Source organism: Lactobacillus sp. ESL0261 (assembly GCF_003693025.1).
GTDB classification, from domain to species: Bacteria; Bacillota; Bacilli; order Lactobacillales; family Lactobacillaceae; genus Lactobacillus; species Lactobacillus kullabergensis.
Genome location: NZ_REHN01000009.1, coordinates 1 through 115,343, shown reverse-complemented (window position 1 = coordinate 115,343; position 115,343 = coordinate 1). Strand labels below are relative to the sequence as shown.

Genomic DNA, 115,343 nt, shown 5'->3' with positions numbered 1-115,343 from the left:
CCCTCATTGGGCTAACGGACTGATGCCTATGTTAATAGTACCAACTGTTACTGCAATTTTTACAGCACTGATTATGTTTTTCCTATTAGGTCGACCACTAACAGCTGCCACGACCGCTCTTAATCACTTCATTACTGGCTTAGATCGGTCGCAAAGAGCATTGTATGGCTTTTTAATTGGTTGGATTGGCTGTGCTGATTTTGGTGGCGCTATTAGTAAAATTCCAAATTTGATTTGTGATGGCTTATTGCTTGATGGGATCAAAGGACCAGAAGGAATTAAAGTTTTAGCTGCCATGGTACCACCATTTGGAATCACCATGTCTTACTTTTTGGCCAAACTATTTCATAAAAATATTTATACCAAAAGAGAAGTTGAAAATATTGAAGTAGCTTTTCCGATGGGATGCTGCATGATAACCGAAGGCGTCATTCCAATTGCGATGAATGACTTGTTACGGACCTTACCTTGTACTTGGATTGGGTGTGGCATTACAGGAATGATTAGTTATGGCTGGGGAAATGAGAGTTCAGTTCCTTCTGGCGGAATCTTTGTCATTCCAGCTATGTCTAAGCCGCTGGTTGCCATAATTGCTTTAGTAGCAGGTTCACTAGTAACAGGAATATTGTTGGCAATTATTAAAAAGCCATTGACTGATAAAGAGGTAAATGAAACACCAGACGAAAGTCAAGATGATGAAAAAGATGTTGACCTTTCAGGTGTGAACTTGCAATAAAAAATTTAGAGGAAGTGATGCCAAATTTAATCTAAAAAAGTTAATATCATTTAATTTAATGTATTTAGTAGATGAGGAGAAAAAATGACCTTAGTAAATATGAATCAGCTGCTTGAGGTAGCAAGAAAAAACAATTTTGCAGTAGGAGCATATAATGTTTCAAACTTGGAATTAATGAGAACGTCAATTGAACAATGTGAAGCTGATTATGCACCAGCAATTATTATGATTCACCCAACAGAATTGAGATATTGTAAAGATGATTTTATTAGCTATGTTTTAACACGTATTCGTGACAGTAAAATTCCTGTAGCACTTCATCTTGACCATGGTGATTCAGTGGATAGTGCAGCTAGAGCAATTCATGATGGCTTTAGTTCAGTAATGATTGATATGTCGGCTGAAGATTGGGATACAAATGTTGCTCTAACTAAAGAAACAGTAACAATGGCTCATAGAGTTGGTGTTTCTGTTGAAGGTGAAGTTGGTACTATTGGTCAAACTGGAGTTCATATAGAGGGACATAAAAAAGAGGGTATTTATACCACACCCGAAGAAGCTCAAAAATTTGTCGAAGAAACAGGTGTTGATACTCTAGCGGTAGGAATAGGTACCAGTCACGGTATTTACCCAGCGGATGTTACTCCTAAAATTAGAATTGACATTTTACAAAAGATAGTTCAGGCAGTTCCTGATACACCTCTAGTCTTGCATGGTGGTTCTTCAAATCCAGACGAACAGATTGCTGAAGCGGTAAAGAACGGTATTAGCAAAGTTAATATTTCTTCAGATTATAAACACGCCTTCTTTGAAAAGACTCGTGAAATTCTAGCTGAAAATGACGGTTGGGATCCCAATCATTTGTTGCCAGAAGCAATTGAAGCAGGAAAAAAGGTTATTCATCATAAAAATGACCTATTTAATTCTATTGGCACAGCCAAATTATATGAGGGTATAGATCCTTGGCGAGCAGATAAAATCTAACTAAAAACTAAATTGTTACATAAAAAGTCTACAACTTTTAAAAGTAGTTGTAGACTTTTTATATACATTTCAACACTCAATATATTGTATTGGTGTACAAATTTAGAGTTAACAGTATAATGTATCTTATAACGGATGAATAATGAAATATTTTTTGAGGTGATATTAAAGTTGCGCGAAGAACTGAGATTTTTAAAATGTGTTGATCATGAGGTGCCAATGCAAATTGATATTCCGGATGAAAGTAGTAAATTTCCCGCTGTATTGATGATTCATGGTTTCATGTCTTCCAGGAATAATGATAATCATATGTTAGCAAGAATTAGCAAAAAAATTGTAGAAGCCGGAATCGTTGCTGCAAGAATTGACTTGTGCAGCATGGGAGAGAACCTTTATTCAAGAGAAAATTATGGCATGAAAGTGATGACCGATGAGGTTAAAGCGAGTTTTAAATATTTGCAGTCTTTACCATATGTTGAAGAAAATAATGTTGGACTTTTAGGTCATAGCCTTGGTGGTCGCTTAGTATTTACTTGTTCGACGTTACCAGCAAAAATTATAGTTTCTCTAAATGGCGCTATCAATACTTCTGAGCCTCTTGAAATGGCATATGATAAATTTCAAATGGATAATTTAGGTTACTGCATTGTTCATACCAGTAGCGGTGGTGTTGAACTGGTATACCGCAGGTTCTTTGATGAATTGAAAACAACTTTGAATGACAACATTAAAAATTTTAAAAATCCAATTTTAGTTGAAGTATGTATCAGCGATCCTACTTTGGATCCAAAAATCAGTTTAAATTTTATTAAAAACTGTCACATGGATAACGTAGATTCGTTTACAGTTGAAAATGCGAACCATACTTACAATGTTGAAACTGGTGATTTTACCAAACTTAATGAAGTTATTGGTAAGGTCGTGCCTTGGATTAGTTCGCATATAAAATAAAAAAACCAGTCTTTTGTATGACTGGTCTGTTTAAAACAATTTTGAGCTAAACTTTAATTATTAAAGTTTAGCTTTTTTAATTATAACTTTGTGAAAGTAGTTGGTTCTTTAAGTGCGCGCTCTGTCCAAAGCAAAACTTGATTTTGATGAATTTCAATTGGTAAAAGCTCATGCTGATACAGTCTTTCTTCCACATACATTTTACCTTTTTCATTAACAATAACAGGATAATCCCACTTGCCAATTGTAACTGTTAAATTACCATCTTTTTCATTTAGAGTGATTAAACCGTAGCCTGGGTTTTCATAATCTCCTAAAAGATTATCTTTAGCCGCAAAATTTTTGGGTGATTTTCCTTTAAGAATGGCAATGTTTTCTTCACGCGTTGCTAATTTTTGATCAACAATCTGTTTAATTTTGCTAGTCCAATCCGTATCCGAAATACCTAAGGTATCATCTATTGTTTGATATGCCAATGCAAAAATTGCATCTGTTGAATCCATATTTGTGGTCGAAACAAAAGCTAAATCAAGATCAGGAACAAAGCCCATGAAAGAGCAGTAACCAATGTATGAACCACTGTGGTAGAAGTATTTGTGTCCGCGGTAATCTTCCATCATCATACCTAAACCGTAAGCACCAAAATTAGCACCACCGTAGGCACGGCTTGGAGCCATAATAGATTGAGGCAAAAAGTGTTCAGCTATTGCGTTGTTTTTGTTTTCTTTTTGCAATTTTAACTGATACTCAGCCCAGGTAAGCAAATCCGAAATAGATGAGAGCATACTGCTGGCACCACCAACTTTACCAGGTGCAATAAAAGGAACCTCTTCTGTAATTCCATTGTCTCTAATATATGGTTTAACTATATCTTCTCTTGGTGCTTCATGATGGTTAATATAAGTTCTAGTTAACTTAAGGGGTTCGAGTAAATGCTGGTGCTCATAGGTACCGTAATCTTCACCAATTACTTGTTCAAAAGCATGGGTGGCTAAAGCAAAGACCAGGTTGCTGTATTGCATTTTATAACGTAATTCATGGTTAGGCTTTAAATGACCAACGTGTTCAGCTTTTTCTTTTAAAGAAAGGTCATGCTTGTTCATATTAGTAAAACGCATCAGATCGTGAGCTGGTAAGCCACTTTGGTGACTAAGGGCGTCCCTCCATGTTAAATGATCTTCAGCATATTTATCTTCTAGCTTTAGCTCAGGCCAAGACTTTTTTAAAGGATCATCTAGATTTATCTTACCTTCATCAGCCAATTGACAGACGGCAGTAGCAAAAAATGTTTTGGAAATTGAAGCTAAAGGATAAAGATTGTCTTGCTCAGCTTGACCATATACATGACTATAGCTTTCACCTTTGTGATAAACACCAATTCCTAAACTGGGTAAATTAAAAGTATTAATAGCTTTTTGAGCTAAATCGGCAATTTTTTGCTTGTTCATATTCACTTTCTAACTCTTTCTATATTTATTTTTTCCATATTAAAATTATACAGAAGCATTTGTTATTTTACACTAAATAAAAATTCTTTTAAATACTCCTTTAAAATATATGATTATACGATTTGACATAAATGAAAAATTTATTAATAATATTAGTAAAATATAATGAAATGAGTGATTTTTATGAAAAAAAGAAGTAAGCTTGCTTCTGCTGGCATTTTGAGTCTAGCTACCATAACACTGGCAGCCTGTGCTAAAAGTGCTAACAATAGTGATGACACTAATACAGTGAAAAAATTTCCTGTTGAAGCTCCTAAAAAGAATGTTAAAGATGGTGGAACTGTAAAAGTTGCAGTTGTCACTGATACTCCATTTTCAGGTATTTTTTCACAAGAACTTTCCTCTGAAGACCTAGACTCGATGGTTGCAGCTCCCGGTCAAGAAACTTTATTTGATAGTGATGATCAATATGGCGTCACTGATAAAGGTCCAGCTACACGTAAATTAGATCCTAAGAAAAAGACGATCACAATCAATATTAAAAAGGGCGTTAAATGGTCTGACGGTAAACAGGTAGTAGCTAAAGATTTTGAATATGCGTATGAGATTTTAGCTAACAAGGATACAGCTTGTCCGCGGTATAGCAGTCAGTTTGAAGTCTTAAAGGGCTTAAAAGAATATCACGAAGGCAAAGCTAAAACTATTTCTGGAATTGAAATGCCTGATGGAGAAAATGGCCGTAAAGTTGTTTTACACTGCTCAGCTTTAAATCCAAGTATGTCAAATGCAGGAAGTCGTTCGCTTTGGGAAGCAGTTGAACCCTATCATTATTTGAAAGATATTCCTTTTGCAAAGTTAAAATCTTCTGATAAAATCAGGAAAAATCCGTTATTTTTCGGGCCGTTTAAGATTGAAAAACTAGTTAGAGGGCAATCTGCAACGTGGGTTCCGAACAAATATTACTGGAGAGGGAAACCAAAATTAGATAAAGTTGTTATTTCAGTGGTATCTCCCAATTCTGCTTCTCAAGCAATTAAAAGTCATAAATTTGATATTATTCCTGTAATTAATACCCAGTGGCCACAAGTTAAAAATACTAAAAACGTGAACTTCATTGCCCAAATTCCAATAGCCTATCATTATTTGGGTTTTAAAGTAGGAAAATGGGATGCTGAAAAGAGCAAGAATGTCATGAATCCTAAAGCCAAGATGAATAATAAGGCTTTAAGGCAGGCAATAGGTTATGCCATGAATGTTGATGCGGTTAATAAGCGTTATACATATGGTTTAACATTTAGGGTAAAAACTTTGGTTCCAGAAAAGTTTGGTGACTACTTTGATAAAACTGAGAAAGGATATAATTACGACTTAAAAAAGGCAAATCATATTTTGGATAAAGCGGGTTACAAGAAGAAAGGAAAGTGGCGCGTTCAGCCAAATGGCAAGCCTTTGGTAATTCATTTTGCAGCTATGAGTGGGGATACTACTCAGGAGCCAATAGTTCAAAATTACTTGCAGCAGTGGCATAAAGTTGGACTCAATGTCCAATTATCAACGGGGCGTTTAATTGAACACAATTCTTTCTATGATAAGTTGCAACACGATAATAAGGGCGTCGATATGTATCTGGCTGGTTGGTCAACACCTACTGAACCTTCGCCACATCCATATTATAGTGAATCAGCACCTTTTAACATGACCAGATTTGTAACTGCAAAAAACAATAAACTTTTGGATGAGATAAATTCTCAAAAGGCTTTTAATCATGATTATCGGGTTAAAAAATTTCATGAATGGCAAAGATATATGAATGATGAAGCCTATGTTATCCCAGTTGATAATTCCTATCAGATTTTTGCAGTTAATGACAAGATTTCCGGCTATTCGCTTAAGCCGTCAAAACAAAACAATAATCATCCTTTGTGGAATGAAGTAGGTTTTACTAAATAGAAAGAAGCTGTAAATTTCAATGAGAACTGGAACAAAAATTATAACTTTAGATAATGGCTATCATTTGTGGACAAGTACCCAAGGTGAAGGCGATATTCATTTATTAGCTCTTCACGGTGGACCAGGAGGAAATCATGAATATTGGGAAGACGCTGCTGACCAATTAGCAAAGCAGGGACTACATGTTCAAGTTACTATGTATGATCAGTTAGGCTCTCTTTATTCAGATCAACCGGATTATGATAATCCTGAAATTGCAGCCAAATACTTAACTTATGAATACTTCCTTGATGAAGTTGATGAAGTTCGTGCCAAACTTGGTCTTGATAATTGCTACTTGATTGGACAAAGTTGGGGTGGCCTGCTGGCACAAGAATATGCGGTGAAATATGGTCAACACTTAAAAGGGACGATTATTTCTTCCATGGTTGATGATACTGATGACTATATTGAGTCAATTAACCGTCGTAGACAAGAAATTTTCCCGCAATCAGAAATTGACTTTATGCGTGAATGTGAAGCAAACAATGACTATGACAATAAACGCTACCAAGAGGATATTCAAATATTAAATATTAACTTTCTTGATCGGCGACAGCCATGTAAGCTATATCATATTAAGCGTATCGGTGGTTTGCCTGTATACCATGCCTTTCAAGGTGATAATGAATTTGTGGTAACAGGTAAATTAAAAGATTGGCATTTTAGAAAGTACTTAAAGGAAATAAAAATGCCAACTCTTTTGACTTTTGGTGAAGAAGATACTATGCCTCTAGAGACCGCAAAGATTATGCAACGTGAAATTCCTAATTCACGTTTAGTTACTACACCGAATGCAGGACATCATCACATGGTTGATAATCCTGATGTTTACTATAAGCATGTAGCAGATTTTATCCGTGAAGTTGAGGATGGCACTTTTGTGGGTGATTAAATTATCAGAAATCTTAGCAAATAGATTTTGTTTAATTAGAATTTATTAAAAATTGTTGAATAAATAGGTTGACAGTTTTATTATTTATTAGCAAAATCACTTGACTTGAATCTTCAAGTACTACATTATAAAAATTTTAATTAAATAAAGAAGACCGTTGGTCATTTGACAAACGGTCTTTTTAATTTTGCAGTAAAGGAATATCTTTATGCGATAATTTTACTTTTAGTTTGTCTAATGAAAAAGGCTTTTGTAGCGAAATTTGATACGCAGTTAAATGCAAAAATTGTTCATTTTTAAAGTCGGGGTTATACAGTGGATCTCCCACAATTGGGCAGTCAATCGCAGCCAGATGAACACGAATTTGATGTGTTCTTCCTGTTTCTAGTTCTAATTTAACTAAAGCAGTATTGTTGTCAAAATACTTCACAATTTGATAATGTGTGATTGATTTAATACCAGTGCCTGTTACCTTACGTTTGCGCTGATCAAGTGGATCTTGACCGATTGGCAAATCGATTGTTGCTCTGTTAGCTATCGGTTCATTAATATTAATCACAGCTAAATACTCACGGTGAAAAATCTTGGCTGTTAATTCCCGATTCAAAATAGGAACAACTGCGGGATTTTTGGCTACCAGTAGCAAACCACTAGTTAACATGTCTAGCCGATGTACAATAAAAGGGGAAAATCCTAAATAGGTGGCACAATCATTCAGGGCTGTATTAGCTTCCTTTAAATTTGGGTGCGTCTTTTGTCCCGCAGGTTTATTTATAATTAAGAGATTCTCATCTTCGTAAATAACCTCCGGAATTTTACCACTTTCTGGATAAATATGTTGCTTGCTTTCAACGTGATCGAGCCATAGTTCAACTTTATCCTTTTGCTTTACTTTTTGATTAAAATGATAATAACTACCATTAATCTGTACTTTTCGTTCAACGCGTAAAAAATGACGCCATTTTCTCGGAATGAGTAATTGACGTAATAAATCATTGACAGAACACGGATTGAGATTTTCAGGGAAGTTAAAGGTAAAATAATAGCTCATAAATATTTGTTAAATCTTTTTGAAAATAAAGGTAATTTCCTTTAATATGATACAATTTTAGTTGTTTCTAAAGGAGCAGATAAAATGGAAAACAATGAACCAAAGAAAAACGGGATAGGTGGCCTATGGCACCGTTTTGATAACCGTTTTTTCATCGGTCGCTGGATCATTTTGATTTTGCTTACCGTGATGTTATTGGTTTGTACTTATTATACCGTTAAAGTTAAGACTTCAAATATATCAAATTTAAAAGCATCATTATCAGCTACAACCGGTATTTACGATTATAGAAGCCAAAAATCTGGTTCACTATACTCACAAAAAGGCACGTATGTTGGCTATAATAAAATTTCCCCTAATGTAAAAAATGCAGTTATATCAACAGAAGATCGTACTTTCTGGAAGAACCCGGGCTTTAGTATCAAAGGCATGGGCAGAGCTGCTTTGGGCTTGGTTCTTAACCGTGGTCAAATATCTGGTGGTGGTTCAACTATCACGCAACAATTGGCTAAAAATGCTTTATTGACGCAAAAGCAAACCTTCTCTCGTAAAGTTGAGGAACTTTTCTTTGCTGTCGAGATAAATCATGTCTATTCTAAAAAAGACATATTGACTATGTACCTTAATAAAGCTTATTTTGGCAATGGTGTATGGGGTGTTGAAGATGCCAGTCAAAAATATTTTGGTAAAAATGCCAGTCAGTTGACGATTGGAGAAGGAGCAACTTTAGCCGGTATTTTACGTAATCCAAGTAAATATAACCCAATTGACCATATGTCCTATGCTTTGTCTCGGAGAAACCTGATTTTAAATCTAATGGTTGATAATAAAAAATTATCAAGTTCCAGGGCGAAAAGTGAGCAAAAAATTGGTTTAACTTTACATGATACTTATCATAATAAAGATGGATATCGTTACCCTTATTTCTTTGACGCAGTAGTTGATGAGGCAATTAATCGCTATGGCCTAAAAGAAGAAGACGTAATGAATAAGGGATTGAAGATATATACAACTCTTAATCAAAATTATCAAAGTCAGCTGCAGCAAAAATTTGAACAGGGTTATCTGTTCCCGCAAAACGCCACTGATGGTACTAAACCTCAAGGCGCATCAGTGGTAATGGATCCTGCAACGGGTGCAGTTCGAGCTGTAGTAGGTGGTCGAGGCAAACATGTTTTCCGTGGCTATAACCGTGCGACTCAAATGAAAAGACAGCCAGGCTCTTCAATTAAGCCGCTAGTTTCTTATGCTCCAGCACTTCAACAGGGTTATCACTATGATTCACAGCTTTCTAACAAACTGCAGCGTTTTGGTAAAAATGGTTATCAACCGCATAACGTTGACAATGGTTATTCTGATAAAATCCCGATGTACTCTGCCTTAGCACAGAGTAAGAATGTTCCCGCGGTTTGGCTATTAGATCGAATTGGGGTATCTAAGGGAGTTCAATCAGCCAATAATTTTGGTATCAAGGTACCAAAAGAAGATCAAAATCTTGCTTTAGCTCTAGGTGGACTATCAACAGGTGTTTCACCAATTCAAATGGCGCGTGCATATTCAGCTTTTGCCAATAAGGGAAATTTGCCTAATAATTCTTATTTCATCACTAAGATTACTGATGCTAGTGGGAATGTGATTGCTGAAAATCATGATACTGGCACGCACCGCATCATTTCAGAAAATACTGCTAAAGAAATGACTACTATGCTATTGGGAGTTTTTGCTGGAGGCACTGGAACATCCGCTCAACCAGCCGGTTATCGGGTTGCAGGAAAAACTGGGTCAACTGAAGTACCAAACTCTTATGGCTTTGGTACTAAAGATCAGTGGATCGTTGGTTATACACCTGACGTTGTGGTAGCTACTTGGGTTGGCTTTGACCGTACTAATCAGCAGCACTTCATGCATGGTGTTTCAGAAACTGGTATTACCAGGCTATATAAGGCTGAAATGGAAGCAATCTTGCCATATACTGCTCAAAATCAATTTAAAGAACAAGCGCCAAAGCAAATTATTCAAAATAACGGTGCTGGTTCTGATTGGACAAAGGGCTTTGGTGATAAAATCGAAAAAGGCTTAGGTTCAGCAGGAGAAAAAATTAATGAATGGTATAATGACATTAAAGGACTTTTAGGTCATTAATTAGGAGGAAAAATATGATTAATATTTATGATTCAGCAAATCAAGTAGCAACTGATTTGCAAAAGCTTGACGAATTTAAAGTTTTAAGTGAGGCTGTTGCTGCTGTTAAAAGCAATGAGGAAAGTGCTGCTTTGTTCAAACAGATGGATGAGATGCAAACAAAAATTATTAATTCACAGTCTGAGGGAAGAGATTTTCCTAAGGATCTCGAAGAGGATTATAAAAAATTAAATGAAAAAGTGCAAAAAGATGCACAAATATTAAAACTCTTGCAGGCTGAACAAAGTATGTATAAAACAATTGACGACGTTCAAAAAGCAATTACTAAGCCAATTAATGACCTTTATGATGGTCTTAGGAATAAATAATAATGAAATTTATCCATTTTGCTGACGCACATTTAGATAGTCCATTTTTGGGGCTATCTTTTTTACCATCTGAGAGCTTTAAGCAGATTCAAAATGCTCCAATGCAATCTTTAACTAAAATTGTAGATCTGGCTCTGAAAGAAAAGGTTGACTTAGTATTAATTGCTGGGGATACTTTTGATAGTTTCAAGCCAACTCCCAGTGTACAAATTTTTTTCGCCCATGAAATTGAGCGACTAGTCAATGCGCAGATTCAGGTAATTATGATTTTTGGCAATCATGATCATATGGCAAAGGAAGACTTATTGATTGCTGAAAGTCCATATTTCAAATTATTGGGTAATGGTGAAAAAGTAGAAACTGTCTCTTATAAAACAAAAAATGGTTTTGAGTATGACGTGAGCGGTTTTTCATATTTGGCCAATCATATTAATGATGATATGGCGGCGCAATTTCCTGCTAAAAGCAATCGTTATACTTTTGGCATTATGCACGCACAGGAAAGAGCTGGTACAAGTTCACAAAATGTTTATGCTCCTTTTAGTTTGAGTGAGTTACAAAATCTAAATTACAATTATTTTGCATTGGGTCATATTCACTTAAGACAAGTCTTGTCCGAAACGCCATTAATTGTATACCCGGGAAATATCCAAGGGCGTCACATTAATGAAACCGGCCCAAAAGGTTGCTATTTAGGAACTATTGATGAGCAAACAAAACAAACTAAGATTAATTTTGTGCAGACTAATTCTATTACATGGAGTAAAAAAGAAATTGAATTAACACAACCAATGACAAAAACAGAACTGGAAAATATGATTATTAATTGTTTGTCCGCGATATCAACTACTTATTTTTGTCTGCAAATTAAGGGTGCTGATTTTTTGAATGAAAAAGAAAAAGAATTGGTTCAAGACAGTGATTTTTGGCAAATGATTTCCAGAAAACTGACTCACGATTCACAATTGGTAGATGTGAGGTTTATTAATGGGGATAATTTAGAAATCGCTTCTAATGATCAAAAATACTTTAAACAGGCTGAAAAAGAAGTTTTTAGTTCTGAACAATTTGCTCAAATAAGCAAAATTTGGGCTTTAAAATCTGATTACACTGATACTTTAGCCCAAGACCCTGAATTCGCCCAGGAAGTGAAGCAACTCGCTGAAGTTAAGTTGAATAGTAAATTGAAAGGAGCTAATGATGAAATTAGTTAGAATTCAAATAGTTAATTTTGGTCAATTTTCAAACTTTACTTTTGACTTATCAAATTCAAATATTGATGTTTTTTATGGGGTAAATGAAGCGGGAAAGAGTACCGTCGTTGCCTTCATTAAGCAGATTTTATTTGGTTTCCACCTTGCCAATCAGGGTTCAGAATTTTTTGAGAACTATACTCCTTTGGCACAAGTTAGCCCAATGGGTGGGTCTTTATTTTTTGAAAATGAAAATGGTCAGCATTATCAATTGGAAAGACTTTATGCAAAGGGTAAAGGGTCAAAAGCTGGCACTCTGACTGTTAAATGTGACAATCAGGTTATACCAGAAAATGTTTTTTTTGATCAAATTAAAAATATTGATGGTAAATTTTATACTGACAGTTTTATTTTTAATCAGGATATGCTGGCAAAAGTTGATCAAATTAAGCAGAAAGACTTAATGGAACGTATCTATTATTTGGGTGCGGCTAATAGTGATAGTCTGATAACTTTACGTGACGATTTTTCTAAAAGTGCTGATGCCTTGTTCAAAAAAACTGGTAAAAAGCCGCCTATTAACCAATTGTTGTTAGAAATTAAAGAACAAGAAAATGAAGTCAGTAATTCTGAAAATGAATTTTCGGTTTACCAAGAACTTAATGACAATTTTAAGAAGCAAAGAGGTTTGCAACATCAAGAAGAGCAAAAAAAACTTGAATTAGAAAAAGAGTATGACAGTTTAGATAAGATTCAAAAACTTTTTCCGAGTTACGAAAAATTGCAAGATTTGCAAAATCAAGTTAGAACAATTAATTTTGATTCAAAGCAATTTCAGTCAGCTCAAACTCTAACCATACAAGCTGAATCTTTGCATAAAAAGCAACAAAAAATAACTGCAAAGTTAAATGAATATTCTGATGATCCGGAAGAAAATACAGCAGTTTCAAAGCTGTTACAAAAAAAGCCGGAAGTATTGCAATGGCAATCAGAATATCGCAACTGCTTACAAAAAGATGAACAAATAAAAGATGAGCAAAATCAACTTATTGCACTTGATTCAAATTTAAATAAAATTGTGAAAATGAATCAAGAGCAAATAATTAAGTTGCAAGAAGATTATCAAAAACTACCTCAAAAGGAATTGAAGATTGAGCAGAGTAAGAGTGATAATTCTAAGCAATTCCTTCTTTTTGGTGGCATTATTTTTGTTGTCGGTTTAATTTTATTGTTTATTGCACGAGTTTTTGGCTTTTTAGCTAGCGGTGTTGGATTGGCATTAATAGTATTTGGTTCTTATCGGCAAAAACAAACACAAAAAACAGTAGAAACTGCTGCAGAACAGAACGAAAAAATAAGGCAACAAAGGCAGTCTTTTGAAAAACGGTATGGTATTAATCCAATCAATTTAGATATAAATAATTTAATTAATGAGTGGAGACAATATAAAGTATTAATTCAAAACTTAAAAAGAAATAATCAGCGAAAGAATGAGTTAATAGGATTAGTCACACCGATAGCAGTCCAATTAGGTGATGAACTGAATCAAACTGTAAGTACTTTTGAAGATGTATTGAATGCACTAGACCAACTAACTGAGAAAATAAATTTAGAGAAATTACGCCGTGAAAAGCAAACTAGTTTAAAAAATAGTTTGGTTGAAAATAAAGATGAACTCAATGAAATTACCACTAAACTAAAAATAATCTTAGCAAAAGCGCAAGTTTCGAGTTTAGCTGAATATGAGCAAGTCCAAAAGCAAAAGTTAAAACAGGATAAGATACAAAACCAGATTGATGCTCTTAAGTCAAATTTGCAGAATGATTTAAGTGAGTTGAAAAGTTATGCAAAAAATAAAACCAAAAATCAAAATGATCTCGCAAATTTAAGGTTAAAGATCTCTTCTGTTCATGAAAATATTAATCATTTACAAGAAAAAACAGCTGAAATAAAAGTAAAAATGGAAAATTTAGCAAACTCCACAGCTGTTTTCGAAGAAAAACAAAAACTGGCTAATTTAAAAGCAAAATTAAAAAATTTGAGTATTGAATATCTGGCTAACTTATTTACAGCTAAATGGATTGGTCGAGCTCTTGATCTGGCATCGAATGAACGATTTCCTAAAATGTTGGTTACTGCTAAAGAATATTTGCGACTATTAACGAATAATCGGTATAATAATATTGAATTTGGTAAAAAAATAACGGTTACTCGTTTTGATGGTAAAAAGATAGAAGTGCAATATCTTTCTAGAGGAACTTCTGAACAATTATACTTTGCTTTAAAACTGGCTTTTGTTCAACAGATACAAGATGAAATAAATTTACCTATATTAATAGACGATTCTTTTGTTAACTTTGATGATCAGAGAGTTAATGAAATTGAAAAGTTGCTTCAAGCTATTGCTGGAAGCAATCAGGTATTAATTTTTACTGCACAAACAAGTCTAGTTGATAAATTGCAAATACAACCGCTAACTTTTAAGAGAGGAACTAAAAATGTATAAACGTTTGCTGGATTATAATGATGGCGAAGAACTAGAGTTGGTTGTACTGATTAAGAATTCTCAATTAAGACATACAAAAAAGGGAAAACTATATTTGGCAATGTCATTTAGTGACTCATCTGGTGAAATTCGTGGCAACTTTTGGGATGCAAATGATCAAGATGCTGCAACATTTAATGCAGGGACTATTGTTGAGCTTGATGGTAAGCGCGAAGAATATCAGGGACAGCCACAAATAAAGATTTACAGCTTGCGTGTTGTTGGTCCAGAGGAAGGTTATGACCTCAGGCAATTTATTAAATCAGCTCCCGAAAAAATTGCTGATATGAAAGAAGAGATAAACCAATATGTCTTTGAGATACTGAATCCTACTTGGAATAGAATTGTACGATTCTTATTAAAAAAATGGGATAAACGTTTTTTTGATTTTCCAGCGGGAAAGAGTAACCACCATGCAGTGCGTGGTGGTTTAGCATACCATACTGTATCAATGCTACGCGATGCAAAAGGCCTTGCGGACAATTATTCTCAAGTTAACCGTTCTTTGTTATATGCCGGCTGTATTCTTCATGATATGGGTAAAGTGCTTGAATTAACCGGTCCAGCAGCGACCCAATATACTACTGAAGGTAATTTGATTGGACATCTGGTTTTAATTGATGAACAAATTATGCTGGCGGCTCAACAGCTTAAAATTGATTTAGAATCTGAAGACTTGTTGCTGCTACGGCACATGGTTTTATCTCACCATGGTAAATTTGAGTATGGTTCACCTAAGTTACCTGCTTTGCTTGAAGCCGAGTTACTGCATCGTATTGATGATTTGGACGCATCTGTTTATGCTATTACTAATGCTTTACAGCACACTCGTCCAGGAGACTTTACAGATAATATAATGAGTCAAGGTGGTCGAAAATTTTATAGGCCCAAAATAGATGAATCATTAGGAAAAGCTCATAAATTAGAATAAAAAAAGAGTTCAAGCTTGATTGAACTCTTTTTAATATCTATTATTTTTTACTAGTTGAAGTAGAAACATAAGAAGCTAAAACATCTTTTAGATCTTTGTCTTTTATGTCAACTCCAGCTTTTTTAATAACCTTAGCTAGTACATCGTGCATAGTTTGTTGATCCTGTGACATTGTCTGATATATCTGGTCATCAATCTCTTTTTTGTGTGAAGCAAAGGATCCTTTAGCAGGGTGCTTAATCATTCTGATTACGTGATAACCTGATTGAGATTTAATTGGACTCTTTGTAGTTTCACCCGTCTTTAATTTAAAAGCGGCTTTCTTAAACGCAGGATCCAAACTTGAATCGGTAGAATCAAAAGCCGGCAGTTTTCCTTCATTATTCTTTGTTCCGGTATCTAAAGAATATTTCTTTACTAAACTCTTAAAGCTTTTACCATTCTTTAATTCATTAGTAATTTCTTCAGCTTTAGATTTTTTGGAAACTAAAATATGTTGCACTTTAACCTTAGGTTGATATGCTTTCCAAGCTTTTTCTTCTTGACTCTTTGAAATCTTCTTGATGTCTTTTAAGGCAACTTCAGTAAGCAAGTTTGTTTTCAAGTTTTGCTTGAAGCTTGAAGCAGTCATGCCATTTTGTTGCAAAACGGCATCAAATTGACTGCCGTACTGTTTTTTGTAGTTGTTATACTGTTTATCAACTTGCTTTTTTGAAACCTTGTTGCCATACTGTTGCTCTAAAACACGATTGATAATCATATTTGCCAATGCGGATTTACCTGACTGAGACTTTTTCATTTCATCATAGTATTCTTGTTGAGTAATCTTACCGCCTTTGTAAGAAGCAACGGTTTTACCACCATTGGAACAAGCTGCTGTCGATAAAGCCATACTTGCTACGGCAATGACAGCTGCTGCTTTTCTGATATATTTTTTCATAAAATAAATTCTCCACATCCTTAATAAATTAAGTCACCGACAACTAATATAACATAAACTGACAAATCTAGTTTTTATTTTTAAGTTTTTTGACAAAAATTCGCAGTTTCTTTACTAATTTTTAGAACTATCTATTCCATTATCAATTTTACTATTAATTTTTGTGGTTTTGGCTTTTAGCTTGGCGATAATCCGATTAATGCCTATTTGATAATATTCTACTTCTTTTTCTAATTCAGAAATTGTATTTTTAGCCTGTGGCAATGACTCTTTTAATTTTTGCTTGGCAATCTTTAAATTATTGCTAGATGCGGAAAGATCACTAAAGTCTTCTTTTACTGAATTAATTTGTTTTTGCGCTGATGGAAATAAACGATTACCGTTTTTATCTTTAAATAGTGAAAGAACAACGCCAAAACCAGCACCCACAGCTAGACCTAAACTAAAATGTTTCATCATATCACCTTAGAATTCAGCTCTAATTGCAGCAGCAATTTTTTGATAATCTTCTTCAGTATATTTTTCAGCGTTATTGCGCGTTGCAATCTTTAATCCGTCTCCTTCAAAGCGTGGAACAAAATGAATATGTGAATGCATTACCACTTGGCTTGCACTTGCACCATTATTGCTACTGATGTTCATACCAGTAATTCTAGGGTCAAACTTTTTAATTGCATTGGCAATTGTTGGAATATACTGCAAATATCTTTGAGCGTCTTCAGGTGTATAATCAAAAAAGTTAGTGATGTGTTTTTTAGGTACCATTAAAGTGTGACCTGGGTTGACTTGAGATAAGTCTAAAAAGGCTTTGACGTCATCATTTTCGAAAACAGTGTAGCTGTTTGCTTCACCTGTGATAATTTTACAAAATAAGCAATCTTTATCTAATTCTTCCATTTTAAAACCTCTTCATTTCAAAATTTAGTTTCTTTTAATATCATGCTATCATATTAAATGAGTAAATTCATTAAAAGAAAGATAGGAATTATGACTTTAAAAATTGAGCATCTGACCGGTGGCTACACAGGTGTACCGGTAATTAAAGATATTAATCTGGAGATCACTCCAGGCGAAGTTTTAGGGCTAATTGGACTAAATGGTGCAGGCAAATCGACAACAATTAAACATATCTTGGGATTGTTACGACCACAAAAAGGAAAAATTACTCTAAATGGCATTGATTTAGCAGCACAACCTACTAAATTTAAAAGACAAGTCGCATATATTCCAGAGACGCCAGTTTTATATTCAGAATTGACTTTGAAGGAACATCTGCAATTAACGATTCTCAGCTATCAGCTGAATGAAAACCAGGCTTGGGCAAAAGCCCATGAGTTGCTGCAGATGTTTAGGCTTGATGACAAGCTCGATTGGTTGCCAATTCACTTTTCTAAGGGTATGAAGCAAAAAGTGATGATCGTGACAGCCTTTTTAGCAAATACAGAACTGCTTGTAATTGACGAGCCTTTCACCGGACTAGATCCTTTGGCAGTGGCCAATCTAGTACAATTAATCAAAAGTGCTGCTGGTCAGGGCAAAATGGTACTGATGTCAACACATATTTTAGTTAACAGTGTCCAGGCAGTTTCACGTTATGCGGTCTTAAACAACGGCAAAATTGCAGCTGCTGGTACTTTGGCTGAAATTCGAACGCACTATGACTTAAAGGAAACAGATTCATTTGACCAAATCTATCAAATTTTAAGTCAGGAGCAACAAAATGCGTGACTTGGCTAAAAAAAGGCTGCAGGAAAATATACGCCAGTCTTTAAAATATCTAGTATTGGTTTTTAATGATTTCTTTATCTTAGCTCTGATTTTCCTTTTTGGAGCGCTTATGTTCTGGTACGCACAGGCAATGAAGACCATGCCTGAAAGTCTGTGGTATTATCGTCCGCTAGTTGGTATTTTGTTGTGGCTGCCACTTTTAGTAGGAAAACTGGTAACATTACTAAAACCAGCTGATTTACAATTTTTACTGCCTGAAGATGAAAATTTAGCATCATATTTGAAACCAATGTTAAATTACAGCTTAATTGTACCGACAATTTGCTTGGCTTTAATGGCAGGAATTATATTTCCTTTTGCAACGATTAAGGCAAAGATTGAACCGTTAAATTATATTTTTGCTGTTTTTGCTGTTTTTTTGACCAAAATATTGCAGCTTAAAGTTATGGAATGTAATTTATATTTTAACCGTAAATTTTCCATCTTAATTTTAAATATCATTTTTCTGCTTTTGTTTGGTTTGGGAATGTTTAAACCGCAAAGCATGATCTTAATCGCAATCTTGCTGGCGGCTGCTGTCTTTATTTTTGTTGTGAAGCCGAGGCATACTGCTCTTTTTGACTGGCAATATGCTGTGGAGCAAGAAGAAAAGCGCAAAAATGTTGTTTATAGCGCTTTTAGCATGTTCACAGACGTTAAAGAAAGACAGACTAATATTAAAAGACGAAAATATTTGGACTCTTTATTGCCTAAAAATTTATCGTCAGAAAATCCGCATAAATTTTTGTATCGTCGTTCAGTGCTTAGAAACCCAGAAAATATTAATTTAGTTTTCCGAATGACTGCTTTTGCAGTTTTAATCTCATGGTTAGTACAAAATTGGGTTTGGGCATTATGTTTATCATGTTTAGTAGTCTTTTTGACTATTTACCAGTTGGTACCGATGGTTGACGAATTTGATAATAATATCATGTATCGTGTTTATCCAATTGAGCGTTCCAATCGCGGCCTTGATTTAGTATCTGCATTAGCAGGAGTATTATTTGCCCAATGGGTTGTAATTAGTGTTTCATGGCTGATCACTTTACCAATTAATCTACACTTGTTTGCGGCGATGGGATGCTTAGTTGTTTTCAGTTGGGGCATGTTAAGGTTATATTTACCTGCAAAAGTAAAGAAAAGGAAGTAGCAGAAAAGATGAGATTACGTAACAAGCCGTGGGCTGTAAAGCTGGTACAAGAGCATCCAGAAAGTGTGATTGATCGACCAGATCCGAGTCAAAAAATTGATTGGACAAAGCGGTTTGCTGATATTTCAAAACCATTAGAGATAGAAGTAGGGCCCGGAAAAGGAAAGTTTATTACTACGATGGCAGAAGAGCACCCCGAAAAGAATTTTGTTGCTTTGGAATTGCAAATGACAGCAGCTGGCATGATTTTGCGAACCAAACTTGCTAAAAAATTGTCTAACATCCAAATTCTTTGCGCAGATGCTGCTAATATTGACACTTTTTTTGATGCTCACAGAGCAAGTAAAATATATTTGAATTTTAGTGATCCCTGGCCAAAAACTAGGCATGAGAAAAGGCGGTTAACTTATAAGTCTTTTTTACAAAAATATCAAACCGTCTTGCAGGAAAATGGTCAAATAGAGTTTAAAACTGATAATGCAGGTCTTTTTGCCTATTCTGTGCAGAGCATGAATAATTTTGGGATGCATTTTGATTTTGTGTCAGTTGATCTTCATAATGAAAAAGATGAAATTGTAGCTGCCAATATTGAAACTGAATATGAACACAAATTTGCAGCTCAGGGCAATCCAATTTATGCTTTGCATGCTGATTTTGGGGTAAAATAATAAAATAAGAGTAAGGATTGAGAGGTTTTTCAAAATGGAACAAATAAAAGAATTGAATAAAGATAAATTAGACTCGATTACCAAAAATGGACGAGTAGTTTTAGAATTTTCAGCAGGCTGGTGCCCAGACTGTCGCTTTTTAGACCCCTTCATGCCAGAAATCGAAAAAGATTTTTCCGATAGCAAGTTTTATCAGATTGATCGTGATGGCTCTATTGACTTAGCTAAGGAAATGAATATTATGGGTATTCCTTCCTTTGTGGTCTACCAAGATGGCAAAGAAATTGGTAGACTAGTTAATAAGGATCGTAAAACTAAAGATGAGGTTGAAAGCTTTTTACGGTCACTTGACTAAGTGAAAGAGGATTATTGATTCATGATTACTAGTATTAATAAAAGAAGTTATCCCAATACCTTGATTGTAATTTTAGGTCAGGATAAGGGCAATAGTAAATACGATGAAAAAGGTGATATCACACGCATTACTGATGAAAAGGGTAATGTTACCGGTTATAACTTTTTTAACGTTGATCAGCTAATTGACTACGATAAATTACCAGATGGACAAGTTAAGCTGTCAAAAGATGATTTAACTGCTTTAAATGAAAAACTGGCAGAAGTTGGTTTTACAGATAAGCTTGCATATAGCAAACCAACGCTTGTTTATGGCTATGTCAAAAGCTGTGAAAAACATCCTGATTCTGATCATTTGCATGTTACACAAGTTGATGTGGGCAATGGAGAAGAACATCAAATTGTCTGTGGTGCACCTAACATTGCACAGGGACAAAAAGTGGTTGTTGCTTTACCAGGTACTTTGATGCCTAATGGTCAAGTAATTTGGCCAGGTCAACTGCGTCACGTGGATTCCTATGGCATGATTTGTTCTGCTCGTGAATTGGGGCTTGAGCACGCTCCTCAAAAGCGCGGAATTATGGTGGTTCCTAATGAATTTACTGTTGGAGATGTCTTTGATCCCGAAAAGTGTGATGAACTTTTAGCAAGCGGTCAGATTACTTTATAACACTGAGGACTTTATCAGGTTTTGGTAAGGTCTTTTTTGTTGCAAAAAGAATGTCAATTGCATTAGTTGTTTTATCGTCATATTGCTAAAATTTGATTGCAATTTTTTGATGATCCTGCTTTTTGGACTCAGTAATGGTAAAATAAACTACAATTATAAAATTTTGGAGTTCAGCAAATGTTAGATAAAAATAAGCAAATTTGGTTTATCGGAATTAAAGGAACTGGAATGGCTTCTTTAGCTTTAGTGTTAAATGATTTAGGTTTTAACGTAGCTGGCAGCGATATTAAAAAGTATACTTTTACCCAAGAACCGCTAAAAAAAGCTGGTATTGAAGTTAAAGAATTTAGCGCGAATAATATTAAAAATTCAGGACAAATTATCGTTAAAGGAAATGCGTTTAAAGATGACAACGTAGAAGTAAAAACTTGTGAAAAAAAGAAACTTGCGTGGAAAAGCTATCCTGATACAGTAGAAGAAATTATTAAAATGCATACCAGCATTGGCGTTTCAGGAACCCATGGCAAAACTTCTACTACCGGTCTTTTAGCTCATGTATTAGGTGAAACTGCACCCACGTCCTATTTAATAGGTGACGGAGAGGGCAAGGGTGTTAAGGATTCTCGCTTCTTCGTCTATGAAGCAGATGAATACCGGCGTCACTTCTTAGCTTATCATCCAGATTATCAAATAATGACCAACATTGATTTTGATCATCCGGATTATTTCAACGATCAGGCTGATTACACTTCGGCTTTTCAAACGGCAGCGGATCAGACTCGAAAAGGACTTTTTGTGTGGGGTGGAAATGAGAGACTAAGGCAATTGCATTCTGATATTCCTAAATATACTTATGGTTTTGAAGATAATGATGATTTTCAAGCAGTCAATATTAAAAGAACAACTAAAGGTTCAAGCTTCACGGTCGTAAATCATGGTAAAAATATTGGTGAATTTCAAATACATCTTTTTGGTGACCACAATATTTTAAACACAACAGCCGTGATTGCTGTTGCCTATACCGAAAAAATTCCTGTGGCAGATATTAAAAAAGGTCTGCTTACGTATAAGGGAGCCAAAAGGCGCTTTTCTGAAAAAGATTTCGGTGATATCAACATCATTGATGATTACGCTCATCATCCAACTGAAATGAAAGCAACAATTCAAGCTGCACGACAAAAGTTCCCACAAAAGAAATTAGTTGTAGTCTTCCAACCACATACTTTTTCCAGAACGAAGAAATATGCTAAAGATTTTGAAAAAATATTGCGCAATGTAGACAAGGCTTATGTTACCCCGATTTATGCTTCTGCAAGGGAGGCAAATGGAGATATTTCGAGTAGTGATTTAGTTGCTAAAATTCCTGGTTCCGAAGTAATCGATCTTGATAACATTGCAGATCTTGCTCAAAACAGAAATAGTGTGATCGTCTTTATGGGAGCTGGCGACATTCAGAAATATGAAGATGCTTTAGAAAAGTTACTGTAATTTAGCTTTATAGCTTTACTAGAACCCTAGTAAGGCTATTTTTTTGCGCAAAATTTATGATATTTTGTGAAAAATAATGAAATATAATTAAATTAAATGAAAAATAATGATTGATAAATGAAATAAAATGAAATATAATAAAAATGTAAACGATAACAAATGAAAAGAGGACGAATTGATGAAAGAAATAAAAACTGCAACAAGGTTAAATGCTTACTTGCCACATTATGACAATAAGATTGATAAGGTTTTTGGTGAACTGAAAAAAGTTGGAATTAATTATGTAGATATTAATTTCCCTCAACAGACTATTGGGATTCCGGCACGAGACATGAAGAAAATGTTAGACGAAAACGGTTTGCGTCCTAACGGAATGGAAATGAGATTTGAAGGTCATTACCTTAACGGTGATCTCGGGAATTTAAACGATAAGATCTATCAGGATGCTATTGAAATGTGTAAGCAGGCAGTGGATTATTGCCGAGAGATTGGCGGTTCAATGATTAATATCTGGAGTGCTCATGATGGTTTTGACTACAGCTTTCAAATTGATTATTTAAAAGTTTGGCATAGAATTGTCAAAGCTTGTCAAGAAATCGCAGATTATGCTCCTGATATTAAATTTAGTATTGAATATAAACCTTATGAGCCCCGTGCCTATGCTTTTGTGGACAGCATGGGAACTTTGGGAATGATTCTAAAAGATATCAACCGTAAAAACTTTGGCGTTCTTTTAGATTATTGTCATATGCTAATGAAACATGAAAATCCGGCCATGGGATCTGAAATTTTTGCTAGTCGTGGCGAGTTATTTGGGGTTCATATTAATGACGGCTATGGCGTCCATGATGACGGTTTAATGGTCGGCACTGTCACTCCATTTAAAACCTTAGAATTTCTTTATTATATGAAAAAATATCACTTTGATGGCATGTATTATTTTGATACAGCACCGGTAATAGAAGATCCTAGTCAAGAAACCCGTAAGAATATCGAGATGTTGAAATACCTTTTAAATCTCCTTGACCGAGTAGGCATGGAGAAAATAGACAAAGTGATTAATGAGAATGATGCAATTAAAGCAAGAGATCTATTGTTAGATTTTATAAAAAAATAACTACTTTAATTTAGAAATTGTTTTTTTGGAGGCAAAAAAATGGATTACAGAGAAACAGCACGAGGTATTTTGGATGCCGTTGGCGGACCAAGTAATATTTCTAATATGACACATTGTGCAACTAGGTTAAGATTAAATTTAAAAAATGAAAATATTGATGATGCCAAAGTGAAGGCAGTAGATGGCGTAATTAATGTTTCAAAGGGCGGTGGTCAATATCAGGTATTAATTGGACTTGAAGTACCGAAAGTTTTTGATGAATTTGAAAAGCTTGTCAATGGAAGTACTGATAATGAAGTTACTACGCAAATCAAACCTCATGGGTTTAAAGGATATGTCAATGCCTTATTTGCGGCAATTGCTGGTATTTTTTCACCACTGCTTCCAGCCCTTGCAGGATCGGGAATTTTATATGGCTTACTTTTGTTTTGCAGTCAAATAGGATGGATCAGTCAGAAAAGTGGTACTTTTGTCATTTTAACTGCAGCCTCAAAAGCAGTATTTTATTTTTTGCCAATTCTGTTAGCTTTTTCGGCTGCGAGAAGATTTAAAGTCAGCCCTTACATTGCTGCACTAATCGCTGGCGCACTTTTATATCCAGATTTCATTCAATTAATGGGTACCCATGGAAATGGTGCAATGACTTCATTCTTGGGTATTCCAGTTGTTTTAATGAATTACAATTCAACAGTAGTTCCAATTCTAATTTCTATTTGGGCTTATTCATATTTGTATAAGTGGTTAGATAAACACGTCAGCAAAGATTTGGAGCTTGTGGTTGTGCCACTTGTTTGTCTTTTAGTTATGGTGCCACTGACTGTAATTGTTATTGGTCCACTCGGTGTATATGGTGGTCAATTTGTTGCAGATTTAGTTAATTGGTTAATTAAAAATGTACCACTGCTTGCTGGAGTAGTCGTTGGTGGTGGATGGAGTTTCCTTGTATCTTTTGGAATTCACTGGGCTGTAAATCCAATAATGATTAATAACATTGCTACACAAGGCTTTGATTTTATTTGTCCATTAACCTTTGCCTGCAATTTTGGTGTTATTGGAGCTGCTATAGGAGTTTGGCTTAAAACACGAAATAAAGAGCTAAAGAGTTTTTCTTTAACTGGAGTAATAACGATTTGCCTTTCCGCAATAATAGAACCAACATTATTTGGTTTACTGGTAAAGAACAGAAAAATATGGGCAGCACAAATGATTGCTGGTGCAGTTGGCGGAGCTTATTTAGGACTAACAAAGGTATTTACAAATGCATTCGTTTTTGGTTCAGTAACAACTTTTCCAGCTTTTGTAGCTAAAAATAGCAATAACTTCTTAAATGCGATGATAGGATTGGGGATTTCTGTAATTGTCGGAATCATTCTTGGTTTTATTGTCACCAAAAAAGATGAGCGTCTTGCTTAAAATAAAGTTAGATGGGGTATAATTAAGGAAGCAAAACACTTATGTATATAAGGAGAAGAGAATAAATTGCTTCCGATCGAAAGACAAAATCAAATCTTAAAAATTTTAGAAAACAAAAATTTGAGCAAACTGGATGAACTTCATAACCAAATACCCAATGTATCTATTTCAACTTTGAGAAGAGATATCAAAACGTTAGAAGATGAAGGAAAAATTGAGTATTTATTCGGCGGGGCTGTTAGGCTAAGTGACGGTTCTGGAGAAGTCGAATTCACAAAAAAGGAACATAAATACCAAAAAGAGAAAAAGCAAATTGCTGCTTTAGCTGCCCAAGAGATTCACGATAGCAATGCAATATATGTGGATTCAGGTACAACATGTACTCTGCTTCTTGATAAAATAAAAAATAAACGGATCACAATTTATACTACGAATACACAAGTATGCCATATTGTTGGTAATTTTAAAGCTGAAATAGTTTTAATAGGTGGCAATTATAACGGTGTCACTTCTTCACTTACTGGCGCATTGACTAACGATTTACTATCCAGGCTTCGTTTTGATAAAGCGTTTTTTGGAATGAATGGTGTTGACATTAATAATGGATACACAACACCACAATTTGATGAAGCAATAAAGAAGCAGCTGATTGCAAAAAGAACTTCACAATCTTTTATATTAGCTGATTCTAGCAAATTTGGCGTATCTTCAAATGTTCAGGCTCTAGAATTAAAAGATGCAATCCTAATTTCTAATGATAATAATTCGCAGATTGCTAAAGAAACAAAGATTATTTGTCCGTAACTAAAATATAAAAGTTATTTAATATAAAAACATCAAACTTAACAGGAGTTTGATGTTTTTGTTTAAAGAAAGTTCTAAAAATTCTATACATAAAGAGTAATAAGCAAAAACTAAATTATTAATCTAAAGTAGATAAATGATGTTTAACCTGTTTGTTATAAAAACAGTATTGTGCAAGATCCGTGCAAAAACTGTTAAAATGGTAGTTAAATAAAGAAATTTGGTTTAATTGTAAGGAGATCTAATGGCTGATAAAAAATTACTTTTAATTGATGGTAATTCAGTTGCTTTTCGTGCTTTTTATGCACTATATCGCCAACTTGAAAATTTCAGAAATCCTGAAGGATTGCATACTAATGCCATTTACACATTTAAAAATATGCTTGATGTCGTGCTAAATGATGTCGAACCCGATCATGTTTTGGTTGCTTTTGATGCAGGTAAAACTACCTTTAGAAATAAGATGTACGCAGACTACAAAGGTGGCAGACAAAAGACTCCCTCAGAATTATCTGAACAACTGCCATACATTCAGGAGCTCTTGCATGACTTGGGTTTGTCTACATATGAGCTCGATAACTATGAAGCCGATGACATCATAGGAACTTTCGTAACTATTGGTGAAAAAGAAGGCTTTAAAGTTACGGTAGTTACAGGTGATAAAGATTTGACTCAGCTGGCATCGCCGCAAACAACAGTTATGGTCACTAAATCAGGGGTACTAAACTTAGAAGCTTATACACCTGAACATATGAAAAAAGTTAATGGTGTTACTCCAACCGAATTTATTGATATGAAAGCCCTTATGGGAGATAATTCTGATAATTATCCTGGAGTAACTAAAATTGGGCCAAAAAAAGCTTCACAACTTATTCAGGAATATGGTACGGTTGAAAATCTTTATGATCATGTAGATGATATGAAGCCATCTAAAATGAAAGAAAACCTTATCAATGATAAGGATAAGGCTCTTTTAGGCAAAAAATTAGCTACTATTGATCGTCATGCTCCTTTAACCATTGGGATCGATGATGTTAAAAGGCGTCCTATTGACTATCAGAAATTGCGCAGATTCTATGAAAAGATGAACTTTCGTAAATTCTTGAGTGAATTAAATCCCGACGGAGAAAATCAACCACAAGATCAATCTGAAAAAACAAATGATAATGATAAAGTAGTTGATTTTACTGAACTTAAAGAAAATGACATCAATAATTTTGCCGTTACTGATGGACAAACTATTACTTTTTATCTCGGAATGCTTGGTGCTAATTATCATTTAGCTGATTTTGTTGGTTTTGCCATTAAGGTAGATAATCAAATATATATTAGTCGCAATGTTGAACTGCTAAAAGAAGCTAAACTTAAAAATATGCTTGAAGATAAGCAAATTACTAAAAATGTGTTTGATCTAAAGCGAACAACAGTTGGGTTGAATCGTTTGGGTATTCACGCCCGTGGCATTGACTATGACATGCTGCTTGCTTCATATTTGATTAATAATGAAAATAATTCAGACGATATGGGTGAAATATGCCGGATGTATGGTGATAATTCTGTTAAAAGCGATTATGAGGTATACGGCAAAGGCAAAAGCGTTCATATACCAAAAGATGATCAAGTTTTGTTTAACCATTTAGCTGGTAAAATAGCAGCTATTGAAAATCTAAAAGAGACATTACTGGCAAAATTAAAAGAGCATGAGCAGGATGATCTTTATGCCAACATTGAAATACCAGTTGCAAGAGTTTTATCTGTCATGGAAATAAATGGTATTAAGGTCCAAGCTAATACTTTAACTGAGCTGCAAGATGAATTTGCGGTTGATCTCAAGAAAATGGAACAACAAATTTATGATGAAGCTGGTGAAGAATTTAATATTAATTCTCCTAAGCAATTGGGTCATATTTTGTTTGAAAAGATGGGCTTGAAGCCAATTAAAAAGACCAAAACTGGCTATTCAACTTCTGTTGATGTTTTAAATCAGTTAAAAGATGAAAACCCAATTATTGGACAAATACTGACTTACCGGCAAATTGCTAAAATCCAATCTACCTATGTTAATGGTTTATTAGATGTTATCCAAAAAGATGGTCGCGTTCATACCAGGTACTTACAAACCTTGACCGCTACTGGTCGCTTGTCCTCAGTTGACCCTAATTTACAAAATATTCCTACCAGAACGGAAGAAGGAAAGCAAATTAGAAAAGCTTTTGTGCCTAGTGAACCAGACGGTTATATTTTCTCATGTGATTATTCTCAAATTGAATTGCGAGTCTTGGCACAAGTTTCCGGTGATGAACAGATGCAGGAAGCTTTTAGAACGGGTTATGATATCCACGCTCATACGGCCATGCGCATTTTTCATCTTAAGTCAACCGATGACGTGACTCCGCTAATGCGTCGCAGAGCTAAGGCAGTTAATTTCGGTATAGTTTATGGCATTTCTGATTATGGTTTGTCTAAGAATCTTAATATTAGCAGGAAACAGGCAAAGGAATTTATTGACAATTACTTTGAACAATATCCGCAAGTTAAAGAATATATGAATAAAGCTGTGCAAGTGGCACGTGAAAAAGGCTATGCGGAAACAATTATGCATAGAAGACGTTATTTACCAGATATTCATGCCAAAAATTACAATGTTCGTTCATTTGCCGAAAGGACAGCCATCAATTCTCCTATTCAAGGTTCAGCTGCAGATATAATCAAAATTGCGATGATTAACATGCAGAAAAAGTTGGATGAATTGCATTTAAAGACTAAAATGGTGGTTCAGGTGCATGATGAATTAATTTTTGATGTACCAAAGGATGAATTAGAGACAATTAAAAAAATTGTGCCGGAAGTTATGCAATCTGCTGTAAGACTTGATATACCTCTTGTAGCTGACTCTGGATATGGTCATAACTGGTTTGATGCGAAGTAAGGAGTAATTTTAATGCCCGAAATGCCGGAAGTTGAAACTGTCAGGCGGACTCTTCTTCCTCTTATCAAAGGGAAAACAATAAAAGAAGTAACTGTATGGTACCCAAAAATTATTACCGGAGATGCTAAAGAATTTGCAAAACAGCTAACTGGAAAAAAGATAGAAAATATAGATCGTTACGCTAAATATTTGCTTATTCGTCTTAGTGACAATTTAACAATAGTGTCTCATTTACGCATGGAAGGTAAATATCGTTTAGTCAAAATAAATACTAAAAAGGACAAACACGACCACGTGCAAATTGTTTTTAAAGATAATTCAGCATTGCGCTATAATGATGTGCGTAAGTTTGGCCGAATGCAGCTGATTAAGACGGGGACTGAAAGGGAAAAAACTGGTATTGGCAAATTAGGTGTTGAACCTAATTCAGCAGCTTTTACCGTTTCGTATCTACAAAATGGTTTAGCGCGTAAAAAGAAAAATATTAAAAACACACTCCTTGACCAATCTATTGTTGCAGGTTTGGGCAATATCTACGTTGACGAGGTTTTGTGGGAAACAAAAATTCACCCGTTAAGTCAAGCCAATGCCATTCCAGCAGAAAAGATAGCGCAATTGCACGACAATATTAATTCGTTAATAGAATTGGCAATTGCTGAAAGAGGTACTACAGTTCATACCTATCTGGATGCGAACGGGAAGACAGGAGGTTTTCAAAAAATGTTGCAAGTATATGGACATAAAGGCGAGCCTTGTGTGCGCTGTGGCACACCTCTTGAGAAAATTAAGGTAAATGGACGAGGAACTACTTTTTGCCCTAAGTGTCAGGTGATTTATAAATGACAAAGATTTTAGGCTTAACCGGTGGGATAGCAAGTGGTAAAAGTACTGCAGATGTTTTTTTTAGAGATAAACAAATACCGGTTATAGACTGCGATCAAATTGCTCACGATATTTTAAATAGGGACGAAAAGGGCTATGAACTGGTTTTAAAACATTTTGGTACAAGCATTCTTAAGTCAGATAGATCAATTAATCGTTCAGAGTTAGGACAGATTGTTTTTAACGATAAAAAACAACTTGAAGCTTTAAATGGAATTACCCATCCATTGATTTTTCAAGAAATACAAGCTAAAATTGCGCTAAACAACATGAACAAAAATTCTTTGGTTGTTGTGGATGCACCGGTTTTGTTTGAATCAAATGGTCAAAAATATTGCGATTTTACCTTATTAATTGCAATACCGGAATCACTGCAAATGAAAAGGCTAATGTTAAGGGATCATTTGAGTGAGCGTGCTGCCTTGAAGCGTATTCGCAGTCAAATGCCTTTGTCCCAGAAAGAAAAATTGGCTGATTTTGTAATTAATAATACTGGTACAAAACAAGATTTGAAATCGAAATTAGAAAAATTGCTTCTTAACATAAAAGGGGAGGACTTATATGGAATGTCCTAATTGTCATAAAAATGCCTCAAAAGTCATTGATTCACGACCCAGTGATGAAAATCGCGCAATCAGACGTCGGCGTGAATGCGAAAACTGCGGCTTTCGTTTTACCACATTTGAACGAGTTGAAACTACTCCTTTACTAGTGATTAAGAATGATGGTACTCGCGAACCTTTTAATCGTAAAAAAATTTTACATGGTGTGATGGCGGCTGGTCAAAAACGGCCGATATCAAGTACACAATTTGAAGAACTAGTCGATCATGTAGAAAACAAAGTCAGACAACAGGGGGTTAGCGAGATTTCTTCGAAAAAAATTGGTCAACTAGTAATGGATGAGCTGGCAACAATTGATGATGTTGCTTATATTCGTTTTGCTTCTATTTATCGTGAATTTAAAGATATGTCTAGCTTCATGAAAACAATGGAAGATATGATTGCAAAAAGGGAAAAGGGTAATTAATTATGTTTGAGACAAATAATCCCAAACAGCTTTTTTTCATTACCAACAGGGTGGATATTTTTCCCAAAGATTTGCGCATATTAATTAAACTATATCAACCTCTTATTGGCTCTCTTCCTTTAGCACTCTATTTAAGTTTGAATGAAGATTATAATGCACAGGCAATGCTTTCTGATGCTAAGGGAATTTATACTCTTCAAGAACAGACAGATTGTGATATAAAAAAATTATTTGGTGCGTTGCATAAGCTTGAAGCTGTTGGTCTGATTCAAACCAGATTGCTTGACAACCAGATCATGGGTCATGTTTTGTGCTTCGAAATTAAAAATGTTCCAGCAAGCAGTGAATTTTTTTCAACTGCTCTTTTAGCTAGTTTATTAAAAGAAAAAGTTGGTATAACTGCTTTTAATAAATTAAGTCACGAGTTTGCAAGAGAGGCTAAACAAAACCGGAGCAAATTAAGTGGCATCAAGGGAGCACCCAATATTTCTGCTTCCTTTATGGATGTTTTCCATTTATCCGATCAAGAAGCAATAGATCCTTCAATTGAGGTTAAGGAAGCAGCTCGAGAGAATAATTATTCTGCAAGCGATTATGCTACTGTCAATGATCAAGATAATATTGACTGGGATTTTATGAAACAGCAATTTGAAATTTATCAAATAGCTGGCAGCGAAATTGATCAGAATAAAGAAGCTATTCGAGCTGTTATGCGTATATATGGGCTTTCAGAACAGGAATTTGTCGACGAGGCAATACCTTGTTTGCATGGTGACTATCAATTAAATATGAGAGAAATAAAGCAAACTATTGCTAACAGCATTCATGGAAGCGATACTCGCAGGCATTTGCAAGACAAGGCAAAAATACCTGAAAAATTTAATAAAAGTGATAGCCAATTAAATCAAAAAGAACAAAAATTATTGCAAAAAGCTCAGACTGATACTCCAGCGCAGTTTTTGTATCACTTAAAAACTGAACGAAACGATTATGTTGATGCAAGTGAGTATCAAGTGTTAGACAGTTTATATAATGATAAGGGAATATCAGCTGAATTGCTCAATGTTCTGACATATGCTTGTTTAAAAAGTAGCCCAAACATTTCTTTTCGATTAGCAAACAAAATTTTGCATGATTGGTTGCAGCACGGTGTTAAAACTGGTAGTGAGGCCTTGGATTACATGGAAAAGAGAAAAAGGACCCAAGAACAAAGGCAGAGCAAGCGTTATAATAGATTTGCTCCCAGAAAAACGGTTGAAAAGGGCACTGATTGGAACAAGCAAAAGCCAAAAGTAAAATCTGATGTCTCAAGTGCGGAGCTAAAAGAATTTTTCAAGAATTTTGAAGATAAAAACGGCATGAAGTAGGTGAAGTAAAATGCAACCCATTAAAAAATTTATGGTTAAAGGACAAACAGCTAAAGTAGAAGACGAGAGTACCGCTAAAATTAAGCAAAAAGTTTTGGCTGAGCCCAAAGTGCAACAATTTATCAGTCAGCACCGAGCACAACTTAATGACAGTATAATTGATAAAAGCCTTCCCAGTCTTTTTGAATTTTATCTCAGCCAACATAAAAAAGATCCTGTGACCAAAGGATATTATCCAGATTTGATAATGAATAAAAATGCCATTAGTCTTAAATTTGTTCCTGAAGACAGTAAACTGATTCATGATCAGGAAATTAATATCAAAAAGCACTTGCGTTTAATTAACTTACCCGAGGGTTTGCATGATGTTCGCTTAAGTCAAATTGAAATGACACCAGAAAGAGCCGAGGTAATGACTGCTATTCAGCGTTTTTTATATCAATATTCTCAAGATATCCACCAAAAGGGTCTTTATTTATCCGGTAATTTTGGCATTGGTAAAACGCATATTTTAGCGGGGCTGGCAAATCAAGTAGCGGCAATGGAAAAATATGTTGTCTTTTTGCATGTTCCTACCTTCATTGCCAGTTTGTCCAGTCATTTTAATGACAATAGTTTACAAAATGAAGTGCAAAAAATTGCTAGTTCTGACTTGTTAATACTGGATGATATAGGTGCAGAAAATTTAAGTCAATGGTCTAGAGATGAGGTCTTAGCAGTAATTTTGCAGGCACGAATGGACAATATTTTGCCAACCTTTTTCTCATCTAATTTTGCGATGGGTGACTTGGAGGATCATTTTAAGGAAACTAAAAGTTCAATTGAACCAGTAAAGGCTGCTAGAATAATGGAAAGAATACATTCTTTAGCAGCGGAAATAGTAATATCTGGACCTAATCGGCGTCACTAAGTTATAAAAGATGCAGAATAATTTAATTTTTTAATGAAAATATACTTGCATTAAAAAATTATTGGGTTATAATTAACACCAATGAATGAACATGTTGCAATGCAACTCAGAGAGAAAAGCGGTATTCTGGAAGCTTTCATCAGCGTTTGCAATCCAATCATTCATACCTAAATTTTGATAATGGGTTAGATTCCGTTAACAATCTATAACGAGATAGTTCATTTTCTTGAACTAAATTTTGGGTGGAACCACGTTAATTAACGTCCCAGTGCTTAATTGCACTGGGATTTTTTATTATAAAAATTTTGGAGGAAATAATGAGTTTTTCGATTACTTTGCCTGACGGCTCAAAAAAAGATTTTACTGAAGCTGTTTCAATTTCTGATTTAGCACATGGCATTGGTACATCTTTAGGTAAAGCTGCTCTTGGTGCAAAAGTAGATGGTCAAATTGTTGCTTTAGACTATAAGTTGAACAAAAATGCGGAAGTTGCAATTATAACCGACAGAGATAAAGAGGGTCTAACAATTTTGCGTGATACCGTTGTATTTGTTCTTGAAGCCGTGGCCAAGAAAGCTTATCCTGAAATTCATTTTGGTGAACATGGATCTGACGATGAGGGCTTTTACGTTGATACTGATAAAGAAAATCAAATAAAAGTCAATGAATTACCAGACTTGGAAAAAGCAATCAAAAAAGCAATTAAAGCAGGAGAAAAGATTGAATCCAACTTAATGTCTAAAGACGAGCTTTCTGATCTTTTTAAGGATGATCCTTATAAGAGTGAAATGCTTAAAGCTGAAAAAAATGACCAAGTACAAGTTCATAAGTTAGGCAATTTTGTCGATTTTGGTTTTAGCGCATTGTTACCAAACACCGGTAAAATTAAGCAATTTAAATTGTTATCTGTTGCCGGTGCCTACTGGAAAGGTCAGTCTTCTAACCCGATGCTCCAAAGAATTTCCGGTACGGCCTTCTTTAAAAAGGCTGACTTAGACGCAGACATTAAACGGCGTGAAGAAATTAAAGAACGTGATCACAGAACAATTGGCCGTGATCTTGATTTATTCTTTGTTGATCCCAAAGTTGGTGCAGGTTTACCTTACTGGATGCCAAAAGGTGCCACAATTCGCCGCGTTGTTGAACGCTACATTATCGATAAAGAAGTTGCTGACGGCTACCAACACGTTTATACGCCAGTTTTAATGAACGTTGATGCTTATAAAACATCAGGCCACTGGGCACACTATCGTGACGACATGTTCCCACCAATGGATATGGGTGACGGTGAAATGCTTGAACTGAGACCAATGAATTGTCCGTCCCATATTCAAATTTACAAGCACCATATTCGTTCATACCGCGAGCTCCCAATTCGAATTGCCGAATTGGGCATGATGCACAGATATGAAAAATCTGGTGCTCTGTCAGGACTGCAACGTGTACGAGAAATGACTTTAAATGATGGTCATACGTTTGTGACTTTAGATCAAGTTCAAAGTGAATTCTCTAAGATTTTGACTTTAATTTTAGACGTTTACAAAGATTTTGACATCACTGATTACTACTTCAGACTTTCCTATCGTGATCCAAAGAATACTAAAAAGTATTTTGCAAATGATGAAATGTGGGAACGAAGTCAGTCAATGCTGAAAAAGGCTATGGACGATATGGGACTTGACTATGTTGAAGCTGAAGGTGAAGCTGCATTTTACGGTCCAAAACTAGATATTCAAACTAAAACTGCTTTGGGTGCAGATGAAACAATGTCCACAATTCAACTAGATTTCATGCTTCCTGAGAGATTTAACTTAACCTATGTTGGTCAAGATGGTGAAGAGCACAGACCAGTTATGATTCACCGCGGAATTGTAGGTACTATGGAGCGTTTCATTGCTTACCTGATTGAAATTTACAAGGGTGCTTTTCCAACTTGGCTGGCTCCAGTTCAGGTAGAAATAATTCCAGTAAATTTGGATGCCCATTCAGATTACGCCAAAAAAGTTCGCGATGAACTTAATAAACGTGGTTTTAGAGCCGAAGCAGATCTGCGTAATGAAAAATTAGGTTACAAGATTCGTGAGTCACAAACACAAAAAGTACCATATACTCTTGTTTTAGGTGACAAGGAATTAAAGGACAATGGTGTTAATGTTCGTCGCTACGGCACTGAAGAAGAAGTAGCCATGAGCTTTGATGAATTTATTCGTGAAATTGAACAGGATGTTAAATCATATTCACGTGAAAAATAATCGAGTAAAAAATAGTAAAGATAAGTTTAATTTAATAGATTGCAGGAATAATTTGATAACTTAGACCTTAAAAATAAAAACCGCTAAAATTTGCACGTCGAGTAACAAAATGTAGTGTTGACGGGATGCACTTTTGATTAATTAATCAATTGCTAAAAATTGAGTTGGATAGTTGAATTACGACTGCTAAAAAGGAGCAATATTATGTCAATGGTAGAATTTCATGACGTGCAGAAATTTTATGGCAAATTTCACGCGTTGCATAGTATTAATTTACAAATCGATAAAGGCGAAACTGTTGTTTTAATCGGACCTTCCGGTTCCGGTAAGAGTACGCTTATTAGAACAATAAACCGCTTAGAGTCAATCCAGGGTGGAAAGCTGATAGTTAATAACCAGGATTTGTCCAATCCAAAGACTGACTCAAATAGGTTGCGCCAGGATGTCGGTATGGTTTTCCAACACTTTAATCTTTATAAGAACAAAAATGTTTTGGAAAATGTGATGCTGGCACCACGAATTGTCAGTCATATGCCTGAAGCTGAAAATAAAAAGCAGGCAATGCATTTACTTGATATGGTTGGAGTGGCTGATAAAGCCCAAAATATGCCAGCCCAAATATCTGGTGGTCAAAAACAGCGCGTGGCGATTGCTCGATCTTTAGCGATGCATCCCAAATTACTGCTTTTTGATGAACCAACTTCAGCGCTTGATCCGGAGATGATTGATGAAGTTTTACAAGTAATTAAAAAGATTACTTCGTCTAGCGATATGACCTCTTTGATCGTGACCCACGAAATGGGCTTTGCTAAGGAAGTAGCTAACCGTGTCATCTTTATGGATCAGGGTCAAATTGTTGAAGATGATGACAGTTCTTCCTTCTTTAAACAGCCGAAAACAGAACGGGCGCAGCAATTTTTAAGCAAAATAATAGCGCATTAAGAGGGGGCAATATCATGAAAAAATTAATTTGCTCAATCTCGCTATTTTTGGGAATGTTCCTTTTATCTGGTTGTGGCAATAGTGTCACTGACCAGTCAGCTTTGAAAAATGTGCGCTCGTCCAATACCATTACTTGGGCAGTTGAAGGTGACAAAAAACTTTTTAGTCTAATCGATATTAGAGATGATAAAGAAAAGGGCTTTGATATTGATATGGCCAAAGCCATTACCAGAGAAATTTTAGGTCCTAAAGGGCAGGCTCGCTTTACGCTTGCCACTTCACAGTCGAGAATACCTTTATTGAAAAATGGTAACGTTGATGCGGTAATTGCCACTCTGACAATTACTCCTGAAAGAGCACAAGTAATTAGTTTTTCCAAATCGTATTTTCAGGCTGGTAAATCATTTCTTGTCCCTAAAGGATCAAAAATTAAAAAGCCAAGTGATCTTAATGGCAAAACTGTAATTGGGATTGTTGGCGATAATTCTGTTGAGGCAGTAAAGAAAGTTGCCCCCAGAGCAAAAGTTGTCGCTATGCAAGATTATGGTCAAGCTGTATCAGCTTTGAAATCGCATCAAGGCGACGCTTTGACTAGTGATAATGGTATTTTATATGGTTTAGCAGCACAAAGTCCAGACAGCCTTGAAGTAACAGGAGGAACTTATACTAAAGAACCTTATGGTATTGCGGTAAATAAAAATCAAGAACCTTTTCACAGAGCTATTAATCGAGCGATTGATAAGATTCAAAAGAGTGGAGAATACAATCGCTTAATTAAAAAGTGGTTCGGCCAAGTTCCTGGTTTTAACTATAAGGAGATGTATATAAAATGATTCGTATCTTCAATAATTTTAGTAGTCAACTATTTTCAGGATTTGGCTGGACTATTTTATCAAGCCTGTTAACGTTAGTATTTAGCCTGATTTTTGGAGTTTTATTAGCTCTTTTAGAGGTTATCCCAAATAAAGTGGCAAACAAAATCGGTAGGACTTACGTAGAGATTTTTCGTAATATACCATTATTAATTATCGTAATGTTCTTTTACTTAATAGTACCGAAATATTTTGTCAAAATAGACGGCTTTACTGCAGGTACAATTGGTTTGTTTTTGTATACTTCAGCTTTTATTGCTGAAATAATCCGGTCAGGCATTCAGTCTGTCTCCCAAGGCCAAATGGAAGGTGCCAGATCTACGGGGATGACTTATAAGCAAGCTATGCGTTATGTGATTTTGCCTCAGGCTTTTAAAATTGTTATTCCACCATTAGGCAATCAATTTGTCAATTTAATCAAAGATTCGTCAATTTTGGCTTTTGTGGCTGGTTTTGATTTAATGTATCAGGCTAATGCAATCGCCTCTGTGACTTTTGATACATTTAACAGCTATTTTGTAATCGGCGTGCTGTATTTAATAATTACTATGCCTTTAAGTTATTATATGCAACATCTAGAAAAGAAAATGGCATAGGGAGGCGACTAAAATGCAAACATGGATTAATGCCCTATCATGGTTAAACTTCGGTTTTCTATTAAAGGGGTTAGCAGTCACATTATTTATTTCAGTTTTTGCAATTGTACTAAGTTTCATTTTAGGATCGATATTGGGAATAATTCGCTATGCAAAAATTAGATTTATTTCAGCAATTGTCGGCTTCATTATTGACATTGTTAGAAACTTACCTTTATTATTAATTATCTTTTTTACTTATTTTGGCCTGCCCAATATTGGTTTGAGACCAGGAGCAATTTTGTCAGCTATTATTGCAATGACAATCTTTGAATCCAGCATGATTGCAGAAATTGTGCGCTCTGGTATTCAGTCGGTTGCTGTAGGTCAAATTGAGGGAGCGAGATCTACAGGAATGACCTTTGTGCAGGCACTATGGCATGTAGTTTTACCGCAGGCGTATCGGCACATGATTCCTACCATCATTGGTCAGTTTGTGTCATTAATAAAGGACACGTCTTTAGCTACTATCATTGTTGTACCTGAACTAATGCAACACGCACAGGTTATTTATGGTCAAAATGCAAACTATATTGTGCCAATGTTTGCGGCCTTAACGCTTTTGTACTTTATTGTTTGCTTTACTCTATCCGCTATCGGTAATAAACTCAATAAACGTTTAGCATAAATTAAAGCATTGAAAACTAATCTGATTGACACATTCGCAAAAGACGAGTATAATTACGAAAGTTGAGAACAAGAAGAAGCTTCCCGCTTCTCGCCTAAGTTAAGTTGACCTCTGGGCTGATCGATATTTTCTGTTGATTAAGGGCGGGTAAAGTTTACCCGTCTTTTTCTTGTCCTCAGATTAATATGGAGGTGAAGAATTATTCCAAGGAATTTGATATTGAACGATCAAATTCGCGCTCGCGAAGTTCGTTTAATTAATGAAGATGGTGAACAAGTTGGTGTTGTTACTAAAACTGAGGCTTTACGCCAAGCAAATGTTGCAAATTTAGATTTAGTTCTAATTTCGCCTAATGCCAAGCCACCTGTTGCTCGTATCATGGACTATGGTAAATACCGTTTCCAGCAACAAAAGAAGGTTAAAGAATCCCGGAAAAAGTCTAAAACGGTTAGCGTAAAAGAAATCCGTTTAAGTCCAACGATTGAGGGTAACGATTTTAACACCAAGTTAAAACATGCGCGTAAGTTTATCACCAAGGAAGGTGCTAAAGTCCGCGTTTCGATCAGGTTCAGAGGTCGAGCAATCACTCATAAGGAACTAGGTCGTGAAGTATTGGAAAAAATGGCTGAAGCCACATCTGATATTGCTACTGTAATTAGCAAACCCAAGATGGAAGGCCGTTCAATGTTCTTAATGCTCGCTCCGAAGAGTGACAAAAATAATTAGTTAATTTGGAGGAATTAGAAAAATGCCAAAAATGAAAACCCACCGCGCTTCTGCTAAGCGTTTTAAGAGAACTGCTTCTGGTCAATTAAAGCGTCATCACGCTTTTACCGGCCACCGTTTCCACGGCAAGACTAAGAAACAACGTCGTCATTTGAGAAAGGCTGCAATGGTTTCACGCAGTGACTTGAAGCGCATCAAACAGATGCTCTCTCAAATGCGTTAATCAAATATATAAAACGATATTTAGGAGGAATTTTAGATGCCAAGAGTTAAGGGTGGAACAGTTACACGTAAACGTCGTAAAAAGATTATGAAGCTTGCCAAGGGTTACCGTGGCGCAAAGCATATGCAATTTAAGGCTGCAAGTACACAGTTGTTTGTATCTTACAGATATGCATTTCGTGACAGAAGAAGACGCAAGAGCGACTTCAGAAAGTTATGGATTGCCAGAATCAATGCTGCAGCAAGACAAAATGATATTTCATATTCTAAGTTAATGCACGGCTTGAAATTAGCTGGTGTTGATATTAACCGTAAGATGTTAGCTGATATTGCTTATAACGATTCAAAGACTTTTGCAAAATTAGCAGAAACTGCTAAAAAGGCTTTAAATTAACCAAAAATGGCGCTTATGGCGCCGTTTTTTTATGTCGAAATTTAGCACTTGCAGTAGATAATTTGGTATATTAAACTAGTGCAATGATAGATAAGAAGGAAATTGAATGTTATTCAGACCACACTATACAATTGACACGATTTATCATTTAGATATTAAAGTGCTAAAGCAAATAGGTATCAAAGCTGTTTTTTCAGATTTAGACAATACTCTTTTAGCTTGGAATGAGTTCGAAACTGCTGCAAAAATGAATAATCTCAATAAAAAATTAGCTCAAGCTAGTATTAAGTTAGTTGTGATTTCTAATAATAATGCTGAAAGAGTAGGCAAAGTTTTAAATCCTTATCACATTGACTTTGTAGCCAAGTCTAAAAAGCCGTTGCCCTTTGCCATAACTAAAAAAAGAAAGAGTATGGGGATAAAAAAAGACCAGGTTATGATGGTTGGTGATCAGTTAATCACAGATATACAAGCAGGAAATTTGGCTGGTGTAGAATCCGTATTAGTAAAACCGCTTATTCAAACTGATAAGTGGAATACACGTATTAATCGCTTTTTTGAGAAAATTATTTTTTTCTTTTTAAATCTTTCACACCCAGTTACATTTAAGGAGACATTAAAAAATGGATGACCAAATTATTTGTATTGGTTGCGGAGCAGTTCTTCAAGCTGATAATGCAGAAGAAGCAGGCTATTTGCCTGCCTCGCGTTTAAAACAGGCGCAAGAAAGTGAAGCTGACGGCAACGATATTTATTGTCAGCGTTGTTTTCGGCTACGCCATTATAATGAAATTATGCCAGTCGAATCTGACAATGATGATTTTTTAAAATTATTAAATTCCTTGTCAGAGAAGAAAGCCTTAATTGTAAATGTTGTAGACCTATTTGATTTCACCAACTCCTTGCTTTCAGCAATTAAACGCTTTATTGGAAAGAATGATTTTATTCTTGTTGGCAATAAATTCGATCTTTTCCCTCAAAATTCGCGTCAAAGCAAAATAAAGGATTGGATGCGGCAAGAAGCCAATCGAATTGGGTTATATCCTAAGAAAATATTTCTGGTAAGTGCAAAAAGCAAGACTAATTTGCCAGAACTGATAGCGTATTTAGATCAAAATTCACATGATCAAGATGTTTATTTTGTAGGAACGACTAATGTAGGCAAATCCACCCTTCTTAATGCAGTTATTGACCAGATGGGTGATATCCAAAATTTAATCACCACTTCCCGCTTTCCGGGTACAACACTTGATAAGATTGAAATTCCTCTGGCAAATGGTCATTTTTTAGTTGACACACCGGGTATAATAACGGAAAATCAACTGGCTACGCGTTTGAATGCTCAGGAATTGAGCTTGATTTCACCGCAAAAGCAGCTTAAGCCTGTAACTTTTCAGCTTAATCCAGGTAACACTTTATTTTTAGCTGGATTGGGCAGAGTAGACTTTTTAAAAGGTGGGAAAGCAAGTTTTACGGTTTATGCAGCACGGGGATTATATATTCACAGGACTAAAACGGAAAATGCTGATAGTTTCTTTGCCAAACACCTTGGCGAATTACTTGCCCCACCATCACAAAGTGATGAGTTGCCGCCTTTAAAAGGACAGGAATATCATACTAAAGAAAAAAGTGATTTGCTCTTTGGTGGAATAGGTTTTGTTACCGTCCCGGCAAATTGCTTGGTTAGAATATACACACCAGATAAAATTGGTTTAGGTATTAGACGTGCATTAATTTAGAGGATATAATGATTGCTATTGCTAAAAATTATCAAAAAACGCCAACTGTTGAAGTAGCCGAAGAAAAAATAGGGCCTAAAAAAGGGCGTCAAATCGGTATTTTGGGTGGAACATTTAATCCAATTCATTTAGGTCATTTAATAGTAGCGGAGCAAGTATTGACTAAACTCCATCTTGATGAAATTTGGTTTATTCCGACCAATATTCCTCCATTAAAGGATCAGCCAGTCGTTTCTGCACAAGACCGTGCAAATATGCTTGAGTTGGGTACTCAAGATAATCCTCGGTTCCAAGTAAAATTATTTGAACTATATCGTGGTGGAGTTTCATATACTGTTGATACCTTAAGATATTTACGTGAATCTCAACCTGAAAATCATTATTACTTGATTATGGGCAGCGATCAAGTTAATAATTTAGGTGAATGGAAAGAGCCTACTAAATTGGCTCAACTGGCAACGCTTGTCGGAGTTCAAAGGGCCGGATACCCCCAAAAAGCTAAATTACCAATGATTTGGGTTGATGTTCCTGCCATCGCAATTAGTTCCAGCCTTGTTAGACAAACTATTGCGATTGGTGGATCAATCAGATACTTAGTACCTGACACAGTCAGAAATTATATTCAGAAAAAAGGCATATATCATGAATAATTTGTTTTTCAAAAAGACTTATTCAGTTCTATCTAGTGCTGAAATTGTGTCTAAAGAAAAAAGTAATATGACTGAAGATCGTTTTGAGCATTGTATTGGAGTTAGCAAAACTGCTAAAAAATTAGCAAAGTTAAACCAATATGATGAAGATAAAGCCGAATTAGCTGGATTTATACATGATTATGCAAAACAAGTTTCAGTTGAGGAATATCGTGAAGTTATTAAAACCAAGGGCTTTGATCAGGACCTGTTAAATTGGAATCGAAGCATTTGGCATGGTATTGTGGGTACATATTTTATTCAGAGAGATCTGAAAATTAATGATTCAGAAATTTTAACGGCAGTACGCAGGCATACAACAGCTGACGTTGAAATGACAACTTTAGATAAAATTGTATTTATGGCTGATTACATCGAACCTGGCAGGTCATTTCCAGGAGTTGAAGAAGCGCGTAAAATAACTTATGCTAATCTTGATCAGGGCGTCGGCTATCAATTAGCACATACTCTTGAATTTTTAATTGAGAAAAGAAATAAAATCTATCCACGTACTTTAGACGCTTATAATGTTTGGGGTATTAAAGAATAAGGAGAAAAATTGACTAGTAAAGAAATATTGGCTTTTACTCTAAAGGCAATTAGTGATCGTCATGGAGAAGATACTGCAGCTTACGATATGCAGGGACATAGTATTTTAGCTGATTATTATGTTGTGACCAGTGCAGGCTCAAACAGACAATTACATGCTATAGCTAATGCTATCATTGATGAAGCTCACAAGGTTAATTATTATGATTATCGCGTTGAAGGCACGAGTGAATCAAATTGGCTTCTACTCGATTTAGGCGATGTTGTTGTAAATGTTTTTACTGAAGATGCACGTGATTTTTACAATGTTGAAAAACTGTGGGTTAACGGCAAAAAATTAGAATTAAAGGAAGATTAGCTAACAATGAGTGTAGTAGGGATCATTGCGGAATACAATCCCTTCCATAGTGGGCATGAATTTTTAATGAATCAGGCTCGCTATATTGCAGGCAGTAAAGACCCGATCATTGTTGTCATGTCAGGCAATTATGTTCAGCGTGGAGAAATGGCAATTATGGATAAATGGTCTCGTGCGCAGGCAGCGCTTGAAAGTGGTGCTGATGTAGTACTTGAACTGCCATTTTCCACTTCGGTTGAACCAGCTGATTTGTTTGCACTTGGCAGTATTGACCAATTAGTCAAAGTCGGCGTCACTGACTTAATTTTTGGTGTTGAAGACGCTACACAAAATTATGCTTATTTAGGTAGTAAGATTGCTGAAATTCCACAAAGTCACATGGACTTTAATGATTACAGTCAAACTTATTCAACCCAATATAATCAAATGGTAGCAAGAGAAGTTGGTCATGAAGTTAGTGAGCCCAATGCTATTCTTGCTTTGGCTTATGCTGTTGCTAATCATAATTTGGGTACGCCCATAGTTTTGCATCCAGTTAATCGGATTGGTGCCGGTCATGATGATGTCTTGCAGAGCAATAAAGTTGTTCAAAGCGCCAGTGCAATTCGAAATATGATTCTCCATAATGAAACTAATTATACTTTAGAACAATGGCTGCCTAAAAAAGAGGTACAGCTTTTATTTCAGCAGAAAAATTATCCAAATTGGAATCTGTTGTTTCCATTCTTGAAGTATAAGTTGGAATCTTCTTCAGTTTCAGAATTGAGAAAAATATACCAAATGAGTGAAGGCCTTGAGTATAAAATGAAACATGAAATTCATGCAGCACAAACTTTTACGGAATTTTTGCGAAGAGTTAAGTCAAAGCGTTATACGTATTCTCGCTTGCGCCGTCTAAGCCTGTATACGCTTTTAAATGTAACTCAGGAAGACATGATTAACAGTTTTAACCATGAATCGCTTTTACTTCTAGGCTACAGCAGACTCGGGAGAAAATATCTTAAAGAAATCAGGAAAAAGACTTCCGCGAATATTATTTCGAAGGTTGATCAAAAAAATACTAAAAATGGTTCGATGAAATTACAATTACGTGTTGATCGCCTTTTTGAACAACTTATGGCGGTTGATCAAAACTTTGGACAACGTCCGCTGGAGGTCTAAATGTTAACTTTAAATTTTACTCAAATAAAAAATAGTAATGAACCTCTGACTCATATTGAATGCGAGCTTGAATTAAGAGAGGAATTTATTAAGCGAAGTCACGGTTTAGTTTATCAAGTTGATAATGTAATAGTCTCAGGTGATGCGTTTTACAATCAACCATATGTTACCGGAGACTTTCAAGTGCAAGCCAGTTTGATTGTTCCTTCTAGTCGCAGTTTGAATCCCGTTGAATATACAGAAAATTTTCACTTTAGTGAAAATTATACTGATATAGATGTGGCTAAAGAAGAAATTGATGAAAGCGACATTCCGATCGTAAAAGTGAAAAATGAAGTTATTAACTTGCAAAAAGCAATTGAAGACAATATTTTACTACATATCCCAACTACAATTTTGACTGCAGAAGAAAGAGAACAAAATATTTATCCCGAAGGAAAAGGTTGGGCTGTGATCTCAGAAGATGAATTTGATAAGAAAGAAAAGGAACAAATAAACCCTGCCTTTGCTAAATTAAAAGATTTATTTAAAGAAAATAATGAGAACCACAATTAGTTAAATAAGAATAATTAAATATAATTAGAAATCAGTATTGTTGAAATGCTGGTTTTTAATCTTGTTTTAAAAGCATTTTTAAAGTATGCTTTACTTGTTGACAAGAATTAAATTAAATTAATCAAAATTAAGTTTTAAAAGGATGACGAAAAATGGCAAGAATATTAATTGTTGAAGATGAAAAAAATTTAGCGCGCTTTGTGGAATTGGAATTAAAACATGAAAAATATGATACTGTTGTCGAAAGTAATGGTCGCAAGGCATTAGATTTGGCCCTAAAAGAAGATTTTGATGCTATTCTGCTAGATCTGATGCTTCCTGATCTTAACGGCTTAGAAATTGCCCGAAGAGTTCGTCAAGTTAAAAGTACACCGATCATTATGATGACTGCACGTGATTCTGTTATTGACCGCGTTTCTGGTCTTGATCATGGAGCTGATGATTATATTGTTAAGCCATTTGCAATTGAAGAGCTTTTGGCACGCTTGCGTGCAGTTTTACGAAGAGTAAAAATTGAAAAAGACGCATCAGATGATTCTGTTGAAAAGAAGGTAGTAAAATTCAAGGACCTTACTATTGAGACTGCAAATAGAATTGTTCGCCGTGGAGATGGTAAAGCTGTTGACTTAACTAAACGTGAGTATAACTTGCTCATGACTTTGATTAAGAATAAAAACAACGTGGTTAGCCGTGATCAGTTGCTGGCAAAAATTTGGGGACCTGGTTCAAATATCGAAACAAACGTTGTCGAAGTCTATGTGCGTTATTTACGCAATAAAATTGACGTGCCTGGTAAACAATCATATATCAAAACAGTCCGTGGAACTGGGTACATGGTAAGAGATGAGGATGATGAGAAGAAGTAAAAATAGATCCCAAAAAGAGACCAAGCATTCATCGTTGGTATTACGGTGGGTAAGTATCGTTGCCTTGACGATTATGGTCTCTTTTATTGCTTTTTCTGTAATAATCTATTCATTTGTTGGACAGCAATCGATGGTCCAGCAAAAAGAAACATCGAATGAGATGGTAAGCAAACTCAATAGTAGTTTGAACAAAATACCTAAGCAATTAGAGATTGCTAATGTTGTTCCTGCTTTAACACCGTCAGCAAGAGAAGTATTAAAGGGCAATCCTCCTATTAATTTTGATGAACACAATAATAGTGCATTTAATGACGATTTGCTGTCATCGCTAACAAATCCTGATTTGAGTGTTGTCGTTTATAATCTTAGACACGAGGATGTTTTTGATAATGGCGGTAAAATCATTCCATTCAAAAAAATAAAAAGTGACTACGAGATGACTCGTACTTCTAAAAATCATAGACAAGAACTGATTACTTATCAAAAAGTTAGAGCTGCTCATTCAGGAAAAGTTACAGGTTATATAGTTGTTGCTAATAAAATGACATATTACAATGGGTTAATGAAAGACCTGTTAAAGTGGATGGTAAGAATTTCTTTAATAGCTATAGTACTTTTTACACTGGTAGCTTATATAATTGTTCGTGACATTGTAAAGCCTGTGAAAGAAATGTCACGAGTTGCTTTAGAAGTTAATGATGATCCAAATAGTACTGCAAGAATCAGGGATTTCCATCGTCATGATGAATTACAAGAATTAGCAGTTTCTTTTAATCAAATGTTAGATCGAATGCAACGCTATATTGATCAGCAAAAGGAATTCGTGGGTGATGTTTCTCATGAACTTCGCACTCCTGTTGCGGTAATTGAAGGTCATTTAAACATGCTTAAACGCTGGGGCAAGGATGACCCAGAGATTTTGGAAGAATCAATTGATGCTTCTTTACAAGAAGCTAAAAGAATGCAGCATTTAATTCAAGAAATGCTTGATTTAACGCGTGCTGAACAAATTAATGTACAGTACCCTAATGCTGTGACCAAAGTTTCTGAAGTTCTTAAACGGGTCGTTGGTGATATGTCACTGGTTCATAAGGATTTTGTTATCAGACTGGATATGGACGATTTACCTAGCGATACTGAAATTCAAATTTATCAAGGCCATTTGGAACAATTACTTGTTATTCTAATTGATAACGGTATTAAATATTCCACGGACCGCAAGGAAATGAATGTTTCAGCAGGATTGTCGCAATATGATGTGCATATTATAGTCCAGGATTTTGGTGAAGGTATTTCTGAAAAAGAACAAAGCAAAATTTTCAATAGGTTTTACAGAGTTGATAAAGCTAGAACTAGAGAAAAGGGTGGCAACGGTTTAGGTTTATCAATTGCTCAAAAGTTAGTTACCAGTTATCATGGGAAAATCGGTGTCGAATCTGTAGAAGGACAAGGAAGTCAGTTTATAATAGAATTCCCAGCACTTACAAAAGCTCAATCCCAAAAATTGCATAAACGTGAGGAAGCTGAAAAAGCAAAGAAAAATAAAAAAGAAACAAATTAAAAAGGACCCTAAGAAGCCTATTGATTATCTGTTTAATGTAATCAAATTTAGACTTAAAGGGTCTTTTTAATTATCAACTTGTATGTGAGCCAGAAAGTTGGACCACTTTTGGGACTTAATAAAACAACTAAGGTCGTCTTTGTTGCTTACCTTTGTTGCGATTACGTAAGTTTTCGTGCAATTGTTTTGTTTGTTGGGACTGAGCAGGAGAAGCCTTCTTAACGTTAAGAAGCTCATCTACTTTTTCCTTTGTTACAACTTCTGTAATAGGTTCACGTTTTAATTCTTCGTCTACTTCTTTCTTAACTTTAGGCATAATGATATATGTTACTATCAACTGTTGAATAACGGAGAAAAAGTTTCCGGCAGCCCAGTATAAAGCAACTGAACCAGATACAGAGAGGCAGATGAAGAGCGTCATAATGGGATTCATGAGCATCATAGATTGCATTTGCTTCTTTTGCTCTTTGGGAATTCCTACTAATGAAAGATAGCCTTGAGCAAAAGCAAAAATAGTGGCAAACACCGTTACTGATATAGACCTGCTGCTTAGTGAAATACCGAAAAATGACGAACTTGCCAAACTCTTTGAATACATTACAGCATCATAGATTCCGATCATAATCGGGAACTGGATGATTAACGGTAAGCAGCCCATTCCCCCAGTTAATGATAAATGATTTTTAGAATATAGTTCACGCTGCCAGCCGGTTAAAGTCATTTGCTGATCTTGATTTAGATCTTTGCGTTTCATAGTATCCTGAATTAGCTTCATCTGCGGTTGCAGACGTGCCATTTTTTCTTGCTGGTTAGTTGATTTCTTTTGTTGATTAAGCATTAACGGCAAAAGAATCATTCTAACTACAAAAGTCATTATGATAATGGACCAGCCAGCTCCATTAGCTCCACCTATGAGGTTAGAAAAATAGAGCATTATATTTTGCATGGGTTTACCGATAAATTTATAGATTGACCCGTATATAAAGCCTGTTGGCGGTTTATTAACCCCACCATTTTGTGCACAAGCAGTAACAAATAACATGACTGTTAAACAAACAGTAATTAATCCGATATATTTGCGAAATTTTTTCATTCAATTCACCCAATTATTATTTTTTGCCAATAACTAATATAATACATGAAAACCAGTCATTTTGCTTACTTTTGTTAGTTTTTCTTTTTTAATATTTGAAATGCGAGCAAATTGAGAAATATTTTTGGGTAATTCAGCACAAAATTGATTGACTCGGCTTAATTCTGCCTGTAAAGTAATTGTGACTGTCCCGTCACTGTTATTACGAACACTGCCAGTCATTCCCATTTTTTGAGCAAGGTTTAATACGCTCCAGCGAAAACCTACACCCTGGACAATGCCTGAAATGGTTAATTGCCAAGTTTCTCTTGAATTATCAGTTGGATCGCTTTTTCTTTCGCTCTTGTGTTTGTTAAAAAATCCCATAATAATCCTTCCTAGTCCTACTTTCTTGATTTTAACATTTTATCAGCTTGAAATTAAAAATAATATTGATAAATACGAAAGAAGATACCTTAATGTCTAAAAAAATAAGTTCATTAAAAAATAAATTGGTAAAAGAATTAAGTAAACTGAAGCAAAAAAGATATCGCCAAGAAAATGGATTATACGTAATCGAAGGCTTTCACCTAGTCACTGAAGCTCTCAATGCAAACGAAAAGTACAAGTATCTTTTAGGCACTGAAGAAGCTTTAGCTAAGATTCAAGATATTTTTCCTCACTTATTGACAAGTATGAATACTTTCGTAATTAACTCTACTGTTGCCCATCATCTTGCCAGCACTAAAAATTCACAAGATATATTTATGGTTTTAAAAATTACTCAACCGCAAAACTACCATTTTAATTTTGGTAAATGGGTTTTGTTAGACCATCTGGCAGATCCTGGGAATGTCGGTACAATTATTAGGACAGCAGATGCGGCGGGATTTGATGGTGTTGTTTTATCACCTGAAAGTGTTGATATCTATAATCCTAAGACTCAGCGCGCAATGCAAGGAAGTCAATTTCATATCAAGTTAGTTGTTCAAGATTTGATTGATGTAATAAAAGAAATGCAGGATAATGCAATACCAATTTATTCAAGTATGTTAGATAAAAACGCCAAGGAATTACCAGAATTTAAAAAAGTACCGCAAGTTGGTATTGTTATTGGTAACGAAGCACATGGTGTTACTTCAGAAATAGCAAAAATCTGTGATCAGAAACTATATATTCCTATAAAAGGCGAAGCTGAATCATTGAATGCTGCAGTAGCAGCTGGAATCATCATCTACTATTTCTCCTGACTATTAATACTTGTTTTTAGTAAGTATATTTAATATAATAAACACAAAGTAGACACTTTCTTGTGGGAGGACTGTATCATGGCTCAAGGTATTAAGGACAAAAACTGTGCGGGTTGTGGCGCTTCAAATTATGAATACTGCAAACATTTTATTAACGCGTTTAAAATTATTGGTAAAAAGTGGAACGGTTTAATTATTAGTTCACTCTGTGCCGGAGATTATATGCGCTTTAAAGACTTAGCACAATGCGTGTTGCCTTGCTCTGACCGTGTTTTAGTTGAAAGATTAAAAGAATTAGAAAAAGAAGATATTGTTAACCGTTCAGTTGATGGTAAAACAAAGATTATTTCTTACAGTCTGACACAAAAGGGTGAAGAATTAAAGCCCGTTTTTGATCAAATTCATGGTTGGGCCGATAAATGGGTCTAATTTGTCTAATCCACTTGCAAGTTTTTTAAAAAAGATATATTCTATTAACTAATTACAAAGAGTAAGACTAGTAGCAGCATTCATTTAATCAGAGAGACTTTTTTATTGAGCTGAAAGAAAAGTCTAAACAGAACTGTGAATTTCATCTTACTAGTAGAATCTAATCCATTCCGGTATTCACCGTTATCGAAACATGAGTGTGGGCATTTGGTGTCCAAACTAGGGTGGTACCGCGAAGCTTCGTCCCTTTTGGGATGAAGCTTTTTTGTTTGATTTGAAAGGAAAAATTTTATGGACTTATTTGACAGGTTAAAAGAACTGCGTGAAAAAGGTCTTGATGAGATCGATAAGGCTAAAAATGAAGAAAAGTTAAATGATGTTCGTGTTAAATTAACTGGTCGTAAAAGCGAATTGACAACTATTCTTCATTCAATGAAAGATATTGATCCAAGTGATAGACGTGAAGTTGGGCAACGAGTAAATAAATTGCGGGATCTGTTCAATGCTAAGCTGGATGATGCTAAAAATGAAATAGTAGCAGCTTTAGTTGAGGAACAACTGGCAAAAGAAAAAATCGATGTTACTTTACCTGGTCGCGAAATGCATCTTGGTACAAAGCATCCAATCAATATCATTTTGGATGATCTCGAAAAATATTTTATTGGCATGGGTTATAGAGTTGTGCAAGGACCAGAGATTGAAACTGATCATTATTGTTTTGAAATGATGAATTTGCCAAAAGACCACCCGGCAAGAGACATGCAAGAAACCTTTTATATAGATTCTGAAGACTTATTACGTTCTCAGACTTCTGGTGACCAGGCACGAGTATTAGAAAAACATGATTTTGCCAAGGGTCCTTTAAAGATGGTAGGACCAGGTAAAGTATATCGTCGTGATGATGATGATGCTACTCACTCACATCAGTTTATGCAAATGGAGGGTCTGGTAGTTGATAAAAACATTACGATGGGTGATTTAAAGGGAACCTTGGAATTAATGGCAAAGCATATTTTTGGTCAAGACCGCGAAACCCGTCTGCGTCCTAGTTACTTTCCTTTTACTGAACCTTCTGTTGAAATGGATGTTTCCTGCTTTAACTGCAATGGCCAGGGTTGCTCAATTTGTAAATATACTGGCTGGATCGAAGTTTTAGGTGCTGGAATGGTTCATCCTAATGTTCTCGAAAATGCTGGAGTTGATTCAAATGTTTATGGTGGTTTTGCCTTTGGCGTGGGATTAGACCGTTTTGCCATTCTTAAATATGGTATTGATGATATTCGTGATTTCTATACTAACGATGTTCGCTTCTTAGAGCAATTCAGTAAGGAGGAAAGATAATGCTGGTTTCATATAGTTGGTTGAAGGATTTTATTGATTTAGACCAAGATCCTAAGGAGTTAGCTGAAAAAATAACACGTACAGGTATCGAAGTAGCCGGTGTCAAGCATCCTGAAGAGGGTATGAAACAGATAGTTGTTGGTCATATTATTGATTGTGAACCAATTGCTGGCACACACCTGAATCTTACTCATGTTGATGTGGGAGAAGATGAATCTCATCAAATTGTCTGTGGTGCACCTAATGTTGCTGCTGGAGAAGATGTAGTGGTGGCTTTACCTGGTGCTCGGATTGCTGGTAATGTAAAAATTAAAAAAAGCAAATTACGTGGAAATGAATCAAATGGTATGATTTGTGGCTTACAAGAAATAGGATTTCCAGATAATTTGGTACCTGAAAAATATGCGAAGGGTATATATGTTTTTCCTAAAGATTCCGATATCAAACCAGGACAGTCCGCATTTGCTCCGTTAGGAATGGATGATTATATTTTTGACTTTGACATTACTCCGAATCGCGCTGATACCTTATCAATGGAAGGCTCAGCTTATGAAGTCGGTGCTATTACTGACACACCTGTCAGAGTTGAAGATATAACCCTTAAGGAAGACGGTCCAGATTGGACAAAAGACTTCACTTTAGATGTTGATCCTGAGCTTGCACCTAAGTTCTATTTACGCAAAATCAGTAATGTGAAAATAGGGGACAGCCCGCTTTGGCTTCAAAGGCGGCTTTGGAATGCCGGCATTAGACCCATTAATAATGTTGTTGACGTGACAAATTATATTATGCTTTTAACCGGCCAGCCAATGCACAGCTACGATGCTCGTGCTTTTAAAACAAATAAGTTAGTGGTTAGAAAAGCTAATAAGAACGAGAAATTGACACTTTTAAACAATAAAGAAGTTGATCTTGATCCTAATGACATTGTTATAACAAATGGTGAAGAAGTTGTGATGATGGCCGGAGTTATGGGAGGTCTTAATTCTGAAATTGAAGCTGATACTACTGATGTTTTGTTAGAGTCTGCTATTTTTGATCCAACCTTAATTAGAAAAGCTGCTCTGCGTCACGCTAATCGGACAGAAGCTTCTAGTCGTTATGAAAAAGGTGTTAATTGGGATGCAACAACCCGGGCATTAGATATGGCTGCTCTGTTACTGCGTAATGATGCTTCTGGAAAAATAAATGAAGGTGTGATTACGGGAAGTAGTGAAGAAAAGCAAGCAGTTCGAATTAAAACAACGATTTCTTACATAAATAAAGTTTTGGGTACTGATATTTCTTCATCAGAAATTGCTACAATTTTTTCCCGCTTGAATTTCAAGGCAGAAATTAATAATGATGAACTAATTGTTGATGTGCCAGCGCGGCGCTGGGATGTAGCTATTCCTGCTGATCTTGTTGAAGAAGTTGGACGTTTATATGGATATGATAATATCAAATCTACACAGCCAGTTTTAGCAGAAACACATGGTGGCTATTCTAAAAAAGAAGAAGCCATTAGACGTATTAAGAATATTGTTCAAGGTCAAGGTTTAATAGAAGCTATTTCTTATTCACTAACTTCACTTGAAAAAGCAATTGGCTTTTCCCAAGAACCTAAGAGGCCAGTTGAGGTCCAGATGCCATTGAATTCAAACCGTTCAACTCTGAGACAAAACCTTATGACAGGTCTTGTAGATGCTGCAGCCTATAATATGGCTCGCAAGCAAAATCAACTGGCAATTTTTGAGCAAGGACGTGTCTATGACTTCGAAAATAATACTTATAATGAACATGAACATTTAGCTGCACTATATAGTGGTAATGTTTATTTTGAAAATTGGCAAAACAATAATGAAAAAATGGATTTCTTTTATGTTAAAGGACAACTTACCAACTTGTTTTTAGCTTTGGGGATTGACACAGATGATGTTGAATACAAGGCTGAAGTAATTATGTATATGCATCCCACCAGAACTGCCGGTATATACATTAAGAACAAATATGTTGGCATGATTGGTATGTTAGACCGCACTGTCACACAATCTAATAAAGCTATGAAGGATAGCGAAATTTATGGTTACGAGTTAAATCTCGATGATATTATTCCACTAATTCTTAACCCACATACTACAGCACAAACTGCCCCGAAATTCCCTGCAGTTGAACGTGACCTTTCAATTCTAGTAGCTCAGGAAGTTACTAACCAAGCTGTTGAAGATGTCATCAAAGAAAATGGTGGCAAGTACCTCCATGATTTACGCATTATCGATGTATATCGTGGGTCTCACATTGCCGAAGATAAAAAGAGTTTTGCTTATCGTTTAACTTTCTTAAATGAAAATGATACTTTAACCGATGAAATTGTTAATGAAGCAATAAATTCTATTGATTCAAGTCTCGAAAAGCAGCTTAAAGCAGAAATACGCTAATGGTTGACTTTAATCGTTAAAGTAATATCATAGATCTTTGCAAAAAGAAATTTAACTTTAAGGAGTGAAAATTTAATGCCTGAAAAATCTTATCCGATGACTGCTGAAGGAAAGGAAAAACTGGAAGCAGAATTAAAAAATCTAAAGGTCGTGAAGCGCCCTGAAGTGATCGAAAGAATTAAAGTCGCTCGTTCTTATGGTGACTTGTCCGAAAACTCTGAATATGACGCTGCCAAAGACGAACAAAGCCATTTAGAAGATCGTATTAGTGTTGTTGAAGAAATGCTCAAATATGCTCATGTGGTTGATGCTAATTCTAGCGATCCAGATGAAGTTGCAGTGGGTAAAACGGTAACTTATACTGAAGTTGGTGAAGATGAACCAGAAACATATACCATCGTTGGTAGTGATGAATCTGATCCGATGAATGGTAAGATTTCTAACGATTCGCCAATAGCCCAAGCAATTCTAGGCAAAAAAAAGGGTGAAACAGTAACTATATCAACACCTGGTGGTAAATTTGATGTAGTGATCAATAAAGTAGAGGAATAGTTAGCAGTCTTTACAAAAGTGTTTTACTATTTTCGATAAAAAAAGACCAGAGCATATACGTTTTCTTAAATGAATATGTTCTGGCTTTTTTATGCTTTTTCTAGTGACTGGTAAAGTAGCGGTAATCTTTGCTTTTATCAAAGACCACACCTCGAGCATTCTCACCGTTAGAAATTGAAAATTGTGCGTCTGGATACTGTTCCCGAACCTTGTCTTCAAGAAAATCTCGCAGCATGTGATTATTAGCAAGCACAGAACCAGTTAATGCAATTTTCATTGGTTTAGGATCTTCGTAACGATTCATGCCAATAATAATATCACGTGCAAGAAGTTCTGCCTGTTCCTTGATTACTGCTAATGCAAAAGGATTACCTTTATCAGCTAGTTGTGCTACATTAACGGCCATTGACGCAAAGTCAGCGTTTGCTGTCTTATAAAATTTAGCTGTTGCATCATTTAGGTTGTCAACTTTGAATAATTTATTGAACATTGAAATTAGTTCATTTTCTTCTCGTTTGTCCCAACTAAGTAAGGCAGACTTTAAAGCTGACAAAGCAATCGCGTATCCGGAACCTTCATCACCTAAAATGGCGCCATATCCTCCGGTTGTGATAATTCTGCCATTCTGTAAACCATTATAAACTGAACCAGTACCGGCGATCACTAAGCCACCATCTTCACCTTCAAGACCATTATAAAGAGCTAAAAGTGAATCAGTAATTGCTCTGGTTGGTAAGTTATTAGCTTTAGCTGAAATCTCAGCTGCTACTTCAGGTGCATGGCCAACAACAGATAAGCCAGCTATTCCACATAAGATACGTTGGCAGTCACCATCGATTTCATCAATTAACTTGTTTATAGCATTTGTAATATTGGTTATTGCACTGGCGTAGTTAGTGTTTACCTGACCTGGCCCAGCTTGTGCACGTGCAAGTTCATGACCTTTTAAGTCATAAGCAATCGCCATAGTATGGGTTCCGCCTGCGTCAACTCCAATTTGAAATTTAAGTGTCATAGTTTGATCTTCTTTCTAAATTTTTTATCCCATCAATATTTTATTACAAATAAATAATTTACAGAAGATTTTTTATGAAGTGTCTATAACTATTTTATTACTTGTCATTTGCAACTTATCTATTAAAGTTTTTTCAAAACGTTAACATCTCAATAGATTTGTCATCTAGTTTTTGCTAAAATTACACTAGTTTAGTGAGGTTGAGTCTAATTGAATTTTTTTAAGAAAAAGCTAAAGACTAAAAATAATAATTCCAAAAAACAAGCTTCAACTCCAATTAGGATGAAAATAATTTTGGGGATTATTTTTGTCCTTTTTGCTACGTTAATTGGACAACTGGCATATTTGCAAATAGGCTATGGTTCTCGTTTTAAGGCTGAAGTGCAAAAATCTAATTCTGCTGTAGTTTCAAGTCAAGTTCCTCGTGGGGTTATGTATGACAGCAAAGGGCGCGTATTGGTAGGAAATAGAGCTAAGAATGCTATTACCTACACCAAAAGTGTTTCTACTACAAGTGAAGATATTTATTCAATTTCAAATTCTCTTAGTCAATACATTTCAATTAAAGACGAAAAACCGACACAGCAGCAAGTAATTGATTATTATTTGGCTAATAAAAATAATAGTGCCAAGGAAGCGGCTAAAGTTCCTAAATCAGTGAGAGCAACACAGGATGATAATTTAATTAATAAAAGAATCCAAGAGCAAGTTAGTGCTGAACATGTTAAATTAAGTGCACGTGAAAAAACAGCGGCTTTAATTTACAATAAGATTTCAGGGGCGTACACTCTTTCTACCATTTATATTAAAAATAATCACTTAACAGATAAAGAAATTGCGGAAGTAGGCGAACATCTTTCTGATTTGCCCGGTGTAGGCATTGGTACTGATTGGCAACGTTCTTATCCTAATGGTTCATCGATTCGCAGCATTATTGGTTCTGTATCAACTGAAAAAGCTGGCTTGCCTAGTGATAATTTACAATATTATTTAACCAATGGCTATTCTAGAAATGACAGAGTAGGTACTTCATATTTGGAAGAAAAATATGAACCACTGCTAAAAGGAACGAAAGCCACAAGTAAAGTTTGGACTAAAAATTCAGGCGATATTGAACAATCGAAATCGGTTTATTCTGGTCAAGCTGGTGCAAGTTTGGTTTTAACGCTTGATGCTAAATATCAAAAAGAGGTTCAAAGTTCATTAGAAAATATCTATGCGTCAGCTGTTGGTTCAGGAGCGGCTCGCTATTCAAATGGAGCTTATGCTGTTGCCATGAATCCCAAAACTGGTGCGATTTTGGCTATTGCTGGTATTAGTCGTGACCCAAAGAAGAATAAAACTACTAATAACGCATTAGGGGTAATTAATCAGTCTTTTGTAATGGGGTCAGCTGTTAAAGGCGCAATGGTAGGTGGAGGATTGATTAATAAGGTAATCACTCCCACAAATAATGTAATGCCTGATACACCGGTTTACTTGCCCAGTACTCCTGTTAAAAAGTCTGTTTATCCAATAGGTACTTTTGGAGCCCTTGATGCAGAAACGGCACTTGAAGTTTCAAGTAATATTTACATGATGCATTTAGCAATGAAATGGGTTAAAGCTTCATATGTTCCTAAAACAAAAATTTATATGCCACAAACGGCGTTTGAACCTTTACGACATAATTTTAATATGTTTGGATTAGGTCAAAAAACTGGCATTGACTTACCGGGAGAAATTTCCGGAATTCAGGGCAAATCATTTAATGATCAAGGATTGGTTCTTTCAGGTTCTGTGTTAGACCTGTCTTATGGTAACTATGATGCTTATACTTTAATTCAAATGGTTCAGTACGTTTCTACGATTGCAAATGGTGGCTATAGAATGCAGCCTTATGTGGTGCAGTCAATTGGACGAACTTCAAATAACGGCAAAAAAGTTTATGTAGATTATAATAAAAAACCAGAAGTTCAGTTACGTATACCCTGGACATCAGATGAGCTGAATATTGTCAGACAAGGCTTTTGGCGTGTTGTTCATGGTACAAATTCTTGGGGTACAGCACATAAACTAAAAAATGTAAAACCTTCTATTTCCGGCAAATCAGGAACTGCTCAAACATTTTATTACGATCCTGATAATCCTAACCAAAAAAATCCGCCTGAGCTGGTTAATGCTACTTTTGTTGGCTATGCGCCATCAAATAATCCTGAAATAGCAACAGCTGTAATATTTCCTGGACTTGATCCCGAACATGAAGGTTCATATACGCTACAAATGACTAAAGCAATGGTGCAGGATTACTTTAAATTACATAAAAAATAGAATTTTATGAATATTACTGGTAATAATAAAAGAAAAATGCTAAGATAATACAGTCAGAATAAAAGCGTAGGTGGTGAAAGAAATGGCAGATAACATCATTTTGGAATGCACCGAATGTGGCGATAGAAGTTACTTATCTAAGAAAAACAAGCGTAAGCATCCGGAACGTTTAAGTTTGAAGAAGTATTGCCCAGTCGAAAGACATACTACTCTTCATCGTGAAACTAAGTAATTAACCAATATGGCAGGAGCCTATGCTCCTGCTATTTTTTATATGGAAGAATCATGACAAAATCAAAAAAAGAAATTAGAAAACAACAAGTAGAAAAACTAAGCAATTTTGCGGAAACACCTCTAAAAAGCACTGAAGATCAGACTCTGCTTAAAAATATTATGAATTCTGATTTGCTTAGCAACTGCCAAAGCGTAGGGATAACATCTTCTCTAACTTATGAGGTAGATACTTCAGGACTAATTGCACAGTTATGGGATCTAGGAAAGGATGTTTATTTAGCTCGCGCTAACGATAACAGTGAACGTTCCCAAGATTTCATTTATTATAGTTACATGACTAAGTTAACTAAGTCTAAATTTGGTGTAGAAGAAGTAAGTGAGCCGGATGCTCAGATTAATAATGATCTTGACTTAATTATTGTCCCCGGATTAGCTTTTGCTTTGGATTCGCATCAACGTTTAGGATTTGGCGGTGGTTATTATGATCGCTTTTTGGCAAAACATCCTAGTTCAAAGACGGTAGCTTTGGTCAATTCAAAGATGATTTTTAAAACTGCAGCGTGGAAAATAGAAGCAACTGATGTTCCAATTCAAACAATTATCACTCCTGAATCAATTTTATCGAAATAACTGAGGCTATTATGAACCAGCGACAAAACCTGAAAAATTGTTATATAACTATCAGTATTCTAGTTATTCTTTTTTTAGTCTTTTTAATTGAAACTGCAATAGGCGGCTCCGAAAATATCTACGTTCTAATGAAATTGGGAGCTATGAAAAATGATGCTATTGTTATAGGTAACCAGTGGTGGCGTTTGTTTACCGCACAATTCCTTCATATTGGAATTATGCACTTAATATCAAATGCAGTGATGATCTATTATCTGGGAGTTTATATGGAAACAATAATAGGTCATTGGCGTTTTTTAGTTATCTATTTGCTTTCAGGCATTGGCGGAAATCTCTTAAGCCTAGCTTGGGGAAACGATAACGCTATTAGTGCTGGTGCTTCAACTGCTTTGTTTGGACTTTTTGGTGCAATGACTGCTGTTGCATTGCAAAATCGTGCTAATCCGATTCTTGTTTATTTAGGTAGGCAATCTTTTTGGCTGGCACTGATTAATATTGTGCTTGATCTTTTTGCTCCTAATATCGATATCCCAGGACATATTGGCGGTTTTATAACCGGATTTTTAATTGCTGTAGTTTTGGGTGAAAAAAACTTAAGAAAGTATTCTATGAAAATGCGTGTTGTTGCAGTATGTGCTTTGATAATTTATTGTGTGGCAACTATCAGAATGGGTATGGTAATCAACTTATAATGAAAACTCTGTATGATGTACAACAGCTTTTGGAAAAATACGGCATTTTTGTCCATGTAGGAAAAAGAATTTGGGACATTGAGCTAATGGCTCTTGAACTAGATAATATCAACCGTTCACATTTAATCGATAAGCATGATTATTTAATTGCAAAAATAATACTGCGCCGTGAATATGAATATGAAGAACGCAGAAATAAAAATAAGCATGGCTCTTAAGCTACATTAAGAGTATATTGTTTTTAGAAACTTTTAAGTAGGAGAAATACAATTTATGTCAACTTTTTTAGTTATTCTAGATGCGGTTTTAATTATAATAATTTTAGCCTTTGTTGCAGTTTGGTTATGGAATAAAATACAGACTAAGCGCTTGGGCGGTGGAGACTTGTCCAATGATGAATTTAATAAGGGAATGCGTAAAGCACAGGTTGTAGATTTACGTGAAAAAGAACCTTTCAAAAGAAAACATATTGATGGTGCCAGAAACTTACCTTATACAATGCTTAAATATCAATATACTGAATTAAGGTCCGATCTTCCGGTTTACCTATACTCTGATTCTTTATCAGTTACCCTGCGAGCTGCCAGATTTCTACAGAAAAAGAACTTTTCATCTATTAAGTGGTTAAAAAATGGTTTTGATGAATGGAATGGTCGTACTAAGAAGTCCAAATATTAAATAGAAAACATGTTTGTTAATTTTTCAAACGTGTTTTTTCTATATTATTTATTGAATGAGGGAAAAAGATGCAGAAAGTTTTGGCAATAGTGGGACCAACGGCAATTGGAAAAACCTCTTTGGCAATTCAGCTTGCTCAAAAAGTAAATGCTGAAATAATTTCGGGTGATTCAATGCAGGTTTATAAAGAGGTGGCTATTGGAACAGCGAAAGCAACTCCAACAGAGCAAACCGCTATTCGGCATTATCTTGTTGATACTCAATCAGTTTTTGAGCCTTATTCTGTGATAGATTTTATTGAGCAGGCGGAAAAAGCTATTGAGAAAATCAGTGCCCAAAGTAAGCTGCCACTTTTAGTAGGTGGTACTGGTTTTTATGTTAATGCACTTTTAAACAAAATGAAATTAGGAGAACCGTCTCGCCAAGAATCAGTGACAACGAAAAAATGGGAAAACTTTTTGCAGGAACATGGTAAAAATGAATTGTGGGCAGAGTTAGACAAGCGAGATCCAGAAGCCGCTCAAAAAATTCCATCAAATAACTCTCGCCGTGTTTTACGGGCGCTGACAGTAATTGAACGTACAGGAAAAAAGTTTTCACAACAGCAGAAAAAAATAAAGGCAAGATATGATTACCTCATTATTGGTCTCAATTCAGATCGTGCTAAAATCTACCGTAGAATTGATTTGCGTGTTGATCAGATGATGGAACAAGGCTTGCTTGAAGAAGCAAAATTTGTTTATCAAAATCGTGCTCAAGAATATACAATCCTGCAGGCTATTGGTTATAAAGAGTTGTTTCCTTATTTTGCAAAACAAGATAACCTTGAAAATTGCATTTCAAATTTAAAAACAGCTTCAAGAAGATATGCTAAGAGGCAGCTGACGTATTTTCGTCATCAATTACCTGTCACTTGGTTTGATCCGCTTAAAGATCCGAATTGTTTAAATAAAATTACACAGAAAGTTGAGGTTTGGTTAAATGAATAACTGGCCAAATGAATTAAATGAAATAGTAGCAGAAACTGACAAACAGATAGCGCCGCAATTAGAAAAAATTGATCAAAATATTCTATTTAATCAAAATAAAGTTTTACAAGCTTTTAAAGACAAAGCTGTTGCTGAATCTGATTTAATTGGCAGTACTGGGTACGGGTCAGATGACAGCGGGCGAGATAAGCTAGATCGTATTTACGCACAGATATTTAACACTGAGGATGCCTTAGTCCGTTCACAGTTTGTTTCTGGTACTCATACTTTGGCTACTGCAATGGCAGGAAATTTGCTGCCAGGTGATGAACTAATCTATTTAACTGGTATGCCTTATGATACATTGCAACAAGTTATTGGAATTGCCGGTAATGGTCGTGGTAGCTTGAAACAATATGGTGTTAAGTTTTCTCACGTTAATTTGTTATCTGATGGCAGTGTTGATTTTGCTTCTGCACGAAAGCTGTTAAAAGAACATCAACCTAAAATGGTTGTCATTCAGCGTTCACGAGGCTACAATACCAGACCAAGTTTTACAGTGGCAAAAATCAAGCCAATGATTAAAATGATCAGGGAAGTTTCGCCGAAAAGTATAGTTTTTGTTGATAACTGTTACGGAGAATTTTCTGAGCAACATGAACCTACTGAATATGGTGCTGATATAATGGCTGGCTCATTAATTAAGAATGCTGGTGGTGGACTGGCAAAAATAGGTGGTTATGTTGTTGGTAAGTACGAACTGATTGAAAACACTGCGGCAAGACTTACGGCCGGTGGTATTGGTCGCGAAGAAGGAGCCAGCTTAAATAATAATCTTGATTATTTTGAGGGCCTTTTTGTGTCACCGAGTGTTACCGGCAATGCTATTAAAGGTGCAATTTACTCATCAGCTTTATTAGAAAAGATGGGATTAGAGGTTTCACCTAAATGGAATGATGAAAGAACTGACTTAATTCAAACAGTGATTTTTCATGATAAAGACAAAATGATCAGATTTGCTAAAACTTTACAGGAAAACTCACCAATTAATTCATTTGTTGATCCTATTCCAAGTAATGACACTGGATATGAAGATCAAGTGATTATGGCTGATGGTTCATTTATTGAAGGTGCAAGTATTGAGTTTTCTGGAGATGGTCCAATTAGACCGCCTTATGCTCTATATATGCAAGGTGGATTAACCTATGCTCATGTGAAAATAGCGATCACAAATGCAGTTAATGAATTATTTTTTCAAAATTAATCAAGAATATTTATAAAAGTAAAGTAAAAGTTTGGTAAAGTTTTAATATTTTTTGTTAGACCACTTTACAAGTTTTTAAACATTTGCTAATCTAAAATCTAGTTTTAAACGAGAAACAAATTTCTAGTTTAGACTGTACCAATTATTGTGTGATTTTTTAGGTGGAGAAGCATGACAAAGAAAATTTCAGCAGATGACATAAGAAAAAGTGTCAAAGAAGAAGATGTCAGATTTATTAGACTGGCTTTCACAGATATCAATGGAACGCTAAAAGCAGTTGAGGTTCCAAATAGTCAGTTAGACAAGGTTTTAGAAAATGACGTACGCTTTGATGGTTCTTCAATTGATGGATTTGTTCGTTTGGAAGAAAGTGATATGATATTATATCCAGATTTTTCCACCTGGTCCGTTTTGCCTTGGAGTGACAGCACAGGTGGTAAAATTGGTTGCTTAACTTGTTCCGTTCATACTACTGATGGTGAGCCTTTCGCAGGTGATCCACGGAATAATCTTAAAAGAGTTATAGGTCAAATGAAAGAATTGGGCTTTACCGCTTTTGACATTGGTTTTGAAGCCGAATTTCATTTACTTAAACTTGATGAAAATGGTAATTGGACTACTCAAGTTCCAGACCATGCATCATATTTTGATTTGACTTCAAACGATGAAAGTGCAAGTTGTCGCCGAGATATTGTTGAAACTTTGGAAAGCATTGGATTTGAAGTGGAAGCTGCTCACCATGAAGTAGGAGATGGCCAGCAGGAAATTGATTTCAGATTCGATGATGCGTTGACAACTGCTGATCGTGTTCAAACTTTTAAAATGATTGTGCGTGAGATAGCTAAAAGACATGGCTTATTTGCTACATTTATGGCTAAGCCCTTGCAAGGTCAAGCTGGCAACGGGATGCATACCAACATGTCTTTATTCAAAGGTAATAAAAATGCATTTTATGATAAAAATAATAAATATCATTTATCTAAGACTGCTTTGTACTTTTTAAATGGCATTTTGGAGCATGCACGAGCAATTACGGCAGTGGGAAATCCAACTGTTAACTCATATAAGCGCTTAATCCCCGGTTTTGAGGCACCAGTATATATTTCTTGGGCTTCAAAGAATCGTTCCCCTATGGTTAGGGTACCTTCTGCAGGGGAATTAAATACTCGACTTGAAATGCGTTCTGCTGATCCTACAGCTAACCCTTATTTACTTTTAGCCGCATGTTTAAGTGCAGGGATGGCTGGAATTAAGGAAGAAAAGATGCCTATGGACCCAGTCACCTGCAACTTATTCGATTTAAATGAAGAACAACTTAATGAGATGGGGATCAAACCGCTTCCTTCTACATTGCACAATGCATTAAAGGCTTTTAAGAAAGATAAATTAATTCAGAATGCTTTAGGAGAGCATTTAACTCAGAGTTTTATTGATTCTAAAGAATTAGAATGGTCACAATACACTCAAACTGTTTCTGATTGGGAAAGAAATCGTTATATGGGCTACTAAACCAATCTCGATGATAGTAGTATTTTTAAATCTGTATATTTTTGTTTTGAAGAAATAACTTTTAAGAAAATAAAAAACACGTTGATTACTTTCCTTTAAAAGTTTTTAATAGATTTTTAAAATAGTTTTGATGTCAAGCTGTAAATCGGCTTGACATTTTAATTTTAGAAACGTTTTTAACATAGCCCAATTCGTCTTTAGTTACTTTTAACTCAGATAAAAATAATTAATCTTCTCCTGAAACAAATCTAAATAATATTTTTAAGCAGATTACCGGAAAGTTGCTGGTAAAAAATTTCAACTTAATGCACAGACCTATTGGTAAATCTAATGTAAAGAAAGCTGTTACCGCTGCCAATGACCTAGGTACTGAAGGAGATATAGTCGTGATAAGGATATCTCTTTACGATACTAAAATAGTTACATTTTTGTAAAAATACATTAATTTAATCAAAAACTATCTTTTCTAATCGCATAGCAACTATAATATGTTGTATTTCTAGGTATTAGTGATATTGAAAGAAAAATTAAATTAAAATCTATCTGTTTTTAGTCCAAATGCCAAGCATATGAGTAAAAAGAAGCTTTGCTCTATTAATAAACTTAAGCAGTGTTTCAAGGTGGGCAGTTTTATGCCATATTTAAGAAAGATTAATTACAAATATTTTTGAATTTGATAATTTCAAGAGTTAATTTTTAAAATTTTAAAAGTGCTAACTAAATTCTGAATTAATAACAAATTATCAATTCTGGTAAACCATTGCTAAGTAATTATTTTCAAAATGTTATTTCTAAATTAATATAAATAAAATAAAAGTTAATAAGATATAAAGCCAGATGGCTACGCTTTCAAAAAAATAAATAATATTTAAATTTTTTTATTTAAATATAATATTATTACTGTTATTTGTAATAAAATACTTTTTTAATAATCCTCATTAAAAAAGTATTTTTTATTTTATAGATGCTTCACAATCATTATGAACTGTGTTATTTAAATATTATACAGATACTTTTATACTGTTTTATAATAAAAACATATTTTTTAAAATTAAATAATTTATTGACAATTATAGCCACGTTGATTAGGATTATACTATATAATAATATTAACCATATATTTTATGTTTTAGGAGGTAATGTTATTTTAAATAATTCAGGAAAATTGTATGAAAAAATATTTTTCTTCATTAGCTTAAAGAAAGGAAGGGTTATGAAATAAAAAGCAACTTCAATATAATAATCAATTGAGGTTGCTTAAGATACTGTTAAGAATAAATTTAAAAAATTTGTAAATATGCTAAAAATAAAATTTACCCTTAACGTAAAATTGTGGTGAGATAATTAGTTAAGGCTAATCCAACTCACTACTAGATTTAATGATACCACAGAAAAAAGTTTATAGTTATTCAAATTTATGTCATAAATGAACTTAAAAAAATAATTGTAAACATGTAGATTTAATTTAAAATTTCTATGGATAAATATCTTAAAATCACATATACACTAACTTAAAGGTTGTACGGAAATTTCATACAACCTTTTTTGGTCAAACTATATAACTTTAGAAGGAATGTCTAGCATTATGTATAGCCCCTAGTCAAATGCTATCGCATGGTTGACAACTAAAATGTTTTTTAGTTAATTTTATTATTCGAATATGTCAACTTTTAAGTGATATGATAAATAAGTTAGGTTTTGAATAAGTGAGGTAAAAATGACAAAAGAAAAGGCAATTTATACTAAAGATGTCATACTAGTTATGGCAGCTTCATTCTTTTTTATGTTTAGCACTATGTTTGTGAACCCTCTGATTAACGGCTATGCTAAAAGTTTGGGAGCTAGTAGTGGTTTTGCTGGCTTGATTGTGGGAATTATGAGTATAGCAGCAATGTTTTTGCGACCGATTGCAGGTAATTTGACGGATAAATTTTCGAAATACCGTTTATCTTTTATCGGAGGAATTCTCATAGTGGTCGGTGTAACTGGCTACGTAATAGCACCAGCAAGCAATTGGCTGCTCCTTTTTCGTTTAATTAACGGCTCGGGTTATGTTCTTTGCACCGTTTGCATGACGACTTGGCTTGCCTTTTTGGTACCACGTGCTCACGTTGGTCAGGCAATGGGATTTTATGGTCTGATGAATGCACTTGCGATGGCTGTTGCTCCAGCGCTTGCTATTAGTACTTATCAAAAAACAGGATACAGAACTGCTATCATTGCTTCTGCTGTTTCGGCCGTTTTAATGGTCATTATAATTCAATTTGTTGGCAATAAGGCAAAACCAAAAGAAGTTAAACAATTAGAAAAGAAAAAATCATTTTTGCATCTTAAAATTATTCAAAAAAACGTATTGCCTATAGCAATGCTCACTACTTTATTTGCATTTCCTTATTTTGCCACACAAGCCGATCTGGTTACTTACGTTGAAGAGCGTCATTTGAGTGTAAATGTAGGCTCCTATTTTTTAATTTATGCTGTTGTACTGTTGCTTATTCGAATAGTTTTAAAAAATCTCTTTGATACTGTTAAATTTGGCACTTGGTTTTGGGTTAGTGTTGCTGCCACCCTTATTTACCTAATTTTGCTGGCAACAATGAAAAATAACTGGATAATGGCTCTCGCAGCTGCTTTTATGGCTATTGGCTATGGTTTAATGTATTCAGTTTTACAGTCAACTGCAATGCTATTGGCTCCCATAAGCGAACAAGGTTTAGCAAGTAGCACGTTTTACTTAGGACTTGACATTGGTATGGCGTTTGGTCCAATAATCATGGGATTTATAAATGACTTATTACCAGTCAAATACTTTTATTTAGTGCAGTTAATTTTAATACCTTTCATGATATTGATCTATTTCCATTATCGTGATCGTCTGAATGGTGCAATTAGACATCATTAACCTTTTTTCAAATAAAAGAAAAACTGACTAATCTTGTTTTAGTAAAAGATTAGTCAGTTTTTAATAACTAATAAAATAATCGGCTTTGTTTTTTATTGGAATTTTTTACCCCATTCCCAAGGATCTTCGTGCCAGGTCTTCAAAGCTTCATATTCTGTTGGAGTTATATATTTCATTTCTTTTTCTTTTTGGAGTAGTTCAGGATATGTTAACAGAGGACTGTAGTCAACTTTAGCTTGAGCAAAATTTGCTTTAGTATCTTTTAGATAATAAGTAAATATTGAACTCACGCCGATTACATTACCGCCTTCTTTTTCAGTTGCTTTTACCGCATTAATAACTGACCCACCAGTTGTAATTAAATCGTCAATTAATACAATTCTGTCGTGGCTATTAAAAAGTCCTTCAATTTGTTTACCTTTTCCATGATCTTTTGGTTTTGGCCGTACATAAATCATTGGTAGGTGCAATTTAGCAGCAACCCAGGCCGCATGGGGAATTCCGGCAGTAGCAACGCCACCGATTATACTAACATCTGAATATTTTTCTTTAATAAGAGCTGCTAAATCTGAAGCAATCCAGTCACGCAAGTCTGGATAGGAAACAGTTAATCTTAAATCAGTATAAATGGGAGATAACATGCCACTTGCATAAGTGAATGGTTTGTCAGGGGATATTGTAATAATTTTTTTATCAACTAACTTATTAATAATTTGATCTTGATGCATTTTACTCAAACTCCTTTTTAATTTCTCGATAAACTAAAGCAGGATCTTCAGCCTGCGTAATTGGTCGACCCACTACAAGAGCACTTGAACCAAATTCTTTAGCCTTTTGTGGCGTGGCTATACGCTTTTGATCATCAGTGGTGCTATTTGACAATCTTATTCCCGGTGTTACATATAAAAAGTCAGAACCAACCTGTTTTTTTAATTTTTTTACCTCAAGTGGTGAGCAGATTACACCATCTGCTCCAGCTTTTTTTGCAGTTTGTGCCAGACTAACAACTTGATCAGTCATTGATAATGAACAATTTTGTTCGTTTGCCAAAATCTTTTCCGAAATTGAGGTCAGTTCAGTCACAGCTAATAATTTAGGAGTATTGTTTCCAGTTGGTGTGCCATCTATCAAGCCTTTTTTTGCGGCGGAAATCATTTCACTGCCACCTAGAGCATGAATAGTCGTGCAAAAAATACCTAAATGAGCAATTTGCCTAGCAGCTCGATAAACTGTATTGGGAATATCGTGTAATTTAAGATCTAAAAAAATATGATAGCCTTGATTTACTAATTTTTCTACAAAATCGGATCCATAATGGTAATAAAGTTCCATGCCGATCTTTAAGTATGTTTCTTGGGGCTGTCCCAATTTTGCTAGTAATTCATGAACCTTATTTTGGCTGTCAAAGTCCAAAGCTACAAACACTGCTTTTTCCATTAAAAACCTCCACAAAAAAAGTCTATTCTGGTACGAGAGTGCATCAAAATAGACCTTTTATATTTAATTTAAGTCATGTTTTTAACTTGCGGTCTCTCTGTACCGTTTAAAGTTTATCAATAATGAGATTACCATTTTTATTTATAAAATACAATAAAATTTTGTTTTTAAAAAGTAAAGAAATTGTGTAAAATATATCCAAAAATAATTGTACTGACAGTGAGCTTACATTTTTGGAGGGTAATATGACAAATATAAGTGTAAAATTGCCTGGATTTACTTTAAAAAACCCGGTGATGCCGGCTAGTGGTACTTTCGGCTTCGGGGATGTACCAGCAGCAAAAAAATTTGACTTGAATGAACTGGGAGCACTAGTTATTAAAACTACTACACCTAAGCCAAGTTTAGGAAATCCGCAACCCCAAATTGCAGTTTTAGATAATGGCGTATTAAATTCAGTTGGGTTGACCAATCCAGGGGTTGATAAAGTTATTAGCGATAAGTTGCCTGCTATTAAAAAGCAATATCCAGCTCTACCAATAATTGCCAGTGTTGGTGGTGAAAGTGAAGATGGCTATCTTGAAGTTGCTCAAAAACTGTCAGATTCAAAAATGGTTACTGCTGTTGAAATTAATGTTTCTTGCCCCAATGTGGCTCAAGGTGGAATGTCATTTGGTGTTCACCCAAGAGTGGTGGAGAAGCTAACTGCTGCAATAAAAAATGCAGTTGATTTGCCCGTTTTTGTCAAGTTGACACCCAATGTAACAGATATAGTTGCATTAGCGCAGGCAGCTGAAGCAGGTGGTGCTGATGGCTTATCCTTAATAAATACTGTAACTGGCATGAGGATTAACATTAAGACTAGCAAACCTCTTTTAGGAAATAATTTTGGTGGTTATTCTGGTACTGCAGTGAAGCCCATTGCCTTATACCAGATTAATCAGGTAAGGCGAATTACCAATTTGCCAATTATCGGCATGGGGGGAATTGCCTCTGCTGAAGATGTGGTTGAATTTATGCTTGCTGGTGCTAACGCTGTTGCAGTAGGTAGTGCCCATTTTAAAGATCCTTTAGCTTGTCTTCATATTGTCCATGACTTACCGCAGGTTTTGAATAGTTTGGGAGTCAATTATATTAAAGATTTAGTTGGTCAAGTTGAATATAATTAAAAGAGCTAATATCAGCAATATTTAACTTTACTATTGACAATTTAAGTTTGAAACAGTATATTTAAACAGATGTCCTTTAAAAATAGTCCCGTGAGGCTAGCAAGGAAAGCTCAATTAAGTATTGACTTTTACAAAGCATTTAGTCTCAAATAGATTAAGTGCTTTTTTCATGGGCAATGTACTACAGGAGAAAAAAATGACTAAAGAAATTTGGGACGCTTCAGCAATGAAAAGAGCGTTGACAAGAATTACTTATGAAATCATTGAACGGAATAAGGGCACAGAGGATTTGGTTCTGGTAGGAATAAAAACTCGTGGTGTATATTTAGCTCAACGTATTCGTGATCGTATTCAGAAGCTTGAAGGTGTTGATGTTCCACTCGGTCAACTTGATATTACTTTATATCGTGATGATCGTCATGATGCAACATTAAAACTAGATCCCGTTGTTAATTCGAGTGAACTTGGTGTTGAAATTAGCAATAAACACGTGATTTTAGTTGATGATGTCATTTTTACCGGTCGCACAATCAGAGCCGCAATGGATGCTTTAATGGATAAAGGCAGACCTAGTTCAATTGCCGTTGCCGTTTTAGTTGATCGTGGGCATCGCGAACTACCAATTCGAGCAGATTTCGTTGGTAAAAATATACCAACTTCATCACATGAAGAAATTGCCGTCAATGTAGAAGAAATTGATAATAAAGACAGTGTGGAATTAAAACCATTGCCACAATAAAAAATTAATTCAACCGTTTAATTGGCTCCAGAGAGGGTCAGAAGGGTTTGAGTTCTTTTATTGAGTCTCTAACTATACGAAAAACCCTTTTGCTAAACCTGGAGCTGAAAAAGCTTTAGGTTTATTTTTTTGGAAAAGAGCAAAAATGAAGAATATTAATCTTGTTACCCTAAAATCATTTGTAAGTGTTGAAAGTTTAAGAATTGAAGAAGTAATGGCACTTATCGAGCGAGCAGAATACTTCAAAAACGGTGGAGCTCGTCCGCATTTAACGCATCCCGTTTTTGTCACCAACATGTTTTTTGAAAATTCTAGTAGGACTCACTCGAGTTTTGAAATGGCAGAAAGAAAATTGGGTTTAAGTGTAATACCATTTGATCCTGCACACAGTTCAACCAAAAAAGGGGAAACGCTTTATGATACTTCGCTTATTATGGCAGCTCTTGGGATTGATCTTGAAGTTATCAGGCATACTGAAAATGAATACTATAACCAACTGATAAATCCCAAACAAAACCAACATCTTGATATTGGTGTCATCAATGCAGGAGATGGTAGCGGGCAGCACCCATCACAATGTATGCTTGATATGATGACAATTCATGAGCATTTTGGACATTTTAAGGGTCTTAAAGTAGCTATCGTAGGAGATATTACTAATTCGCGAGTTGCTAAAAGTAATATGGAACTTTTGACCAGACTGGGAGCCAAGGTTTATTTCTCTGGTCCTGATTATTGGTATGACAAACAATACGATAAGTATGGTGAATATAAGCCCATTGATGACTTGATAAATCAAATGGACGTGATGATGTTGTTAAGAGTGCAGCATGAACGACACGCAGGTGATCCTAACGAAGCAAATTTTGACGCCAAAAGCTACCATGAAAAATTTGGTATTAATCAAAAAAGGTATGAGCAAATGAAAGATGATGCTATTATCATGCACCCAGGTCCCATTAATCATGATGTTGAACTTAGCGGTGACTTAGTTGAAGCTCCTAAGTGTCGGTTTGTAAGGCAAATGGAAAATGGCGTTTTTATGAGAATGGCAATGATTGAAGCAGTTATGCGAGGACGTAAATTAGGGGGATTGTCCTGATGGCAACTGTAATTAAAAATGGCTATATCTATACCAACGGAGAAATAGTGCATGGTGACCTTTTAATTAAAAATGGCCTAATTTCTGCAATTGGTACTGATTTGAAAGCGGAAAATATAATTGATGCCAAAAAGCAATTAATTAGCCCTGGACTTATCGATGTCCATGTTCATTACAGAGATCCGGGACAAACTGATAAAGAAAACGTCAAAACAGGGTCGCTAGCAGCAGCACATGGTGGCTTCACTACGGTTTGTGCAATGCCAAATGTAGTCCCAGTACCCAACACGCCAGAGCTGATGCGTAAAATGGTGAAAAACAACTATGAAAATGGTGTAATTCATGTTTTGCAATATGCACCAATTACAGTTAATGAAGATACTAATGAATTTCCTGATTATGCCGCTCTAAAAAAAGCTGGCTGCGTTGCACTGAGCAATGATGGCAAAGGTGTACAGAATGCGCACACGATGTATCTGGCAATGCAAAAGGCACAAGCTAACAATTTAATTATTGCCGAACATGCTCAAGATGATTCGTTGTTCAATCAAGGCGTGATAAATGAAGGTAGAAAAGCAAGTGAATTTAATTTAGCTCCGATTACTGAATTAGCTGAAACTACTCAAATTGCCCGAGATTTATTATTGGCGCAAAAGACTGGCGTTCATTACCATGTTTGCCATGTTTCTACTAAAAAAAGTGTTGAATTGATCAGAATTGCTAAAAGCAAAGGTATTAATGTTACCTGCGAAGTTGCTCCTCATCATCTTCTATTAGGAGAAAAAAATATTATTAGTGATAATGCTAACTTTAAAATGAATCCGCCTTTGAGAACTAAAGCAGATCAAGAAGCACTTATAGCTGGATTGCTAGATGGCACAATTGACATGATAGCTACTGATCATGCACCTCATACTGCAAGTGATAAACAAAATGGTTTTGCTGAGGCTGCATTTGGTATTGTTGGCAGTGAAACGGCCTTTTGCGAACTTTACACTAAATTTGTTAAAACTGGTATTTTTACTCTTGAGCAGTTAATAAATTGGCTCACTTTGGCTCCCGCCACAGCTTTTGGATTAAAAAAAGCTGGAAAAATAGCTTTAGGTCAACCGGCAGATATTGCAATTTTCGATCTTCATAAAAAAGAAGCTATTAATGCAGCTAATTTTAAGTCCAAAGGGAAAAATACTCCTTTTAATAATGATGCAGTTTACGGTCAAACAGTTTTAACAATGGTTGATGGCCAGATTGTTTTTCAAAGTGAGGAAAGTAAATGAGATATTTAATTTTAGAAGATGGCAGTGTATATGCTGGCGAAGGCTTTGGTGGAAGCCAAACCACTAAAGGCGAAGTAGTCTTCACCACCGGAATGACAGGTTATCAAGAGGCTATTACAGATCAATCATATGCTGATCAAATTCTAGTTTTTACTAACCCATTAATTGGCAATTATGGGATCACACTGGCAGATTATGAGTCACTCGAACCAGGCATAAAAGGAGTGATTTGCCATGAAGTGGCACGTCATCCTGATAATTGGCGCATGCAAACTACTTTACCAGATTTTTTAAAGGGATTAGATGTGCCTGGTATTCAAGGAATAGATACCAGAAAATTGGTTAAAAAATTACGCACCCACGGCACAATGAAGGGTCAAATTTGTGATTCTAAGGAGAAAGCTGCTGAAATTGCAGAGCAGTTAAAAGCAAGTCAGCTTTCAAAGGGCGTAGTTAAGAGAGTTGCGACTACAAAATCTTATCCTGTACCAGGCTCAAAGCGCAATATTGTTGTAGTCGATTTTGGCTTAAAAAACAGCATTTTGCGTGAATTAAGCCAACGAGATTGCAACTGTATCGTTCTGCCTTATACTACATCAGCTGAAAAAATTTTATCTCTTCATCCGGATGGCGTTTTGCTGTCTAATGGACCTGGAGATCCTTTAGAAATGCGGGGTGCCGTTAAAATGGTTCAAGAAGTGGAAAAGCAGATCCCACTAATGGGAATTTGCATGGGTCACCAGGTTTTTGCTCTGGCTAATGGTGCAAAAACTTACAAAATGAAATTTGGTCATCGCGGATTTAATCACCCCGTACGTGAAATTGCCACAGGTAACATTGGGTTTACTTCTCAAAATCATGGCTATGCTGTTAGTAGGGATTCAATTGATTCTGATAATTTAATGATTACACATGTTGAAGTTAATGATGGGACTGTAGAAGGTTTGCGGCATAAGAAATATCCTGCTTTTTCCGTGCAATTTCATCCTGATAGTACACCGGGCCCGCACGATGAAGAAGGCATCTTTGATTACTTTATGCAAATGATTGACCAAAGAAAGGATGTTAAAAATCATGCCTAAAAGAACTGATATAAAAAAAATAATGGTAATTGGTTCAGGACCAATTATTATTGGTCAGGCTGCAGAATTTGATTATTCCGGTACTCAAGCATGCCTTGCTTTGCGTGAAGAAGGTTATGAAGTGGTTCTGGTTAATTCTAATCCGGCCACAATTATGACTGATACCACAATAGCCGATAAAGTTTATATTGAACCATTAACTGTAGAATCAGTATCACGTATTATCCGCAAGGAGTTTCCTGATGCTATTTTACCGACTTTAGGTGGTCAAGTTGGTTTAAATATGGCTTTATCATTAGCAAAAAGTGGTATTTTAGATGAACTAAACATTGAATTATTGGGAACAAAGCTCAATTCAATTGAACAAGCCGAAGACAGAGAAAAATTTAAAGAATTGTGCCAAAAATTAGGAGAGCCAGTGCCACCTTCAACTAGTGTCAAGACAGTGCAAGAAGCATTAGATTTTGGAGACAAAATTGGTTACCCCATCATTGTTCGCCCGGCATTCACTATGGGTGGAACTGGTGGCGGTATTTGCAATGACAGGGATGAACTCGCTAAAATAGCCAAAAATGGCTTGGAATTATCTCCTGTTACTGAATGTTTAATTGAACGGTCAATTGCAGGATATAAAGAAATTGAATTTGAAGTCATGAGAGATCATGACGATAATGCCATGATTGTTTGTTGTATGGAAAACTTCGATCCTGTTGGTATCCATACGGGTGACTCAATTGTTTTTTCACCGTCTCAGACATTATCTGACAAAGAATATCAGATGTTGCGTGACTGTTCTTTAAAACTTATTCGGGCACTAAAAATTGAAGGTGGTTGCAATGTTCAATTAGCCCTTGATCCAAACAGTTTTAATTATGATGTCATTGAGGTTAATCCCCGGGTTTCGCGTTCTTCTGCATTAGCGTCAAAGGCTACTGGCTATCCCATTGCCAAGATGGCTGCTAAAATCGCTGTGGGTCTGACTTTAGATGAAATTAAAAATCCGGTAACAGGCACTACATTTGCAGAATTTGAACCAGCCCTGGATTATGTTGTTTGCAAAATACCGCGCTGGCCCTTTGATAAATTTGCCAAAGCAAATCGTGAACTTGGCACACAAATGAAAGCGACTGGAGAAGTCATGGCGATTGGCAGAACAGCTGAAGAAGCCTTTCAAAAAGCTGTTCGCTCTTTGGAAATTGACCAAAAAGACTTTTATTCAGCTGAAGCTCATGATGCAAGTGATGAAGAACTGGAAAATAAACTTGTTAAAGCTCAAGATGATCGTCTCTTTTATTTAGCAGAGGCTTTTCGCAGAGACTATGCAATGTCAGACTTACATGAATTAACCAAAATTAATTTCTATTTTCTAGATATTGTTAAGCATATTGTTGATTTAGAAAAAACTATTGCGGCTAATCCAGATGATCTGGCTGTGCTCAAAAATGCTAAGAAATACGGCTTTAGTGACCATACTATCGCCAATTTATGGCATGAGGATGAAGACCAAGTGCGAGATCTGCGCAAGCAGAACCATTTAGTGCCGGTTTATAAAATGGTAGATACTTGTGCTGGAGAATTTATCTCACAAACTCCTTATTTCTATTCTACTTACGATACCGAAAATGAGAGTCGGAAGAATAGTAAAAAATCAGTTTTAGTTGTTGGTTCAGGACCTATCAGGATTGGTCAGGGTGTAGAATTTGACTATGCCACTGTTCATTGTGTCAAAGCATTACAAAAAATGGGTTATGAAGCCATTGTAATTAATTCAAATCCAGAAACCGTTTCAACCGACTTTTCTGTTTCTGATAAATTATATTTTGAGCCACTCACTTTAGAAGATGTCTTAAATGTCTGTGATCTTGAGCAGCCTGAAGGTGTAATTATCCAGTTTGGTGGTCAAACTTCAATTAATTTGGCAGCTGGGCTAGAAAAGCATGGTGTTAAAATCTTGGGTACCAGTGTGGAAGACCTGAACAGAGCTGAAGATCGCGAATTATTTGATCAAGTAGTAAAAGAATTGGGCTTAAAGCAACCGCAAGGAATTACGACTACTACACATGATGGTGTTATCAAAGCAGCAGACAAGTTGGGGTATCCGGTTTTAGTCAGACCAAGTTATGTTTTGGGTGGAAAAGCAATGGAAATTGTTTATAATCAGCCAGAACTTGAAGACTATTTGCAAAATCATGTGGATATTGCAAGCAGTCATCCAATCTTAGTTGATGATTATCTTGATGGACGTGAGTGTGATGTCGATGCAATTTGCGATGGCGAAAGGGTCCTTATTCCCGGAATAATGGAACATATTGAACATGCTGGAGTTCACTCCGGAGATTCCATGGCTGTTTATCCCGCTCAAACATTTTCTCCCGCAATTAAACAAAAAATAGCCGACATTACTAAGAAGTTAGCGTTAAAGCTTAATTGTCGCGGAATAATGAATTTGCAGTTAATTGAGCGCAATGGTGAAATTTATATTATTGAGGTCAATCCTCGTGCTAGTCGTACTGTACCTTTTTTAAGTAAGATTACTTCTATTGAAATGGCGCAGGTGGCAACAAGAGTAATTATGGGTGAAAGCTTACAGGAGCAAGGTTATGATGATGGCCTGGCACCAGAAACCAAAATGATTAGTGTTAAAGCCCCAGTATTCTCATTTAGCAAGCTTTCTGATGTTGACAGCTACTTAGGACCGGAAATGAAGTCAACTGGTGAGGTCATGGGTAGTGATTTTAGTTTTCCTAAGGCACTTTACAAAGCCTTCTCAGGTGCAAACATGCATATTCCGGACAGTGGCAATATTTTATTAACAATCGAAGATCGTGATAAACAAGAAATTTTGCCTATTGCCAAAAGATTTGCCCAAATCGGTTACCGTATTTTTGCTACCAGTGGTACAGCAACATTTTTAAAACAAAATCATTTACATGTTGCTTTGGTAGATAAAATTCATGAAGACACTGACACAAATATCCTAAATGAATTGAAAAATGGCAAAATCGACTTGGTAATCAACACTATGGGACATGATTTGGCTAAAACTTCTGACGGCTTTGTCATTCGTCAAACAGCCATTCAGCAAAACATTCCGCTAATTACCAGTTTGGATACTGCACGTGCATTGCTAACTGCTTTAGAAAACAGGTCGTTTGCTACAATAAACATAAAATAGAATTTTGCAATTTAAAAAGCAACTGTGTTTTTAACACAGCTGCTTTTTATGTTTAACTTTGAAAGGTACTGGCATAAATAAAATTTAATTTATTTAGTACTAAATTTAATGGCGGTTTCAGCCAGATCAATTGTGTAGTCTGTATTTTCAAGAGGCCTTTTCGTCATTCCCTGGTCAGTTGAATAAATAATTAAACAAAGTTTGCTGCCTACCGGCAATGTGTAATAAGTTGGCTGTAATTTAAACTGCAAGTCATAAAACTCACCTGCTTTAATACTACGTGGCTTTTTCATATCTGCATAATTCTGCAGATTCATGTGAGCCTTGGTAATTAATTTAGCATGAGTTAACTTGTCAGGCATGAACTCTTGCAAAGAGTCAAGTTGAAAATGAAAACCCAATTCTTGACCACCTGACATTAAAATTTTCGGGGTAGCAGTCAACCGTTTGCGATCAGCAATTTCTACCAGAGCAACGGAAATTTGTCCTTTGGTAAGACTTGATGAAACACTCATTCTTATTTCTGGTCGACCAACTATGGTTACGGGATGAATAAATTCATCGGTGGTAAAACGTAAACTGGCTTTTGCCCATTTTTCTTCACCACAAATAAATTGGTATTGCCAGTCATTCTCAGAAATTTTTGCCTTTTTAAATTCAGTTCCGCCTATATCAGTAAAGGAAAGTTTTTGCTTGCTGCTAGTATCTTTGGTTAACTCATTATCGGAATTAGGGAAATAAACAGTTTCGCTGCCAATGTCATTACTCCAATCCTTTTCTTTGTGCCACTGATCTGCTTTTAGGTTATCTTGAATAAGCACAGTTGGCCACTGATTATAGGCGTTATTTTCTACTCCCAAGAGTTCATGAACCAGCCATAAGTTCATTAGGTCAGTAAAATCAATTGAAACCAAATTATTCATATTATAATGGGGTCCCTGATGCAAGAAAAGGTGATGTGCAATAGGAAGGTCTTTGACCTTTTGCCAAACTTTATAGACGTTCTTAGGCTTGACATTCCAGTCATTTAAACCATGGACGCTAATCCAGGAGCATTTAATATTATCAGTATGATGGCGATAGTTGCGTTTTTCCCAGAAATCTGAATACTGACCAGTCTTGCGATCGGCCTTTTCTAATAAAATCTTCTGCATTTCGTCAAATTTAGGTTTTATTCTTAAATAATCTCCAGCATCCCACAAGTTCGATTGACAAGTTTCTGCAAGCATATCCAAATCTTCACCTTGGCAATCTTCTGGTGCAATTACCAAGCCATGTTCACGGTAATAATCATACCAGGAAGAAATGGCAGCCTCAGAAATAACTGTTTTTAGGCCAGGTACACCCGTAGTAGCAATGGCTATTTGCAGAGTGCCTAAATAGGAACGACCAGTCATCCCAATTTTTTTATTACACCAAGTTGCTTTGGTTTCGTGCTGCCTTGTTCTATCAGTATAAGCAATGCGATCTCCGTGTAGCCATTCAATTATTTCCTTGGCACTTTCGGTTTCTTCCGGAGCACCAGTAATTCTAAGACCATCACTGCCCCGTGTTCCGATTGCACCAGCAAACACACTGGCAAAGCCACGAGCTAGCATATATTCGTTCAAACCGTAAGAAGATTTGCCGACAGCCTGTTCTACCGGTTTGTATGAGCTTTCACTATCCAGAGGTTTTTTGGCTTTAACAATTGCAGAAGCCTGATATTGTGGATTAGTCCACTCAGTCGCATCATTCAAATTTTCATCTACGTTGTGGTTGCGCTTTTCATTATCAATGATACCGCCAAAATAGGGACTAGCAGTGTAAAGAGCAGGAACCGGTAAAGTTTCACTTTCAATTGGACGAAAAATTGTCGTTTGCAAAAGGTCACTCTTGTCATCACCGTCTGTATCCAAATCACTTTCAACATAAACGACTTCTCGGATCACCTTGCTGGTATCAAAAACAGGCATGCTTTTACCGTTAAAGAAGAGGAACTCATTGGGTGCAATTTCTGTTTTTCTGTCGTAAAAATAGCCTTGACCAGCCATGACATCTATTAGCAGTTGTCCATTTTTAGCACGAGTGTTAAGCAAACGATAAAAAGCTTGAATAAGAGATTTCTTGTCGTTAATTTTCTCAATGTAAGGTAATGCCTGCTTTTCCATAAAAGCCAAAGGGTCATTTAGTTGATAATCATAGCCAACATGGTAGCCAAGAAGTTGCAATGCAACATTATAAAATTGGCTAGAAGTAATTTCTTCTGGATTGGTATCTAAAAAAGCATTAAGGGGTTGGACTTCTGAAACTGCAAACTCAGCTAATTTTGCTTTACGAGCACTTTCGTCGCAGGGGCTAATTACCGCCACTGCATTTGCGATCAGCTCTCCTAAAAGATTGGAAAAAGAGCGTTTTTCATAATCTATTGGCAAAAATTTAATTTGCAATAATTCTTTAACTTCTGTTTTGTAATCAGTTTCCACATAAGCGTATTGGTTATACTTCATAAAATTCTCCTTTTTGTATTATTTTACCTGTTAACAATGATATTAGAAAGCTGATTAATAAAAAAGAAGGTACTGTTTTCAATACCTCCTTTTTAAATATTAAATTTATAACCAAACTTTTTCGTAAATTTTTTCATTAAAACCGCAGGTCAGTTTTTTACCTTCAACAACCAGAGGCCTTTTTATTAGTTTTCCATTTTTGGACATCATGTCAGCGGCATCTGCAATTGACATATCTGCAATTTGATCTTTAAGGTGTAATTTGCGATAGTCTTGACCGTGAGTGTTGAAAAAATATTTTAAGCCACGATCTTGATGCTGGCTCAGCCATTCTACTAGATCTTCTTTTTTTGGCGGTTCTTCGACCAAATCTTGAAAATCGAACTCAACATTGTGCTCCGTCAGCCATTTTTGAGCAGCCCTTGAAGTAGAGCAACGCTTGTAACCATAGAATTTTATCATATTCATACTCTCCTTTACTTCAATTATAGCAATAAGACTGATAAACCAGAAGAGTAGAGTATTTTAAACTAACTGAAATCCAGTTCAAAGTCTTTACTAGTGAAAAGATGAACTTTGTTATTAAAAAGGTAATTCATTGCGATGCCTAATGCAATAGGTAACACGAAGAAAAGAACAGCAATTAATATAATATTAACCAAATTCGCTGGGCGATTTGCCATGGCGGCAATAGGGCCAATTAAACCTGAAAAGCCAAATCCTGCACTCATTGGTGTACCCTGAATTTGAAATACTGCGCCTAAGGCACCCATTATACCGGCATTAATTAAAAGCGGGATAAGTAATTTGGGATTAGTCATTAGATTAGCCATTTGCATTTTAGGAGAACCTAAGAAGTGGGCAATTGATGTACCAAAACTATTTGCTTTCCAACCGAAAACAGCTAAAGAGAAAGCAACGGCTGTGATACCTAAATTGGCAGAACCGGAAGCTATGCCAGAAATGCTTATCGCGGTGGCAATACCGACTGAAGAAATAGGGGAAACGATAAGTAATCCAAATACTATTCCCATCAACATTCCCATAATAATTGGTTGCAATGCCGTCAATTTTTCAACTCCGACACCGATCAAACTAGTTAATTGGCCAACAGGGATGCGGGTAAGACAGCCAATTCCTCCAGCTATAAGCAGAACAAGTAATGGAACTAATAGAATTGTGTATGCTTTCAATTTCTTACCAAAAAACAAAACTAAGCCGTAAGCTATCATAATAGTGATGGCAGTATTAATAACGTCACCACTGCCCATAACCGCAACCTTGCCTTTGTTCATCACAAAGTTACCAGCTCCAGCTGTTGCCGCTAAGGCAATAGACGAGGTTTGGATGGGTGTTAATTTACCAGTCATACCGACACAGACGGCACTGATTGCCGGCAACAATGCCGAAGCAAAGGTGGTCAAAGCTAAAATAAAGCTTAATTGCGGCATGCTTGGCAAGAGTGCTTTTACCAACTGATTAATTAAGGCTCCAGGAATTAAAGCTACAACTATACCTGTTGATAAGCCATTTAGTGTATCTAACGTAATCTTTTTTAAAGTATTCATTTTACTCTCCCAATAAAAAACTCACACAGATGACGACAACTGTGTGAGTCTTCAGAGAAGAAAGTACTTAAGTCTTTAAAACACACAATTGTCATGAAGATTGAACTGTGTGTCTAAGACAATGACAAACTAGGCACTCAGATCAAATAGCTGAAGTACCAGAAATAATATTTAACTTGCGGTTGATTAATTTTTTTAATTGCCGTCATAATCTTTACCTCTCATAAATATTTAAGGAATATCATAACTTATTAGTAAAAAAAAAGCAAGAGAATTTTAAAGAAAAAATTTCATTGGTATATCAAGCTTTAAGTATCTAATAGTCTTTTTGTTGAGAAAGAAAAAGTTAGTTAATTATTAAAAAAATATTTTTTCTTTTTCAATTAGCAAAATAGCTTGCAAAAATTTGAATAACTTTTTTGAATAACTGGTTGGTAACGACTAAAATAATGACAAGTAAAAATAATAATTCAGTTTTATAATAAAAAGATATAGAAAGAAGTGTTTATTATCTCACTGTTTATTAATTGCATCAGTTTCTTAGGAGATTGGTTGTTGTTTGCCTTCCCTCTTTATCAGGGATTAATGGAGCTTTATGATTATGAATGGTTTTTGAAGGAATTTAACCAATCAAGTAAAGCACAACCAAAAATTTCTCCTTTGTACTGGATTATACCTATTGTAAAAATTTATCTTGAAAAAAGGCGTGCAGTCAAGATTTTAGGTAGTATTATCAAAAATGAATCTGATTTGCGTACAGCTATGAGTTTTATTGATAAGGCTACTGCCTGGTATTTTGTCTCTCTTGGTGGTTGGTTGAAGATGGTATCTTCTCTATATGAATTTATCGGAGAACTTCATGAAGACAGCATTTTATTGCTAATTCTCGGAACAGTTGTTTTAACCTTTTTGGGAATTTTCTCAGGCTATTACCGGTTAAATCCTAAACGGCAAAGGGTTCTGATATCAAAAATCAAGAAGAATTAATGGCAAGCTGGTTAAATTATAGAAGAGATTATGTTTTTGATTAAAATGGCTAATTATTTAAAAGAGTCTGGGAAAAAACTAGTTCTCAGACCACGAAAAAAGAACGATAATTTCATCGTTCTTTTTTATACTTTTAGCTTCTGCCTTGATATTATTAAATCGCCATAAAATAAGAACAAAAAGAAGGTGTAAAAACGCACAACTGGGTAACACATAATTTGGGGAATACAGACCACAGCGATCCTTACGACTATTTGTCGAGTTTTGCTGGCTACGGCAGGTTGGGCAGCTGTCTCCTCTTAGGTCTCTACAATAAAAATATCCAAAAGCTTGAAAAAGAAAAAATGAAATTTGATTATTATAATTATTTTTAATTTTTTAAATAAAAAAACTCCCAAATGGGAGCTGTAAAGTAAAAGAAGTTTGAAAGTAACTTCTAAATTAATATTAACTTTTTTAGAAAAAATTGCAAAACATTATTTGCGTTGTACCCTAAAGAATGTATTACATAATATGTAAGGAAGTAAGGAGATGAAGAAAAAAAGAGAAAATAAAAAGCTACTATCGAGCTTCACTTCAAAATAAATCTCGAGATAATAGCTTTTGAAATCATCTATAAAAGATAAAAAACAGGGAAAAGGTTTCTCTTCTTTGCTGTTTATAAAAACATTATATTATAGAAAAGTATCTGTTACAATGAATAAAATTTATAACTTTGAAACTAAAAAAGGAAATTTGACAATTAAAACAAAGATTGACTTAAGACTCAAAACATTCTGTAAAACAATATTAGTTACAGTTATGGTAATTGTTTTAATTTTAGGAGTGATCAAATGGCTAAACTAACTGAGGCTCAAAAGCGAGCAAATAAAAAGTGGAATGATGCGCATAAAAAAAGAATGAATTATATTAGGAGAAGATCAGATTCTAAAAATTTCATTCTTAAATATGCAGATGAAGAAGATTTAGACAAAACATTAGAATACATCAAGATAAGAAGAGAAGAGCTAAAACAAAATAATTGATCACTTTTTTAACATTTGGAGATCTTAAAAATCCCATAATGTATATTTATAAAGGAAATAGAAAAATAGCTCTAGCTTAATTGCTAGGGCTATTTCTATGTTAGCCAACTTTAAACTTAACAATAATCAATAAAAATAAAATTGTTGATATAACGGGATTTATAATTAGTAAAAATCGATAAAAACCATTTAAAATGATCCGGGTGAGATTCGAACCCACGACCCACGGTTTAGAAGACCGTTGCTCTATCCAGCTGAGCTACCAGACCGATAGTTTTGCGTATTCTCGCGCAAGAACATTAACTATTATAGAGAAAAGTTTTTGTAATTGCAACCGGAAATTTCTTTTTTATCCAACTTATTTTTAAAGTCAAATAGATAATAAAGAAAGGAGTACAAATTGATTTGTTAATTGTATTTCATAATCTGTATAATAAAGAAAAGCGAAGAACGAAAGACAGGAAAATACATGAAACATAAAATTATAAAATTGATATCTCTACTGGGAGTTCTATTATTTTGTTTTGTTTCTGGACAAGAAGTAAAAGCCGATGTTGATTATGATATTGCTAAAAACATCACTACAGCTAAAGTTAACTCAGACGGCTCGCTGACGATGAAAAGGGCAATTACGTATAAATTCAACAGTTATGCACATGGAGTTTTTTATCGCCAAAATCTACAATCGAATCAGAAAATCGATGATGCGTCAGTAAAAGTGGCAGATGGCAACGACAAGGGTCGCAAAACAGATAATTATGATCTTAAAAGAAGTAAAAATGGTTACCGTTTTAAAGTATTTCACAATATAAAGAGTAATAGTCGCTTTACTGTTACTTATTTTTACCGTATCACTAATGCCATTACCAATTACCGTGATGTGGCTGAACTTAATTTTAAAATTATTGGCAATGGTTGGGACACTGACTTAGACTACGTTAAAGCAAGCGTGATTTTTCCAGGTCCGGTTAAAGGCTTAAAAGCATGGGCACACGGACCACTTGATGGACGTCTACAAATTAATCCTCAAAAAGGGAAAATTGTCATGACAGCTGAAAATCTTGCTGGTGACATGGGTATTGAAGTGCATACTATTTTTCCTCCTAAAATTACTGCCAATAATCAAAATGTCAAAAATAGGAATCACCGGCAAGCAGTGATTAAACAGGAGAAAAAATTAACACAGGATACTTTATTAAATCAACAAAAAAGGACAAAAAGAAGTCTCTGGCTAATTGCTTTGAGCTTAATTGCAGGACTTTTAGGTATCATTAAGGGTTTTAGGGCCAAAAAGATTGGTTTTATGCCCCGCAAAATTCGCGAATTAGCCCATAACTATGAAATACCTGATGTGGATCCAATATTAGCTCAAATTTTGGATACTGCAAAGCAACCGGATAATCGGGCGTTTACTGCCTATTTGATGGAACTGGCAGCGCAGAAAAAAATTAAGATTGAAGATTATAAAGCCCATCTTAAAACTTATTATCGGATAACCGCGATAGACGAAAGTATTGTTGACGAAAGCCGATTAATGAAAACACTCTTTAACAAGATTGGGGATGGAACTAGTTTTACAACACAAGCCCTAAAAAAATATCATGGAAAAAAACTAGGCCGCGACTTTGATTTTTGGGCAGGAGATTATTTTGACAGCAAAGAAAAGCAAATTTATTTGCCTGATTCATTGATAAATCGAAAAAATAAAAATATTGCTATCATAATTTTAATGATGGTCATCAGTTTCGCTGCTTCGGTAGTAGCTCTTATAAGCTCACTTAAATTTATCTTAGTAATAGTTTTTGGCGAAGCTTTGATCCTAATTTTCAGTTTGCTGGCGCTGATTTTCAATATCAAACGTACCGGCATATATTCTGAAAAAGGAAAAATTGAAACCGAAAAGATACGTGGTTTCAAGAAAATGTTGAAAGATATCGGTAAGTTTAAGATGAAGGATGTGGGTGACATCATTTTATGGGAAGACATCATGCCTTATGCTGTTGCTTTTGGTTTAGCTAATAAAGTAATGAAACAGCTCAAAATCGAATTTAGTCAAGAAGAATTGGCAAAAAGTGATTACTTTTACTATGGTTTTGCCTCTAATACAGGCAAAGATAGCTTTTCTGCCAACTTTGATTCTTGCTTTAACGACAGTATATCTACTGGTTCAAGCAGCTTTTCCAGTGGTTCATCCGGTGGCTTTGGTGGAGGTTCCGGTGGTGGAGCTTTCTAGTATAAGTTTTGATTTTAAGTCTAGCATAACGCTGGACTTTTTTGCTTTTGCTATACTTAAGTAAATAATATAAAGACAGGTAAAAATATGTTCGATTATCGCAATAATTTAATAAGGATTCTTAATCAGACTGCCGGAGATGAGAAGAGCCTTAAGAATGGCTTGGCTGCAATAAAACTGATCTTAGGTATGACCGATAGGGATGAAAAAACCAATTCAACCGTAAAAGATAAAGATACTGTAGAAGTTGATTTACAGCAGCTTAATTTATTATTAACAAGTCTAACGCGACTAATTACTAATCCGGCAAACATTTCAGCTAAAAATACAGTGCTTTCGGCTACGCAGAAATTAACGCTTGCCCAAGGTATCAATAAAGAATACCGTAAAAATTTAATTGATTTAAAAGAAGCAATAAAGTCACTTGGGACTTCAAAAGATTTAATCAATAAAAAAGTATTTGAGCAAGCAGTTGCTACACCTAAAAAACCTCCAAGGGATTACCGAAAAGGGAAGCGTTATACGGTAATTCGTTTATTGTCAGGCTGTGATTTGATTAATGATAGCAATAGGACCGTTTATACGTTAAAAGAATCACAGATCCATTCCCTGAATTTGAAAAGTGGAGATATCGTTGAAGCTGTACCAGAAGAAAAAAGTTCTCATTATGAAGCGACTATTTTAAGGATTGTTGGCTATCGTGATTTGCCCAGTATGGAAGTTGACTCTATTTCAACCTTTAAGTATGCAGTAGTTCAAGGACGAACCGGACATCTGGCTATTTCGCGTAATGCTCAAGGTAAAAAATTGCGGGTTCATGGTAAAGCGCTTCTTTTACCAGTTGATTCAAGCAAATATTGGGATGAAAATATTAAGTTAGTTGATGGTTCAATAGTAGACTTAGCTTGGTATGATGGGGACGTGCGTCTGAAAAAGAATCCGGCTGAGGCAATTCAAATTCGCTGGGTTTATCAAATTGAACAGTCCCAGAAATCTATTGGCACAAAAAAGAAAAAAAGTACTGCTGAATCAAAGAAAGTTTATTTACCTAAACTAGCGATGGATCTACATTATCAAAGAGTTGGAATTGCTATTGGTAATAATCAAAATGAAGCTATGCTTGAAGGAATAGTTAATCGTTATGGCGGCATTCCAATTCCTATTGATGCTTTTCAGGGCAGAAAAAAAGTTATTGAAAACCAAATTAAAGATCTAGATATCGTGATTTTGGTTACGGCTTTTGCAGCTCATGACAGTACTTGGAATATCAGAGAATTTGCCAGTAAATACCATATCAAGTTTGCCGTTAGTTCAAGTAAAGGCTATCAAGCGTTTGAGCGAGCATTATATCGGGCTGAAAAAGGTCTACCAGCATACGAAGGCAATCAGACTATTAGATACAAACTTGCTGAACAGTAATATTTATAATTTCTTAATAATTTAAGAAAAATTCCTCAGAGTTATAGTTTAAGCGATTTTAAGAATGATCACGCATAACCAAAACCCATATTTCTTGCATAATCTAGCTGCTTTCCTGTAAAATGTAAAATAACAATTTTATGGAAGGAAGATGAGATGGACTCACAAAAGCAAACCCATACTTGGCAATACTGGCTCTTTTTCTTGGCTGGTCTGGAAATAATCACAATATCAATTAACTTCTTTTATGCTCCAATAAATGTTGCTGCTGGTGGCTCGACTGGAATCTCAATATTGATTGATGCTGTTTGGGGAATTAACCGCTCAATTTCAGTATTTGTGGTTAATGGCTTAATGCTAATTTTAGCTGCCGTCTTTTTAGGCAAACAAACTTTAAAAAAAGTTGCATTGGGCAGTCTTTTAGTACCTGTCTTAATGGCAATTACCCCTAGCTTTAAACTAACTTCAAATAATATGCTGGCGGTAATTTATGGTGGGGTTTTAATGGGCATTGGTGTTACAATGCTGTATCGGATTAACGCTTCATCTGGCGGAACCACAATTCCCCCACTAATTATAAAAAAATATTTTTATGTTGACCCTGCTATATCGCTCATGGTCATTGATATGTCGGTCATTGTACTGAACATTTTTGTTGATGGAACTGAAGCATTTTTACTGGCAGCTTTTTCTCAGGTCATTACTACTATTACTATGCGATATACTGAAACTGGTTTTGATAAAAAATATCAAGTGCGCATAATGAGTAACACTAAATTAGATAAAATTAGGCAAATGCTCCAGCAGGATTACGATGGCCTGACTGTTTATAACGTTGTGGGTGGTTACAGTGACCAAGATAAGCAACAATTAGTTATAATTGTTGATACTAATGAATATGGTCAATTAGTTGCCAAAGCCCGCGAAATTGACAGTGAAGCATTTATTGTTACCGAAAATATTGCTAAAGTACACGGTGGTAAGTGGCAGATTTAATGCCAATTTACCCAATAAAAAGGGTATTTTTTATTGCCAACTAGACTTAAGAGTAGTATTATGTAGTAGTTGTATTTGTGGATTCCTCTACATCTGCAACCGCACATTTCGGGGTAATAAGTCTTTTACGGAGCACCTCGATTGGCGAGTCTAAGTAAATTTTGGAGGGTAGTAAATGTACGCAATTATTAAAACCGGTGGCAAGCAATATAAAGTTGCTGAAGGCGATAGTGTTTTTGTTGAAAAGCTTGATGCTGCAGAAGGCAAAGAAGTTACTTTTGATGAAGTAGTTCTTACTTCCGATGGCAAAGATGTTAAAGTTGGTACACCGTTAGTTAAAGGTGCTAAAGTTGTTGCTAAAGTTGAAAAGCAAGGCAAGGAAAAGAAGGTAGTTACTTTCAAGTACAAGCCTAAGAAGCACTCACATTCAAAATATGGTCACCGTCAACCTTATACCAAGGTTACAGTTGAAAAAATTGAATTAAACTAGAGGTGAAGTAATGATGAATATTTTAAATCTTAAATTATTAGCCCACCACAAGGGTGGAGGTTCTACTGCCAATGGCCGTAATTCAGCTGGTCGTCGTTTAGGTGCTAAAGCTGCAGATGGCCAAACCATTCATGCCGGCTCAATTATTTATCGTCAACGTGGTACAAAGATTCACCCTGGTAAAAACGTTGGTCAAGGTGGAGACGATACTTTATTTGCCTTGGTAAATGGAGTAGTTAAATTTGAGCGGAAAGATAAATACAGAAAACAAGTTTCTGTTATTCCGGTTGAAGAAGAAGCTAAGTAATTTAGTTCTTAAACAAGAAGACGAAAAGCATATGCTTCTCGTCTTTTTTCTGTTTTAATTTAGTAAAAATAAGTTAGTATTGTATCTCTTTTTAGGATTAAAATTAAGTTAAAGATTGATATACAGGAGATTATGGGTATGACTGAGAAGGAAGAACTATTAACGCTGCTTAACGGGCGAATAAATAAGGTTACTGAACTAATTAAAAAACGTAATGCCGATGGACTGTTAATTTTTAACCAAGCAAATTATCGTTACTTGACTAATTTTACTGGTGAAGAAGCTCAATTAATTTTAACTTCAAAAGGAGATCGAATTTTACTTTCTGACTCACGGTTTGACGATCAGATTAAAGCCGAGGCCCCAGGCGAAATTAAGGTGGTAATGAAAAAAGAAGGTCAAGACCTTGAAATTTCTAAACAATTAAAAGAGACAAATTTAAAAAAAGTTTTAATCGAAGGTGAATTCGTTTCTGCAGTTGAGTTTGCAAACTTGCGAAGATTAAACCCTGGTATCGATTTCGAAATATGCGAGGAATTAGTCGAACAAGTCCGTAATGTTAAAGACGCACTTGAATTAGAAACGTTGCGTAAAGCGATTAACATCTCAATGGATAGCTTTAATGAAATATTGCCTTTGATTAAGCCAGGTGCTGTTGAGCGGAAAATCGGAGCAAAATTAGATTACTACTTTAAAATTAATGGCGGTGATGGTCCTAGCTTTGATACTATTATTGCCTCAGGGGTGCGTTCTGCATGGGCTCATGGTGTTGCCAGCGATAAAATGATTGAAGATGGTGATATGGTTGTAATTGATTTTGGTGCGTTTTACCATGGTTATGCTGCTGATATTACCAGAACTGTTGCTGTTGGCAAAGTTGACCAGGAAATGCACAAAATTTATGAAATTGTTCATGAAGCACAGAGGCGTGGTATTGAAGCTGCTATTGCAGGCAATCATGGCAGCGATGTTGATCGAGCAGCCAGAAGCTACATTACAGAACAAGGATATGGAAAGTATTTTGGTCATGGGATTGGTCATGGCATCGGATTAGAAATACATGAATTATGTCAACCTGCCTTACCTTTTGGCAAACAAGAACTTGTTAATAACATGGTTCATACAGTTGAGCCAGGAATTTATTTGCCAAATAAAGGCGGTGTTAGAATTGAAGATGACATTTTAATTCATAATCAAACCCCTGAGACACTTTCTACTTTACCTAAAGACAACTTAATTTCTTTATAAAAGATAAATAATAATTATAGTAAAATTGCTTACTAATTGGTAAGATAATATTATGGAGATGAGGTACTCAATATGACAATGATTTCAGTAAATGAATTTAAAAATGGTTTGACTATCAAGTATAATAATGACTTATGGCGTATAGTTGAATTTCAACATGTTAAACCAGGTAAGGGTAGTGCATTTGTTCGCTCAAAGCTAAAGAGTTTGAACACAGGTGCTGTACAGGAATATACTTTCCGCTCTACTGCAAAAGTTGAAACTGCCGAAATTGAAACGAAGTCAATGCAATACTTATATAATGACGGTTCCAGCTATGTTTTTATGGATACAACAACCTATGATCAGTTGGCAATTCCAAATGAACAAGTGAAAGATGAAGCCAAGTTCTTGAAGGAAAATATGAACGTAAGTGTCATTATGCATGATGGCAAAACCTTAGGAATTCAGTTGCCGAATACTGTTGAATTGACGGTTGCCAAAACGGAGCCTAATATTAAAGGCGATACTTCATCAGGTGGTGGAAAGCCTGCAACTATGGAAACAGGCCTTGTAGTAAACGTACCTTTCTTTATTAATGAGGGAGACGTCTTAGTAATTAATACGGTCGATGGTACATACGTATCTCGCGCAAATAAATAATTTTTCGAGGTAAAAAAATGGCAGATAGTTCAAAAATTGTCTTAGATGATAAAAATAACGGCGAAGAAATTGAAATTGATCCTAGTGTTCTTGAAGTTATTATGGGCATCGCTGCCGAAAAAGTGGATGGAGTTGCCGAAATGCACGGTGACGTCAAGTCCGGAATTAACCGCGTTTTAGGAAGAGAAGATCGTGGCAGAGGCGTGTCTGTTAATATTGATGATGAACATAACTTGATTGCCGATGTTTATGTCAGTATTGAAGCTGGTAAAAATGTGCCTGAAATAGCAATGGATTTGCAAAAGACTTTAAAGCAACAGGTTTTACAGATGACCGATTTAACTCTTAGTGAAATTAACGTGCATGTTACCGGACTTGAATTTCCAGACGATGATAATGAAGATGGCAGCGGAACCTCTCAGCTATTTTCCGATATAGATGAAAAGGGTAAAAATGAATCAACACGAGAGTCGTAGAGTCGCAATGCAAGCCGTTTATTTGTCTAATCAGGACTTAAAATATACGGCTAATGAAGTTGAAGCAAAAACTGTCGCAATGCTTGATTTAAAAGCACTTTCTGCCTATACAAAAGAATTAATTGAGGGTGTTATAGAAAAACGGGATGAATTAAAGGGTGAACTTGCCAGCTATTTGAAAAAGAACTGGCGAATTAATCGTATTAATCAAATTTCGTTGGCCATTTTGGAAGTTGCTTTGTATGAAATTAAATACAGTAAAGAAATTGAGCCAAAAGCTGCGGTAAATGAAGCTTTGAACTTATGTGATGAGTTTGCTGATCCTAAAGATAAGCCATTTATTAATGGTATGCTGGCAAATTTTATCTAAAAATAACTTATAGTCGGCTTTATGCCGACTATTTTTTTAAAAAGGGAATAAAAATGGGTCAACTTTTAGACGGTAAGCATTTAGCTAATATTCGCGCTGACGTTCTTCAAAAACAAGTTTTAAATTTGAAGAAGGCAGGCATACAACCTCAATTTTGCGTAATTAATATTGGTAATGATCCAAGTAGCAAAATCTACTTAAAAACCAAAAAAAGAAGAGCAGATCAAATTGGTATTAAGCAAAAATTATTTCAATTACCGTCTAATGTGACACAAAAAAATTTATTAGAGTTAATTGATCGCCTAAATAATGAAAAGAATGTCAATGGTATTATGATTCAGTTGCCAGTACCGAAACAAATCATTTTAAATGAAGCTCTAGCTGCTATTGACCCAGATAAGGATGTTGATTGTCTTACTCCAGCAAATGTAGGTCGCTTGTGGCAAGGAGATCATTTTGTTGAACCCGCAACTGCACACGGTATTTTGGCTTTATTAGATTACTATCATATTAATTTAAAAGGAAAAAATGCAGTTATTATAGGTAGAAGCAGCATTGTTGGGAAACCTTTAGCTGCATTATTGCTTGAGAAAGATGCGACTGTTTCAATATTGCATTTAAAAACAAAGAATTTGACCGAGTATACCAAAAAAGCAGATATCTTGGTTTCAGCAACAGGAGAACATAATTTAGTAACTGCTGATATGATTAAGAAAAATGCAGTTATTATAGATGTAGGGATAAGTCGATTTAATGGCAAAATAGTTGGAGACGTTGATTTTGAGCATGTTGCTCCAATTGCGAGTTTCATAACTCCAGTTCCAGGTGGAATTGGTCCTCTTACGGTTGAGTCTCTTATGGAGCAAGTTATTCAGTTGACGAGGAGAAATAATGGAAAGTAGTAAGTACCTAACAGTTTCGGATTTAAATTACTATATAACCCAAAAATTTAAAAACGATCCTTATTTACATAAAGTTTTTCTTCAAGGTGAATTGTCTAATTTTCGTTATCGGCGTAATTCACATCAGTATTTTTCTCTAAAAGATGAAAAATCGAAGATAAATGTTGTCATGTTTCGGTCATATTTTGATAAAGTGAAATTTAAGCCTGAAGAAGGCATGAAAGTATATATAACTGGCTACGTTAGCGTATATGGGCCACAAGGCTCTTACCAATTTTATGCCGAATCTATGGAGCCTGCAGGATTAGGGGCATTATATGAACAATTACAGCAACTGCAAAAAAAGCTGGCTAGTGAGGGGCTTTTTGATCAGAGATTTAAAAAACCACTTCCCCATTATCCAGATTACATTGCTGTTGTAACAAGTGCTTCTGGTGCAGTAATCCATGATATTTTAGTAACTGTTAATAGGAGATTTCCTCATGCAGAAGTAGATTTGTTTCCTGCTCAAGTTCAGGGAGACTCTGCTGCTGATTCATTAATAGCGTCAATGAAGCAAATAGCTCAGTTTAAAGACAAATATGACGTTATGATCATTGGTAGAGGTGGTGGATCGCTTGAAGATTTATGGCCTTTTAATGAGGAAAGCGTAGTACGACAAGTATTTGATATGAAAATGCCGGTTATTTCCTCTGTCGGCCACGAAACTGACACTACACTATGTGATTTAGTTGCTGATGTAAGAGCAGCAACCCCCACTGCTGCAGCCGAATACGCCACTCCTAATTTACCTGATGAATTGATAAATATTCGCCAAATGCAAAACAGCCTTGTTTCAAGTATACAAAACATTATTAGGGTTCGTCATGATGCTTTAAATCGCATTAATAATTCTGTTATCATGAGAGAACCTGCAAGACTATATGATGAGCAGGCACAAACTTTAGACCTTTTACGAGACAGACTTCATAATAATATGGTTCATCAGCTAGAACGCAAAAGGCAAAATTACCAGTTGGCAAAACAAAGCCTTGTTGCAGTCAGTCCTAATAAAAAAATTTTGTCATTTTTGCAGCAAACTGATTTTTATTATCAAAGATTAGTTGCTAATACAAAGCATTTTATACAAGCAAAACGTAATGTTTTGAGTCAAACAGGACAACAGCTTAATGATTACAGTCCTCTTAAAACTTTAGATAGAGGGTATGCATATGTTAAAGACGAGAATAATAAAACTGTCAGTTCTGTAAGTCAAATTAAAGTAAAAGATGAAATTAGTATCCATTTTAAAGATGGTCTGACAAAAGCAATTATCACTTCAATAAGGAGAGAAAAAAATGGTAACCAAGAAAAATAATTTTGAAGAGGAATTGACTGAATTACAAACAATTGTGAATAACTTGGAAAATGGGGATATTCCTCTAGAAGACGCTCTTGAACAATTTCAATCTGGAGTAAAATTAAGTCGTAATTTAAATAAAAAATTAACTGAAGCCGAAGAAACAGTAGCTAAGTTAATTGATAGTGATGGAACAGAACATAAGCTTGATCCTAATGATGCTGCTGCCCCAGAAAAGTAGAGAAGATTTGAAATGAATTTTAAAGAATTTAAAGAAAAATGGACTCCGATAGTAGATGATTACTTAAAAGGGCATTTAACAAGCGAAGTTTCTGACAAGAAAATAAGTCAGATTATGTCTTATTCAGTAATGGCTGGAGGCAAAAGGTTACGTCCCTTACTTTTTTTGGCAACGCTTGACACACTAAAAGTAAAAATAAATGAGGAAGAAGTCAGGATTGCAAGTGGAATTGAGCTGATTCACACTTATTCGTTAATTCATGATGACTTGCCGGCCATGGATAATGACGATTATCGGAGAGGGAGATTAACAAGTCACAAAAAATGGGGTGAGGCTGAAGCCATCCTTGCTGGAGATGCTTTATTACCAATGGGTATTGAATGGATTTCTGATGGCAGTAATTCAGTCAAATTAGTTAAGATAATTACCCAAGCTGTTGGTCCTAACGGCATGGTTGGTGGACAATATTTAGATATTGATTCTACTAATAATGATTGCGTCGCAAACAATTCCGCATTTATTAATAAAATGGAATGGTTAAAAACAGGTTGCTTAATTAAAGCTTGTGTCGCAATGGCAGTTGAATATGGTAATGCTGATTCTTCTCAAAAAAAGACACTAATTCAGTTTGCTGAAGATTTTGGAAGATCATATCAAATTTATGATGATTTAGTAGATGTGGTTGAAACTTCTGCAGAGGCGGGTAAAAAAACCCATAAAGATTTGGAAAGCGGCAAAAATAATACCTTGACTTTGCTTGGTGTTTCAAGAAGTCGTAAAGAGCTGACTGAATTAATGACTGATGCTCAAAATTGCTTAAAATCAATTGATGCAACTGTTTTAGCTGGATTTCTTGATTTATATAAAAAGGTATTATAAATGGTTAAAGAAAGAGCGGATGTATTATTAGTCAGACGAGGCATGTTTCATTCTCGAACTCAGGCTCAACGGGCGATCATGGCAGGTTTAGTATCAGATCATAATCATCAGAGAATCGATAAAAGCGGTACTAAATTACCGGTTGATGAAAAGTTTTTTGTAAAAAAATCGGATAAGAAGTACGTATCAAGGGGTGGTTTTAAACTGGCCAAGGCCTTAAAATCCTTTCAAATTGATTTGACCAGTAAAATTTGTCTGGATATCGGTGCCTCTACTGGAGGCTTTACTGATGTTGCTTTACAAAACAAGGCTAAGATGGTATATGCTCTCGATGTAGGCTACAATCAACTTGCCTGGCAATTGCGTGATGATCCTCGCGTTGTAGTAATGGAAAAACAAAATTTTCGTTATAGCAAACCTGAAGATTTTACTCACGGTCAACCTGATTTTGCAATGACTGATGTTTCCTTTATTTCTTTAGATTTAATTATGCCGCCAATGTTTCAGATTCTAAAAGATAAATGTGAAGCTGTTTGTCTGATAAAGCCTCAATTTGAAGCTGGTCCTGAACATGTCGGTAAACATGGTATAGTACATGATCATGATGTCCATTGTGATGTTATTAGACATACCATTGATCAGGCAAGGGCTGATGGCTTTAACGTTTTAAACCTTGATTATTCACCAATAAAAGGTGGCAAAGGCAATATTGAGTTTTTGATACATCTACAAAAAGACGAAAAAGATGGTGGTAAATTAATATGGTCTGGGAACCCAGAAGATCTAGTTGCTCAGGCTGTTGCCAATCTTTAGGAGAAAAAAATGTTAGTTGAACTGGATATTAAAAATTTTGCAATTATTAAAGCATTGAAGGTTCGCTTTCAAGAAAATATGACTGTGCTAATAGGTGAAACTGGTGCGGGTAAATCAATTATTATCGATGCAGTTTCATTATTAATGGGAAGTCGCAGTCAAAAAGAAATGATCCGTAGCGGTGAAAAAAAAGCTGTTATTACCGGCTTGTTTGATATTGATCATGAATCTAAAAAAATTGCTGCAATTTGTGATAAGTACGGTATACCTGATGCAGATAAGCAATTAATCATTAGTCGGGAAATAGCTGCTAAGGGAAGAAATATTGTTCGAATAAATGGACAATTAACTACAATTAATGTATTGAAAGAATTAGGTAATTTTCTGGTTGATATTCATGGTCAAAATGATCAACAAATATTGATGGATCAAGATCGACAAATCGATCTGGTCGATAATTATGCTCCTATAGAATTTAAAGAGGAACTTAATCTTTATCAGGATAATTTTAAAAAATGGCAAAAATTAACTTCTCAAATTAATCATTTGCATAAAGATGCCCAGGAATTAGCTCAAAAGCAAGATATATTATCTTTTCAGAATGATGAATTGTCTAAAGCAGATCTGCAAGATCCTCATGAAGATGATCAGCTAGAAGAAGAATATAACGAACTAAATAATTATCAAAAAATTGTCGATACAGCCAACTATTTAATGCAATTATATGACGATGAAGACCATGGCATTGAAACTTTATTGGGTAATGCCCAAAGTGCAGCAAATGAGTTAACAGAATATGGTGCTAAATTCAAAGATATTGCTAAAACTATAGATGATGGAGTTTTTGCATTAAGTGACGCCCGAAGCGAATTATCAAATGTACTCGATGAAATGGACTTCGATGAGGAAAGATTTCAGTACGTTTCAAACAGGTTAGATTTACTTAATTCATTAAAGAAAAAATATGGTCCTTCTTTAGAAGATGTTTTCACATTTTATGCCAAAATTCAAAAAGAACTGAGTCAGTATGAGACAGGTGGACTTGATGAAGAAAAGTTGCAAAAGCAGCTTAAAGTTCTGGAAGATAAACTGAAGACTGAAGCACAAAATCTCCATGAGACAAGAAAAAAAGTAGCTGCAACACTTGAAAGTAAAATCAAGCAGGAACTATCAGATTTATACATGGCAAAAGCCCGTTTTAGTATTGATTTTTCGACTACGAAAACTTTTAGTAATAAAGGCACTGATAATATTGTCTTCTTAATAGCACCAAATCCCGGCGAAGAACTAATGCCTCTGGTCAAGATCGTATCTGGTGGTGAACAGTCACGGCTGATACTGGCATTGAAAGCAATTTTTAGCAAAGTTGAACCTGTAGGAACAATGATTTTTGATGAAATTGATACTGGCGTTTCCGGTCGCGTTTCTGCAGCAATAGGTCAAAAATTACATTCAATTGGTGAAAATAAACAAGTAATCGCTATAACACACTCACCACAGGTTGCTGCAGCCAGTGATCAAAAATACCTAGTTGCCAAAAAAGTTGAAGATGGTGCTACATACACACAAATAGGTCCATTAACTCAAGAAGAAACTGTAACTGCAATTGCCGAAATGATGGCAGGTAGTGATGTAACACAAGCAGCTAAACAAAATGCCAAGGATCTAATGAAAAGTTTTAAAAGGAAGAAGAAATGATAATCGTTGAAAAAGTAAACTTAAATGAAAAAGAACAAAGGCAGGCGAATGAATTAACAGAAAGAGTCAAAAAAGCTGATAAAACATATTCAGATTTTTATTTGAGCAATCAATTTAATTATTTTCAAGATATGCCAACTTTTATTTTGGCTTATGATGGAAATAAGTTAGTTGGATTAACTATGCTATACGCAGATGAGGAACCTGAAGAAGAAGTGGAAGTCAACTTAGAAGTTGATCCTGAATTTCGCAAACAAGGAATTGCTACAAGAATGTTTGAGCATGCAAAAAAAATCATGGTGCAGTATGGTTATTACAAATGGGAGTTTGTGTCAGAAAAAGTTTTTTTAGAAAAAAATCCAGGCTTTTTGAAAAAAGTGGGTTTAAAGATTGTTCCGGAAGATTCTGATTATTACATGCGAACTGCAGAACCAGCACTAATTGAAAAGACTGACAAATTAAACCAAGTTTTAGTAGTTAAGCCTTTAACAATGAACTATGTTGATCATGTTGCTGCAGCACACAGTAATGCTTTTGGAGAAGCTATTGCCACATCTACTAAATACATTAAAAATTCTCTGTTGGATAAAGATACCAAAAGCTTTATCTTATTAAAAAGGAATGAAGTTGTCGGCTATTGCGCTGTGGATCAAGGTGAAAATGAGGACTATTTCTTCGGATTGTTTATTGACAAGCCATTTCGCGGACAAGGCTTTGGTACTTTTTTTATCAAAAAGATGATGGCAATTTTGCAGGAAGAAGGTAGCAAAGTTTTTGCTTTGAATGCTGATGTATCAAATAGAGCAGCTATCAATGTTTATTTGAATGCTGGATTCAAGATCCTGAGTGAAACTATTTATTTAAAAAACCAAGAATCAAATTGATTCTTGGTTATGATTTTTTATGAGACTAATTATGCAAAATCGACTCTAAAAATAGTATCAATATCAACTATTTTAATTAGTTTTTTATTTGCTAAACGCAAAATAAAACGACCTGCAGAAATACGTTTTATGATTTGTCCGATTTCACTCGTTCCATCCTGATAACTTATCAATACATAGGAGCGGTGAAGTAGGGCACTATTAAGATCAGTTAATATTTCATAGTAATATTGGCTGTAAATACTTAATTTATCTTCATCATAATCGAAGAAATAGTGATAAATTTTCTTAAGCGAGTTTTTCATCAAACCACCCCTTTAGAGCTAACCGAACATTTGTTTGACAAATAATATTATAAGAACATTTGTTCCAAAAAACAAGTATTTAATCAAAATTTTTTAGGAGAATTTTGATTTATTAAAAAGACATAACTTGAAAATATTTTCATTTTAGTGCAAACTAAATACAATAGCTTTTATTAAGGGAGTATGGCATGACAGAAAAAGGTTTGTTACTTGTCCTTTCTGGTCCCTCGGGAGTTGGTAAGGGAACCGTTAAAAGTGCAATAGTGAAAAATAAAGTTTTTCCGTTTGAATATTCAGTATCAATGACTACAAGAAAGCCCAGGCCAGGCGAAGTAAACGGCAAGGATTATTATTTTGTTAGTCAAGAGCGATTTAAGCAGGCGATCAATCAAAATGAACTTTTGGAGTATAATCAATATGTAAATAATTTTTATGGCACTCCTATGGCTCCTGTTGAAAAGATGCTGGAAGCAGGTAAAGACGTCTTGCTGGAAATTGATGTCAATGGTGCTAAGAAAGTTAGAAAACAAATGCCTGATGGCGTCTTTATATTTTTAACGCCACCTGATTTACATACTTTGCATACCAGGCTGGAAAATCGGGGTACTGAATCCGAGGATGTAATTATGGGTCGAATAAAACAGGCTCGTCAAGAAATTCTGGTCATGCAGGATTATGATTATGCGGTGGTTAATGATACTGTAGCAAATGCAGTTGATCATATAAAAGCGATTGTTGAAGCTGAACATGTGAGTGTTAAACGTGTCATTAATACTTATCGCAAAATGGTTAAGGAGGATTAAATTGAGAGTTACATATCCATCTATTGATAAATTGTTGGCTCAGGTTGATTCTAGATATTCTTTGTCGGTTCTTGCAGCGAAAAGAGCACATGAACTTGAAGACGGTGAACCTGAAGCTTTAAAAAGTTATAAATCACAAAAACCAGTGGGCAAAGCTTTAGAAGAAATTGAAGCTGGCAAAGTTACCGTTGATCCCAAGCATCGTGAGGTTAATCAGTAATTAATAAAGTTTTATGGCCTCCATCCTTAGACAGATGGAGGTCTTTTTTTAAAGGTGATTAAATGATTGCACAGGTTATTGTTGATGTTGCAGCCAAGCAAACGGATCGCATTTTTGAATATCATATTCCTGATGAATTGGGTGAAGTAGAAATTGGTTCTAGAGTTTTTGTGCCTTTTGGCCCACGCAAGTTACAAGGTTTCGTTGTTGGCTTAAGTAACCAAAGTCAATATCAGGGTAAATTAAAAGACTTGCTTTTGGTAGTTGATGAAATGCCGCCTCTGACTTCAGAATTAATTAAATTATCAAAAAATTTGGCTGATCATGTTTATTCTTATCGAATCACTATTCTGAAAACTATGCTTCCTAGAGTCATGCGTGCTAATTATCGTAAAATTTTGGTACCAGAATCTTCTTCAGCTAAAAAAATGAACATTTTCCAAGGTGAACCGTTAGATTTAAATAAAATTACGGATAATAAACAAATTACGGAAATTCGCAAATTATTACGGACAAATGTTGCCAAAATTGAGTATGTTGTTGAAAATAGGGCTCGGATCAAAACTGAAAACGAATATTCATTATCGGATACTAAAAAAGGCTATATAAATATTTATGAATCTTTGAGAAAAAATGCTGTTAAACAAAAGCAGCTCATAATGTATATAATTGAAAACTACGATAAATTTCCCCAAATGCAGAAAGAAATTGAAAACAATGCACATGTTAATACTGTTTCATTAACAAATGCTGTTAAAAGTGGCTGGCTCAAAAAAAGGCAGTCAGAAATTTATCGTAATCCACTGACAATATATGATAAAGAGAAAAAAGCAGATAAAAAAATCAAACTTAACCCTGAACAAAAGAAAGCTCTAGCTGAAATAGAGCCAGCAATCATTGCAAAAAAGCCACGTACTTTTTTATTAGAAGGTGTTACTGGCAGTGGTAAGACAGAAGTTTACTTAAATGCTATAAGTACTACCTTAAAAGCTGGGAAAAATGCTTTAATGATGGTTCCAGAAATATCCTTAACTCCGCAAATGGTAGGTCAAGTAAAAAATCGTTTTGGCCAGCAAGTAGCTGTTTTACATAGTGGGCTTTCTGAAGGGGAAATGTATGACGAATGGCGTCGCATACGCCGAAGCGAAGTTCGTGTTGTTGTTGGCGCACGAAGCGCAGTTTTCGCACCTTTAAAAAATATTGGTTTAATAGTAATCGATGAAGAGCATGAAAGTTCTTATAAACAAGAAGATAATCCACGTTATCATGCCAGAGATGTCGCAATTTGGCGCAGCAACTATAATTCTTGCCCGCTTTTGTTGGGCAGTGCAACACCTTCACTAGGGAGCAGAGCCAGAGCACAAAAAGGTGTATATCAGCTGTTACAACTACCACATCGTGCTAACCAGCAAAGTTTGCCAGAAGTTAATTTAATTGATTTAAAAAAAGCTCATTTTAGTGGCGGACAATTTGACCTTTCCGTTCAACTCGTTGAGGCGATAAAGAAAAGAATTGCCAAAAAAGAACAAGTTATTTTAATGCTAAATAGGAGAGGCTTTGCCAACTTTATGTTATGTCGTAATTGCGGTTACGTTATGAAATGTCCAAATTGCGACCTATCTTTGACAATGCATAAAGATACAAATAAAATGCAGTGTCATTATTGTGGCTATTCTACTGCGATTCCTGAAAAATGTCCTAATTGTCAAAGCACAAAAATCCGCTTCTTGGGTACCGGCACACAAAAAATTATGACAGAGCTTGAAAAAATAATACCAGGCTGCCGTATTTTGCGAATGGATGTTGATACTACACGAAGAAAAGGATCATTTAAAAGGATCTTAGATGCTTTTGGCAATCGTGAAGCAGATATCCTGCTAGGTACGCAAATGATTGCCAAAGGACTGGACTTTCCCAACGTGACTTTAGTAGGTGTTGTTAATGCTGACACGGGGTTATGGTTACCAGATTACAACGCCTCTGAAAGAACGTTTGAGTTGTTAACACAAGTTGCAGGGCGGGCTGGACGGGCCCAAAAGAAAGGTAAGGTAATTATTCAAACTTTTAATCCTGATCATTATGCCATTAAGTTAGCTGAAACTCAGGATTATGAACAGTTTTATCAATATGAGATGCATGTTCGTCATGCCGGTAATTATCCGCCTTATTTTTATACAGTATTAATTTCTGTTGCGGCAAAAAAAGAACAAAATGCTGCGAGAGAGGCTTTTAAAATAAAAAAATGGTTACAGCCAAAATTACACCAGTCAACAATAATCTTAGGTCCAACTCCTAGTGCAATTTCTCGTTTAAAAAATCAATATTATTATCAAATACTGGTAAAATATAAAAAAGAAGATAATTTAAATAAGTTACTACACCAAATTCAAGACTCAGCGCAAAAGGTTAAAAAATATGGTTTGTCTGTTTATATTGACAATGAACCAGAGCGCATAATGTAAAGGGGAAATGATTAATGACATCAATAATTTTTTTAGGAACACCTAAATTTGCTGTACCAATTTTAGAGGCTCTTTCAGAGAATGATTATGAAATAAAAGCCGTGGTTACTCAACCTGATAAAAAAGTTGGACGAAAACAAAAAGTCACTGAAACGCCGGTAAAACTATTAGCTAAAAAATTGAATTTACCTGTTTTTCAGCCTGAGCATTTGGGAAAATCTGCTGAATTGACTGATTTGATAAAAATGCATGCTGATTTAATTATTACTGCTGCTTATGGTCAGTTTTTACCAAGTAAGTTTTTGCAATCAGCAAAAATTGCTGCTGTTAACGTTCATGGTTCTCTATTACCAAAATATCGTGGCGGTGCTCCTATTCAATATGCTCTTATTAACGGTGATAAACAAACCGGAGTAACCATTATGGAAATGGTTAAGCAAATGGATGCAGGTGACATTTACTCTCAAAAAACAATAGATATTCAAAAAGAGGATAATGCGGGAACCTTATTTGAAAAACTATCTCTTTTAGGTCGTGACTTGTTACTCCAAACTTTGCCGCAAATTATTGCTGATCCGAAAAAAAAGACAGCGCAAGATCAAAATAAAGTGGTTTTTTCACCAAATATCAGCAAAAAACAGGAACAAATAAAATTAAATATGACCGCGACTGAGGCTAATAATTTAATTCGAGGTCTTAATCCTGATCCAGGAGCTTATTTGCTCATTGATGGTAAAAGATTTAAAATATGGCAAGCTGAAGTTGCTGCCGACACGACTAGCTTTCCTGCTGGAGTTGTCGTTGAAAATAAAAAACGATTTGCAATTAGTTTTGCTAATCATACCGTTTTGAATTTACTTGAAGTTCAGCCTTCTGGAAAGAAAAAAATGGCAATTAAAAGTTTTTTGAACGGTCAGGGTAAAAACTTCAGTAAAGGTGATAAGATTGTCAGTTCATAAAAGTGCACGTTCGGTAGCACTTGCAACCTTGATTCGAGTATTTCGTGATGGCTCTTATTCAAATATCAGTTTTAACAATAGTTTGCAGGAAACGAAGCTGTCTCAGGCTGACCAAAATTTGGCGACACGAATCGTGTATGGCACTATTCAGGAAAAAATATATTTGGAATATCAGTTTCAAGGTTTATTAAAAACTGAACTTAAAGAAGATTATCTTTTGCCATTGCTACTAATGTCCGCCTATCAAATTTTATTTATGAACAGTATTCCAGATCGAGCCGTTCTAAACGAAGCTAATAATTTGGCTAAGGAATTTGGTAGAAAGCATTCGGCTGGATTTAAGATTGTTAATGGTATTTTGCGGTCTTTCTTGAGAAGAGGCAAGATTTTACCCGATGCTGAAGACAAAGTACTTTTTTTAAGTGTTAAAGAAAGTACTCCCCAGTGGCTTGTTCAGTACCTTATTAATAATTGGGGTGAAAACAAAGCGGCCTCGGTTTTGTCCAGTATTAATAAACCAGCTAAAAATACTGTTAGAATTTCAGGCTTGGCTGATTTCAATTTAGTTAAAGAAGAATTAACTAAATTAGGATTTTCTCCTGCTAAATCTCAAATTGCTGAAGATGAATTGGTTTTAACACATGGTGGAGTTTTTAAAACTTCTTTATTCAAAGAAGGGAAATTGACAATCCAGGACGAAGCTGCTAGTTTGGCAGTAAGTGCTTTCACTTTTACTGGCAATGAAGAAGTTCTTGATGCCTGTAGTGCACCAGGTGGAAAAACTGTTCAAATTGCTGAAAAGCTAAAACAAGGTCATGTTACTGCTCTTGATATTCACAAAAATAAATTGGGTTTGGTTAAGCAAAATGGTAAAAGAATGAATGTGGCATCAAGAATAAATGTTAAAACGATGGATGCCAGAAAAGCTGATCAAACATTTAAAAAAGGACAGTTTGACAAGATCTTGGTGGATGCTCCATGTTCTGGATTAGGTCTTATTAGAAGAAAACCGGAAATTCGCTATACTAAAACTTTACACGATTTAAGTAAATTACGAGAAATACAATTAGATATTTTAGACCATGTGAGTACCATGTTAAGTCGGGATGGCGAATTGGTTTATTCTACTTGTACTATTACACGAGAAGAAGATGAAGACGTTGTTAAGGCTTTTTTAAAAAGTCATACTCAGTTTGAATTACAACCTTTCACTGCGGGTAAGCTTAAAGCAACAAAAGGGATGTTGAAAATTTTACCTGATAGTTATGGCAGTGACGGTTTTTTTATTGCTAAGTTTAAAATGCGAGGTTAAAGTTTTGATTAGAACAGCATTTGCATCTAGTATTGGACGAATACGCAAAAGTAATCAGGATTCTGTCCAGGTTTTCAAAAACAAAAAGAACGCTTTGTTGGCCATTGTTTGCGATGGCATGGGTGGACACCAAGGCGGCGATGTAGCTTCAACTATGGCTGTAAGTCATTTGGGTCATAATTTTGGGGTTACTGATTTTTATGATTCTGACAGTGCACGTAAGTGGCTAAACGTCCAGCTCAGTAATGAAAATGAAACTATACTAAGAACTGCAGATCGCTTTCCAGATCTAAACGGTATGGGTACTACTATTGTACTGGCTGCTATTTTTAACAACGAAGCTTTAATTGCACATCTGGGGGATTCAAGAGCATATGGTTATTCTGATGGCAAATTCATCCAGTTAGTTGAAGATCATTCCCTTGTTAATGAGTTAGTAAAATTAGGACAAATTACGAAGCAACAGGCTAGAAATCATCCTCAAAAAAATATTATTACTCAATCACTGGGGGTTTCAAGTACAATTGATCCAGAGTTTAAACAGGTCACTTTAAATGATAACGATATTATTTTGCTTTGTACTGATGGGTTAACAAACTCATTAAGTGACCCACAGATTCAGCAAATTCTTGCGACAAAAGATTTATCATTAAAGAGTCGGTGCCAAAAATTGATTGATGAAGCTAACCGTTTAGGTGGTGAGGACAACATTACTGCTTGCTTAATTCTAAACGAAGGCGGTGACGGTAAATGATAAATAAGGGCTATTTGTTAGGCGATCGTTACCGTATAATCGATACTTTGGGTGAAGGTGGCATGGCAAATGTTTATCTTGCTGAAGACATAATTTTACAACGAAAAGTTGCGGTTAAAATTTTGCGTCTTGATTTGCAAAAAGAACCGCAAACTTTGGCTCGTTTTCAAAGAGAAGCTCTGGCAACAAGCGAATTGAGCCATCCTAATATAGTAATGGTTCTTGATGTTGGCACTGATCATGGACTGCCATACATGGTAATGGAATATGTCGATGGACCGGATTTAAAAGATTATATTAGAGCAAATTCTCCTTTGCAATTAGGAGATATTATCCGCATTATGGATCAAATACTGAGTGCAATGTCCTTGGCTCATAAACATAATGTTATTCACAGAGATCTAAAACCGCAAAATATTTTAATGGATAAGCATGGAAATATAAAAATTGCCGATTTTGGCATTGCTGTGGCTCTTAATCAGAATTCAGTTACCCAAACTAACTCAGCGATTGGTTCTGTCCATTACATGTCTCCTGAGCAAACGAGGGGAGGACTCGTCACCAAGCAGTCTGATATTTACTCTTTAGGCATAATTCTATATGAATTAATTACTGGTCATGTTCCATTTAACGGAGACTCAGCTGTTTCAATTGCTTTAAAGCACGCACAAGAGCCAATTCCCTCAATACGAAAACAAGACCCAAACATTCCCCAATCTTTGGAAAATGTTGTTTTAAGAGCTACCGCTAAAGATCCACGTGACAGATATGATTCAGCCAAAGAAATGAAAGATGATCTCGACAGTAGTTTAGAGCCAGGTAGAGCTAATGAACCGGTTTTTAAGCCAACTCATGGCAATAATGATGACGAAACCATTATTTTACCTAATTTTAAATCTGATCCAAATAGCAATAGATTAACTGAAGAAAGCAGAATACAAAATGATGAAACAGGCGATAAGTCCAAAGTAAATCATTCCAGTTTTACACAGGCTTTGCGTAAACATAAATGGTGGTGGCTTTTTGTTGGAATTGCTGCTGTTTTAATCGTTGGATTAATGTTTTTTGTTTTAAACAGCAACAATCATAAAGATGTACGTATTCCAGACGTCACCAATATGAGTGAAAAAAAAGCAAGAAACAAACTGGAGAACGTAGGCTTGAAAGTAGGTAAAATAAGACACAGAAGTTCTGACAGTATAGATCGTGGTAAAGTAATTGAAACTTCACCTACTGCAGGAGTAGAAATAAAACGAGGCAGATACATTGATCTTTATATATCAGATGGAGCAGGTATGGTAAGAGTACCTGATGTCACTGGAGACGAATATGAAATAGCAGTACACAAGCTAGAAAAATTGGGCTTTGAAATAATTCGCGAAAACCAATTTTCTTCTAACGTTCCACCTGATCATGTTATTTCTCAAAGTGTTGCAGCTGATGTGGAGGTAAAGCCAGACCAAACAACCATTACTTTAACTGTGTCAGAAGGAAAGAATCATCGTCCAAAAGATCATATGACTAAATTACCGGATCTAACTAATTATTCATTGAAGGAAGCACAAGAATTTGCACATAAGCATGGTTTAACTCTGCAAGTCAGTTCTGCGTATTCAAATAAAGTTAAAAAGGGTATGATTATTTCAATGAGTCCGGCAGTTGGTACCAGAGTACCAAGGGGAAGTACAATTTCAGTTAATGTTTCTGAAGGTGCAAAAAAAGAGCGTGATCTAACAGCTATAAAAAATTTCACAGTTAGTTATGAAGATAATGATGAAGATGATTCAGATGACAAGCGGGGGAATCATGTTCAAATTTATGTTTCAGATGATAAACATTCAATTGATAATATTTATCGGGATCTATACATTAAAAAAGATATGAATTTTTCAATCCCATTTGAGCTTAAGGATGGCCCTGGTCAGTTGAAAGTAGTGCGCGACGGGCAGACAATTTTGAATGAGAAGGTCAAAAATGATTAAAGAAGATCAGGGAATTGTTACGGGTCTGATTGCTGGCTTTTATGATGTTCAGACGAGCACTGATACAATAAGAACCCGTGCCAGAGGGGTTTTTCGTAAAAATAATCTAAAGCCTGCTGTTGGTGATCACGTTAAGATTCAAATTGATGATCAGGGCACAAGTTATTTGGTTGCCGTGTTGCCTCGCCAAAACCTGATTGGTCGTCCTGCTGTAGCCAATGTGACTCAAATTTTACTCGTAATGTCTGCTGTACAACCAGATTTTTCATTGCAATTGTTAGATCGCTTTCTGATTTATTTTTCTTGGAAAAACATTGCTGTAAGTATTTTTTTATCGAAAAGAGATTTAGTTAGTATATCCGACCTAGATAAAATTCAAAAAAATTTAAATTATTATCAAGAAGTAGGCTATAAGGTCTATTTTAGTAAAAAAGAAGTTGCCAGTAATTTGCCTAATGACATTGGTTCCCAGCAGATATGGACTTTAGCAGGTCAATCTGGTGCGGGCAAATCAACTTTAATTAACTCACTAAAAAGTGGCCTGCACCAAGAAACTGGGATTATTTCAAATTCCTTAAATCGTGGCAAGCACACAACAAGAACGGTAAATCTTTTCTCTTTAGGTAAGGGTTACCTTGCGGATACACCAGGGTTTTCAGCAATTGATTTAACTCCAATTAAAATAAATGAATTATGCAATTATTTTATTGAGTTTAGAAGAGCAAGTAAATTCTGTAAATTCCGTGGTTGCCAACATCTAAATGAACCCAAGTGCAGAGTAAAAGAACTAGTTGAAACAGGCGAAATAAAAAAAAGCCGCTATGATGATTACTTGTTATTGCGCAAAGAAATAGAAAATGGCAAATTACCAGAATATTTAAAGTAAGGAGAATACAGTGATAGCACCATCAATATTAAATATTAATAACTTAAATTTAGAAAAAGACATTCAAACAACTGTGAATGCAGGCATTAACCGATTTCACATTGATATCATGGATGGGCATTTCGTACCTAATTTATCTTTTGGGCCACAACTTGTTTCAGATTTCAAAAAAGCTTTTCCATCTATTGTGGCCGAGATTCACTTGATGAGTAACAATCCTGATGATTTGGTACCAGCTTTTACTAAGGCCGGTGCTCAAATAATGTTGCTTCATTATGAAGCAATGACTGAAGAGAAACTAAATTACTGGTTAGATTATTTAAATGAAAATCAAGTTAAAGCTGGTGTGGTTCTTAACCCTGATACTTCCGTATCTGTACTTTCCAAATTTATTTCTAAAATAGATCAAATTTTATTAATGACAGTTTTTCCTGGCTTTGGTGGACAAAAATTTATTCCAGATTCTCTTTCTAGAATTAAAGAAGCATCAAATTTAGTAAATGGAAAAGTTCCTATTGAAGTTGATGGAGGAATCAACGGACAAACTGCTAAAAAAGCTAAAGATGCAGGAGCAGAAATTTTTGTAGCTGGATCATACCTTTTTTGTCAAAATAGTGTTGAACAACAAATTGCTGAACTGAAAGGTATATTAGAATGAAAGCATGGGCGTTGCTAGGCGCTCCTAAACAGTTATGGCCTAATGATCTTAAAAAGCAGCTTTTAGCAGCCAAAAAAAACGGCGATTTAATAATCGGAGTTGATCGTGGGACTTATCTTTTAGAAGAAATGGGTATAAAGGCCGATTTAGCTGAAGGAGATTTTGATTCATTGCAAAAAAATGAATTAGCTGCAATTGAAAAAAATGTTAATGATATCAGGTATTCTCTTCCAGAAAAAGACTTGACGGATGCTGAAATGGTTATTAGATGTGCTTTTATAGATTATCATGCTTCTCATTTAAGCCTTTTTGGAGCAACTGGAGGGCGATTAGATCATTTTCTATCTAATTTATTTATGGTTCTTAAACCTGGATTTAACCAGTTTGCTGAAAGCATCGAACTTATTGACCAACAAAATTCAATCAGATTCTACAATAACGGACAACATTTGATAGAAAAATTACCAACTTATAAATATTTTGGAGTAATACCATTAACAGCTGTTCAAAATTTAAAAATTACGGGAGCTAAATATAATTTAACAGATTTTAGCGGGAATAATCCTGTCTCGTTTAGTTCGAATGAATTTTTACCTAATAAAGATCAATTTGAATTATCATTTAAAAAAGGAACTGTTGCAGTTATTCAATCTAGGGACATTGATCGCTTTCAAAATATCAAATAATAAAAACAGCAGATTCTGAAGCTAACCCCTAAAACTGGACGTTAGTTTTATATCATTTTACTTAAGGCTTGATTCCGATATTGAATCGGAGTTAAGCCTTTTAGTTTGTGCCGAATTCTATCTTCATTGTAATAACTTATCCATTCTTTCATCGCCTTAACCAATTGTTTCTTAGTATCAAAGTGATGTGTAAAATAATTCATTTCAACTTTCATAATGTGAAAGAAACTTTCCATAGCTGCATTGTCATGACATGTAGCTCTTCGTGACATGCTTTGAAATACTTTATGTTTTCGTAAAGCATGTCGATATGGATTAGATTGATATTGGATTCCTTGATCACTATGGATTGTCATTCGATAATTTAATAGCTTTGGTCTTGCAGTAAACACTCCCTCTAATCCTTCTAGAACATATCTTGTTAATGGACGATCGGTGATCGTATAACTAATAATTTCACCGCTGAATAAGTCCTTAAATGGCGATAAATATACACGATCACGGATAGTCATGTTCCCATATCTAAATTCACTAATATCAGTTACGACCTTTTGATATGGTCTATCAGTCTTAAACTTTTGATGGAACCGATTCTTAGCTTTCTTATTTTGTGGACCCTTTGAAGAATCATATTTACCGGCTCTCAGATTATATTTATTAGCTCCTAAATTGTTCTCACGCATTAAGCGTTGGACACGTTTATGATTAATCATTAGGTGATAAGTCATCATCATAATTTTCGATACTTTGAATAGCAGAAAACAGCTTATTTCTTAAATTAATAGCATAGGACAATAAAAACAATTCAATTTTAAAATAAGGATAGTTACTAAGATGACGAAAGAAGGGAAAGAAGACAAGCAAAAAGGCTTATTGCATTATTTGATGATTTATTTATGTAGCAGCTACGCCAATATTGTGCACCTCAAAGCTCGACGGCTGCCTAACCAACCAGATCAAGTACTGTGCCACAAGCAAAGCAATTTTATCTTTCTAGTGATGATGCACCTTGGATTAGAGAAAGGGTTAAATATTACCTAATTGTAAGCTTGTTTTAAATTGCTTTCACTTATTGAAATATTGTCGTAAGGCTGCTGTTAATACTAAAATAGCCGCCACTTATTGTTTATATCACTTGGGGCTTTAAACAGTCAACGCGACAAAGTAGAATTATATTTTAAAACGCGTTATAGTGATCGAGCTTTAACATTACCCAAATCGAGATGTTAAAGAAGGTCAAAACTTATATCTTAGGCAACTGGCAAGCTATTTTAAATACGCAGACTACTACTTATCAGCGGTGAAGGTCATATAAGTGGTAATATAACTAAGTATTTGCTTGAAAAGTAAATAAAAATTATTAAAGAGTAGCAAATTAAGCGTGAAGATCAGCACTTTAAGGTAAAAAATGTAGTATTATGAGCATTTTCAAGCAAACTTTGACGAAGCAGTTAAGACACATTACTGGCATCAAAGAATTATTAATGGCGGTAAAATATTAGAACTATCTGAGCAAATAATTTAAAAAGTGAAACCTGCAACTAGCAGCAGGTAAGGGCTAAAAGTTTATTACACACAAAAAGTTGACGCTAACAATTAACATTAACTGTTATTAATATAAATAATAAAAATGTTATAATCATTGTGTTAAATAAAATTTATTTAGAAGGGATTTAACTATGGAAAAAGAATTCAGTAAGTTGCTCAATATAATTTCTGAGATATCTGGAGAAAATAAAGAAACAATAAAAAAGAGTGATAAGTTAATTGTTGATATGGATTTTGACTCATTAATGATGATTGATTTAATTCAGACAATTGAGTTTGAATATGGATTATCTGAAAAATCCATTGATTATAAAGAACTTAGTGAGGAAATTACCGTAGGCGAGGTTTGGAGTATAATTCAGAAAGAATTAGGTATTAATGTATCAAAATATGAAAAAAACGTATCAAGTATAAATTCATTTCCTGAAATAATTAAATTTGACGAAATACAAAAGAAGTATGGAGATAAGGTGCCATATTTTATTAGGATGAAGGAGTGCCTACTAATTATATAAATGAAGGAGGCAAAACATATATAAATTATTCTACATATAACTACTTGGGATTAAATGGTGATAGTAATGTAAAAGAAGCTGCTAAAGTTGCTATAGACAAGTATGGAACATCTGTGTCTGGTAGTAGGCTATTAGGAGGAGAGCTAAAAATTCATGAAGATTTAGAACATGCGATTGCACAATTTTTAGGTACGGAAGATTCCATTGTACAAGTAGGTGGACATAGTACAAATGTAAACATGATTGGTAATATTGTTAATGAAAAAGATTTGATTGTTCATGATGAACTTGCTCATAATAGTATAGTTGAAGGAGCGAAGCTTTCGCATGCAATGAGACGCTCATTTAAGCACAATGATATGGTATCTTTAGAAAAAGTATTAAAGAGATTAAGAGATAATTATAGGCGTACCTTGTTAATTGTTGAGGGTGCTTATTCCATGGATGGTGACATTTGTAATCTGCCTAAATTACTTGAATTAAAAGAGAAATATGGTTGTATTTTAATGATAGATGAAGCTCATTCATTTGGAACAGTTGGAAAAAGAGGAGCTGGCATCTGTGATTATTTTGATATTGATCCGAAAAATATTGATATTTTAATGGGAACTTTAAGTAAAACTTGTGCTAGCTGTGGAAGCTATATAGCTGGTAGCAAAACTCTTATAAATTATTTAAAGTATAATTCACCTGGCTTTGTTTTTAGCGCAGGTATTACGCCAGCTAATACTGCAAGTGCTTTAGCTGCTATTAATATATTTAAAAGCGATCAAAGTAGATTGAAATCGCTTAAGCGAAATTCAAAAATTTTATTAAATGAAATTAAAAATTTAGGTTATGATACAGGAAATAGTAAGGACACACCTATAATACCAATAATTTTAGGAGAATCTGAAAAAGCTATGAAGCTTTCAAAATTTCTTCGATTTAATGGTATAAATGCTTTACCAATAATCTATCCAGCAGTAAAAGAAAGTGAGGCAAGAATTAGATTTTTTGTCTCTAGTATGCATACTGATAAAAATATAAAAGATACTTTACATATTCTCCGAGAATTTAAGGCAAAAGAGGCTATGTAATGAAAACTACCATAATATACGCACATCCTTATATAAGAAGCTTTAACCATGCAATACTTAATAAGGTTACAGAAGCATTGATAAATAATAAAGAAGATTATGAAGTTATAGATTTGTATAATGATAAATTTGATCCAACATATTCCACTGAAGAACTATCTTTATTTAGTGTTGGAAAGACAATTGATCCTTTAGTTAGTAAGTATCAGAAGATCATCAAAAGTACAGATAAAGTTATATTTATTTTCCCAGTATGGTGGAATGATACTCCAGCCATTATAAAGGGGTTTATTGATAAAATAATGAAAAAGGACTTTGCTTACAATGTAGGCAGTACGGGAGTAATAGGAAACCTTAAAAATATAAAAAAGACTTTGATTCTTACGACTTCGACTTCTCCGACATTTTATTTGAAAATGTTTTGTGGCAATGCTATTAAAGGAGTTTTTATTAACAGTACACTTAAACAGCTTAATTTCCAAAAGCGAGTATGGAAAAATTTTGGAAGTATTGATCATAGTAGTATAAGTAGAAGAAATAAATATTTAGAAAAGATAGCTAATTATGTGATTGAATGGGTTGGTGAAAACTAATTGAATCGAGTAGTTGTAACTGGTTTAGGAACAATTAATCCCTTAGGTAATAATGTTATTTCAACTTGGGAAGCAGCTCAAAAAGGTAATAATAATTTTGAATACTATGAAAAATTAAATGTTACTATTAGTCGAGTAAGAGCAGAACTGTCTGATTTTTTGTCAAAAAGAGAACAAAGATATCAGGATCGTGTTTCACAATTAGCAATGGTTTCGACTATGGAAGCTGTTAATGATAGTGCACTTTTACAAAAAGATTTAGATAGAGCAATTATAGGAGTTGGAACTTCAATTGGTGGGGTTAACACCACAGTTGAAGAAACCAAGAAAGCCACTCAAAAGTCTATTAAAGCAATAGGTATTAGGACTATAATTAAAATGTTACCTAATATGATAGCGTCAAATCTATCAATTAAATTGGGAATTCATGGAAGTATTACAACATATAGTGCAGCATGTGCTTCCGGTAGTGTGAGTATAGGGGAAACATTTAGAAAACTACAAAATGGTGATGCCGATGTTGGTATTGTTATAGGAGCAGAATCTTGCTTAAATGATGAAGCAATAGAAGCATTTAAAAAATTAGGCGTGTTATCAGATAATCAAGATTTAGATAAAGCTTCTGTGCCGTTTATGAACAATAGGTCAGGCTTTGTTATGTCTGAAGGTGCTTCTACTATTATTTTGGAAAATATGGGTCATGCTTTAAAAAGGAATGCTAGAATTTATGGAGAAATATTAGGCTATGGCAATTATTCAGATGGGCTATCTTTAGTTGCACCAAGTAGTGAGGGTATGATATTAGCGATGAAACAAGCAATTTTAGATGCTAAAATTGATGCACAACAGGTAGCATATATAAATGCTCATGGAACTTCTACGATAGCTAATGATAGAGAAGAAGCTAATGCAATTTCATCTATTTTTTCTAGTAATAAAACTAAAGTTTCTTCTACAAAGGCAATTTTTGGTCATATGCTTGGAGGTTCTGGTACATTAGAAGCTTTACTATGTATGAAAATGTTAGAAAAAGGCATATGCATACAGCAATTTGGAATTAATAATACAAATTTAGATAATACATCAGAAAATTTTTCTAATATGCTATTAAGAAGTAATAGTAGTTTAAAAAATTATGTAATGTCTAATTCTTTTGCTTTCGGTGGTACTAATGCTGTTTTAATTTTTGGTAAGGTGAACTAAAATTTTAAAATATTAGATTTACATAGATGTAAAATTAAAAGCTAAAGGTGGGTTTTCTTATCTTTCGTGATATATTAGCATTTTATAAGAAAATATACGTAACTAAGCCTTTTCTAAAATTAAGAGTTAGTTGTCAAACATCTTAAAGTAGATAGTAGGTAAAAGTATGATGATATTTTTATTTACTTTTTCTTTTATAATTAAAGTTGAGATCGACAACAGAATTGAATTTTTGACGCTTTGTCAAATTTGTTGATAAAGATAAATAGTAAATTAGATTCGAGTCTGGGAAAAAACTAGCTTATTAGACAAAAAAATATAGACCAAGAATTTCTCTTTAGAAATACTTGATCTATTTTTTTCTTGCCTCGCAAGTGTGTTCTTCGCATACCAAATACACTCTTCATATGCCCAAAGACTGGCTCGACATCTATTTTTTACACCCATAGATACGTTTACCTTCGTCACTTTGAAGAGTTTGTTTGGCTTTTTCTTTTAAATATTGCCAGTTGGGGTTATATTGCACCTGTCTTTGGATCCCGCTCTTAGTTTTAGCTAGCTTAATCAGTTCTGTTAACTGAAACTCATCTGCTTCATAGATTTTTTAAAATCAGATATTAAAAAAATTAATCTGAACTCTAAAATTAGGACAGATTATTAAACTTTAACTTAGGACTAGTTCCCGATATTTTATCGGGGCTAGTCCTTTTAATTTTATTTTGATTCTTTCATTATTGTAATAATCGATATATTCTCTGATCGCCTGTTCTAATTCAGTTAGATTCTTAAAATTTTTTTCAAACCCATAAAACATTTCTCTCTTTAAAATGCCAAAGAAGCCTTCCATTAACCCATCATCTAAGGAATTCCCCTTACGTGACATTGATTGCTCAACACCATGATTCTTAAGCCATGCCTGAAATGATGCGTGCTGATACTGCCAGCCTTGATCGGTATGAAAGACTAAGCCATTTAATGCTGGATGTTTCTGCCAAGCTAACTTTAACATGTCCATTGTTTGCTTTAAATTAGGACTGCGGGAAATCGTGTAAGAAATAATTTCCTGCGTGCAGCCATCAATAATTGGCGACAAGTATGTTTTTTGACCGTTAAGCTTAAATTCAGTCACATCAGAATACCATTTACGATCAGGTAAAATAGAGAAGAAGTTACGTCTAATTAAATCAGGCTTAATTGGACCTTGACTGCCGCGATAGCTGTTGTACTTCCGCCAGCCCTTGATTCTAATACCATATAATTTCATTTTAGTCATTAATCTTTGGATCTTTTTATGATTAACTTTAATACCTAAATTTTGAATTGTTTGAGCAACACGGCGATAGCCATAATGATGTTTGTTATCTTCATATATTTTGCGTATTAAGGTCATTAACGGTTGATTTTTTGCATCTTTATCTTTCTTATTAATGGTGTAGTAATAATTACTGCGTGACATGTGCGGCAGATCAGGATTGGCGTTAATAGTTTCAAGAATAAAAGTTACACTGACTTTAAGTTCACGTCTTAGCTGGGTAACTGCCGCAGCTATTTCTTCGGCTTTTGGTTCTTGTTCCTTTGGTTGACTAAGACGTGCAATTTTTTTACAAATTCGTTCTCGATAGTAAGTTTTAAGTTCGCTTGGCGTAAGGCTTGGTTTTCTTGCTTTAAGCGGTGATTTTCCTGCTTGATCAGCTTGTTTTTGGCTTTCATGACGAGGGCGTCCTTTCGGTTTAATAATGACATTATACCCGTTTTCTTTGTAAGAGCGCACCCAATTAAACAGTATACCTGGACTCTTAAGTCCTAAGTCCAGCGCAACACTGTACAAAGACTCATGATTAACTATGACACGTCTAATAGCCTGTTCTTTAAATTCTGCAGAATAAGTAATGTAGGATTTATTGAGGATACTAAAACCATGGCGATCGATTAAAGCAACTAAGTAGTTAAGTACACTAATATTTACATCATATCTGCGACTTAATTCTCCAGAACCAACCTGATAGTTTTTCCATAGATTATAGATATCAATTTTGTCTTGCTTAGATAATTTAGACATAATAAAAACCTCAAAATTAATTTGTCTTAATTTGAAGTGCTCCATAATAGTTAGACATTAATCTGACTATTAGGAGCACTTTTTTCATGACTAAATATTCAACTACTTTGAAAATGGAAATTTGCAGTAAATACTTATCCCACCAAACCTCTTTAGCTAAACTAGAACGCGAATACGGCATTGATCATACCGAGATTAG

Annotated in this window: 113 protein-coding genes, 1 tRNA gene, 1 pseudogene and 3 other annotated features (1 of these 118 running past the window's edge); of the genes and pseudogenes, 97 read left to right on the top strand and 18 right to left on the bottom strand. The window is 35.1% G+C overall.

What is annotated here, in order from left to right; all coding sequences use genetic code 11:
* The 3 genes from F5ESL0261_RS06680 to F5ESL0261_RS06670 all read left to right on the top strand — a co-directional run.
* Positions 1-736, top strand: the 3' portion of a protein-coding gene (locus F5ESL0261_RS06680) for a PTS fructose transporter subunit IIC (RefSeq protein WP_233560907.1). The gene continues 308 nt to the left of window position 1, outside the view; the window shows 736 of its 1,044 coding nt (coding positions 309-1,044); its start codon lies beyond the left edge, outside the window; its stop codon occupies positions 734-736.
* Between the two features lie 84 nt (positions 737-820).
* Entirely contained in the window at positions 821-1,720 is a 900-nt protein-coding gene (locus tag F5ESL0261_RS06675) for a ketose-bisphosphate aldolase (protein WP_122052656.1), read from the top strand.
* Between the two features lie 171 nt (positions 1,721-1,891).
* Positions 1,892-2,671 carry a dienelactone hydrolase family protein gene (locus F5ESL0261_RS06670; protein WP_158595202.1) on the top strand — a complete coding sequence of 260 codons (780 nt, stop codon included), beginning with the start codon at positions 1,892-1,894 and terminating at the stop codon, positions 2,669-2,671.
* Between the two features lie 80 nt (positions 2,672-2,751).
* Here the strand turns inward: F5ESL0261_RS06670 and F5ESL0261_RS06665 are convergent, their stop codons facing one another.
* On the bottom strand, positions 2,752-4,119 hold the full coding sequence (locus tag F5ESL0261_RS06665) for a serine hydrolase (RefSeq protein ID WP_122052654.1): 1,368 nt from the start codon (positions 4,117-4,119) through the stop codon (positions 2,752-2,754).
* 183 nt (positions 4,120-4,302) lie between these two features.
* Between F5ESL0261_RS06665 and F5ESL0261_RS06660 the strand changes: the two genes are divergently transcribed.
* Both F5ESL0261_RS06660 and F5ESL0261_RS06655 read left to right on the top strand, forming a co-directional pair.
* Positions 4,303-6,069 (top strand): oligopeptide ABC transporter substrate-binding protein, encoded by a 1,767-nt coding sequence (locus F5ESL0261_RS06660; RefSeq protein ID WP_122052653.1) that lies wholly within the window; start codon positions 4,303-4,305, stop codon positions 6,067-6,069.
* 19 nt (positions 6,070-6,088) lie between these two features.
* On the top strand, positions 6,089-7,003 hold the full coding sequence (locus tag F5ESL0261_RS06655) for a proline-specific peptidase family protein (RefSeq protein WP_122052652.1): 915 nt from the start codon (positions 6,089-6,091) through the stop codon (positions 7,001-7,003).
* Between the two features lie 181 nt (positions 7,004-7,184).
* Here the strand turns inward: F5ESL0261_RS06655 and F5ESL0261_RS06650 are convergent, their stop codons facing one another.
* Positions 7,185-8,054 carry an RluA family pseudouridine synthase gene (locus F5ESL0261_RS06650; RefSeq protein WP_122052651.1) on the bottom strand — a complete coding sequence of 290 codons (870 nt, stop codon included), beginning with the start codon at positions 8,052-8,054 and terminating at the stop codon, positions 7,185-7,187.
* 84 nt (positions 8,055-8,138) lie between these two features.
* Here F5ESL0261_RS06650 and F5ESL0261_RS06645 point away from each other — a divergent pair, with 84 nt between their 5' ends.
* From F5ESL0261_RS06645 to F5ESL0261_RS06625, 5 genes are read left to right on the top strand one after another with little or no spacing between them, the layout of a single operon-like run.
* On the top strand, positions 8,139-10,196 hold the full coding sequence (locus tag F5ESL0261_RS06645) for a PBP1A family penicillin-binding protein (protein ID WP_122052650.1): 2,058 nt from the start codon (positions 8,139-8,141) through the stop codon (positions 10,194-10,196).
* Between the two features lie 14 nt (positions 10,197-10,210).
* Positions 10,211-10,564: a YlbF family regulator gene (locus F5ESL0261_RS06640; RefSeq protein ID WP_122052649.1), complete on the top strand. Its 354-nt coding sequence runs from the start codon at positions 10,211-10,213 to the stop codon at positions 10,562-10,564.
* Positions 10,565-10,566: 2 nt separating this feature from the next.
* The gene (locus tag F5ESL0261_RS06635) at positions 10,567-11,778 is read left to right on the top strand and encodes a DNA repair exonuclease (RefSeq protein WP_122052648.1); all 1,212 of its coding nucleotides are present in this window, start codon (positions 10,567-10,569) and stop codon (positions 11,776-11,778) included.
* The gene (locus F5ESL0261_RS06630; RefSeq protein WP_158595201.1) at positions 11,765-14,263 is read left to right on the top strand and encodes an AAA family ATPase; all 2,499 of its coding nucleotides are present in this window, start codon (positions 11,765-11,767) and stop codon (positions 14,261-14,263) included. The genes F5ESL0261_RS06635 and F5ESL0261_RS06630 overlap by 14 nt, the downstream gene beginning before the upstream one ends.
* Positions 14,256-15,233: a 3'-5' exoribonuclease YhaM family protein gene (locus F5ESL0261_RS06625; RefSeq protein ID WP_034980102.1), complete on the top strand. Its 978-nt coding sequence runs from the start codon at positions 14,256-14,258 to the stop codon at positions 15,231-15,233. The genes F5ESL0261_RS06630 and F5ESL0261_RS06625 overlap by 8 nt, the downstream gene beginning before the upstream one ends.
* A 40-nt stretch (positions 15,234-15,273) precedes the next feature.
* On the opposite strand, the gene F5ESL0261_RS06620 is transcribed toward F5ESL0261_RS06625, so the two are convergent.
* The 3 genes from F5ESL0261_RS06620 to F5ESL0261_RS06610 all read right to left on the bottom strand — a co-directional run bounded on the left by F5ESL0261_RS06620 (position 15,274) and on the right by F5ESL0261_RS06610 (position 17,070).
* Complete coding sequence (locus tag F5ESL0261_RS06620) at positions 15,274-16,173, bottom strand: peptidylprolyl isomerase PrsA (protein ID WP_034980104.1); 900 nt, start codon at positions 16,171-16,173, stop codon at positions 15,274-15,276.
* Between the two features lie 114 nt (positions 16,174-16,287).
* Entirely contained in the window at positions 16,288-16,629 is a 342-nt protein-coding gene (locus tag F5ESL0261_RS06615) for a hypothetical protein (protein WP_122052646.1), read from the bottom strand.
* Positions 16,630-16,638: 9 nt separating this feature from the next.
* Complete coding sequence (locus F5ESL0261_RS06610) at positions 16,639-17,070, bottom strand: HIT family protein (protein WP_122052645.1); 432 nt, start codon at positions 17,068-17,070, stop codon at positions 16,639-16,641.
* A gap of 90 nt (positions 17,071-17,160) precedes the next feature.
* On the opposite strand from F5ESL0261_RS06610, the gene F5ESL0261_RS06605 reads away from it, so the two are divergent.
* The 32 genes from F5ESL0261_RS06605 to F5ESL0261_RS06450 all read left to right on the top strand — a co-directional run bounded on the left by F5ESL0261_RS06605 (position 17,161) and on the right by F5ESL0261_RS06450 (position 46,870).
* The gene (locus F5ESL0261_RS06605) at positions 17,161-17,901 is read left to right on the top strand and encodes an ABC transporter ATP-binding protein (protein ID WP_122052644.1); all 741 of its coding nucleotides are present in this window, start codon (positions 17,161-17,163) and stop codon (positions 17,899-17,901) included.
* Complete coding sequence (locus tag F5ESL0261_RS06600) at positions 17,894-19,090, top strand: ABC transporter permease (RefSeq protein ID WP_122052643.1); 1,197 nt, start codon at positions 17,894-17,896, stop codon at positions 19,088-19,090. The genes F5ESL0261_RS06605 and F5ESL0261_RS06600 overlap by 8 nt, the downstream gene beginning before the upstream one ends.
* A gap of 8 nt (positions 19,091-19,098) precedes the next feature.
* A complete protein-coding gene (gene trmB / locus F5ESL0261_RS06595; protein WP_045928329.1) occupies positions 19,099-19,758 on the top strand; it encodes a tRNA (guanosine(46)-N7)-methyltransferase TrmB in 660 nt (219 codons plus the stop codon).
* A 16-nt stretch (positions 19,759-19,774) separates the two neighbouring features.
* Entirely contained in the window at positions 19,775-20,113 is a 339-nt protein-coding gene (locus tag F5ESL0261_RS06590) for a thioredoxin family protein (RefSeq protein ID WP_305019202.1), read from the top strand.
* Positions 20,114-20,134: 21 nt separating this feature from the next.
* A complete protein-coding gene (gene ytpR, locus F5ESL0261_RS06585; RefSeq protein WP_122052642.1) occupies positions 20,135-20,782 on the top strand; it encodes a YtpR family tRNA-binding protein in 648 nt (215 codons plus the stop codon).
* Positions 20,783-20,959: 177 nt separating this feature from the next.
* A complete protein-coding gene (gene murC, locus F5ESL0261_RS06580) occupies positions 20,960-22,270 on the top strand; it encodes a UDP-N-acetylmuramate--L-alanine ligase (RefSeq protein WP_122052641.1) in 1,311 nt (436 codons plus the stop codon).
* Between the two features lie 178 nt (positions 22,271-22,448).
* The gene (locus F5ESL0261_RS06575; RefSeq protein ID WP_233560906.1) at positions 22,449-23,387 is read left to right on the top strand and encodes a sugar phosphate isomerase/epimerase; all 939 of its coding nucleotides are present in this window, start codon (positions 22,449-22,451) and stop codon (positions 23,385-23,387) included.
* A 39-nt stretch (positions 23,388-23,426) separates the two neighbouring features.
* The gene (locus F5ESL0261_RS06570; protein ID WP_122052640.1) at positions 23,427-24,800 is read left to right on the top strand and encodes a PTS transporter subunit EIIC; all 1,374 of its coding nucleotides are present in this window, start codon (positions 23,427-23,429) and stop codon (positions 24,798-24,800) included.
* A 66-nt stretch (positions 24,801-24,866) separates the two neighbouring features.
* Positions 24,867-25,604, top strand: a complete 738-nt coding sequence (locus F5ESL0261_RS06565) for a DeoR/GlpR family DNA-binding transcription regulator (protein ID WP_122052639.1) — start codon at positions 24,867-24,869, stop codon at positions 25,602-25,604.
* A gap of 244 nt (positions 25,605-25,848) precedes the next feature.
* Positions 25,849-28,533: a DNA polymerase I gene (polA, locus tag F5ESL0261_RS06560; RefSeq protein WP_122052638.1), complete on the top strand. Its 2,685-nt coding sequence runs from the start codon at positions 25,849-25,851 to the stop codon at positions 28,531-28,533.
* A 12-nt stretch (positions 28,534-28,545) separates the two neighbouring features.
* Complete coding sequence (gene mutM, locus F5ESL0261_RS06555; protein ID WP_109586485.1) at positions 28,546-29,376, top strand: DNA-formamidopyrimidine glycosylase; 831 nt, start codon at positions 28,546-28,548, stop codon at positions 29,374-29,376.
* Entirely contained in the window at positions 29,373-29,990 is a 618-nt protein-coding gene (coaE, locus tag F5ESL0261_RS06550) for a dephospho-CoA kinase (RefSeq protein ID WP_045928321.1), read from the top strand. The genes mutM and coaE overlap by 4 nt, the downstream gene beginning before the upstream one ends.
* Complete coding sequence (gene nrdR, locus F5ESL0261_RS06545; RefSeq protein ID WP_045928320.1) at positions 29,977-30,444, top strand: transcriptional regulator NrdR; 468 nt, start codon at positions 29,977-29,979, stop codon at positions 30,442-30,444. The genes coaE and nrdR overlap by 14 nt, the downstream gene beginning before the upstream one ends.
* 2 nt (positions 30,445-30,446) lie before the next feature.
* Positions 30,447-31,811 (top strand): DnaD domain protein, encoded by a 1,365-nt coding sequence (locus tag F5ESL0261_RS06540; RefSeq protein WP_122052637.1) that lies wholly within the window; start codon positions 30,447-30,449, stop codon positions 31,809-31,811.
* Between the two features lie 10 nt (positions 31,812-31,821).
* Entirely contained in the window at positions 31,822-32,721 is a 900-nt protein-coding gene (gene dnaI / locus F5ESL0261_RS06535; protein WP_122052636.1) for a primosomal protein DnaI, read from the top strand.
* A gap of 317 nt (positions 32,722-33,038) precedes the next feature.
* Entirely contained in the window at positions 33,039-34,973 is a 1,935-nt protein-coding gene (gene thrS, locus F5ESL0261_RS06530) for a threonine--tRNA ligase (RefSeq protein WP_122052635.1), read from the top strand.
* A 204-nt stretch (positions 34,974-35,177) separates the two neighbouring features.
* Complete coding sequence (locus F5ESL0261_RS06525; protein ID WP_045928316.1) at positions 35,178-35,915, top strand: amino acid ABC transporter ATP-binding protein; 738 nt, start codon at positions 35,178-35,180, stop codon at positions 35,913-35,915.
* A gap of 14 nt (positions 35,916-35,929) precedes the next feature.
* A complete protein-coding gene (locus F5ESL0261_RS06520) occupies positions 35,930-36,748 on the top strand; it encodes a transporter substrate-binding domain-containing protein (protein WP_122052634.1) in 819 nt (272 codons plus the stop codon).
* Positions 36,745-37,383, top strand: a complete 639-nt coding sequence (locus F5ESL0261_RS06515) for an amino acid ABC transporter permease (RefSeq protein ID WP_109586479.1) — start codon at positions 36,745-36,747, stop codon at positions 37,381-37,383. Before F5ESL0261_RS06520 ends, F5ESL0261_RS06515 begins: the two co-directional genes overlap by 4 nt.
* Positions 37,384-37,396: 13 nt before the next feature.
* Positions 37,397-38,050, top strand: a complete 654-nt coding sequence (locus F5ESL0261_RS06510; protein WP_122052633.1) for an amino acid ABC transporter permease — start codon at positions 37,397-37,399, stop codon at positions 38,048-38,050.
* Between the two features lie 64 nt (positions 38,051-38,114).
* Positions 38,115-38,226, top strand: a sequence feature (ribosomal protein L20 leader region).
* 37 nt (positions 38,227-38,263) lie between these two features.
* A complete protein-coding gene (gene infC, locus F5ESL0261_RS06505) occupies positions 38,264-38,776 on the top strand; it encodes a translation initiation factor IF-3 (RefSeq protein WP_045928312.1) in 513 nt (170 codons plus the stop codon).
* A 22-nt stretch (positions 38,777-38,798) separates the two neighbouring features.
* Positions 38,799-38,999 (top strand): 50S ribosomal protein L35, encoded by a 201-nt coding sequence (gene rpmI / locus F5ESL0261_RS06500; RefSeq protein WP_034980158.1) that lies wholly within the window; start codon positions 38,799-38,801, stop codon positions 38,997-38,999.
* Between the two features lie 36 nt (positions 39,000-39,035).
* The gene (gene rplT / locus F5ESL0261_RS06495) at positions 39,036-39,392 is read left to right on the top strand and encodes a 50S ribosomal protein L20 (RefSeq protein WP_034980161.1); all 357 of its coding nucleotides are present in this window, start codon (positions 39,036-39,038) and stop codon (positions 39,390-39,392) included.
* 106 nt (positions 39,393-39,498) lie between these two features.
* Positions 39,499-40,023, top strand: a complete 525-nt coding sequence (locus F5ESL0261_RS06490; protein WP_122052632.1) for a YqeG family HAD IIIA-type phosphatase — start codon at positions 39,499-39,501, stop codon at positions 40,021-40,023.
* Positions 40,016-41,131 (top strand): ribosome biogenesis GTPase YqeH, encoded by a 1,116-nt coding sequence (gene yqeH / locus F5ESL0261_RS06485; protein ID WP_122052631.1) that lies wholly within the window; start codon positions 40,016-40,018, stop codon positions 41,129-41,131. Before F5ESL0261_RS06490 ends, yqeH begins: the two co-directional genes overlap by 8 nt.
* 8 nt (positions 41,132-41,139) lie before the next feature.
* Positions 41,140-41,781 (top strand): nicotinate-nucleotide adenylyltransferase, encoded by a 642-nt coding sequence (locus tag F5ESL0261_RS06480; protein ID WP_109586476.1) that lies wholly within the window; start codon positions 41,140-41,142, stop codon positions 41,779-41,781.
* Positions 41,774-42,370, top strand: a complete 597-nt coding sequence (gene yqeK, locus F5ESL0261_RS06475) for a bis(5'-nucleosyl)-tetraphosphatase (symmetrical) YqeK (protein ID WP_122052630.1) — start codon at positions 41,774-41,776, stop codon at positions 42,368-42,370. Before F5ESL0261_RS06480 ends, yqeK begins: the two co-directional genes overlap by 8 nt.
* Positions 42,371-42,379: 9 nt before the next feature.
* Positions 42,380-42,727, top strand: coding sequence for a ribosome silencing factor (gene rsfS, locus F5ESL0261_RS06470; protein ID WP_045928307.1), 348 nt, complete (start codon positions 42,380-42,382; stop codon positions 42,725-42,727).
* A gap of 6 nt (positions 42,728-42,733) precedes the next feature.
* Complete coding sequence (locus F5ESL0261_RS06465; protein WP_122052629.1) at positions 42,734-43,888, top strand: nucleotidyltransferase; 1,155 nt, start codon at positions 42,734-42,736, stop codon at positions 43,886-43,888.
* On the top strand, positions 43,889-44,443 hold the full coding sequence (locus F5ESL0261_RS06460; RefSeq protein WP_122052628.1) for a DUF177 domain-containing protein: 555 nt from the start codon (positions 43,889-43,891) through the stop codon (positions 44,441-44,443).
* A 152-nt stretch (positions 44,444-44,595) separates the two neighbouring features.
* Positions 44,596-45,309: a response regulator transcription factor gene (locus tag F5ESL0261_RS06455; RefSeq protein ID WP_034980187.1), complete on the top strand. Its 714-nt coding sequence runs from the start codon at positions 44,596-44,598 to the stop codon at positions 45,307-45,309.
* Complete coding sequence (locus F5ESL0261_RS06450) at positions 45,287-46,870, top strand: HAMP domain-containing histidine kinase (RefSeq protein ID WP_122052627.1); 1,584 nt, start codon at positions 45,287-45,289, stop codon at positions 46,868-46,870. Before F5ESL0261_RS06455 ends, F5ESL0261_RS06450 begins: the two co-directional genes overlap by 23 nt.
* Positions 46,871-46,997: 127 nt before the next feature.
* Here the strand turns inward: F5ESL0261_RS06450 and yidC are convergent, their stop codons facing one another.
* Together yidC and F5ESL0261_RS06440 are read right to left on the bottom strand one after the other, a co-directional pair.
* Positions 46,998-47,963, bottom strand: coding sequence for a membrane protein insertase YidC (gene yidC, locus F5ESL0261_RS06445; RefSeq protein WP_122052626.1), 966 nt, complete (start codon positions 47,961-47,963; stop codon positions 46,998-47,000).
* A 33-nt stretch (positions 47,964-47,996) separates the two neighbouring features.
* Positions 47,997-48,329 carry an acylphosphatase gene (locus tag F5ESL0261_RS06440; RefSeq protein ID WP_122052625.1) on the bottom strand — a complete coding sequence of 111 codons (333 nt, stop codon included), beginning with the start codon at positions 48,327-48,329 and terminating at the stop codon, positions 47,997-47,999.
* A gap of 92 nt (positions 48,330-48,421) precedes the next feature.
* Here F5ESL0261_RS06440 and F5ESL0261_RS06435 point away from each other — a divergent pair, with 92 nt between their 5' ends.
* The 5 genes from F5ESL0261_RS06435 to greA all read left to right on the top strand — a co-directional run bounded on the left by F5ESL0261_RS06435 (position 48,422) and on the right by greA (position 53,931).
* Positions 48,422-49,192 (top strand): RNA methyltransferase, encoded by a 771-nt coding sequence (locus tag F5ESL0261_RS06435; protein WP_122052624.1) that lies wholly within the window; start codon positions 48,422-48,424, stop codon positions 49,190-49,192.
* Positions 49,193-49,270: 78 nt separating this feature from the next.
* Positions 49,271-49,621 carry a helix-turn-helix domain-containing protein gene (locus F5ESL0261_RS06430; protein WP_122052623.1) on the top strand — a complete coding sequence of 117 codons (351 nt, stop codon included), beginning with the start codon at positions 49,271-49,273 and terminating at the stop codon, positions 49,619-49,621.
* Positions 49,622-49,669: 48 nt separating this feature from the next.
* Positions 49,670-49,872 (top strand) — a binding site (T-box leader).
* 40 nt (positions 49,873-49,912) lie between these two features.
* Entirely contained in the window at positions 49,913-50,962 is a 1,050-nt protein-coding gene (gene pheS, locus F5ESL0261_RS06425; protein WP_122052622.1) for a phenylalanine--tRNA ligase subunit alpha, read from the top strand.
* A complete protein-coding gene (gene pheT / locus F5ESL0261_RS06420; RefSeq protein ID WP_122052621.1) occupies positions 50,962-53,379 on the top strand; it encodes a phenylalanine--tRNA ligase subunit beta in 2,418 nt (805 codons plus the stop codon). Before pheS ends, pheT begins: the two co-directional genes overlap by 1 nt.
* A gap of 75 nt (positions 53,380-53,454) precedes the next feature.
* A complete protein-coding gene (gene greA / locus F5ESL0261_RS06415) occupies positions 53,455-53,931 on the top strand; it encodes a transcription elongation factor GreA (protein WP_034980198.1) in 477 nt (158 codons plus the stop codon).
* 100 nt (positions 53,932-54,031) lie between these two features.
* Here greA and F5ESL0261_RS06410 read toward each other — a convergent pair whose 3' ends face one another.
* The gene (locus F5ESL0261_RS06410) at positions 54,032-54,946 is read right to left on the bottom strand and encodes an N-acetylglucosamine kinase (RefSeq protein ID WP_122052620.1); all 915 of its coding nucleotides are present in this window, start codon (positions 54,944-54,946) and stop codon (positions 54,032-54,034) included.
* Between the two features lie 282 nt (positions 54,947-55,228).
* Between F5ESL0261_RS06410 and F5ESL0261_RS06405 the strand changes: the two genes are divergently transcribed.
* From F5ESL0261_RS06405 to F5ESL0261_RS06360, 11 genes are all read left to right on the top strand, one after another.
* On the top strand, positions 55,229-57,256 hold the full coding sequence (locus tag F5ESL0261_RS06405) for a peptidoglycan D,D-transpeptidase FtsI family protein (protein ID WP_370448906.1): 2,028 nt from the start codon (positions 55,229-55,231) through the stop codon (positions 57,254-57,256).
* 82 nt (positions 57,257-57,338) lie between these two features.
* Positions 57,339-57,488, top strand: a complete 150-nt coding sequence (gene rpmG, locus F5ESL0261_RS06400) for a 50S ribosomal protein L33 (RefSeq protein ID WP_081945351.1) — start codon at positions 57,339-57,341, stop codon at positions 57,486-57,488.
* Positions 57,489-57,541: 53 nt separating this feature from the next.
* Entirely contained in the window at positions 57,542-58,120 is a 579-nt protein-coding gene (locus F5ESL0261_RS06395) for a 5-formyltetrahydrofolate cyclo-ligase (RefSeq protein ID WP_122052618.1), read from the top strand.
* An 11-nt stretch (positions 58,121-58,131) separates the two neighbouring features.
* Positions 58,132-58,812 carry a rhomboid family intramembrane serine protease gene (locus F5ESL0261_RS06390; RefSeq protein WP_122052617.1) on the top strand — a complete coding sequence of 227 codons (681 nt, stop codon included), beginning with the start codon at positions 58,132-58,134 and terminating at the stop codon, positions 58,810-58,812.
* On the top strand, positions 58,812-59,030 hold the full coding sequence (locus F5ESL0261_RS06385; protein ID WP_122052616.1) for a YqgQ family protein: 219 nt from the start codon (positions 58,812-58,814) through the stop codon (positions 59,028-59,030). The genes F5ESL0261_RS06390 and F5ESL0261_RS06385 overlap by 1 nt, the downstream gene beginning before the upstream one ends.
* A gap of 55 nt (positions 59,031-59,085) precedes the next feature.
* Positions 59,086-59,490: a rhodanese-like domain-containing protein gene (locus F5ESL0261_RS06380; protein WP_034980205.1), complete on the top strand. Its 405-nt coding sequence runs from the start codon at positions 59,086-59,088 to the stop codon at positions 59,488-59,490.
* A gap of 68 nt (positions 59,491-59,558) precedes the next feature.
* Entirely contained in the window at positions 59,559-60,479 is a 921-nt protein-coding gene (gene miaA, locus F5ESL0261_RS06375) for a tRNA (adenosine(37)-N6)-dimethylallyltransferase MiaA (RefSeq protein ID WP_122052615.1), read from the top strand.
* Complete coding sequence (locus F5ESL0261_RS06370) at positions 60,472-61,722, top strand: methionine gamma-lyase family protein (RefSeq protein WP_122052614.1); 1,251 nt, start codon at positions 60,472-60,474, stop codon at positions 61,720-61,722. Before miaA ends, F5ESL0261_RS06370 begins: the two co-directional genes overlap by 8 nt.
* 171 nt (positions 61,723-61,893) lie before the next feature.
* On the top strand, positions 61,894-63,231 hold the full coding sequence (gene glnA / locus F5ESL0261_RS06365; RefSeq protein WP_122052613.1) for a type I glutamate--ammonia ligase: 1,338 nt from the start codon (positions 61,894-61,896) through the stop codon (positions 63,229-63,231).
* 281 nt (positions 63,232-63,512) lie between these two features.
* A complete protein-coding gene (locus F5ESL0261_RS10200) occupies positions 63,513-63,665 on the top strand; it encodes a hypothetical protein (RefSeq protein ID WP_233560905.1) in 153 nt (50 codons plus the stop codon).
* A 1,283-nt stretch (positions 63,666-64,948) separates the two neighbouring features.
* A complete protein-coding gene (locus tag F5ESL0261_RS06360) occupies positions 64,949-66,133 on the top strand; it encodes an MFS transporter (RefSeq protein ID WP_122052612.1) in 1,185 nt (394 codons plus the stop codon).
* Positions 66,134-66,225: 92 nt separating this feature from the next.
* Here the strand turns inward: F5ESL0261_RS06360 and pyrE are convergent, their stop codons facing one another.
* Together pyrE and pyrF are read right to left on the bottom strand one after the other, a co-directional pair.
* Positions 66,226-66,861: an orotate phosphoribosyltransferase gene (pyrE, locus tag F5ESL0261_RS06355; RefSeq protein ID WP_122052611.1), complete on the bottom strand. Its 636-nt coding sequence runs from the start codon at positions 66,859-66,861 to the stop codon at positions 66,226-66,228.
* Position 66,862: 1 nt separating this feature from the next.
* Positions 66,863-67,570: an orotidine-5'-phosphate decarboxylase gene (gene pyrF, locus F5ESL0261_RS06350; RefSeq protein WP_122052610.1), complete on the bottom strand. Its 708-nt coding sequence runs from the start codon at positions 67,568-67,570 to the stop codon at positions 66,863-66,865.
* Positions 67,571-67,815: 245 nt separating this feature from the next.
* On the opposite strand from pyrF, the gene F5ESL0261_RS06345 reads away from it, so the two are divergent.
* The 6 genes from F5ESL0261_RS06345 to carB all read left to right on the top strand — a co-directional run bounded on the left by F5ESL0261_RS06345 (position 67,816) and on the right by carB (position 76,114).
* On the top strand, positions 67,816-68,739 hold the full coding sequence (locus tag F5ESL0261_RS06345) for a dihydroorotate dehydrogenase (RefSeq protein ID WP_122052609.1): 924 nt from the start codon (positions 67,816-67,818) through the stop codon (positions 68,737-68,739).
* 196 nt (positions 68,740-68,935) lie between these two features.
* Positions 68,936-69,478 carry a bifunctional pyr operon transcriptional regulator/uracil phosphoribosyltransferase PyrR gene (gene pyrR / locus F5ESL0261_RS06340; protein WP_046332298.1) on the top strand — a complete coding sequence of 181 codons (543 nt, stop codon included), beginning with the start codon at positions 68,936-68,938 and terminating at the stop codon, positions 69,476-69,478.
* 145 nt (positions 69,479-69,623) lie between these two features.
* The gene (locus F5ESL0261_RS06335) at positions 69,624-70,580 is read left to right on the top strand and encodes an aspartate carbamoyltransferase catalytic subunit (RefSeq protein ID WP_122052608.1); all 957 of its coding nucleotides are present in this window, start codon (positions 69,624-69,626) and stop codon (positions 70,578-70,580) included.
* On the top strand, positions 70,580-71,857 hold the full coding sequence (locus F5ESL0261_RS06330; RefSeq protein ID WP_122052607.1) for a dihydroorotase: 1,278 nt from the start codon (positions 70,580-70,582) through the stop codon (positions 71,855-71,857). Before F5ESL0261_RS06335 ends, F5ESL0261_RS06330 begins: the two co-directional genes overlap by 1 nt.
* Positions 71,854-72,939 carry a carbamoyl phosphate synthase small subunit gene (locus F5ESL0261_RS06325; RefSeq protein ID WP_122052606.1) on the top strand — a complete coding sequence of 362 codons (1,086 nt, stop codon included), beginning with the start codon at positions 71,854-71,856 and terminating at the stop codon, positions 72,937-72,939. Before F5ESL0261_RS06330 ends, F5ESL0261_RS06325 begins: the two co-directional genes overlap by 4 nt.
* Positions 72,932-76,114, top strand: a complete 3,183-nt coding sequence (gene carB, locus F5ESL0261_RS06320; RefSeq protein ID WP_122052678.1) for a carbamoyl-phosphate synthase large subunit — start codon at positions 72,932-72,934, stop codon at positions 76,112-76,114. Before F5ESL0261_RS06325 ends, carB begins: the two co-directional genes overlap by 8 nt.
* Positions 76,115-76,203: 89 nt before the next feature.
* Here carB and F5ESL0261_RS06315 read toward each other — a convergent pair whose 3' ends face one another.
* The 3 genes from F5ESL0261_RS06315 to F5ESL0261_RS06305 all read right to left on the bottom strand — a co-directional run bounded on the left by F5ESL0261_RS06315 (position 76,204) and on the right by F5ESL0261_RS06305 (position 80,171).
* Entirely contained in the window at positions 76,204-78,603 is a 2,400-nt protein-coding gene (locus tag F5ESL0261_RS06315) for a Xaa-Pro dipeptidyl-peptidase (RefSeq protein ID WP_122052605.1), read from the bottom strand.
* Positions 78,604-78,708: 105 nt separating this feature from the next.
* Positions 78,709-79,065 (bottom strand): arsenate reductase family protein, encoded by a 357-nt coding sequence (locus tag F5ESL0261_RS06310; protein ID WP_045928279.1) that lies wholly within the window; start codon positions 79,063-79,065, stop codon positions 78,709-78,711.
* 68 nt (positions 79,066-79,133) lie between these two features.
* Complete coding sequence (locus F5ESL0261_RS06305) at positions 79,134-80,171, bottom strand: PTS transporter subunit IIC (protein ID WP_122052604.1); 1,038 nt, start codon at positions 80,169-80,171, stop codon at positions 79,134-79,136.
* 555 nt (positions 80,172-80,726) lie between these two features.
* Here F5ESL0261_RS06305 and F5ESL0261_RS06300 point away from each other — a divergent pair.
* Together F5ESL0261_RS06300 and F5ESL0261_RS06295 are read left to right on the top strand one after the other, a co-directional pair.
* Complete coding sequence (locus F5ESL0261_RS06300; RefSeq protein ID WP_052697083.1) at positions 80,727-81,158, top strand: hypothetical protein; 432 nt, start codon at positions 80,727-80,729, stop codon at positions 81,156-81,158.
* A gap of 833 nt (positions 81,159-81,991) precedes the next feature.
* Complete coding sequence (locus F5ESL0261_RS06295; RefSeq protein WP_109586450.1) at positions 81,992-82,183, top strand: hypothetical protein; 192 nt, start codon at positions 81,992-81,994, stop codon at positions 82,181-82,183.
* Between the two features lie 195 nt (positions 82,184-82,378).
* Here the strand turns inward: F5ESL0261_RS06295 and F5ESL0261_RS06290 are convergent.
* Positions 82,379-82,452 (bottom strand) — tRNA-Arg (locus F5ESL0261_RS06290).
* A gap of 200 nt (positions 82,453-82,652) precedes the next feature.
* Here F5ESL0261_RS06290 and F5ESL0261_RS06285 point away from each other — a divergent pair.
* The 16 genes from F5ESL0261_RS06285 (at position 82,653) to F5ESL0261_RS06210 (ending at position 97,120) form a co-directional block, all read left to right on the top strand.
* Complete coding sequence (locus F5ESL0261_RS06285; RefSeq protein WP_122052603.1) at positions 82,653-84,416, top strand: DUF2207 domain-containing protein; 1,764 nt, start codon at positions 82,653-82,655, stop codon at positions 84,414-84,416.
* An 87-nt stretch (positions 84,417-84,503) separates the two neighbouring features.
* A complete protein-coding gene (locus F5ESL0261_RS06280) occupies positions 84,504-85,835 on the top strand; it encodes a DUF2325 domain-containing protein (protein ID WP_122052602.1) in 1,332 nt (443 codons plus the stop codon).
* Between the two features lie 156 nt (positions 85,836-85,991).
* The gene (locus F5ESL0261_RS06275) at positions 85,992-86,831 is read left to right on the top strand and encodes a YitT family protein (protein WP_045928275.1); all 840 of its coding nucleotides are present in this window, start codon (positions 85,992-85,994) and stop codon (positions 86,829-86,831) included.
* Positions 86,832-86,918: 87 nt separating this feature from the next.
* Positions 86,919-86,993, top strand: a sequence feature (ribosomal protein L21 leader region).
* 13 nt (positions 86,994-87,006) lie between these two features.
* On the top strand, positions 87,007-87,321 hold the full coding sequence (gene rplU / locus F5ESL0261_RS06270; RefSeq protein WP_046332289.1) for a 50S ribosomal protein L21: 315 nt from the start codon (positions 87,007-87,009) through the stop codon (positions 87,319-87,321).
* A gap of 13 nt (positions 87,322-87,334) precedes the next feature.
* Positions 87,335-87,628 carry a 50S ribosomal protein L27 gene (gene rpmA / locus F5ESL0261_RS06265; RefSeq protein WP_034981396.1) on the top strand — a complete coding sequence of 98 codons (294 nt, stop codon included), beginning with the start codon at positions 87,335-87,337 and terminating at the stop codon, positions 87,626-87,628.
* 138 nt (positions 87,629-87,766) lie between these two features.
* The gene (locus F5ESL0261_RS06260) at positions 87,767-88,876 is read left to right on the top strand and encodes a Xaa-Pro peptidase family protein (RefSeq protein ID WP_122052601.1); all 1,110 of its coding nucleotides are present in this window, start codon (positions 87,767-87,769) and stop codon (positions 88,874-88,876) included.
* A 72-nt stretch (positions 88,877-88,948) separates the two neighbouring features.
* The gene (efp, locus tag F5ESL0261_RS06255; RefSeq protein ID WP_122052600.1) at positions 88,949-89,518 is read left to right on the top strand and encodes an elongation factor P; all 570 of its coding nucleotides are present in this window, start codon (positions 88,949-88,951) and stop codon (positions 89,516-89,518) included.
* A 17-nt stretch (positions 89,519-89,535) separates the two neighbouring features.
* Positions 89,536-89,994, top strand: coding sequence for an Asp23/Gls24 family envelope stress response protein (locus tag F5ESL0261_RS06250; RefSeq protein ID WP_122052599.1), 459 nt, complete (start codon positions 89,536-89,538; stop codon positions 89,992-89,994).
* Positions 89,972-90,364, top strand: coding sequence for a transcription antitermination factor NusB (nusB, locus tag F5ESL0261_RS06245; RefSeq protein WP_122052598.1), 393 nt, complete (start codon positions 89,972-89,974; stop codon positions 90,362-90,364). Before F5ESL0261_RS06250 ends, nusB begins: the two co-directional genes overlap by 23 nt.
* 53 nt (positions 90,365-90,417) lie before the next feature.
* Positions 90,418-91,266 carry a tetrahydrofolate dehydrogenase/cyclohydrolase catalytic domain-containing protein gene (locus F5ESL0261_RS06240; RefSeq protein ID WP_122052597.1) on the top strand — a complete coding sequence of 283 codons (849 nt, stop codon included), beginning with the start codon at positions 90,418-90,420 and terminating at the stop codon, positions 91,264-91,266.
* Complete coding sequence (xseA, locus tag F5ESL0261_RS06235) at positions 91,256-92,623, top strand: exodeoxyribonuclease VII large subunit (RefSeq protein ID WP_122052596.1); 1,368 nt, start codon at positions 91,256-91,258, stop codon at positions 92,621-92,623. The genes F5ESL0261_RS06240 and xseA overlap by 11 nt, the downstream gene beginning before the upstream one ends.
* A complete protein-coding gene (locus tag F5ESL0261_RS06230; RefSeq protein WP_122052595.1) occupies positions 92,604-92,846 on the top strand; it encodes an exodeoxyribonuclease VII small subunit in 243 nt (80 codons plus the stop codon). The genes xseA and F5ESL0261_RS06230 overlap by 20 nt, the downstream gene beginning before the upstream one ends.
* Before the next feature lie 12 nt (positions 92,847-92,858).
* Positions 92,859-93,725, top strand: a complete 867-nt coding sequence (locus tag F5ESL0261_RS06225) for a polyprenyl synthetase family protein (RefSeq protein WP_122052594.1) — start codon at positions 92,859-92,861, stop codon at positions 93,723-93,725.
* On the top strand, positions 93,726-94,538 hold the full coding sequence (locus tag F5ESL0261_RS06220; protein WP_122052593.1) for a TlyA family RNA methyltransferase: 813 nt from the start codon (positions 93,726-93,728) through the stop codon (positions 94,536-94,538). It begins immediately after the preceding gene.
* Positions 94,539-94,547: 9 nt separating this feature from the next.
* The gene (gene recN, locus F5ESL0261_RS06215; RefSeq protein ID WP_122052592.1) at positions 94,548-96,236 is read left to right on the top strand and encodes a DNA repair protein RecN; all 1,689 of its coding nucleotides are present in this window, start codon (positions 94,548-94,550) and stop codon (positions 96,234-96,236) included.
* Positions 96,233-97,120 carry a GNAT family N-acetyltransferase gene (locus tag F5ESL0261_RS06210; protein WP_122052591.1) on the top strand — a complete coding sequence of 296 codons (888 nt, stop codon included), beginning with the start codon at positions 96,233-96,235 and terminating at the stop codon, positions 97,118-97,120. The genes recN and F5ESL0261_RS06210 overlap by 4 nt, the downstream gene beginning before the upstream one ends.
* Positions 97,121-97,149: 29 nt before the next feature.
* Here the strand turns inward: F5ESL0261_RS06210 and F5ESL0261_RS06205 are convergent, their stop codons facing one another.
* On the bottom strand, positions 97,150-97,425 hold the full coding sequence (locus F5ESL0261_RS06205; protein ID WP_122052590.1) for a hypothetical protein: 276 nt from the start codon (positions 97,423-97,425) through the stop codon (positions 97,150-97,152).
* Between the two features lie 188 nt (positions 97,426-97,613).
* Here F5ESL0261_RS06205 and gmk point away from each other — a divergent pair, with 188 nt between their 5' ends.
* From gmk to F5ESL0261_RS06155, 10 genes are all read left to right on the top strand, one after another.
* Positions 97,614-98,228, top strand: a complete 615-nt coding sequence (gene gmk / locus F5ESL0261_RS06200; RefSeq protein WP_109586437.1) for a guanylate kinase — start codon at positions 97,614-97,616, stop codon at positions 98,226-98,228.
* A 1-nt stretch (position 98,229) separates the two neighbouring features.
* The gene (gene rpoZ, locus F5ESL0261_RS06195) at positions 98,230-98,448 is read left to right on the top strand and encodes a DNA-directed RNA polymerase subunit omega (protein ID WP_034981312.1); all 219 of its coding nucleotides are present in this window, start codon (positions 98,230-98,232) and stop codon (positions 98,446-98,448) included.
* 62 nt (positions 98,449-98,510) lie between these two features.
* Positions 98,511-100,910 carry a primosomal protein N' gene (gene priA / locus F5ESL0261_RS06190; RefSeq protein WP_122052589.1) on the top strand — a complete coding sequence of 800 codons (2,400 nt, stop codon included), beginning with the start codon at positions 98,511-98,513 and terminating at the stop codon, positions 100,908-100,910.
* A 14-nt stretch (positions 100,911-100,924) separates the two neighbouring features.
* Positions 100,925-101,869: a methionyl-tRNA formyltransferase gene (fmt, locus tag F5ESL0261_RS06185; protein ID WP_122052588.1), complete on the top strand. Its 945-nt coding sequence runs from the start codon at positions 100,925-100,927 to the stop codon at positions 101,867-101,869.
* Complete coding sequence (gene rsmB, locus F5ESL0261_RS06180) at positions 101,856-103,181, top strand: 16S rRNA (cytosine(967)-C(5))-methyltransferase RsmB (RefSeq protein WP_122052587.1); 1,326 nt, start codon at positions 101,856-101,858, stop codon at positions 103,179-103,181. The genes fmt and rsmB overlap by 14 nt, the downstream gene beginning before the upstream one ends.
* Before the next feature lie 4 nt (positions 103,182-103,185).
* A complete protein-coding gene (locus tag F5ESL0261_RS06175) occupies positions 103,186-103,935 on the top strand; it encodes a Stp1/IreP family PP2C-type Ser/Thr phosphatase (RefSeq protein ID WP_045928960.1) in 750 nt (249 codons plus the stop codon).
* A complete protein-coding gene (gene pknB / locus F5ESL0261_RS06170; RefSeq protein ID WP_122052586.1) occupies positions 103,932-105,917 on the top strand; it encodes a Stk1 family PASTA domain-containing Ser/Thr kinase in 1,986 nt (661 codons plus the stop codon). Before F5ESL0261_RS06175 ends, pknB begins: the two co-directional genes overlap by 4 nt.
* Positions 105,913-106,803 (top strand): ribosome small subunit-dependent GTPase A, encoded by an 891-nt coding sequence (gene rsgA, locus F5ESL0261_RS06165; protein WP_370448905.1) that lies wholly within the window; start codon positions 105,913-105,915, stop codon positions 106,801-106,803. Before pknB ends, rsgA begins: the two co-directional genes overlap by 5 nt.
* A 10-nt stretch (positions 106,804-106,813) precedes the next feature.
* Entirely contained in the window at positions 106,814-107,461 is a 648-nt protein-coding gene (rpe, locus tag F5ESL0261_RS06160) for a ribulose-phosphate 3-epimerase (protein ID WP_122052584.1), read from the top strand.
* Positions 107,458-108,147, top strand: a complete 690-nt coding sequence (locus tag F5ESL0261_RS06155) for a thiamine diphosphokinase (protein ID WP_109586432.1) — start codon at positions 107,458-107,460, stop codon at positions 108,145-108,147. Before rpe ends, F5ESL0261_RS06155 begins: the two co-directional genes overlap by 4 nt.
* Before the next feature lie 47 nt (positions 108,148-108,194).
* Here F5ESL0261_RS06155 and F5ESL0261_RS06150 read toward each other — a convergent pair whose 3' ends face one another.
* The gene (locus tag F5ESL0261_RS06150; RefSeq protein WP_158595200.1) at positions 108,195-108,860 is read right to left on the bottom strand and encodes an IS3 family transposase; all 666 of its coding nucleotides are present in this window, start codon (positions 108,858-108,860) and stop codon (positions 108,195-108,197) included.
* 121 nt (positions 108,861-108,981) lie between these two features.
* Here F5ESL0261_RS06150 and F5ESL0261_RS10100 point away from each other — a divergent pair, with 121 nt between their 5' ends.
* The 5 genes from F5ESL0261_RS10100 to F5ESL0261_RS06130 all read left to right on the top strand — a co-directional run bounded on the left by F5ESL0261_RS10100 (position 108,982) and on the right by F5ESL0261_RS06130 (position 113,085).
* Positions 108,982-109,188, top strand: coding sequence for a hypothetical protein (locus tag F5ESL0261_RS10100; protein ID WP_038524448.1), 207 nt, complete (start codon positions 108,982-108,984; stop codon positions 109,186-109,188).
* Positions 109,189-109,826: 638 nt separating this feature from the next.
* Complete coding sequence (locus F5ESL0261_RS06145; RefSeq protein ID WP_052059689.1) at positions 109,827-110,210, top strand: acyl carrier protein; 384 nt, start codon at positions 109,827-109,829, stop codon at positions 110,208-110,210.
* Positions 110,192-111,289 carry an aminotransferase class I/II-fold pyridoxal phosphate-dependent enzyme gene (locus F5ESL0261_RS06140; RefSeq protein WP_052059688.1) on the top strand — a complete coding sequence of 366 codons (1,098 nt, stop codon included), beginning with the start codon at positions 110,192-110,194 and terminating at the stop codon, positions 111,287-111,289. The genes F5ESL0261_RS06145 and F5ESL0261_RS06140 overlap by 19 nt, the downstream gene beginning before the upstream one ends.
* Entirely contained in the window at positions 111,289-111,882 is a 594-nt protein-coding gene (locus tag F5ESL0261_RS06135) for an NAD(P)H-dependent oxidoreductase (protein ID WP_038524445.1), read from the top strand. Before F5ESL0261_RS06140 ends, F5ESL0261_RS06135 begins: the two co-directional genes overlap by 1 nt.
* A complete protein-coding gene (locus tag F5ESL0261_RS06130; RefSeq protein WP_122052582.1) occupies positions 111,883-113,085 on the top strand; it encodes a beta-ketoacyl synthase in 1,203 nt (400 codons plus the stop codon). It begins immediately after the preceding gene.
* Between the two features lie 353 nt (positions 113,086-113,438).
* Here the strand turns inward: F5ESL0261_RS06130 and F5ESL0261_RS06125 are convergent.
* Both F5ESL0261_RS06125 and F5ESL0261_RS06120 read right to left on the bottom strand, forming a co-directional pair.
* Positions 113,439-113,689: pseudogene (locus F5ESL0261_RS06125) on the bottom strand (transposase); the annotation flags it as partial.
* A gap of 60 nt (positions 113,690-113,749) precedes the next feature.
* Complete coding sequence (locus F5ESL0261_RS06120) at positions 113,750-115,144, bottom strand: IS3 family transposase (protein WP_222710143.1); 1,395 nt, start codon at positions 115,142-115,144, stop codon at positions 113,750-113,752.
* Positions 115,145-115,343 lie beyond the last annotated feature (199 nt).

What these genes read in the sequence shown, in the direction of transcription:
- F5ESL0261_RS06675 (WP_122052656.1), top strand. Translation starts at nt 821, where the DNA reads ATGACCTTAGTAAATATGAATCAGCTGCTTGAGGTAGCAAGAAAAAAC.
- F5ESL0261_RS06665 (WP_122052654.1), bottom strand. Translation starts at nt 4,119, where the DNA reads ATGAACAAGCAAAAAATTGCCGATTTAGCTCAAAAAGCTATTAATACT.
- F5ESL0261_RS06660 (WP_122052653.1), top strand. Translation starts at nt 4,303, where the DNA reads ATGAAAAAAAGAAGTAAGCTTGCTTCTGCTGGCATTTTGAGTCTAGCT.
- F5ESL0261_RS06655 (WP_122052652.1), top strand. Translation starts at nt 6,089, where the DNA reads ATGAGAACTGGAACAAAAATTATAACTTTAGATAATGGCTATCATTTG.
- F5ESL0261_RS06650 (WP_122052651.1), bottom strand. Translation starts at nt 8,054, where the DNA reads ATGAGCTATTATTTTACCTTTAACTTCCCTGAAAATCTCAATCCGTGT.
- F5ESL0261_RS06645 (WP_122052650.1), top strand. Translation starts at nt 8,139, where the DNA reads ATGGAAAACAATGAACCAAAGAAAAACGGGATAGGTGGCCTATGGCAC.
- F5ESL0261_RS06640 (WP_122052649.1), top strand. Translation starts at nt 10,211, where the DNA reads ATGATTAATATTTATGATTCAGCAAATCAAGTAGCAACTGATTTGCAA.
- F5ESL0261_RS06635 (WP_122052648.1), top strand. Translation starts at nt 10,567, where the DNA reads ATGAAATTTATCCATTTTGCTGACGCACATTTAGATAGTCCATTTTTG.
- F5ESL0261_RS06630 (WP_158595201.1), top strand. Translation starts at nt 11,765, where the DNA reads ATGAAATTAGTTAGAATTCAAATAGTTAATTTTGGTCAATTTTCAAAC.
- F5ESL0261_RS06625 (WP_034980102.1), top strand. Translation starts at nt 14,256, where the DNA reads ATGTATAAACGTTTGCTGGATTATAATGATGGCGAAGAACTAGAGTTG.
- F5ESL0261_RS06620 (WP_034980104.1), bottom strand. Translation starts at nt 16,173, where the DNA reads ATGAAAAAATATATCAGAAAAGCAGCAGCTGTCATTGCCGTAGCAAGT.
- F5ESL0261_RS06615 (WP_122052646.1), bottom strand. Translation starts at nt 16,629, where the DNA reads ATGAAACATTTTAGTTTAGGTCTAGCTGTGGGTGCTGGTTTTGGCGTT.
- F5ESL0261_RS06610 (WP_122052645.1), bottom strand. Translation starts at nt 17,070, where the DNA reads ATGGAAGAATTAGATAAAGATTGCTTATTTTGTAAAATTATCACAGGT.
- F5ESL0261_RS06605 (WP_122052644.1), top strand. Translation starts at nt 17,161, where the DNA reads ATGACTTTAAAAATTGAGCATCTGACCGGTGGCTACACAGGTGTACCG.
- F5ESL0261_RS06600 (WP_122052643.1), top strand. Translation starts at nt 17,894, where the DNA reads ATGCGTGACTTGGCTAAAAAAAGGCTGCAGGAAAATATACGCCAGTCT.
- trmB (WP_045928329.1), top strand. Translation starts at nt 19,099, where the DNA reads ATGAGATTACGTAACAAGCCGTGGGCTGTAAAGCTGGTACAAGAGCAT.
- ytpR (WP_122052642.1), top strand. Translation starts at nt 20,135, where the DNA reads ATGATTACTAGTATTAATAAAAGAAGTTATCCCAATACCTTGATTGTA.
- murC (WP_122052641.1), top strand. Translation starts at nt 20,960, where the DNA reads ATGTTAGATAAAAATAAGCAAATTTGGTTTATCGGAATTAAAGGAACT.
- F5ESL0261_RS06575 (WP_233560906.1), top strand. Translation starts at nt 22,449, where the DNA reads ATGAAAGAAATAAAAACTGCAACAAGGTTAAATGCTTACTTGCCACAT.
- F5ESL0261_RS06570 (WP_122052640.1), top strand. Translation starts at nt 23,427, where the DNA reads ATGGATTACAGAGAAACAGCACGAGGTATTTTGGATGCCGTTGGCGGA.
- polA (WP_122052638.1), top strand. Translation starts at nt 25,849, where the DNA reads ATGGCTGATAAAAAATTACTTTTAATTGATGGTAATTCAGTTGCTTTT.
- mutM (WP_109586485.1), top strand. Translation starts at nt 28,546, where the DNA reads ATGCCCGAAATGCCGGAAGTTGAAACTGTCAGGCGGACTCTTCTTCCT.
- coaE (WP_045928321.1), top strand. Translation starts at nt 29,373, where the DNA reads ATGACAAAGATTTTAGGCTTAACCGGTGGGATAGCAAGTGGTAAAAGT.
- nrdR (WP_045928320.1), top strand. Translation starts at nt 29,977, where the DNA reads ATGGAATGTCCTAATTGTCATAAAAATGCCTCAAAAGTCATTGATTCA.
- F5ESL0261_RS06540 (WP_122052637.1), top strand. Translation starts at nt 30,447, where the DNA reads ATGTTTGAGACAAATAATCCCAAACAGCTTTTTTTCATTACCAACAGG.
- dnaI (WP_122052636.1), top strand. Translation starts at nt 31,822, where the DNA reads ATGCAACCCATTAAAAAATTTATGGTTAAAGGACAAACAGCTAAAGTA.
- thrS (WP_122052635.1), top strand. Translation starts at nt 33,039, where the DNA reads ATGAGTTTTTCGATTACTTTGCCTGACGGCTCAAAAAAAGATTTTACT.
- F5ESL0261_RS06525 (WP_045928316.1), top strand. Translation starts at nt 35,178, where the DNA reads ATGTCAATGGTAGAATTTCATGACGTGCAGAAATTTTATGGCAAATTT.
- F5ESL0261_RS06520 (WP_122052634.1), top strand. Translation starts at nt 35,930, where the DNA reads ATGAAAAAATTAATTTGCTCAATCTCGCTATTTTTGGGAATGTTCCTT.
- F5ESL0261_RS06515 (WP_109586479.1), top strand. Translation starts at nt 36,745, where the DNA reads ATGATTCGTATCTTCAATAATTTTAGTAGTCAACTATTTTCAGGATTT.
- F5ESL0261_RS06510 (WP_122052633.1), top strand. Translation starts at nt 37,397, where the DNA reads ATGCAAACATGGATTAATGCCCTATCATGGTTAAACTTCGGTTTTCTA.
- rpmI (WP_034980158.1), top strand. Translation starts at nt 38,799, where the DNA reads ATGCCAAAAATGAAAACCCACCGCGCTTCTGCTAAGCGTTTTAAGAGA.
- rplT (WP_034980161.1), top strand. Translation starts at nt 39,036, where the DNA reads ATGCCAAGAGTTAAGGGTGGAACAGTTACACGTAAACGTCGTAAAAAG.
- F5ESL0261_RS06490 (WP_122052632.1), top strand. Translation starts at nt 39,499, where the DNA reads ATGTTATTCAGACCACACTATACAATTGACACGATTTATCATTTAGAT.
- yqeH (WP_122052631.1), top strand. Translation starts at nt 40,016, where the DNA reads ATGGATGACCAAATTATTTGTATTGGTTGCGGAGCAGTTCTTCAAGCT.
- F5ESL0261_RS06480 (WP_109586476.1), top strand. Translation starts at nt 41,140, where the DNA reads ATGATTGCTATTGCTAAAAATTATCAAAAAACGCCAACTGTTGAAGTA.
- yqeK (WP_122052630.1), top strand. Translation starts at nt 41,774, where the DNA reads ATGAATAATTTGTTTTTCAAAAAGACTTATTCAGTTCTATCTAGTGCT.
- F5ESL0261_RS06465 (WP_122052629.1), top strand. Translation starts at nt 42,734, where the DNA reads ATGAGTGTAGTAGGGATCATTGCGGAATACAATCCCTTCCATAGTGGG.
- F5ESL0261_RS06460 (WP_122052628.1), top strand. Translation starts at nt 43,889, where the DNA reads ATGTTAACTTTAAATTTTACTCAAATAAAAAATAGTAATGAACCTCTG.
- F5ESL0261_RS06455 (WP_034980187.1), top strand. Translation starts at nt 44,596, where the DNA reads ATGGCAAGAATATTAATTGTTGAAGATGAAAAAAATTTAGCGCGCTTT.
- F5ESL0261_RS06450 (WP_122052627.1), top strand. Translation starts at nt 45,287, where the DNA reads ATGAGGATGATGAGAAGAAGTAAAAATAGATCCCAAAAAGAGACCAAG.
- yidC (WP_122052626.1), bottom strand. Translation starts at nt 47,963, where the DNA reads ATGAAAAAATTTCGCAAATATATCGGATTAATTACTGTTTGTTTAACA.
- F5ESL0261_RS06440 (WP_122052625.1), bottom strand. Translation starts at nt 48,329, where the DNA reads ATGGGATTTTTTAACAAACACAAGAGCGAAAGAAAAAGCGATCCAACT.
- F5ESL0261_RS06435 (WP_122052624.1), top strand. Translation starts at nt 48,422, where the DNA reads ATGTCTAAAAAAATAAGTTCATTAAAAAATAAATTGGTAAAAGAATTA.
- F5ESL0261_RS06430 (WP_122052623.1), top strand. Translation starts at nt 49,271, where the DNA reads ATGGCTCAAGGTATTAAGGACAAAAACTGTGCGGGTTGTGGCGCTTCA.
- pheS (WP_122052622.1), top strand. Translation starts at nt 49,913, where the DNA reads ATGGACTTATTTGACAGGTTAAAAGAACTGCGTGAAAAAGGTCTTGAT.
- pheT (WP_122052621.1), top strand. Translation starts at nt 50,962, where the DNA reads ATGCTGGTTTCATATAGTTGGTTGAAGGATTTTATTGATTTAGACCAA.
- greA (WP_034980198.1), top strand. Translation starts at nt 53,455, where the DNA reads ATGCCTGAAAAATCTTATCCGATGACTGCTGAAGGAAAGGAAAAACTG.
- F5ESL0261_RS06410 (WP_122052620.1), bottom strand. Translation starts at nt 54,946, where the DNA reads ATGACACTTAAATTTCAAATTGGAGTTGACGCAGGCGGAACCCATACT.
- F5ESL0261_RS06405 (WP_370448906.1), top strand. Translation starts at nt 55,229, where the DNA reads ATGAAAATAATTTTGGGGATTATTTTTGTCCTTTTTGCTACGTTAATT.
- rpmG (WP_081945351.1), top strand. Translation starts at nt 57,339, where the DNA reads ATGGCAGATAACATCATTTTGGAATGCACCGAATGTGGCGATAGAAGT.
- F5ESL0261_RS06395 (WP_122052618.1), top strand. Translation starts at nt 57,542, where the DNA reads ATGACAAAATCAAAAAAAGAAATTAGAAAACAACAAGTAGAAAAACTA.
- F5ESL0261_RS06390 (WP_122052617.1), top strand. Translation starts at nt 58,132, where the DNA reads ATGAACCAGCGACAAAACCTGAAAAATTGTTATATAACTATCAGTATT.
- F5ESL0261_RS06385 (WP_122052616.1), top strand. Translation starts at nt 58,812, where the DNA reads ATGAAAACTCTGTATGATGTACAACAGCTTTTGGAAAAATACGGCATT.
- F5ESL0261_RS06380 (WP_034980205.1), top strand. Translation starts at nt 59,086, where the DNA reads ATGTCAACTTTTTTAGTTATTCTAGATGCGGTTTTAATTATAATAATT.
- miaA (WP_122052615.1), top strand. Translation starts at nt 59,559, where the DNA reads ATGCAGAAAGTTTTGGCAATAGTGGGACCAACGGCAATTGGAAAAACC.
- F5ESL0261_RS06370 (WP_122052614.1), top strand. Translation starts at nt 60,472, where the DNA reads ATGAATAACTGGCCAAATGAATTAAATGAAATAGTAGCAGAAACTGAC.
- glnA (WP_122052613.1), top strand. Translation starts at nt 61,894, where the DNA reads ATGACAAAGAAAATTTCAGCAGATGACATAAGAAAAAGTGTCAAAGAA.
- F5ESL0261_RS06360 (WP_122052612.1), top strand. Translation starts at nt 64,949, where the DNA reads ATGACAAAAGAAAAGGCAATTTATACTAAAGATGTCATACTAGTTATG.
- pyrE (WP_122052611.1), bottom strand. Translation starts at nt 66,861, where the DNA reads ATGCATCAAGATCAAATTATTAATAAGTTAGTTGATAAAAAAATTATT.
- pyrF (WP_122052610.1), bottom strand. Translation starts at nt 67,570, where the DNA reads ATGGAAAAAGCAGTGTTTGTAGCTTTGGACTTTGACAGCCAAAATAAG.
- F5ESL0261_RS06345 (WP_122052609.1), top strand. Translation starts at nt 67,816, where the DNA reads ATGACAAATATAAGTGTAAAATTGCCTGGATTTACTTTAAAAAACCCG.
- pyrR (WP_046332298.1), top strand. Translation starts at nt 68,936, where the DNA reads ATGACTAAAGAAATTTGGGACGCTTCAGCAATGAAAAGAGCGTTGACA.
- F5ESL0261_RS06335 (WP_122052608.1), top strand. Translation starts at nt 69,624, where the DNA reads ATGAAGAATATTAATCTTGTTACCCTAAAATCATTTGTAAGTGTTGAA.
- F5ESL0261_RS06330 (WP_122052607.1), top strand. Translation starts at nt 70,580, where the DNA reads ATGGCAACTGTAATTAAAAATGGCTATATCTATACCAACGGAGAAATA.
- F5ESL0261_RS06325 (WP_122052606.1), top strand. Translation starts at nt 71,854, where the DNA reads ATGAGATATTTAATTTTAGAAGATGGCAGTGTATATGCTGGCGAAGGC.
- carB (WP_122052678.1), top strand. Translation starts at nt 72,932, where the DNA reads ATGCCTAAAAGAACTGATATAAAAAAAATAATGGTAATTGGTTCAGGA.
- F5ESL0261_RS06315 (WP_122052605.1), bottom strand. Translation starts at nt 78,603, where the DNA reads ATGAAGTATAACCAATACGCTTATGTGGAAACTGATTACAAAACAGAA.
- F5ESL0261_RS06310 (WP_045928279.1), bottom strand. Translation starts at nt 79,065, where the DNA reads ATGATAAAATTCTATGGTTACAAGCGTTGCTCTACTTCAAGGGCTGCT.
- F5ESL0261_RS06305 (WP_122052604.1), bottom strand. Translation starts at nt 80,171, where the DNA reads ATGAATACTTTAAAAAAGATTACGTTAGATACACTAAATGGCTTATCA.
- F5ESL0261_RS06295 (WP_109586450.1), top strand. Translation starts at nt 81,992, where the DNA reads ATGGCTAAACTAACTGAGGCTCAAAAGCGAGCAAATAAAAAGTGGAAT.
- F5ESL0261_RS06285 (WP_122052603.1), top strand. Translation starts at nt 82,653, where the DNA reads ATGAAACATAAAATTATAAAATTGATATCTCTACTGGGAGTTCTATTA.
- F5ESL0261_RS06280 (WP_122052602.1), top strand. Translation starts at nt 84,504, where the DNA reads ATGTTCGATTATCGCAATAATTTAATAAGGATTCTTAATCAGACTGCC.
- F5ESL0261_RS06275 (WP_045928275.1), top strand. Translation starts at nt 85,992, where the DNA reads ATGGACTCACAAAAGCAAACCCATACTTGGCAATACTGGCTCTTTTTC.
- rplU (WP_046332289.1), top strand. Translation starts at nt 87,007, where the DNA reads ATGTACGCAATTATTAAAACCGGTGGCAAGCAATATAAAGTTGCTGAA.
- rpmA (WP_034981396.1), top strand. Translation starts at nt 87,335, where the DNA reads ATGAATATTTTAAATCTTAAATTATTAGCCCACCACAAGGGTGGAGGT.
- F5ESL0261_RS06260 (WP_122052601.1), top strand. Translation starts at nt 87,767, where the DNA reads ATGACTGAGAAGGAAGAACTATTAACGCTGCTTAACGGGCGAATAAAT.
- efp (WP_122052600.1), top strand. Translation starts at nt 88,949, where the DNA reads ATGACAATGATTTCAGTAAATGAATTTAAAAATGGTTTGACTATCAAG.
- F5ESL0261_RS06250 (WP_122052599.1), top strand. Translation starts at nt 89,536, where the DNA reads ATGGCAGATAGTTCAAAAATTGTCTTAGATGATAAAAATAACGGCGAA.
- nusB (WP_122052598.1), top strand. Translation starts at nt 89,972, where the DNA reads ATGAATCAACACGAGAGTCGTAGAGTCGCAATGCAAGCCGTTTATTTG.
- F5ESL0261_RS06240 (WP_122052597.1), top strand. Translation starts at nt 90,418, where the DNA reads ATGGGTCAACTTTTAGACGGTAAGCATTTAGCTAATATTCGCGCTGAC.
- xseA (WP_122052596.1), top strand. Translation starts at nt 91,256, where the DNA reads ATGGAAAGTAGTAAGTACCTAACAGTTTCGGATTTAAATTACTATATA.
- F5ESL0261_RS06230 (WP_122052595.1), top strand. Translation starts at nt 92,604, where the DNA reads ATGGTAACCAAGAAAAATAATTTTGAAGAGGAATTGACTGAATTACAA.
- F5ESL0261_RS06225 (WP_122052594.1), top strand. Translation starts at nt 92,859, where the DNA reads ATGAATTTTAAAGAATTTAAAGAAAAATGGACTCCGATAGTAGATGAT.
- F5ESL0261_RS06220 (WP_122052593.1), top strand. Translation starts at nt 93,726, where the DNA reads ATGGTTAAAGAAAGAGCGGATGTATTATTAGTCAGACGAGGCATGTTT.
- recN (WP_122052592.1), top strand. Translation starts at nt 94,548, where the DNA reads ATGTTAGTTGAACTGGATATTAAAAATTTTGCAATTATTAAAGCATTG.
- F5ESL0261_RS06210 (WP_122052591.1), top strand. Translation starts at nt 96,233, where the DNA reads ATGATAATCGTTGAAAAAGTAAACTTAAATGAAAAAGAACAAAGGCAG.
- F5ESL0261_RS06205 (WP_122052590.1), bottom strand. Translation starts at nt 97,425, where the DNA reads ATGAAAAACTCGCTTAAGAAAATTTATCACTATTTCTTCGATTATGAT.
- gmk (WP_109586437.1), top strand. Translation starts at nt 97,614, where the DNA reads ATGACAGAAAAAGGTTTGTTACTTGTCCTTTCTGGTCCCTCGGGAGTT.
- priA (WP_122052589.1), top strand. Translation starts at nt 98,511, where the DNA reads ATGATTGCACAGGTTATTGTTGATGTTGCAGCCAAGCAAACGGATCGC.
- fmt (WP_122052588.1), top strand. Translation starts at nt 100,925, where the DNA reads ATGACATCAATAATTTTTTTAGGAACACCTAAATTTGCTGTACCAATT.
- pknB (WP_122052586.1), top strand. Translation starts at nt 103,932, where the DNA reads ATGATAAATAAGGGCTATTTGTTAGGCGATCGTTACCGTATAATCGAT.
- F5ESL0261_RS06155 (WP_109586432.1), top strand. Translation starts at nt 107,458, where the DNA reads ATGAAAGCATGGGCGTTGCTAGGCGCTCCTAAACAGTTATGGCCTAAT.
- F5ESL0261_RS06150 (WP_158595200.1), bottom strand. Translation starts at nt 108,860, where the DNA reads ATGATTAATCATAAACGTGTCCAACGCTTAATGCGTGAGAACAATTTA.
- F5ESL0261_RS10100 (WP_038524448.1), top strand. Translation starts at nt 108,982, where the DNA reads ATGACGAAAGAAGGGAAAGAAGACAAGCAAAAAGGCTTATTGCATTAT.
- F5ESL0261_RS06145 (WP_052059689.1), top strand. Translation starts at nt 109,827, where the DNA reads ATGGAAAAAGAATTCAGTAAGTTGCTCAATATAATTTCTGAGATATCT.
- F5ESL0261_RS06135 (WP_038524445.1), top strand. Translation starts at nt 111,289, where the DNA reads ATGAAAACTACCATAATATACGCACATCCTTATATAAGAAGCTTTAAC.
- F5ESL0261_RS06120 (WP_222710143.1), bottom strand. Translation starts at nt 115,144, where the DNA reads ATGTCTAAATTATCTAAGCAAGACAAAATTGATATCTATAATCTATGG.